95 protein-coding genes (1 of these 95 running past the window's edge) are annotated in these 115,343 nt (G+C 44.1%); 50 read left to right on the forward strand and 45 right to left on the reverse strand.

The features are described 5' to 3' along the window. Window positions 1-133: 133 nt before the first annotated feature. Together ACS8E3_RS08415 and ACS8E3_RS08420 are read right to left on the reverse strand one after the other, a co-directional pair. On the reverse strand, window positions 134-460 hold the full coding sequence (locus ACS8E3_RS08415) for a GNAT family N-acetyltransferase (protein ID WP_439243182.1): 327 nt from the start codon (window positions 458-460) through the stop codon (window positions 134-136). A 175-nt stretch (window positions 461-635) separates the two neighbouring features. Beyond that, window positions 636-1,421 (reverse strand): UTRA domain-containing protein, encoded by a 786-nt coding sequence (locus ACS8E3_RS08420; protein ID WP_439243184.1) that lies wholly within the window; start codon window positions 1,419-1,421, stop codon window positions 636-638. Window positions 1,422-1,673: 252 nt separating this feature from the next. On the opposite strand from ACS8E3_RS08420, the gene hutU reads away from it, so the two are divergent. The 4 genes from hutU (at window position 1,674) to hutI (ending at window position 7,547) form a co-directional block, all read left to right on the forward strand. After that, a complete protein-coding gene (gene hutU / locus ACS8E3_RS08425; protein ID WP_439243186.1) occupies window positions 1,674-3,389 on the forward strand; it encodes a urocanate hydratase in 1,716 nt (571 codons plus the stop codon). A 73-nt stretch (window positions 3,390-3,462) separates the two neighbouring features. Next, window positions 3,463-5,025 (forward strand): histidine ammonia-lyase, encoded by a 1,563-nt coding sequence (gene hutH, locus ACS8E3_RS08430; protein WP_439243188.1) that lies wholly within the window; start codon window positions 3,463-3,465, stop codon window positions 5,023-5,025. A gap of 37 nt (window positions 5,026-5,062) precedes the next feature. After that, window positions 5,063-6,118 carry a formimidoylglutamase gene (gene hutG, locus ACS8E3_RS08435; protein ID WP_439243190.1) on the forward strand — a complete coding sequence of 352 codons (1,056 nt, stop codon included), beginning with the start codon at window positions 5,063-5,065 and terminating at the stop codon, window positions 6,116-6,118. Window positions 6,119-6,251: 133 nt separating this feature from the next. Then, window positions 6,252-7,547: an imidazolonepropionase gene (gene hutI, locus ACS8E3_RS08440; protein WP_439243192.1), complete on the forward strand. Its 1,296-nt coding sequence runs from the start codon at window positions 6,252-6,254 to the stop codon at window positions 7,545-7,547. Between the two features lie 84 nt (window positions 7,548-7,631). Here the strand turns inward: hutI and ACS8E3_RS08445 are convergent, their stop codons facing one another. Further along, on the reverse strand, window positions 7,632-9,521 hold the full coding sequence (locus ACS8E3_RS08445; RefSeq protein WP_439243194.1) for a hypothetical protein: 1,890 nt from the start codon (window positions 9,519-9,521) through the stop codon (window positions 7,632-7,634). A 52-nt stretch (window positions 9,522-9,573) separates the two neighbouring features. Further along, window positions 9,574-11,604 carry a hypothetical protein gene (locus ACS8E3_RS08450; RefSeq protein ID WP_439243195.1) on the reverse strand — a complete coding sequence of 677 codons (2,031 nt, stop codon included), beginning with the start codon at window positions 11,602-11,604 and terminating at the stop codon, window positions 9,574-9,576. A gap of 347 nt (window positions 11,605-11,951) precedes the next feature. Here ACS8E3_RS08450 and ACS8E3_RS08455 point away from each other — a divergent pair, with 347 nt between their 5' ends. From ACS8E3_RS08455 to ggt, 3 genes are all read left to right on the forward strand, one after another. After that, the gene (locus tag ACS8E3_RS08455; RefSeq protein WP_439243197.1) at window positions 11,952-14,672 is read left to right on the forward strand and encodes an alpha/beta fold hydrolase; all 2,721 of its coding nucleotides are present in this window, start codon (window positions 11,952-11,954) and stop codon (window positions 14,670-14,672) included. A 6-nt stretch (window positions 14,673-14,678) separates the two neighbouring features. Continuing rightward, window positions 14,679-15,860, forward strand: a complete 1,182-nt coding sequence (locus ACS8E3_RS08460; protein WP_439243199.1) for a patatin-like phospholipase family protein — start codon at window positions 14,679-14,681, stop codon at window positions 15,858-15,860. 103 nt (window positions 15,861-15,963) lie between these two features. Beyond that, entirely contained in the window at window positions 15,964-17,895 is a 1,932-nt protein-coding gene (gene ggt, locus ACS8E3_RS08465) for a gamma-glutamyltransferase (RefSeq protein WP_439243200.1), read from the forward strand. A gap of 13 nt (window positions 17,896-17,908) precedes the next feature. On the opposite strand, the gene ACS8E3_RS08470 is transcribed toward ggt, so the two are convergent. Beyond that, window positions 17,909-18,715: a helix-turn-helix domain-containing protein gene (locus ACS8E3_RS08470; protein ID WP_439243202.1), complete on the reverse strand. Its 807-nt coding sequence runs from the start codon at window positions 18,713-18,715 to the stop codon at window positions 17,909-17,911. Window positions 18,716-19,030: 315 nt separating this feature from the next. On the opposite strand from ACS8E3_RS08470, the gene ACS8E3_RS08475 reads away from it, so the two are divergent. From ACS8E3_RS08475 to cysE, 10 genes are all read left to right on the forward strand, one after another. Beyond that, a complete protein-coding gene (locus ACS8E3_RS08475) occupies window positions 19,031-20,017 on the forward strand; it encodes a proline racemase family protein (protein WP_439243204.1) in 987 nt (328 codons plus the stop codon). Between the two features lie 67 nt (window positions 20,018-20,084). After that, on the forward strand, window positions 20,085-21,341 hold the full coding sequence (locus ACS8E3_RS08480; RefSeq protein WP_439243206.1) for an NAD(P)/FAD-dependent oxidoreductase: 1,257 nt from the start codon (window positions 20,085-20,087) through the stop codon (window positions 21,339-21,341). Between the two features lie 147 nt (window positions 21,342-21,488). Continuing rightward, window positions 21,489-22,355, forward strand: a complete 867-nt coding sequence (gene dapA, locus ACS8E3_RS08485) for a 4-hydroxy-tetrahydrodipicolinate synthase (protein ID WP_439243208.1) — start codon at window positions 21,489-21,491, stop codon at window positions 22,353-22,355. A gap of 119 nt (window positions 22,356-22,474) precedes the next feature. Continuing rightward, window positions 22,475-23,971 (forward strand): aldehyde dehydrogenase, encoded by a 1,497-nt coding sequence (locus tag ACS8E3_RS08490; protein WP_439243210.1) that lies wholly within the window; start codon window positions 22,475-22,477, stop codon window positions 23,969-23,971. A gap of 105 nt (window positions 23,972-24,076) precedes the next feature. Continuing rightward, complete coding sequence (locus ACS8E3_RS08495) at window positions 24,077-25,525, forward strand: alanine/glycine:cation symporter family protein (RefSeq protein WP_439243212.1); 1,449 nt, start codon at window positions 24,077-24,079, stop codon at window positions 25,523-25,525. Between the two features lie 334 nt (window positions 25,526-25,859). Beyond that, complete coding sequence (gene dnaE / locus ACS8E3_RS08500) at window positions 25,860-29,546, forward strand: DNA polymerase III subunit alpha (RefSeq protein WP_439243214.1); 3,687 nt, start codon at window positions 25,860-25,862, stop codon at window positions 29,544-29,546. 81 nt (window positions 29,547-29,627) lie between these two features. Continuing rightward, complete coding sequence (locus ACS8E3_RS08505) at window positions 29,628-30,026, forward strand: Hpt domain-containing protein (protein WP_439243216.1); 399 nt, start codon at window positions 29,628-29,630, stop codon at window positions 30,024-30,026. Between the two features lie 2 nt (window positions 30,027-30,028). Continuing rightward, entirely contained in the window at window positions 30,029-30,907 is an 879-nt protein-coding gene (locus tag ACS8E3_RS08510) for an RNA methyltransferase (protein WP_439243218.1), read from the forward strand. Between the two features lie 28 nt (window positions 30,908-30,935). Then, a complete protein-coding gene (locus ACS8E3_RS08515) occupies window positions 30,936-31,379 on the forward strand; it encodes a YtoQ family protein (protein ID WP_439243220.1) in 444 nt (147 codons plus the stop codon). A 195-nt stretch (window positions 31,380-31,574) separates the two neighbouring features. Then, entirely contained in the window at window positions 31,575-32,510 is a 936-nt protein-coding gene (gene cysE / locus ACS8E3_RS08520; RefSeq protein WP_439243222.1) for a serine O-acetyltransferase, read from the forward strand. A gap of 85 nt (window positions 32,511-32,595) precedes the next feature. Here cysE and ACS8E3_RS08525 read toward each other — a convergent pair whose 3' ends face one another. Then, window positions 32,596-32,964: a DUF488 domain-containing protein gene (locus ACS8E3_RS08525; RefSeq protein ID WP_439243224.1), complete on the reverse strand. Its 369-nt coding sequence runs from the start codon at window positions 32,962-32,964 to the stop codon at window positions 32,596-32,598. Between the two features lie 42 nt (window positions 32,965-33,006). After that, on the reverse strand, window positions 33,007-33,564 hold the full coding sequence (locus tag ACS8E3_RS08530) for a DUF924 family protein (RefSeq protein ID WP_439243226.1): 558 nt from the start codon (window positions 33,562-33,564) through the stop codon (window positions 33,007-33,009). 206 nt (window positions 33,565-33,770) lie between these two features. Here ACS8E3_RS08530 and ACS8E3_RS08535 point away from each other — a divergent pair, with 206 nt between their 5' ends. Next, window positions 33,771-34,505: a glucose 1-dehydrogenase gene (locus tag ACS8E3_RS08535; RefSeq protein WP_439243228.1), complete on the forward strand. Its 735-nt coding sequence runs from the start codon at window positions 33,771-33,773 to the stop codon at window positions 34,503-34,505. Between the two features lie 39 nt (window positions 34,506-34,544). On the opposite strand, the gene ACS8E3_RS08540 is transcribed toward ACS8E3_RS08535, so the two are convergent. From ACS8E3_RS08540 to pheA, 6 genes are all read right to left on the reverse strand, one after another. Beyond that, the gene (locus tag ACS8E3_RS08540; RefSeq protein ID WP_439243230.1) at window positions 34,545-35,078 is read right to left on the reverse strand and encodes a 2-amino-4-hydroxy-6-hydroxymethyldihydropteridine diphosphokinase; all 534 of its coding nucleotides are present in this window, start codon (window positions 35,076-35,078) and stop codon (window positions 34,545-34,547) included. Further along, window positions 35,068-35,475 carry a dihydroneopterin aldolase gene (gene folB, locus ACS8E3_RS08545; RefSeq protein ID WP_439243232.1) on the reverse strand — a complete coding sequence of 136 codons (408 nt, stop codon included), beginning with the start codon at window positions 35,473-35,475 and terminating at the stop codon, window positions 35,068-35,070. The genes ACS8E3_RS08540 and folB overlap by 11 nt, the downstream gene beginning before the upstream one ends. 195 nt (window positions 35,476-35,670) lie before the next feature. After that, window positions 35,671-36,618, reverse strand: coding sequence for an EamA family transporter RarD (gene rarD, locus ACS8E3_RS08550; protein ID WP_439243234.1), 948 nt, complete (start codon window positions 36,616-36,618; stop codon window positions 35,671-35,673). Window positions 36,619-36,877: 259 nt separating this feature from the next. Continuing rightward, window positions 36,878-39,235, reverse strand: coding sequence for a bifunctional prephenate dehydrogenase/3-phosphoshikimate 1-carboxyvinyltransferase (locus ACS8E3_RS08555; protein ID WP_439243236.1), 2,358 nt, complete (start codon window positions 39,233-39,235; stop codon window positions 36,878-36,880). Between the two features lie 250 nt (window positions 39,236-39,485). Further along, on the reverse strand, window positions 39,486-40,613 hold the full coding sequence (gene hisC, locus ACS8E3_RS08560; RefSeq protein WP_439243238.1) for a histidinol-phosphate transaminase: 1,128 nt from the start codon (window positions 40,611-40,613) through the stop codon (window positions 39,486-39,488). Between the two features lie 142 nt (window positions 40,614-40,755). Then, a complete protein-coding gene (gene pheA, locus ACS8E3_RS08565) occupies window positions 40,756-41,931 on the reverse strand; it encodes a prephenate dehydratase (protein WP_439243239.1) in 1,176 nt (391 codons plus the stop codon). A 401-nt stretch (window positions 41,932-42,332) separates the two neighbouring features. Here pheA and ACS8E3_RS08570 point away from each other — a divergent pair, with 401 nt between their 5' ends. Beyond that, the gene (locus ACS8E3_RS08570; RefSeq protein ID WP_439243241.1) at window positions 42,333-43,271 is read left to right on the forward strand and encodes a transaldolase; all 939 of its coding nucleotides are present in this window, start codon (window positions 42,333-42,335) and stop codon (window positions 43,269-43,271) included. Between the two features lie 116 nt (window positions 43,272-43,387). Here the strand turns inward: ACS8E3_RS08570 and ACS8E3_RS08575 are convergent, their stop codons facing one another. Continuing rightward, window positions 43,388-43,957, reverse strand: coding sequence for an adenine phosphoribosyltransferase (locus ACS8E3_RS08575; protein WP_439243243.1), 570 nt, complete (start codon window positions 43,955-43,957; stop codon window positions 43,388-43,390). A 274-nt stretch (window positions 43,958-44,231) separates the two neighbouring features. Between ACS8E3_RS08575 and ACS8E3_RS08580 the strand changes: the two genes are divergently transcribed. Both ACS8E3_RS08580 and ACS8E3_RS08585 read left to right on the forward strand, forming a co-directional pair. Then, a complete protein-coding gene (locus ACS8E3_RS08580; RefSeq protein WP_439243245.1) occupies window positions 44,232-44,396 on the forward strand; it encodes a rubredoxin in 165 nt (54 codons plus the stop codon). Window positions 44,397-44,657: 261 nt separating this feature from the next. Then, on the forward strand, window positions 44,658-45,548 hold the full coding sequence (locus ACS8E3_RS08585) for an alpha/beta fold hydrolase (protein ID WP_439243453.1): 891 nt from the start codon (window positions 44,658-44,660) through the stop codon (window positions 45,546-45,548). Window positions 45,549-45,657: 109 nt separating this feature from the next. On the opposite strand, the gene ACS8E3_RS08590 is transcribed toward ACS8E3_RS08585, so the two are convergent. Beyond that, window positions 45,658-46,593, reverse strand: a complete 936-nt coding sequence (locus ACS8E3_RS08590) for a WG repeat-containing protein (protein ID WP_439243247.1) — start codon at window positions 46,591-46,593, stop codon at window positions 45,658-45,660. A 486-nt stretch (window positions 46,594-47,079) separates the two neighbouring features. Here ACS8E3_RS08590 and ACS8E3_RS08595 point away from each other — a divergent pair, with 486 nt between their 5' ends. Further along, window positions 47,080-48,009, forward strand: a complete 930-nt coding sequence (locus ACS8E3_RS08595; protein ID WP_439243249.1) for a DMT family transporter — start codon at window positions 47,080-47,082, stop codon at window positions 48,007-48,009. 75 nt (window positions 48,010-48,084) lie between these two features. On the opposite strand, the gene ACS8E3_RS08600 is transcribed toward ACS8E3_RS08595, so the two are convergent. Next, window positions 48,085-49,485 carry a solute carrier family 23 protein gene (locus tag ACS8E3_RS08600; protein ID WP_439243251.1) on the reverse strand — a complete coding sequence of 467 codons (1,401 nt, stop codon included), beginning with the start codon at window positions 49,483-49,485 and terminating at the stop codon, window positions 48,085-48,087. Between the two features lie 566 nt (window positions 49,486-50,051). On the opposite strand from ACS8E3_RS08600, the gene ACS8E3_RS08605 reads away from it, so the two are divergent. Next, the gene (locus ACS8E3_RS08605) at window positions 50,052-51,485 is read left to right on the forward strand and encodes an L-serine ammonia-lyase (RefSeq protein WP_439243253.1); all 1,434 of its coding nucleotides are present in this window, start codon (window positions 50,052-50,054) and stop codon (window positions 51,483-51,485) included. 109 nt (window positions 51,486-51,594) lie between these two features. Here the strand turns inward: ACS8E3_RS08605 and ACS8E3_RS08610 are convergent, their stop codons facing one another. The 3 genes from ACS8E3_RS08610 to xthA form a co-directional block, all read right to left on the reverse strand. After that, window positions 51,595-51,993, reverse strand: a complete 399-nt coding sequence (locus ACS8E3_RS08610) for a DUF4377 domain-containing protein (RefSeq protein ID WP_439243255.1) — start codon at window positions 51,991-51,993, stop codon at window positions 51,595-51,597. 242 nt (window positions 51,994-52,235) lie between these two features. Further along, a complete protein-coding gene (argJ, locus tag ACS8E3_RS08615) occupies window positions 52,236-53,474 on the reverse strand; it encodes a bifunctional glutamate N-acetyltransferase/amino-acid acetyltransferase ArgJ (protein ID WP_439243257.1) in 1,239 nt (412 codons plus the stop codon). Window positions 53,475-53,543: 69 nt separating this feature from the next. Beyond that, window positions 53,544-54,365, reverse strand: coding sequence for an exodeoxyribonuclease III (xthA, locus tag ACS8E3_RS08620; protein ID WP_439243259.1), 822 nt, complete (start codon window positions 54,363-54,365; stop codon window positions 53,544-53,546). Window positions 54,366-54,668: 303 nt separating this feature from the next. On the opposite strand from xthA, the gene ACS8E3_RS08625 reads away from it, so the two are divergent. The 4 genes from ACS8E3_RS08625 (at window position 54,669) to ACS8E3_RS08640 (ending at window position 61,573) form a co-directional block, all read left to right on the forward strand. Beyond that, the gene (locus tag ACS8E3_RS08625; RefSeq protein ID WP_439243261.1) at window positions 54,669-55,295 is read left to right on the forward strand and encodes a hotdog domain-containing protein; all 627 of its coding nucleotides are present in this window, start codon (window positions 54,669-54,671) and stop codon (window positions 55,293-55,295) included. A 331-nt stretch (window positions 55,296-55,626) separates the two neighbouring features. Next, a complete protein-coding gene (locus ACS8E3_RS08630; RefSeq protein ID WP_439243263.1) occupies window positions 55,627-57,324 on the forward strand; it encodes an AMP-binding protein in 1,698 nt (565 codons plus the stop codon). 636 nt (window positions 57,325-57,960) lie between these two features. Beyond that, on the forward strand, window positions 57,961-59,658 hold the full coding sequence (locus ACS8E3_RS08635) for an AMP-binding protein (protein ID WP_439243265.1): 1,698 nt from the start codon (window positions 57,961-57,963) through the stop codon (window positions 59,656-59,658). A 223-nt stretch (window positions 59,659-59,881) separates the two neighbouring features. Continuing rightward, a complete protein-coding gene (locus ACS8E3_RS08640) occupies window positions 59,882-61,573 on the forward strand; it encodes an AMP-binding protein (RefSeq protein WP_439243456.1) in 1,692 nt (563 codons plus the stop codon). Between the two features lie 112 nt (window positions 61,574-61,685). Here ACS8E3_RS08640 and ACS8E3_RS08645 read toward each other — a convergent pair whose 3' ends face one another. From ACS8E3_RS08645 to sohB, 5 genes are all read right to left on the reverse strand, one after another. Then, window positions 61,686-62,555: an SDR family oxidoreductase gene (locus ACS8E3_RS08645; RefSeq protein WP_439243267.1), complete on the reverse strand. Its 870-nt coding sequence runs from the start codon at window positions 62,553-62,555 to the stop codon at window positions 61,686-61,688. 185 nt (window positions 62,556-62,740) lie between these two features. Continuing rightward, complete coding sequence (locus tag ACS8E3_RS08650) at window positions 62,741-63,520, reverse strand: histidine phosphatase family protein (protein ID WP_439243269.1); 780 nt, start codon at window positions 63,518-63,520, stop codon at window positions 62,741-62,743. A 63-nt stretch (window positions 63,521-63,583) separates the two neighbouring features. Further along, complete coding sequence (locus tag ACS8E3_RS08655) at window positions 63,584-64,864, reverse strand: phosphotransferase family protein (RefSeq protein WP_439243271.1); 1,281 nt, start codon at window positions 64,862-64,864, stop codon at window positions 63,584-63,586. Between the two features lie 230 nt (window positions 64,865-65,094). Next, window positions 65,095-66,342, reverse strand: coding sequence for an acyl-CoA dehydrogenase family protein (locus ACS8E3_RS08660; protein ID WP_439243459.1), 1,248 nt, complete (start codon window positions 66,340-66,342; stop codon window positions 65,095-65,097). A 343-nt stretch (window positions 66,343-66,685) separates the two neighbouring features. Then, window positions 66,686-67,666, reverse strand: coding sequence for a protease SohB (gene sohB, locus ACS8E3_RS08665; protein ID WP_439243273.1), 981 nt, complete (start codon window positions 67,664-67,666; stop codon window positions 66,686-66,688). A 460-nt stretch (window positions 67,667-68,126) separates the two neighbouring features. On the opposite strand from sohB, the gene aspS reads away from it, so the two are divergent. The 6 genes from aspS to ACS8E3_RS08695 all read left to right on the forward strand — a co-directional run bounded on the left by aspS (window position 68,127) and on the right by ACS8E3_RS08695 (window position 74,972). Beyond that, on the forward strand, window positions 68,127-69,986 hold the full coding sequence (gene aspS / locus ACS8E3_RS08670) for an aspartate--tRNA ligase (RefSeq protein ID WP_439243462.1): 1,860 nt from the start codon (window positions 68,127-68,129) through the stop codon (window positions 69,984-69,986). Window positions 69,987-70,026: 40 nt separating this feature from the next. Continuing rightward, window positions 70,027-70,986, forward strand: coding sequence for a lysophospholipid acyltransferase family protein (locus ACS8E3_RS08675; protein ID WP_439243275.1), 960 nt, complete (start codon window positions 70,027-70,029; stop codon window positions 70,984-70,986). Window positions 70,987-71,036: 50 nt separating this feature from the next. After that, complete coding sequence (locus ACS8E3_RS08680) at window positions 71,037-71,837, forward strand: glycosyltransferase (RefSeq protein WP_439243277.1); 801 nt, start codon at window positions 71,037-71,039, stop codon at window positions 71,835-71,837. Window positions 71,838-71,985: 148 nt separating this feature from the next. Next, on the forward strand, window positions 71,986-73,152 hold the full coding sequence (locus ACS8E3_RS08685; RefSeq protein ID WP_439243279.1) for a nucleotide sugar dehydrogenase: 1,167 nt from the start codon (window positions 71,986-71,988) through the stop codon (window positions 73,150-73,152). Between the two features lie 83 nt (window positions 73,153-73,235). Further along, window positions 73,236-74,123 (forward strand): hypothetical protein, encoded by an 888-nt coding sequence (locus tag ACS8E3_RS08690; RefSeq protein WP_439243281.1) that lies wholly within the window; start codon window positions 73,236-73,238, stop codon window positions 74,121-74,123. 81 nt (window positions 74,124-74,204) lie between these two features. Continuing rightward, on the forward strand, window positions 74,205-74,972 hold the full coding sequence (locus ACS8E3_RS08695) for a hypothetical protein (RefSeq protein ID WP_439243283.1): 768 nt from the start codon (window positions 74,205-74,207) through the stop codon (window positions 74,970-74,972). 29 nt (window positions 74,973-75,001) lie between these two features. Here ACS8E3_RS08695 and ACS8E3_RS08700 read toward each other — a convergent pair whose 3' ends face one another. The 6 genes from ACS8E3_RS08700 to glnE all read right to left on the reverse strand — a co-directional run bounded on the left by ACS8E3_RS08700 (window position 75,002) and on the right by glnE (window position 83,338). Beyond that, on the reverse strand, window positions 75,002-75,808 hold the full coding sequence (locus ACS8E3_RS08700; RefSeq protein ID WP_439243285.1) for a glycosyltransferase family 25 protein: 807 nt from the start codon (window positions 75,806-75,808) through the stop codon (window positions 75,002-75,004). 164 nt (window positions 75,809-75,972) lie between these two features. Next, window positions 75,973-77,055, reverse strand: coding sequence for a glycosyltransferase (locus ACS8E3_RS08705; RefSeq protein ID WP_439243287.1), 1,083 nt, complete (start codon window positions 77,053-77,055; stop codon window positions 75,973-75,975). A 127-nt stretch (window positions 77,056-77,182) separates the two neighbouring features. Next, window positions 77,183-78,049: a glycosyltransferase gene (locus ACS8E3_RS08710; protein ID WP_439243289.1), complete on the reverse strand. Its 867-nt coding sequence runs from the start codon at window positions 78,047-78,049 to the stop codon at window positions 77,183-77,185. Between the two features lie 310 nt (window positions 78,050-78,359). Beyond that, window positions 78,360-79,199, reverse strand: coding sequence for a glycosyl transferase (locus ACS8E3_RS08715; RefSeq protein WP_439243291.1), 840 nt, complete (start codon window positions 79,197-79,199; stop codon window positions 78,360-78,362). A 115-nt stretch (window positions 79,200-79,314) separates the two neighbouring features. Further along, complete coding sequence (locus ACS8E3_RS08720) at window positions 79,315-80,244, reverse strand: branched-chain amino acid transaminase (RefSeq protein ID WP_439243293.1); 930 nt, start codon at window positions 80,242-80,244, stop codon at window positions 79,315-79,317. 214 nt (window positions 80,245-80,458) lie between these two features. Next, entirely contained in the window at window positions 80,459-83,338 is a 2,880-nt protein-coding gene (gene glnE / locus ACS8E3_RS08725) for a bifunctional [glutamate--ammonia ligase]-adenylyl-L-tyrosine phosphorylase/[glutamate--ammonia-ligase] adenylyltransferase (RefSeq protein WP_439243295.1), read from the reverse strand. Window positions 83,339-83,593: 255 nt separating this feature from the next. Between glnE and ACS8E3_RS08730 the strand changes: the two genes are divergently transcribed. The 5 genes from ACS8E3_RS08730 (at window position 83,594) to ACS8E3_RS08750 (ending at window position 86,295) form a co-directional block, all read left to right on the forward strand. Continuing rightward, window positions 83,594-84,655, forward strand: a complete 1,062-nt coding sequence (locus tag ACS8E3_RS08730; protein ID WP_439243297.1) for an NADP-dependent oxidoreductase — start codon at window positions 83,594-83,596, stop codon at window positions 84,653-84,655. A 131-nt stretch (window positions 84,656-84,786) separates the two neighbouring features. Continuing rightward, window positions 84,787-85,188: a sulfurtransferase complex subunit TusD gene (tusD, locus tag ACS8E3_RS08735; protein WP_439243299.1), complete on the forward strand. Its 402-nt coding sequence runs from the start codon at window positions 84,787-84,789 to the stop codon at window positions 85,186-85,188. 9 nt (window positions 85,189-85,197) lie between these two features. After that, the gene (locus ACS8E3_RS08740) at window positions 85,198-85,521 is read left to right on the forward strand and encodes a hypothetical protein (protein ID WP_439243301.1); all 324 of its coding nucleotides are present in this window, start codon (window positions 85,198-85,200) and stop codon (window positions 85,519-85,521) included. Between the two features lie 103 nt (window positions 85,522-85,624). Then, window positions 85,625-85,954: a hypothetical protein gene (locus tag ACS8E3_RS08745; RefSeq protein WP_439243302.1), complete on the forward strand. Its 330-nt coding sequence runs from the start codon at window positions 85,625-85,627 to the stop codon at window positions 85,952-85,954. Then, window positions 85,951-86,295: a TusE/DsrC/DsvC family sulfur relay protein gene (locus ACS8E3_RS08750; protein WP_439243304.1), complete on the forward strand. Its 345-nt coding sequence runs from the start codon at window positions 85,951-85,953 to the stop codon at window positions 86,293-86,295. The genes ACS8E3_RS08745 and ACS8E3_RS08750 overlap by 4 nt, the downstream gene beginning before the upstream one ends. A 49-nt stretch (window positions 86,296-86,344) precedes the next feature. Here the strand turns inward: ACS8E3_RS08750 and ACS8E3_RS08755 are convergent, their stop codons facing one another. After that, window positions 86,345-86,938, reverse strand: a complete 594-nt coding sequence (locus ACS8E3_RS08755; protein WP_439243306.1) for a tRNA (cytidine(34)-2'-O)-methyltransferase — start codon at window positions 86,936-86,938, stop codon at window positions 86,345-86,347. 373 nt (window positions 86,939-87,311) lie between these two features. On the opposite strand from ACS8E3_RS08755, the gene ACS8E3_RS08760 reads away from it, so the two are divergent. Then, on the forward strand, window positions 87,312-87,452 hold the full coding sequence (locus ACS8E3_RS08760; protein ID WP_068408713.1) for an entericidin A/B family lipoprotein: 141 nt from the start codon (window positions 87,312-87,314) through the stop codon (window positions 87,450-87,452). An 89-nt stretch (window positions 87,453-87,541) separates the two neighbouring features. On the opposite strand, the gene hemW is transcribed toward ACS8E3_RS08760, so the two are convergent. Beyond that, entirely contained in the window at window positions 87,542-88,822 is a 1,281-nt protein-coding gene (hemW, locus tag ACS8E3_RS08765; RefSeq protein ID WP_439243465.1) for a radical SAM family heme chaperone HemW, read from the reverse strand. A 258-nt stretch (window positions 88,823-89,080) separates the two neighbouring features. On the opposite strand from hemW, the gene ACS8E3_RS08770 reads away from it, so the two are divergent. The 5 genes from ACS8E3_RS08770 to accC all read left to right on the forward strand — a co-directional run bounded on the left by ACS8E3_RS08770 (window position 89,081) and on the right by accC (window position 94,472). Beyond that, complete coding sequence (locus ACS8E3_RS08770) at window positions 89,081-89,554, forward strand: EVE domain-containing protein (protein ID WP_439243308.1); 474 nt, start codon at window positions 89,081-89,083, stop codon at window positions 89,552-89,554. Window positions 89,555-89,715: 161 nt separating this feature from the next. Then, complete coding sequence (locus ACS8E3_RS08775) at window positions 89,716-90,765, forward strand: hypothetical protein (protein ID WP_439243310.1); 1,050 nt, start codon at window positions 89,716-89,718, stop codon at window positions 90,763-90,765. Window positions 90,766-90,939: 174 nt separating this feature from the next. Further along, window positions 90,940-92,310 (forward strand): MATE family efflux transporter, encoded by a 1,371-nt coding sequence (locus tag ACS8E3_RS08780; protein ID WP_439243312.1) that lies wholly within the window; start codon window positions 90,940-90,942, stop codon window positions 92,308-92,310. A gap of 334 nt (window positions 92,311-92,644) precedes the next feature. Then, entirely contained in the window at window positions 92,645-93,073 is a 429-nt protein-coding gene (accB, locus tag ACS8E3_RS08785; protein ID WP_439243314.1) for an acetyl-CoA carboxylase biotin carboxyl carrier protein, read from the forward strand. 46 nt (window positions 93,074-93,119) lie between these two features. Then, window positions 93,120-94,472 (forward strand): acetyl-CoA carboxylase biotin carboxylase subunit, encoded by a 1,353-nt coding sequence (accC, locus tag ACS8E3_RS08790; protein ID WP_439243316.1) that lies wholly within the window; start codon window positions 93,120-93,122, stop codon window positions 94,470-94,472. Between the two features lie 116 nt (window positions 94,473-94,588). Here the strand turns inward: accC and ACS8E3_RS08795 are convergent, their stop codons facing one another. Both ACS8E3_RS08795 and leuA read right to left on the reverse strand, forming a co-directional pair. Next, a complete protein-coding gene (locus ACS8E3_RS08795) occupies window positions 94,589-95,206 on the reverse strand; it encodes a hypothetical protein (RefSeq protein ID WP_439243318.1) in 618 nt (205 codons plus the stop codon). Between the two features lie 336 nt (window positions 95,207-95,542). Further along, a complete protein-coding gene (leuA, locus tag ACS8E3_RS08800; protein ID WP_439243320.1) occupies window positions 95,543-97,291 on the reverse strand; it encodes a 2-isopropylmalate synthase in 1,749 nt (582 codons plus the stop codon). Window positions 97,292-97,605: 314 nt separating this feature from the next. On the opposite strand from leuA, the gene ACS8E3_RS08805 reads away from it, so the two are divergent. Beyond that, entirely contained in the window at window positions 97,606-98,085 is a 480-nt protein-coding gene (locus ACS8E3_RS08805) for an Lrp/AsnC family transcriptional regulator (RefSeq protein ID WP_439243468.1), read from the forward strand. 10 nt (window positions 98,086-98,095) lie between these two features. Here ACS8E3_RS08805 and ACS8E3_RS08810 read toward each other — a convergent pair whose 3' ends face one another. The 5 genes from ACS8E3_RS08810 to ACS8E3_RS08830 all read right to left on the reverse strand — a co-directional run bounded on the left by ACS8E3_RS08810 (window position 98,096) and on the right by ACS8E3_RS08830 (window position 104,403). Next, the gene (locus ACS8E3_RS08810) at window positions 98,096-99,349 is read right to left on the reverse strand and encodes a YbfB/YjiJ family MFS transporter (RefSeq protein WP_439243322.1); all 1,254 of its coding nucleotides are present in this window, start codon (window positions 99,347-99,349) and stop codon (window positions 98,096-98,098) included. A 187-nt stretch (window positions 99,350-99,536) separates the two neighbouring features. Beyond that, window positions 99,537-100,865, reverse strand: a complete 1,329-nt coding sequence (locus ACS8E3_RS08815; RefSeq protein WP_439243324.1) for an ABC1 kinase family protein — start codon at window positions 100,863-100,865, stop codon at window positions 99,537-99,539. 129 nt (window positions 100,866-100,994) lie between these two features. Next, on the reverse strand, window positions 100,995-101,795 hold the full coding sequence (locus tag ACS8E3_RS08820; protein ID WP_439243326.1) for a HesA/MoeB/ThiF family protein: 801 nt from the start codon (window positions 101,793-101,795) through the stop codon (window positions 100,995-100,997). Then, window positions 101,792-102,670 carry a peptide chain release factor N(5)-glutamine methyltransferase gene (gene prmC, locus ACS8E3_RS08825; RefSeq protein WP_439243328.1) on the reverse strand — a complete coding sequence of 293 codons (879 nt, stop codon included), beginning with the start codon at window positions 102,668-102,670 and terminating at the stop codon, window positions 101,792-101,794. The genes ACS8E3_RS08820 and prmC overlap by 4 nt, the downstream gene beginning before the upstream one ends. A gap of 59 nt (window positions 102,671-102,729) precedes the next feature. Continuing rightward, complete coding sequence (locus ACS8E3_RS08830) at window positions 102,730-104,403, reverse strand: AmpG family muropeptide MFS transporter (RefSeq protein ID WP_439243330.1); 1,674 nt, start codon at window positions 104,401-104,403, stop codon at window positions 102,730-102,732. Window positions 104,404-104,759: 356 nt separating this feature from the next. On the opposite strand from ACS8E3_RS08830, the gene ACS8E3_RS08835 reads away from it, so the two are divergent. From ACS8E3_RS08835 to ACS8E3_RS08845, 3 genes are all read left to right on the forward strand, one after another. Beyond that, window positions 104,760-105,701 (forward strand): LysR substrate-binding domain-containing protein, encoded by a 942-nt coding sequence (locus tag ACS8E3_RS08835; protein WP_439243332.1) that lies wholly within the window; start codon window positions 104,760-104,762, stop codon window positions 105,699-105,701. Window positions 105,702-105,895: 194 nt separating this feature from the next. Then, on the forward strand, window positions 105,896-106,927 hold the full coding sequence (locus ACS8E3_RS08840) for an LLM class flavin-dependent oxidoreductase (protein WP_439243334.1): 1,032 nt from the start codon (window positions 105,896-105,898) through the stop codon (window positions 106,925-106,927). Between the two features lie 29 nt (window positions 106,928-106,956). Beyond that, window positions 106,957-107,127, forward strand: a complete 171-nt coding sequence (locus tag ACS8E3_RS08845; RefSeq protein ID WP_439243336.1) for a hypothetical protein — start codon at window positions 106,957-106,959, stop codon at window positions 107,125-107,127. A gap of 90 nt (window positions 107,128-107,217) precedes the next feature. Here ACS8E3_RS08845 and ACS8E3_RS08850 read toward each other — a convergent pair whose 3' ends face one another. From ACS8E3_RS08850 to ispF, 6 genes are all read right to left on the reverse strand, one after another. Next, window positions 107,218-107,427, reverse strand: coding sequence for a ChaB family protein (locus ACS8E3_RS08850; RefSeq protein ID WP_439243338.1), 210 nt, complete (start codon window positions 107,425-107,427; stop codon window positions 107,218-107,220). A 132-nt stretch (window positions 107,428-107,559) separates the two neighbouring features. After that, the gene (locus ACS8E3_RS08855) at window positions 107,560-108,519 is read right to left on the reverse strand and encodes an AEC family transporter (RefSeq protein ID WP_439243340.1); all 960 of its coding nucleotides are present in this window, start codon (window positions 108,517-108,519) and stop codon (window positions 107,560-107,562) included. Between the two features lie 79 nt (window positions 108,520-108,598). Further along, complete coding sequence (mnmG, locus tag ACS8E3_RS08860) at window positions 108,599-110,494, reverse strand: tRNA uridine-5-carboxymethylaminomethyl(34) synthesis enzyme MnmG (protein ID WP_439243342.1); 1,896 nt, start codon at window positions 110,492-110,494, stop codon at window positions 108,599-108,601. Between the two features lie 135 nt (window positions 110,495-110,629). After that, window positions 110,630-111,157, reverse strand: coding sequence for a hypothetical protein (locus ACS8E3_RS08865; protein WP_439243344.1), 528 nt, complete (start codon window positions 111,155-111,157; stop codon window positions 110,630-110,632). 174 nt (window positions 111,158-111,331) lie between these two features. Next, entirely contained in the window at window positions 111,332-111,682 is a 351-nt protein-coding gene (grxD, locus tag ACS8E3_RS08870; RefSeq protein WP_439243346.1) for a Grx4 family monothiol glutaredoxin, read from the reverse strand. Window positions 111,683-111,936: 254 nt separating this feature from the next. Then, a complete protein-coding gene (gene ispF, locus ACS8E3_RS08875; protein WP_439243471.1) occupies window positions 111,937-112,440 on the reverse strand; it encodes a 2-C-methyl-D-erythritol 2,4-cyclodiphosphate synthase in 504 nt (167 codons plus the stop codon). 237 nt (window positions 112,441-112,677) lie between these two features. Between ispF and mnmA the strand changes: the two genes are divergently transcribed. Both mnmA and ACS8E3_RS08885 read left to right on the forward strand, forming a co-directional pair. Continuing rightward, on the forward strand, window positions 112,678-113,883 hold the full coding sequence (gene mnmA, locus ACS8E3_RS08880) for a tRNA 2-thiouridine(34) synthase MnmA (RefSeq protein WP_439243474.1): 1,206 nt from the start codon (window positions 112,678-112,680) through the stop codon (window positions 113,881-113,883). Window positions 113,884-113,963: 80 nt separating this feature from the next. Next, window positions 113,964-115,343: the 5' portion of a hypothetical protein gene (locus tag ACS8E3_RS08885; RefSeq protein WP_439243348.1), read on the forward strand. Its footprint extends 408 nt past the window's final position; the window shows 1,380 of its 1,788 coding nt (coding positions 1-1,380); it begins with the start codon at window positions 113,964-113,966; its stop codon lies off the right edge, out of view.

Below are 115,343 nucleotides of genomic sequence, written 5' to 3' on the forward strand. Positions count from 1 at the left end.
ACTTGCATCTTAAAGTCTAGGTCGTAACGCATAAAAATACCCCATAAGTTGTGTCCAACTTATGGGGGTCAGTTCAATTCGTCATGGCTTTTTTATCGACTATTGCTATCGTACTATTTATTTCGCTTTGATCTTAAGCTGTTGCGTCATGAAATACCGAATTGGCTTGATATTCTGGATGCTTGTCGATATAAGATTTTACATAAGGACAGGTGGGTTTGACTCGTAAGCCTTTTGCCGCTGCATCTTCTAAGATATATTTGACTAAATAGCCTGCGATACCTTGACCGCCAAGCGCATCAGGTACTTCAGTATGCTTATACTCAATACCCTTCTCGCCTTGAGAAGTGGTAAAGAACTCATAGTCCTCTAAAGCAATTTGATCATCGATATGAATCTCAAAACGTTTTTTATCTTTATTATCAATAACTTCGTAATTCATCTCACCTTGATTTGACATTATTATCCTCTTTTTATGGTTTGGATTTAACACGCCAATTTATGTTAGCAGCTTATGTCAACAACAGCTCAGATATTATAGTACGTTAATTGTATGCTTTTTATAGCTTAACCTCTCTTATCTTGATAACAGCAATAAGCGTTTGTTTTAGAGTTGAAACAGCAGTCATCACTAATCATAGCTCTCCTGCGAACTGATAGCGCTCGCCGGCATGCCACATCTTTACCACCGTTAGCACCTTGCCTGCAGAATAAGTCTGGCGCTGTAGCATTAAAGTTGGCGAATCAGGGGCTATTTGCAAAGCTTTGGCAATATCTTTAGGCGCTGCTAGCGCTTGAATAGTGTAGCTTCCTCGCTCTAACGGAATCTGCTCAATTAGATAGTCGCTAGTGTTCACTACCCTAAAATCTTGCTCTATAAAGTCAGGCAACTGCTGGGCCGCGACCCAGCGCTCTTCGAACTGTATCGGTAGATCATTAGCCAGATGGATAATCTTCACTTCATATACCAGCGCTTGCGACAGATCCTCTTTTGCTAACTGAGCGCTATTATTCTGCTTAGGCTTTGCCGCGGTATAGTCAAACTTATCGCGCAATTCTTCTGGTAGCGCTTCTGCTAAGGTCTCTTGGGTAATACTACGTTTGCTCACCACTTGGGCTTGATAGTCGTGATTGGCTGATTTTAGATCCTCAGCGATATTACGCACCTCTACAAAAGTATGGTTAAATTGCTGCTGTGCCACAAAGGTGCCAGACCCTTGTCTGCGCTCAAGTACCCGCTCTTCGCTGAGCTCTTTTAGCGCTCGATTGACTGTCATCCGCGACACACCAAACTCTTCTGCTAGCGCCATTTCAGTAGATATCGCCTCTCCTGCCTGCCATTTACCGCTATGAATATTGTGCAAAATCGCTGTTTTGATACGCTGATACGCCGGACTTTTTTTTGTTTTTTCAGTTTTCATTTTAGTTATACCCATTACTTAACACCGTTATTACTGGTCATCCACCTTCATTGCGAAAACATCCTCATCAGATTATGAGCTTTACTATAACCATCATCGTACGATTTTGACAGAATAAATAATTATAAAAAGTGCTTGCAAGCCAATTTAATTCTTGATAATTTGTATATACAACTTATTCATACTAATATTTATAGCGTAATTATTTTATGGTTACCGAAACTCCTCTTTAGACAATCATAAGGAACGATGATGACTACTCAATCTGCGCCGCAAATCCCTACCTTTACTCGTCGTGACGACAGCCGTGAAATCGCCGCACCTACAGGAAGTGAGCTTCATTGTAAAAGCTGGCTCACTGAAGCGCCTTTTCGTATGCTACAAAACAACTTGCATCCTGATGTCGCCGAAAACCCAAAAAGTCTAGTCGTTTATGGCGGTATTGGCCGCGCTGCTCGCAACTGGGAAAGTTACGATCAAATCCTAGAATCTTTAAAAGAGTTAGAAGACGATGAGACATTATTAGTGCAATCAGGCAAACCGGTGGGCGTGTTTCAAACCCATGAAGACGCGCCACGCGTACTCATTGCCAATTCCAACCTTGTACCGCGCTGGGCCACGTGGGAGCATTTCAACGAGCTGGATCGTAAAGACCTATTTATGTATGGGCAGATGACCGCGGGGAGCTGGATATATATCGGTACTCAAGGCATTGTGCAAGGTACTTATGAGACTTTTGTGGAAGCAGGTCGACAGCATTATGATGGTGATTGGAGCGGGCGTTGGATATTGACTGCGGGACTTGGCGGTATGGGCGGCGCGCAGCCTTTGGCCGCGACTTTTGCTGGCGCATGCTCACTGAACATCGAGTGCCAACAGTCGAGTATTGATTTTCGTTTGCGTACCGGTTACGTCGACAAGCAAGCTGACGATCTCAACCATGCTTATAAGCTCATTAAAGAGCATACTGCCGCAGGCGAAGCTATTTCTATCGCCCTGCTCGGCAATGCCGCCGACCTCCTGCCAGAGATGGTTAAGCGCGCCAAAGACGGCGAGATAAAACCTGATCTAGTCACTGACCAAACTTCTGCGCATGATCTAATCAATGGTTACCTGCCTAGTGGCTGGACGGTTGCAGAATGGAAAGCGGCGCAAGAAGATCCAAGTCAATACGAAACACTGACCAAAGCGGCGGCACAGTCTTGCGCGGTGCATGTGCAAGCGATTCTTGACTTACAAGCGATGGGAGTCCCAGCGACAGATTATGGCAATAATATTCGTCAGGTCGCTTTTGATGAAGGCATTAAAGACGCTTTTAACTTCCCAGGCTTCGTGCCCGCTTATATCCGTCCGCTGTTCTGCCAAGGTAAAGGCCCGTTTCGCTGGGTGGCGTTATCCGGTGACCCTGAGGACATTTTTAAGACCGATCAAAAGATCAAAGAGCTATTCCCTGAAAACCAGCACATCCATCGTTGGCTCGATATGGCAAAAGAGCGCATTCACTTCCAGGGTCTGCCTGCGCGTATTTGCTGGTTGGGACTTGGTGAGCGCGACAAAGCAGGCCTCGCGTTCAACGAGATGGTTAAAAATGGTGAGCTAAAAGGGCCTATTGTCATCGGCCGTGATCATTTAGATACCGGTTCGGTTGCTAGCCCCAACAGGGAAACTGAGAGCATGAAAGATGGCACGGATGCAGTCTCTGATTGGGCGCTCCTAAACGCTATGCTCAATGTTGCAGGCGGCGCCACTTGGGTATCCCTGCACCATGGCGGCGGCGTCGGTATGGGCTACTCTCAGCACTCAGGCATGGTGATCGTCGCTGACGGTACGGATGCAGCAGCCAAACGTTTATCCCGCGTGCTGGTTAATGATTGCGGGTCAGGGGTGATGCGTCATGCTGACGCCGGCTACGAGCTAGCTATTAAAACGGCGCAAGACTATGGTCTGAATTTGCCGATGATTAAATAGGTATTAGTCGACTACCCCACAAAGCAATCGTATTATTTAAAATTCAAAAAACCTACTTATTAGGATAGCTTTTATGACCACTATAAAGAAAATGACCCTAACGCCCCGTCAGCTTAGCTTTGCTATGTTACGTGATATTTATGATTATCCCGTAACGCTAACCCTACCTGATAGTGCTTATGACGCTATCGACGCCTCACACGAAGACGTTCGTACTATCATCGCTCGTGATAAGAGCGCTTATGGGATTAACACCGGCTTTGGATTACTCGCTAAGACCCGCATCAGCGATGAGCAATTAGAGCTACTACAACGTAATCTGATTATCTCGCATTCAGTAGGTACAGGTGAGGCCTTACCTGCTGACGTGGTCAGACTGATCATGGTAATGAAAGTTGCCAGTCTCGCGCAAGGCGTCTCAGGCGTGCGCCGCCTCGTTGTCGATAGCTTACTTGGTTTAATTAACAACCAAATCACTCCGCATATTCCAGCTAAGGGCTCAGTTGGCGCTTCAGGTGATCTAGCACCGCTCTCGCATATGACGCTGGCGATTATGGGTGAAGGGCAAGTGTTTGTGAAAGGCGAGCTAGTACCAGCCGCCGACGCCCTAGCACAGCATGGTCTTGAGCCGATCACCCTTGCAGCAAAAGAAGGTCTGGCACTGATCAATGGTACGCAAGTCTCAACCGCTCTAGCGCTGCGGGGTTATTTCCACGCGCGTGATTTATTAGAGACCGCTACTATCGTCGGCTCGATGTCGATCGATGCGGCCAAAGGTTCAGATGCACCGTTCGATGCACGTATTCATGAAGTGCGTGGTCATCATGGCCAGATTCAGATCGCGCAAGCGCATAGAAGTTTGATTGAAGGTAGCGCGATTCGTGCCTCTCATGACGGTGAGCAAGACGATCGCGTACAAGATCCCTACTGCTTGCGCTGTCAGCCACAAGTGATGGGCGCCTGCTTAGATATTATCAATCAAGCGGGACAAACACTACTCATCGAAGCCAATGCGGTGACCGATAACCCGCTGATCTTCAATAACGAAGATGGACCAGTAGCTATCTCAGGCGGTAACTTCCATGCCGAGCCGGTGGCCTTTGCTGCTGATATTTTGGCATTAGCGATTGCTGAGATAGGCTCGATGTCTGAGCGCCGAGTCGCCCTACTAATTGATGCCACTTTGTCAGCAGGCTTGCCGCCATTCTTGGTTGAGAACGCTGGGGTGAACTCAGGCTTTATGATTGCCCATGTGACCGCCGCGGCGCTGGCTTCAGAAAACAAATCTATCGCCCATCCGGGTAGCGTGGATAGTATCCCAACTTCTGCTAATCAAGAAGACCATGTGTCGATGGCGACATATTGTGCGCGCCGACTGTATGAGATGGTACAAAATACGGCGACTATTATTGGCATTGAGCTGTTAGCAGCAGGACAAGGTATTGACTTCCGTCAGGACCTTGATACCTCGAAGCCTTTACAAACAGCGCATCAGCGTCTGCGCGAGCAAGTGAGCTTTTATGATAAAGACCGCTATCTTGCGCCTGATATTGAAGCGGCTAAGCAGATTGTATTGACGCGTACCTTAACCGAGCATTGGTCAGAGCTGCGCGATCAGTGGTATTTGTCTGAGTAAGTCAGTTAAACTTTTATCAGTTAAAAGGGTATCATCAATGACTAATACTGCTATTCATCACGTAGCTGCGGATATGAGCCTATGGACAGGTCGTAGCGAACCGTTTGAAACGGAGCGCGCCCGCTATTGGTATCAGCTTGCTCAGCCTTATACTTTTGATAAAACAAGCCAACACATCGCTTTAGTAGGTTTCGCTTGCGATCAAGGCGTGCGCCGTAATCAAGGCCGCATTGGCGCGAGGGCAGCACCGCCGCTATTAAAAAGTACTTTTGCCAGTCTTCCTGTTATCAGTGCATTGCAAGATAACTTTGATGGCGAGTTGCCAACCTTATTGGGTGATGCTGGCAACGTCGAATGCGATGATAATGATGAGTTTGCTGAGCAGATTTTAGAGGAAGCGCAGCAGCGCTATGCCGATGTGGTCACTAGTATTATCAAACAAGGCAGTCTAGCTATCGGGCTTGGCGGTGGTCACGCTATCGCCTATGGTAGCTTTTTGGGCCTATGGCAAGCGCTGCAAATAAAGCATAATAATCAAGATCAGATAAAGGCTCAGGCGATGCCTACTATCGGTATCATTAATTTTGATGCGCACCTTGATATTCGTGCCTCTAATGTTGCCACATCCGGTACGCCTTTTCGGCAAATCGCTGAGCACCTACAAGCTTTTAACCAACCTTTTCATTACTGCTGCATTGGTGTCAGCCGATTATCAAACACGGCTGCCCTATTTGATCGTGCCGATGATTTAGGCGTGCAAATCATTAGCGATGAAGATTGCGCTAATAAAAAATGGAAAAAAATTGCGGCGCAAATAGAAACCTTTATTAATAACGTCGATATTATCTATTTAACCATTGATATGGATTGCCTGCCAGCAAGCGTGGTGCCCGGGGTCAGCGCTCCGGCCGCTTATGGTATCGATTTGGCCTTTGTTGAGCGCGCGGTCAAACTTATTATGGCATCCAGCAAAGTTAAAATGGCCGATATCGCTGAAATTAACCCGACTTATGATGTCGATAACCGCAGTTGTAAAGTCGCTGCACGTCTATTAGCGACTATCGTTGAGAGGCATCTGTTACCGTCAAATTAAAATAAGTTAGGTGCGGGGTGATTTCTAAGCACCAGCCAAAAGTTATGATAATAATGGATGGAATGCACCCTACCACTTTTTATTGAAAACTATAAACGCACTAGCTTTAAACTAAAATAAGCAGGAGCACATGATGACTAATTCTACCAAGCAAACAAACAATGATGACACTATGAAATCGTTTGATAGCCTTATTATCAATGCCAATCTCGCTACTTTTTCGGCGGAGCATGGCTTTGATATAAGCACAGATGGTGACGGCAACAATACCCCTTACGGTCAGCTAGTAAACGCCGCTATCGGTATTAACAATGGAAAAATTGCTTGGATTGGGACGCAAGATGCGATATCAAGCTGTCTTTCTAGCTATCAAAACGAGCAAGTTTATGACGCTAATAACGCTTGGATAACGCCAGGTCTGATCGATTGCCATACCCATCTCGTGTATGCAGGCAACCGCAGCAATGAGTTTGAAGCGCGTTTACATGGTGCAAGCTACCAAGACATCGCTGAGCAAGGCGGCGGTATTGTCTCGACAGTGAAATCGACCCGTGAGGCTAGTGTTGATGAGCTATTTACACAAAGTGAGAAGCGTCTGCTATCATTAATGCGCGAGGGTGTAACCAGTATTGAGATCAAATCCGGCTATGGTCTTGATCTTGAGACTGAGCGTAAGATGCTCACCACCGCGCGTCAGCTTGGCGAGAAATATAACCTTCATGTCAGCACCAGTTATCTTGCCGCGCATGCCTTGCCACCAGAGTATAAAGATCGTCCGGATGAGTATATCGAGCAAGTTTGCGAGTGGTTGCCCATCTTGCATAGCGAGGGCTTAGTCGATGCCGTCGATGGCTTTTGTGAGGGAATTGCTTTTAGTAGTGAGCAAATGAAGCGCGTTTTTGAGGTAGCACGCTCGCTTGATCTACCCGTCAAACTGCATTCAGAACAGCTCTCCAACATAGGCGCTAGTGCGTTAGTTGCTGACTATCAAGGGCTATCGAGCGATCATCTAGAGCACTTATCAGAAGCTGATATTGAGAAGATGGCAGCCAGCGATACTGTAGCGGTGTTATTACCAGGCGCATTTTATACCCTGCGTGATACCAAGCTGCCACCGATTGACGCGCTGCGTAAACATCAAGTCCCTATGGCCATCTCAACCGATTGTAACCCTGGCACCTCACCCCTAACCTCTTTACTGCTAGCCATGAATATGGGCTGTACGCTATTTTATTTAACGCCAGAAGAAGTGCTTGCAGGAGCTACGGTTTATGCGGCCAAAGCACTAGGATTAGACAATAAAGGCAAAATCGCTGTTGGCTGTGATGCAGACTTAGTATTATGGGATATTGCCCGTCCTGCTGATCTTGCCTATCAGATCGGGCTCAACCCTATTATAGGTGCTATGTACCAAGGCCAATGGCGCTAGTTGGCAGAAATATAACAAGCCTTGGTGCTATCGTTAAATAGCGCCAAGGCTTTTTTATGCTTAGCAGCTTGGTAGTTAAAACGACTACTCCACACTATCTTCTTCAGCAGCTTCTAGGTTCGCCTGTTGATACTGCGCTTGCTCAATCATTGAGAAATACAGCGCTTTATTAATAGGTAGTGTATTGTAGACCATCTTACCAACAGCAGTGCCATTACCCGCGCGATAGTATTCCATCAGCTCGCGCCCGTACTTTCTAATATCGACGCTATTACTAGCATTAGGGATTTGTCTGTCAGCCGGTAAATTTGGAAAAGCACTAACCGAGGAGACGGGCATATATTGCTGTAACACATCTACAGTCAGCCCTTCACTGGCTTTTTCAGGGTCTGCATATTGGTTGCGTTGATGCTGCCACTGTATTTGCCCGCGCCCGTTTAGGCCATATAACAGCTGAATGGTCGGCTGCTGATTTGCATCATTACTATCCATCGATTCGTTCTCCGAACGCGCCGAACCTTCGAACACTTCACTGACAATACTATCTGCTTGCTGATCGGTGACATTTTTCATTAAGGATAAAGCTTGCTGAACGAGTACTTTACTGGTGAGCTTAGTCGCATCAGGCCGAGGATCGCCTAGCTCATAAGCCTTGTCTTCTTGAACGAGTTCAGGGTATTGATTGGTAATCAGCTCATAAAAGATACTGACGTAATCCTTATAAAACTGCTCATAACTCTCAGCGCTTTGTACGCGGCGGATGATTTGCGGCGTTTGCTGCATGGTATTTAGCTGCGGCTTAGGCAGTTTGGGGGATAGAGTCGCCAAAGTCGTAGGCGCAACATAATCAAACTGACTTACGGGCGCCGCTTCATAAGTGCGATCTAAAGCTTCAAAGTGCGCTTTGATGACTGACTTACCGAAGCCTTTGGGCAAGCTACCATCATCAATCGCTAAGCGTAGCCATTTGTTGTGCCACTGAGTGCCAAGCTTGTCATCGGCAAACTCTGAGGTCAGCAGCGCAAAGTTGTCGACCCACAGATAGATATTACCGGTCTTAAAATCGACATAGATAGGCTGATTGATAGTTGTATGATTATTACGTCCTTGATACTGAGCGCTCATCAGCATAGTGAACCTACCGGCTAGAGGCTGATAGACGCCTTGGGCGTTGATAGATAATGGCTTGAGTAAATATGCATCAAGTAATTGCGCTTTTTTGATATCTAGCGGTGTTGATTTGTTGTCATAGTTGTCAAATAGCTGCTGATAATAAGGGCTTATGTTTTGTGAAGTACCGTTATACTTTGTCTCATTAAGACGGTTGCCTTTTATAGTACTGGTTTCAATAATAGTTGCACCCTCATTCCCTCTACCTTCGACAGTTAGCTCTGAAGCATAGAGCTCATCACTGGCTTCAGCTATAGCCTCATCACCATAGTTATTATAACTATCATAATTATCTTCATAACTACCATCATAACTATCATAGTCATCAGCTTTATTTGCGTCCCAAGCTCGATAGGCTTGCGCACACGCCAAATACTCATTTTTAAGCGCGGTGCGCTGAGGATTATACTGGAGTGCTGATAGCTCTAGGTTTTGCGCTTGTGCTTGGGCAACTAAGTCAGCGTAGGCTTGATCATGGGTCTCTTCACAATATCTCGCAGCAGTCTCTGATGCCACCAATTGGGTCTTATTTATATTTAAAAATTGCTGTTCATTGCTGATCTCAATGTTACTGTGATAACTAAACGAGCTACGACGCTGTTTTTTTAGGGCTGTTTCTAGGGTTGATTTTGCAGCATCTTGACTGGCCGCAAGACTGATCTCACCTTGTGGATTAGTGCCCACTGATTGACACCCCGTCAGCGCCACACTGCTAATCAATAAAGCGCTACCCAATAGCGAGCGTTTAGACATGATAGGTTTTAGAGCTAAAGATAACGCTAATGGCTTGAATTGAGTTTTCATTTTTTATCCTTAAAAAAGCTTAATACTGATTCCAAAATTGCTATGTTCTACATCAATCAGCGGCCTCAGTAGCGCTATCAGAACTACGGTCGTAAGCATTCTTATAGTCATAACCACCATCATAATCATAGTCATAACGTGCGTAGCGAGCTTGCTCAAGACGATCTTTTCGCTGACGCTGCTCGGCAAGCCAAGCATTACCATCGATTGCTGGAGGCGTGTTTGCGCCAAATGTTTGGTTCAATAGCGGGGTTAATTTACTACTCTCAAAGCTGCTGCGGTCATAACGTATTTGGTTCAATACAGTGGTGTTTGAGCCCATTAAATCGCCACCGATATTGATCCGTTGCTGCTTAGCTAACAGCTTGTCTGAGCTATCGAGGTAATAGTAATTCACTTGATTAAAGGAGATAGGCACAATAGCTTCTACCAGCTGCAATAAGGCACCAACATCAGCACTCTGATAGCCTTTATTGTAGACTTGTATTTTATCTATCGCCTTTTTTAACATAGCGTCATCTGGATACTGAGTGGGATTGGCATCGACGTATTGCTGCAGAGACTGGCTCATGTATTTGAGCATTTTGCCGACGATTTCGCCGGTTTGTTTGCTGCCAAAGTTGACTTTTATTGCGCGCGCGGCGTCCACTTGTTTAGCAAAATTATCTTCTCGGATATCAACGGCGCTGAAGTGTTCGGGCGCTAATTCTGCCATGCTTGCTTGCATAGCATTGATAGCAGCATCATAGATAACCGCAGTCGGTAGCTGCGAGGTGATAGCCTCTGGCAAACCAAAATCCACTGTATGCGCGGTCATTTGCGTCGGCGTATCTTCAGGATTAGCCAAGGCAACTATCGGCATAATAGCCGCTGGATCTATTGTGATTTTGCTCGTATTAAAGTCAAAAGCTAACGGCAACTGCACCGATGAGCTAATAGTTGGTGCGGTATAATCGTAGCTGTAGACTGTCTTGAATTGGCGCTGTTTTGGCAAATATTGACTAACGCTATTGAAGGTTAAGTATTTGTACTGATAAGCATTTGCAGCAGCGACCTGCTCGGGCGTTTTATGCAGCATGCTTAAGACCATACTAATAGCGCCAGGAGTGGAGGGTTGGGCCGGATCGACGCCAGGGTTGTTTGAATTATCTTTTTCGATTTGTTTGGCCTCTTGCATCGCCTCAAAATCTGTCAGCCAATCTTTTGGATTATTATCGGTTATGCGCTCACGGAAGCTAGTATTGCCGCTGTCTTCTTTATAGTCCTCTGTCCTGTCGCCGTAGTAATCATAGCCCTCCCTATCATAGCCGTTTTCATCATAACCGTCGATGTCGTAACCATCGCGGTCATATTCAATACCGTCCACTTCATATGCCACTTTAAAGTCTGCCGCTACTCTCGTGTCCTCTGTTGCAGCTTCAGATTCGTATACGACGACATCATCGTAATCGTTAAGTGAGGTTTGCGCTTCTTGTTCAACATAATCAGCATATTGCTTATCAGGATCTTCTGCGTCTTCGATCCATACAGTATCTGCTTCTTGTTGGCTGTCACTATAATCGTAGCTATCAGTTTCATCGTCATTATTCTCTTGCTCTTCCCGATAGGCGTAAACTTCAAGAATCGTTCTGAGTAGCCCTGTAGAGCCGGCGTCTATACTGTCAGCGTCGATAAAAGGAACAGCATTATAATTAGCTTGGGCCACAGCGACATGCTCGGTCGCTAAATGCTGACGAATAGCACTTAGTAGATGGCGCTTAGCTTGGCTATCACTATTAGGAAAGCGGGCTTGGTCAAACAGTTGCTGATAGCGCTCGTCCTGTGCTTGTATGCTTTGATTAAAAGCCTTACCTTGCGCCTGCATGGTAGCGGGATCGGTGACGCTAAAATCGATAAGTGCAGCGGAGCTATTAGCAGAACTATCTAACGTCTTATTAGACTGACAACCAGCCATAACTACAGCGCTGCTCGCTAATAGCAAAGTATAACTGACTCGAGATAGCCATTTATATTTTATGGTCGATGATTGCGGCACAGGCGTTGATAACGAAAATGACGGCTTGCGCGGGTCGATAAATGACATAAAAATTCCTTTTTCGAGGCTAAGTAATGTCGTACTAAACACACTCAACATCTATTAGAATGAATATAACGTTAAGTAAAAGATAGTTTATAACGCCGTTTATAATTGTTTTATTTAACCATACTGCATTTAATTAACATACAAAACATTACGATTGAGTAATATAGCAACAAGTTTAGAGGATATTACTCAAAAAGGTAAATACTTTTTTGAACTAAGTATAAAACTCTTATCTAATTTTATTTATCTCACAGCTCTATGGGTGTGATAGGATTTGTTAATACTTTTATATCTCTTCTTACCGGTACAATAATAACTTCGTTCTTCTTATCCGAGCCTTATTGACTATGTCCATATATCAGCTAAAGACTCAATTTCAAAATCAACTGCGGCCCATCAGTGATAAATTGGTCAGCTCTGGAGTAAGCGCCAATCAAGTGACCGTTAGCGCTATTGTACTTAGTGCGGGTAGCGCTTATGTGATTGCAAACATACCGCCGCAGGCAGGTAATAAAACTCTAGTAGGTAGCGACCATAGCGAGCAAAATGCGCGTGCCTGGCTCATATTGCCCTTGGCACTGTTAGTGCGTATGGCACTCAACGCTATCGATGGCATGATGGCAAGAGAGCATCAGCAGGCCTCAACCTTAGGAGCGGTGCTCAATGAAGGTGGTGATATTCTGTCAGACTATTTATTAATAGCGAGTTTGTCTTCACATTTACCTGCCTCTACTGGCAAGAAACTATATCTTGAGTCCACCACTTTACAGCATCCAAAAATCTTCCATCCCGCGAAACTCTCAAATCACGCTCATCTAAAGCTGATTAATGGCTTAAGTACACTAACGGAACTAATCGCTATCAGCGCCCATCTGACAACTGGTGAGCGCGCCAATCATGGACCTTTGGGTAAAAGTGACCGAGCCTTGGAGTTAGGCGCTATTGGGGTTTTTATGGCAATTGATAAGCCTCGCGTTAATTTTAGAGGTTATCGTCAGCTTAATATTGGCTATATAAGGCCCATTCTTTGGCTAAATCAGCTATTACTCATCAAGACCTCGTTTAATCGTCTCGCCTTTATCGCTCAGCATTACTTCACGTACTATCATCCGCCACCAATAGCCAAATCTGTCGAGGCCATTAATACTGTTCGCTCACAAGGACGCGTCAACATGCCAGCCAAACCTATTAAAAATAAAACTAAAAACAGCCCTGTTAAAGAATCAACCAATAGCGCAAATTTATCGGCTAACATTATCGCTGAGCAAAGCTGCTTTAATGCTTATGACGGTACAGCGCTCTATTATCGCTATTGGTTAACTCAGCCATTAGTACAATTGGCTAATCAATCGAAACAGCAACAGCAGTCTGAGCAAAAGCAAGTCATACTCTTGCACCGAGGTCACGAGCATTCGGGACGTTTAACAGAATTAGCAGAGCGCTTTGCGCAGTCAGGCTATCAAGTGTTTGCTTGGGATGCGCGCGGTAATGGACGCTCAGGCGGTATCAAAGATCATGCTGATAGCGTCACGGAGCTTGAGCGTGACCTAAACGACTTTATCGAGTTAGTTATCGCCCAAACTGGTATTGCACTCGAAGATACTATTATTGTCGCAAGCAGCATAGGCGCAGTATTAGCCGCAGCTTGGGTGCATGATTATGCGCCAAATATTCGCGGTATGATCCTGGGCACGCCGGCGCTCAGTATTCGTCTCTATATTCCGTTTGCTATTCCGGCACTCAAGGTCGCGCGTAAGTTTGGTCTGATGTCTAGAGTATCTAGCTATGTGAAAGCGCAAGTACTGACCCACGATAAAGACGCGCAAGCGGCTTATAACGCGGACCCGCTGATTTCCGGTTCGATCTCTAGCGATTTATTAATCGATACCCATGCGACAGGTCAGCGCCTGCTTGACGATGCTGGCGCTATTACTGCGCCAACTTTTATCTTATGCGCGGGCAAAGATTACGTAGTAGATAAGCAAGCAGAACGCAGCTTTTATGAGCAGTTAAGCTCGCCTAATAAGCGCTGGCAGCTATACCCTGATAGCTTTCATGCGATATTTCATGAGACTAATAAAGTCGATATCTTCGATGATTGTATCGATTTTGCCGACAGCTTATTCGCTAACAGCGCCGATGAAGTGGACTTATCTGCCGCTCATATCAATAGCGCTAGTAAAGATAAAGTCGATCGTCTCGCAATTAAGCCGTTTAACCCAAGCTTTGCGATTACTCGCTTTGCTATGCAAAAATTCGGTCATGTCAGCGATGCCATTGCCACTGGTCTTGAGCATGGTTTTGATTCTGGCAGCTCGCTTGATAAGGTGTATGCCAATGAGCCAAAAGGCAGCAATGCTTTTGGCAAAGCGGTCGATAAGTTCTATTTAAACAATATCGGTTGGCAAGGGATTCGTATTCGCCGTCAGCATTTGTTAGAGCTTGGACGATTCGCTCTTGACCAACGTATGCAAACCACTAGCACAAACAGCGAAACCAAAAACAATCATTCAACGTTAACTATCCTCGATATTGCTAGTGGTAATGGTTATTACGTATTTGATTTATTACAAGAGTATGAGCAACTGCAAGCTGAAATGCGGGATTATGACGCGCACAACGTAAAAGTTATCGCTGACAAGGCGGTCAAATTAGGCTTTGATGATCGGGTCAATACGCTACAAAAAGACGCTTTTAATGACGCCAGCTATAAAGGCTATCAAGTCAATGACGCAAAAAATAGCTCATCAAACCGCTTCGATGTAGCGATCGCTTCAGGCGTGTTTGAATTATTCTCCGACAATACCTTAATTAGTACTGCACTAGAAGGTATAAATAACAGTTTAGCGCCTAACGGTTATTTACTTTATACCAATCAGCCTTGGCATCCTGAGCAAGAATTTATTAGCAAAACCTTAAACAATCATCGCGGTAGTCACTGGGTGATGCGCTGCCGCTCGCAGGCAGAGATGGATCAGCTAGTCTTGCAGGCAGGCTTTAAAAAGCTCGATATGCGCATCGATCGCTTCGGTATTTTTACGGTTTCTTTAGCTGTCAAAGTCGATTAACCCTCGATGAATAACGATACCTCCTTTCAAGTGAAACCTTATAACCGCGTACAGCTATTCTCAGGCGGCGGTTATAAGTTTGGCTACTATCTAGGCAGTTACGCGGCTCTATGTAAGCATCACTTAAAGCCTAACTTGATACTAGCCACTTGCGGCGGTAGTTTGGCAAGTCTCCTCGTCGATATCGCCCCAGATCCACAAGATCTAAAGCTTTTGCTCGAGAGTAAGGCGCTCTATAAAGTAGTGCAAGCCAGCCAGCATCGGCAAAACTTTGCACTAATCTCAAAACAACAAAAACCCAGCTATTTTTATCAAGGGCTAAAACGTTTAGCACTATCAAAACAAGCCACTCGATTATTCAAACTACATCAGCGGGAAAATCACGATGAGCTGTTAGCCGAGCTCAATAATTATGCTATGTTTGAGATTGCTAATGAGGCGGATTGGCTCACAGAGCTAACTAAACTAAAACCAACCTTTAATCCTATTAATTATGCTAATAATCATCCTGATATCGCGATTATTGCCAGCCGTATTACTCCAGTAGAGAATTCGCTGAGAAAAACGCCTCAAGCAAAAGATCTGCAGCTTGCCGCCGAATTACAAGAAGTGCTGTTTGCTCCTGCTAGCCTATTCGCTCATATCGATAAGCAGACTTTATCTTGCCCTACCCATCGCTATGCTCCTAGGCGTATTATGCAAGATATTTATCTCGTCACGGATTGGGATATCACGCAAGCGGTTAGAGCGTCGATGGCAGATATGTATTATCTACAGCCGACGTTTATTGAAGATGTGGGTTGGAGCTTAGGCGGTGTCATCGATTTGACTCCTATTGAGCTAGCCAGCCAGTTTGGAAATACCGTATTCGCTGAAACCAAAAGCCGCTACGATAAAGTACTAGCGGCACCTGCTATTCAGCGTATTTTTGGCTTTGACCCCAATGAGCGACTCGATGAGGTTTTATCTTTTAAGAATACTGAGCAAAATAAGGTTCATTGGTTGCCATTCGCTGATAATGGTAAAGCTCTAGCCGGTCAATATGTGTGCAAAAGACTTAATATACGACAAGGGCGACTTGATCTCATCCATGCTGATTACGATAAGTTCGTACAGCAAATGCAGGCCCAATGGCGCTATGGTTATCAGCGTACGCTTGAGTATTTGCAATCGAATGCTTTGGTTTAGTTACTTTTTATCCAATCCTGACTAAAGCGTTTCCTCATTTTGAACTGATATCACTCTACCGTTAATTGGAATATTTACTCTACCTCGTTAAAAGGACGTTACGATGCTATCTGCTACAAAAGCCAAAAATCACTCTAAAGCCAAGAAAGCCAATTTTAACAAGGCTACTTTACTGCTGAGTAGTACCCTCTTGCTAGCAGTATCCGCTCACGCCGCGGAAACAAGCCAAGCTGTGATTAATAATACTTCCCTCAACACCAACGCGATTAATCTAGCGATTATGACTGAGGCGCCAACGCTAGTATCGGAGACTCAGCGCGTAACCCTAGCCAAGTCAAACGCTGCAACCAACGCTTTATCGTCTCCTGCTACAACCCAAGCTGACCAAGCTATCTATTCAAGCTCGGCCATTCAGCATCCTTTATGGGCCAAAAATGGCATGGTGGCTAGCCAAGAAGCGCTAGCCTCCGATATTGGTCTGCAAATTCTAAAAGATGGTGGCAATGCCGTTGATGCAGCGGTAGCCGTTGGTTTTGCTCTAGCGGTTACCTTACCGCGTGCTGGCAATATTGGCGGCGGCGGCTTTATGATGATTTATGATGCTAAGCAAGACCAAACCATTGCCCTTGATTACCGCGAAAAAGCGCCCAGTAGCGCTACGAGTGATATGTATTTGGATAATGACGGCGAAGCAGTCAGCGATTTGTCGCGTTATCACGGTTTAGCGGTTGGCGTGCCGGGAACGGTAGCCGGACTACTCAAGGCTTTAGAAGATCATGGTACGATGACCCGCCAGCAAGTCATGGCACCAGCGATTGCACTAGCTTCTGACGGCATTGAAGTCACAGTGGGCTTGTCGGAATCATTAGAGGCGCTAAAAGAACGGCTACAAAAGTGGCCGAGTACTAAAAAGATATTCTTTAAGGCTGATGGCAGTACCTATCAGCCCGGTGAGCGTTTGCGTCAGCCACAGCTTGCGCGCGCGCTCAAACTTATCGCCGATAAAGGCGCTGATGGTTTTTATAAGGGAGATACTGCAAGCAAAATTGTGAAAGCGGTCAACGCGGCTGGCGGCGCTATGAGCTTACAGGACTTAGCGAATTATGAGGCTATCGCGCGTGAGCCTGTCAAAGGCAATTATCGCGGTTATGAGATTGTCTCTATGCCGCCGCCGTCCTCTGGTGGCATTCACATCGTACAGATATTGAATATCCTAGAAGGCTATCCGCTAAAAGACTATGGACAAAATAGCGCACAAACGATTCATTTAATGAGCGAGGCAATGCAATTGGCTTATGCCGATCGTGCAGAATATCTGGGTGATTCTGACTTTGTCGATGTACCGACTAGCGGGCTTACCGCGCGTCCTTACGCCAATAAACTACGCAATTTAATAGATGTAAATAAAGCCACGCCAGCAGCTAGTATTAGGGCCAATAACCCGCTGCCCTATGAGAGCGATCAAACCACCCATTTCTCCATCGTCGATAAAGCTGGCAATGCGGTGGCAAATACTTATACGCTGAACTTCTCTTATGGCACAGGCCTTGTCGCTGAGGGCACAGGTATTCTATTAAATAATGAGATGGACGACTTCTCTGCTAAGCCTGGCACTTCAAACGCTTATGGACTCATAGGCGGTGAAGCCAATGCCGTTGAAGCTGGCAAGCGTCCTTTATCTTCTATGAGCCCAACCTTAGTATTCAAAGATAATAAGCCCTATATCGTCACCGGCAGTCCGGGTGGTAGCCGTATTATTACTACCGTCACCCAAATCATATCTAATGTCATCGACCACGATATGAATATCGCTGAGGCCACGCATGCGCCGCGTATTCATGATCAATGGCTGCCCGATGAGATTCGTGTTGAGAAAGCCCTGAATATCGATACGGTCAAAAAGCTAGAATCTATGGGTCACAAAGTCAGCCCTAAGGACACCATGGGCTCGACGCAGTCTATTATGCTCACACCCACTGGGATTTATGGTGCTTCTGATCCTAGGATTGTCGATGCGGCGGTGGTTGGGTATTAGCTTAGCTATATATTTATAAATACGTTTCGCGAAACTGAGTGGGTGACATCCCTGTGAACTGTTTAAACTGGCGGCTAAAAGCACTATGATCGCTATAGCCGCAGTTTAATGATATTTGAGTAATAGACGTCTCTGGTAGCGCTAATAGTTTGATCGCTTGCTCAAGTCGTAGCTTTTGTACAAACTGTAATGGTGACATATTTAGCACAGCTTTAAAGGTACGCTCCAACTGCGATACACTCAAATTAGCCAGCTCTGCTAGCTGCACTATAGTAATCTTCTGATCAAGATGCGCTCGTACAAACTGTGCCACTTCAGCTAAGCGCGCATGTTTACGTAAAATGCGCTCGTTATCTTCATCGATATCGACCGATATACCTACCATTGCGATTATCTGTTTTTGTAGATTATAAATAGGCAGTTTGTTGGTAATACACCACCCCAACTGACCGGATGCATAGCTATGTAGTTCTAAATCATCAACGATTGACTTCCCTTCTTGCAACACTTTCATATCTTGCAAAATATAATCTTTACTCTGCCGATGAGAAAACACCTGCTCAGTAGTGAAGCCAATAATATCTTCCCTTTTATCTAACTTACAGCGTTTCAATAGAGTTCTATTCGCTAGCTGATAACGTGCTCTTTCGTCCTTCACAAAGAACACAACATTGGTCAAGGTATCGAGCAGAGGTAATAATAGTGAGACGTTACCAACAAATGCAGCGCTATTATCTGGATAATAACTAACCATACTTTCCATACTTTGCTGTAATGACATCGCCAGCGTTGTTGTTTCCTCTACTGTTCCAGCAATCATACGTCCTCCTTGTCGCATCAATTACATCTTGTTTTTTTACCATTATTTTCTTGCTAGTTTCAGAATCATACCTATCAAAGCAAACATTCAGTGGTCATAAAATAGCTTGTATAGGTCTTTTTAACGATTACTAAATCTTGGCGACTTTTAGATAAACTCTCTTATAGTGTACACCGTTACACTATGCAGGAATGCGCATTCTTTCTTAAAAAAACAGCAAGACGACTGATTTAAAAAAGTCCATTCTGTATATAGACCTTAAATATTAGGTCATACGGAATATAAGTTTTTCACGGATGAATTAGGACGTCGGTCATGACTTCTACACTATTTAATTTCAAAATTATTGACTCTCATACTGGCGGTGAGCCTACCCGTATGGTTTATGACGGCTTCCCTGACCTTGTCGGTGACACCATTCAAGATAAGCTGCATTATTTCAAACAAAACTTCGACCATCTGCGTCAAAGTATCATTCTAGAGCCACGCGGCAATGATGTCCTTGTCGGTGCGCTACTCCTTCCTACATCTGATCCTAAAGCCACAGCAGGCGTTATCTTTTTTAACAATGCTGGTTATTTGGGTATGTGCGGACATGGCACCATTGGCGTCATTGCCTCTTTAGCGTATCAACAACAAATTACGGCTGGCGTCCATTGGCTTGAGACTCCAGTAGGCCTGGTTCAAGCCACACTTCATGATGATGGTAGCTGCAGCGTCCAAAACGTCCCCTCTTATCGTTATAAAAAACAAGTCGAAGTGCAAGTTCCGGGGCTAGGGCTTATCCGTGGCGATATCGCATGGGGTGGTAATTGGTTCTTTTTGGTTAGTGAGCACGGGCAGAATATTCAGGCCAATAATGTAAAAGAGTTAACTCAAGTTACTCTGCAGATTAAGCAAGCTTTAGTCGCTGCTAATATTACAGGCGAAAATGGTGGCGAGATTGATCATATTGAGCTTTTCGCTGATAGCAATAATGCCCAAGTAGATAGCAAAAACTTTGTATTGTGTCCAGGTTCAGCCTATGACCGCTCACCTTGCGGCACCGGTACTAGTGCCAAACTTGCCTGTCTAGCTGATGATAATCGTCTGGAACCTAAGCAGTTATGGCGACAGCAAGGCGTTGTTGGTAGCGTATTTACCGGCAGCTACCAGTATGCCACTGACCTCAAAAGCACCTCTGCGACGACCTATCCTGTAAACACTATTATTCCGACGATTTGCGGCCACGCTTATGTTTGTGCTGAGACCACACTTATCGTTCAAGCAGATGACCCTTTTAAATGGGGCATACCAGCTTAGTCGCTTGAATTCAGTAAGCTGGCAACTATAAGCGCGTAGCATTATTTAAGTACAATCGAGAATATTTATGAATACCTCAGACTTCGACTTACATATTATTGGCGGCGGCATTATTGGCTTAGCTACTGCAGTAACGTTGCAAGCGCGAGGCCTAAAGGTTGCATTACTTGAAGCAAACGAGATAGGACAAGGCGCTTCAATGGGTAATGCTGGACATATTGCCACAGAACAAGTATTTCCTATTGCTGATGCCAGTATGCTGCGCCATATTCCAGCTATGCTCTTTAATCCAGCAGGGACGCTACGCCTAGATTGGCGTTACCTTCCGCGCTTAATGCCATGGGCCATGCAGCTTTTGATGAACATGCGCGCTGAGCCCTTTGAGCGCATCCATCAAGCCTTATTAAACTTAAACCAACACAGCCTGCAATCTTGGCAAGACTTTAGCACTCAATGGCAGCTAAACGACTGGGTGCAGATAAAAGGTTCATTATTAACGGTCGAGAAGCAAAGCAGCGTTGCGCCTCTAATTGCGCATGGCAAACGCCTTAATGATATTGGTGTGATCAACGAATTACTAAACAAACAAGAGTTGTTAGCACGTGAGCCCGCCTTACAGGACAACCAGCTCAATGCATTATTTTTCCCTGATACGGGACATATCACCAATTTAAAAGCGGTCATTAACCAGTTGACAGACACTTTTAGACAATTAGGTGGTCATATCATTGAGCACTGCCGAGTGCTTGAAGCCAGCCTAAACATAGAGGGTATCCACCTGAAAACCAGTCAAGGTGATATCTCAGTATCCAAAGTCATGTTATCTGCAGGCGCACACTCTAAAAATTTGGCCAAGCAGCTCACAGGGGTAAACATTCCCTTAGATACCGAGCGCGGTTATCACTTGATGCTCCCCTGTGAGCGCCAGCGTTTGCAGATACCTGTATCAAGTATGGATAGACGTTTCATCATGACTCCGATGCAAGAAGGTCTGCGCCTAGCTGGCACTGTGGAGTACGCAGGGCTTGAAGCTCCTGCCAATATGCAGCGCGCCCAAATGCTGTTACAACAAGCGCAGCCTATGCTCAAAGCGCCCTTAAATACAGAAGACAGCATGCCGTGGATGGGATTTCGGCCATCGACAGCAGACTCGCTACCAGTCATCGATAAAATTGAGCGGGTATTTTTGAACTTTGGTCATCAGCATTTGGGTTTAACGCAAGCAGTCGTCAGTGCGCAGATGATTGCAGAGTACTATTTTGACGAACCCCATACTATTGACCCAAAACCTTATAAGCTTCAGCGTTTTAAGAGAGGGCCTTAATAGTATCAATACTAATAAAAAACGTTGTGCTAAAACCCTCATATTTGATCCTATGATTTCAATTAAACAACCAAGCAGTTTACTCGTCATTGAATCACAGCTGATTCAATCATCATTAAGAAAACCACTATTAATAAGGATAGTCTCATGAACATAAATGGAATTTTAGTCCCGATCGTTACTCCTTTTGACAACAATGGCGACGTTGATGCGCAAAAGCTAACCAAGCTCGTTGAAGCCTTTATCGATAAAGGCGTTTCCGGCATCGTTGCTTGTGGTACTACGGGCGAGTATTACACCTTTTCAGAAGCAGAGCGCGAGCTGGTCTTAACCACGATCGCTAAAGCTGCTAAAGATAAGGTCACCTTAATCGCTGGCATCAATAGTTTATCAACGGATCACTCTATCGAACTCGCTAAGCAAGCTAAAGAGTTAGGCTATGACGGGCTGATGCTATCTGCCACCCCTTATAGCTTACCTGAGCAAGATGGCGTAATTGCTCACTTTGAAAAAGTCGCCGACGCCAGCGAGCTACCTATCATCATGTATAACTTCCCTGATCGGGTCGGCGTTAGCATCGAGTTTGAGACGGTCGCCCATTTAGCCAAACATCCTAATATCGCCGGCGTCAAAGAAAGTAGCGGCGACTTTAGTCATGCGCTGCGTATGCTGCAAGCTGATTTTGATAATTTTGAAGTGGTTTGCGGCTGTGATGACCAGCCTGTTGATTTCTTCTTTTGGGGCGCGAAAAGCTGGATAGCCGGTGCAGCGAACGTTTTTCCGGCAGAACAAGTAGCACTCTTTAATGCGACCCAACAAGGCGATTGGGATAAAGCCAAAAAAATCATGAGTGAGATTTATCCTGCTATCCACTCTATGGAATCTGGCAACTATAACCAAAAAGCTAAAGCGGGCTGCTTAAAAGGCAGCATGGATGTTGGCTCAGTACGTGTGCCGTTAACTGACATGCCAACTGATGAAAAAGAAGAGTTTCTAGCACTGTTGTCTAAATAGTACTCCGTTTAGTAAAAAAATATTAAGCATAATTAACGCTAAGTTTGATGCCTTATTCAAAATTGAAACCTAAGCTTTCAAACCTACGTTATCAAGCTTAGCCGACAAGGATTAAAAAAATGACCGTTAAAGAACAACTCACTAAAGAACAAGTATTTGAGCAAGCCAAGCAGCAAAAGCTGTGGGCGGGACATCTAATAGCCGCTGACGACTTGTCAGAAGCGACTTTGGACAATACTACTCCAATTGATAATAGCGTGATCGGTCAGATTGCCTCTGGTACTGCCGATGATGTCGATGCCGCTGTAAAAGTGGCGCGCGATAGTTTTGAAAATGGAGAATGGCGCCGTCTAGCGCCTGCAGAACGTAAAGCCATCATGCAGCGTTGGTGTAGCCTAATGCATGAACATTTTGAAGAGCTAGCAGCTTTAGACTGTGTTGATGCTGGCAAGCCGATTACTGAATGCTTGAACACGGACATGCCAGCGACTGTCGAAACTTTTGAATGGTATGCCGAAGCCGCCGACAAGATCTTTGGTAAAGTCGCCCCGACAGGTAACGATGCTTTAGGACTCATCGTCCAAGAGCCAATCGGTGTCGTCGGTGCGGTATTACCATGGAACTTCCCTGCGCAAATGTACGCCTGGAAGGTCGCTCCTGCTCTCATCATGGGTAACTCCGTTATCGTTAAACCTGCTGAGCTAACCTCATTATCAGCTTACCGTTTAACCGAACTTGCCTATGAAGCAGGCGTACCAAAAGAGGCGCTACAGATGGTTTGCGGCCTTGGTGAAAATGTCGGCGCCGCTTTAGGTCAGCACATGGATGTCGACATGGTGTCCTTCACTGGCTCAACTGAGGTCGGACGTTTGTTCTTACAGTATGCCGCGCAAAGCAACTTAAAAGAAATTGTCTTAGAGTGCGGTGGCAAAAGCCCGCAAATTGTTTTTGATGATGCTGCGCTTGATGATGCTGCCATTAACGATATATTATCCGCCGCCTTTTGGAATATGAGTGAGAACTGTAGCTGCGGCTCACGTTTATTAGTCCATAGCAGCCAAAAAGAGCATCTCCTTGATAAGTTAAAAGAGGGACTTAAAGAATGGAAAGTCGGTTCACCTTATGATGTCGATACCGCTATCGGCCCAATGATTGAAAAAGCACATTTTGATAAAGTTTCTCACTATCTCGAGACTGCAAAAGAGGAAGGCGCAACTATCGTTGCAGGCGGCTCTATTCGAGAAGACTTAGGTAGCGGTTGGTATGTTGAACCTACTATTTTCGATGAGGTTACAGCCGATATGACTTTGTTCAAAGAAGAGGTTTTCGGCCCCTTGTTAGCGGTCACTACTTTTGAGAGTGAAGAAGAAGCTATTCAATTAGCCAATGAGACCAATTACGGCTTGGCAGCCTCTTTTTATACGCAAAATATCAAACGCGCTTATCGAGTAGCCTCTGCTATTAAAGCCGGTACGGTTTCGATTAATGGCTTCTCAGAAGGTGATATCACTACTCCGTTCGGAGGCTATAAGCAATCTGGATTTGGGGGTCGTGACAACGGACTTGAAGCGTTGGCACAGTATGCGCAAACCAAAACCATTTGGTTGGTTAACTAGTAGCCCTAGTTGGTTTTTATGTCACCTGATGTTGTGACTGAACAGTGTTTTTTATTATCAGAATAACCCAAGACTTTAGTCACACACTTACAAGGAAGTAAGACTATGGAAGCGATTATCAATACCATCGTCGGTTATATATGGAGCGATGCGTTAGTTTATTTAGCACTCGGTGTCGGTATATATTTCACCATCATGACCCGCGGAGTGCAGTTCCGCTATCTCAAAGAGATGATTAAACTATTATTTGACAAACAAACTTCAGCCCAAGGCATTAGCTCCTTCCAAGCTTTTAGTATGGCTTTGTCGGGCCGTATCGGTGTCGGCAACATTGCTGGAGTCGCTACTGCCATCGCAGCAGGTGGGCCAGGCGCCGTATTTTGGATGATTGTCATGGGCCTGCTCGGTGGCGCTAGTGCCTTTATTGAATCAACGCTTGCACAGGTTTATAAGCATACTGTTGATGATCAGTATCGTGGCGGCTCACCATTTTATATCGAGCGTGGGCTTAAGATGAAGCCTTTTGCTCTTGTCGTCGCTGCTGTGACCTGTTTGTCCTACGGTGTTCTAGTGCCAGGCGTACAAGCAAATACTATTGCTGACTCTTTTAATACCGCCTTTAATCTCCCCCCTATGGCAACTGGTATCATTATCGTAGCACTGCTAGCCTTTATTATCTTTGGCGGTATCAAACGTATTGCAAGCTTTGCTGGTACTGTAGTGCCTTTTATGGCGATTGGCTATATTTTGCTCATGGTTGTCGTCTTAGGTTTTAATGCCTCAAACCTACCCGCCATGTTTGCTCTGATCTTCAAAAGCGCTTTTGGTATGGACGCTGTATTTGGTGGTATTGTCGGCACCGCTATTTCTTGGGGCGTACGCCGTGCGGTCTTCTCAAACGTAGCAGGCGCAGGTGAAGCAACCTTCGGCTCCGCTGCTGCAGAAGTATCTCATCCTGCCAAACAAGGTTTAGTACAAAGCTTTTCTATCTACGTCGATACGGTTCTGGTCTGTACTGCTACTGCCTTGATGATACTATCTACTGGTATGTACAACGTCATTCCTGCAGAAGGTATGGTATTAGTCGAAAACATGCCAGGCGTTGCAGCTGGAACTGCATTTACTCAAGCTGCGGTCTCAACTGTATTTAGCCAATATGGTAGTGCCTTTGTCGCTATCGCCATTTTCTTATTTGCCTTTACCTGTTTAATTGCTTATTACTATATCGCTGAGACTACACTCGTTTATCTAGATCAAAAACTGCGCTACCCTGTTTTAAAAACTGTATTAAAAATAGTATTTTTAGTTATTTGCTTCACTGGCAGTATGCAATCAGTCGGCGTGATGTGGGCGCTAGGTGATATTGGCTTCGGTAGCATGTGTTATCTTAACTTCATAGCTATCTTGTTGCTCAGTAAAACCGCTTTAAAAGTTCTGAAAGATTACGACGAACAAAAGAAGCTGGGACTCGATCCTGTCTTTGATCCTAGGAAGGTAGGTATTGAAAATGCTGATTTTTGGATAGAGTATAGCGATAAATATGATAAACGTTAATCCATAACAGTCTCATTCTTAATTATCCAATAAAAAATCTTCTATATCTTAATGGTTTAGAAGATTTTTTATTGAATGACAAATTATTATCCGTTACTCTCACTGCAGCAATAACGCTTGAAAATGTGGCTGTCAGCGCCAAACAATGCTATCATTAGCGGCTGATATAGAGAGCACTGCCATTTTATTGACAGTATTTTTTATGGATTAAATGCTTGATAATAAGCATTATTTTTCATAAAAATCATCACGGCGTGAAAAAAAACAATAACAAAATAATACCCTTGGCTTATCTCCAACCCGCTTTCTCACCTGGCTTCTTTAAGAGTACTCTATGGCATTTGTACACCTCGGCATTCATAGCGAATATTCTATTACCGATTCTATCGTGCGTATCAAGCCACTAATCAAGGCGGCGGTGGCAGATGGTCAGCAAGCGCTGGCATTGACCGATTTATCCAACCTTTATGCCACGGTGAAGTTTTATCGTGGCTGTTTAAATGCTGGCATCAAACCTATCATCGGCAGCGAAGTCATCATGGATAATGAGGACACGAGACTGACGTTGCTAGCTTTGGATAATGAAGGTTATCAAAACATTACTCGCATCGTCTCGCTAGGCTTCACCGAAGGCCGCGCTGATCCTGCCAATCACGGCACCCCTATCGTCAAGCGTAGCGATATCCTTGCTCATGCTGCAGGCGTCATTGTCTTATTTACCGAAAAATCTGATGTCGGACAGGCGCTGATTGGCTCTATGCCAGAGCGCGCGGATGAGCTCCTTATTGAATGGCAGGCCAAGTTTGCCGATCGCCTATACTTTGCAATAAAACGTACCAATCGCAGCGGCGAAGACGCGTTTATTCAAGCGGCTATTCATGCTGGCGCTAAGCATCGTATTGCCCTAGTTGCTCACAACGACGTGCGTTTTTTACAGCAAGAGGACTTCGATGCTCATGAAGCGCGCGTGTGTATTGCCGGCTCTTACGTCTTAGCAGATGCCAATCGTCCACGAAATTACTCTGATGAGCAGTACCTAAAAACTCAAGCACAAATGCAGCAGCTGTTCGCTGATATTCCGCAAGTTATCGATAACACTATGCGCTTAGCGACGCGTTGTAACGTTACCTTAACCCTCGGTATTAACGTGTTGCCTGATTTTCCTGTGCCTGAGGGCGAAACCATCGAGTCGTTTTTTCGGGCTGAGTCGCAGCGCGGTCTTGAGCACCGACTGGACAAGCTGTTTCCTGTTGTCGAGCGTAATGAGAGCTGGAGTGACTTTCGTAAGCAGTACGATGAGCGCTTAGAATATGAGCTAGGTATTATCTTATCGATGGGCTTTCCTGGTTACTTCTTAATCGTTATGGACTTTATCCGCTGGGCAAAAGCCAACGGCGTGCCTGTCGGTCCGGGGCGTGGCTCTGGTGCCGGCTCCTTAGTGGCCTATGCACTGAACATTACTGATCTTGATCCCATTCATTATGATTTATTGTTTGAGCGTTTTTTGAACCCCGAGCGGGTATCGATGCCGGATTTCGATATTGACTTTTGTATTGAAGGGCGCGACCGCGTCATCGATTATGTAGCGCAAACTTATGGCCGTGAGGCAGTCTCGCAAATCATCACCTTCGGTACTATGGCGGCCAAAGCGGTGGTGCGTGACGTGGCGCGAGTACAAAGCAAGTCGTACTTTTTAGCCAACAAAATCTCTAAGCTCATCCCTAAAACGCCTGGCATCACTCTCAGCCAAGCGCTAGAGCAAGAGCCGCAGCTCAAAGACTTAATCTCTAACCCTGATAATATGGATTATGAAGATGCCATTGAGATCTGGGAGATGGCGATTAAGCTTGAAGGCGTGTGCCGTAACGTCGGTAAGCATGCCGGCGGCGTACTCATCGCTCCGCATAGGATCACCGATTTTAGCGCGATTTATTGTGATGACGAGGGTCACCGTGTCAGTCAGTTTGATAAAGATGATGTTGAAGATGTCGGACTAGTGAAGTTTGACTTTCTGGGACTGCGTAACTTAACTGTCATCGATGCGGCGGTGAAAAACATCAATGAGCGCCGCGCTCGTGAAGGTAAAGAAGTTTTAGTATTAGAAGATTTGCCACTAGACGATAGCAAAGCCTATAAACTACTGCAAGATGCCAAAACTACCGCCGTGTTTCAGCTTGAGAGTATGGGTATGAAAAAGTACCTAGCCAAGTTGCAACCAACGAATATCGAAGATGTGATCGCGATGTGCGCCCTCTACCGTCCCGGTCCTCTCGATGCTGGCATGGTAGAGATGTATATCGACCGTAAGCATGGCCGCGAAGAAGTCATCTACGATCATCCCAATCTTGAACCGATACTGCAAAATACCAATGGCGTTATTGTCTATCAAGAGCAAGTGATGCAGATCTCGCAGGTGATGGCCGGTTACAGTCTCGGCGGCGCAGATATGCTGCGCCGAGCTATGGGTAAAAAGAAACCTGAAGAGATGGCCAAACAGCGCGATATCTTTGTCACTGGTGCCACCGATCAGGGTATCGATGAGGTCACCTCAGGCGGTGTTTTCGACTTGATGGAGAAGTTCGCCGGTTATGGTTTTAACCGCTCGCATTCTGCCGCTTATGGGGTGCTCGCTTATCAGACCGCTTATCTTAAGCGCTACTATCCAAGCGAATTTATGGCAGCGGTACTCACCTCAGATATGAACAACACCGATAACGTGGTGTTCTTTATCAATGATTGCCGCGAGAACTTTGGCTTAACCGTCATTAATCCTTCGGTTAATCGCAGCGCTTGGCATTTTGTCGCTGATACCCCGACCAATATCATCTATGGCTTAGGTGCAATCAAAGGCGTCGGTGAAGGCGCGGTTGAATCTATTGTCGAAGCGCGTCGCCTTGATGGACCTTTTACCGACTTATACGACTTTTGTCGCCGCGTCGATATTAAAAAAGTTAATAAGCGCACGCTTGAAGCTTTGGTTAGTGCCGGCTGCTTTGATGACTTTGCTGCCACGTTGCGACCTGACCTGCCAGACGATGCTGCTTACGAGATACGCGGGGCATTGATGAGTCAATTGCCAAGTGCAGTGCAAGCCGCTGAACAAGACCGCAAAAATGGCGAGCTTGGTATGATGGATTTGTTCGGTGAGATGGACAGCGTGGTTGCTGCGCCGCCGCTGAAAATGACCCCTGAACTGATTTGGGGCGATAAGCATCGCCTAAAAGCCGAGAAGAATACTTTAGGCCTTTATCTTACCGGTCACCCGATTAATGAGTATTTAGATGAGCTCAAACGCTACACTTCAGGGACGCGGCTCAACAAACTCACCGACACTGGTTATAACGGTAGCTGTTACTTCGCGGGTCTTATTATCGACATGGCAAACTTCGGTAATCGCCATGTCATTACTTTAGATGACGGTACCTCACGGCTTGAAGTCAGCTGTTATGCTGAGCGTTTCAATCGCGTCAAAGAGCAGCTAAAAGTCGATGAAGTGGTCATCATCAAAGGCAGTATCCGTGAGCGTGATGGACGCCTATTCGCTCGCCTTGATAATGCGATGACGATGGTCGATGCGCGTCTGCGCTGGCTAAAAAAAATCAGTATCAAAGTGCACCATGAAGACCTCAAACTTCTGGCCCGCCTGCAGCCTTTATTAAAATCGGCACAAGCTGACATCATCCCAGCGCCAAGACTGTCTCATTATGGCGAAGATGATGAGCTAGAGGGCGACGCTCAAAACTACTATGATAGCGCTATGGGCGCAAGCTTATATGATGAAGAGGGCAATGATCTTATGGCTTTAGAGTCTCATACTGCTAATGGTGATGAAGATAATTTCACTTATAATGACAGCGTCATGAACGATAACTGTACGCCTCTTGGTCTCAGCGTTTACGCCGATTATGGCATTGCGAATGTCGGTTTATCAGAGCATTGGCGTGTCTATCCTAATGATGATAATCTACAGCAGCTAAAGACGATGATTAGTGAGGATAACCTGCATTTTCATTACAACTAATATTTGCACTGCTAATGGTAGTATTGGCCGTTAGTAAATTCAACTTAAGTAACCTTTATACCCTTATTGGACCTTTTTATCATGACTGATGCTGAGTACAAAAATATTAACACCATTGGCGATAGCTTCAATAGTCTCCCTCAAGTCATCATCGATGATGCTCAATTCGAGGAGATGCGCGACTTACTAGAAGAGGACTTTGTCGATTTAGTACAAACCTTTATTGACGATAGCAAACAGCGAATTGTGCTGATGCAAGCGGCGCAAGTCAATAATGATAATGCCAATGGCTTTGAGTTCGCCCATGCCTTAAAGGGGGCTAGTGCTACCCTAGGCGCTACGCAGTTAGTAACGCTCAGCGAGCAGCTAGAGAGCGCTTGTCGTAGGCAGCAGATTAGCAACCAAAGTGAGCTAATTACGCGCTTGTCAACCGCACTTTTGGACGTCGAACAAGAGATCAACCAACGTTTAGGGTTATAGATATGACGTCCACTCCTTCTGCATCCGGCGTCCTAAAAGTTAGCGATTATTTATCCTGCCTGCAAGTCGTGATGGTCAATACTACCCTACCTGCCAATATCGGTTCAGCAGCGCGGGCCATGCATACTATGGGTTTATCTCATTTAACTGTCGTCGATCCTAAGCTGCCAATAGATGAAACTAGTGTCTCCCACGCAGCAGGTGGTAGTGAAATATTGGCAGCCGCTCACATCGCACCCACTTTAGAAGAAGCGATTGGCGATTGTCAGTTAGTGTTTGCCGCTAGTAGTCGTAGTCGTCATCTTCCGCGTCCCGTGGTGACCCCCGTGCAGGCGGCTAAAATCATGTTAGAGTTTATTGATGCGCAAACGGATATTGGTACTCAATCCAAGCTATCAGCAGCAAGCCAACCTAAGATTGCAATCCTCTTTGGTCGTGAAGATCGTGGCCTAACCAATGAGGAGCTGGCCTTTGCCGATTTTCATATCCAAATCGATGCCAATCCTGACTACCCGGTGCTCAATGTCGCCTCAGCGGTGCAAGTCATCGCTAGCTTTATCTTTGCCTATGCGCAAACTCATAAAGCGAGTGCTAATCCTAAGCTCATTGATAAGAGCAGTGATGACGAGGACCAAGCTGCCGCCTCCTTAGTCAATACTTTTATCCGTCAGCAATGGGATGAGCCCGCTATCACTCAGCAGCAATTACAAAAGCTCACTCAGCGCAGTACTGAACTGATGGTGGCACTTAATCTCGCTGATAGTGATCACTTAAGATCACTGCCAGCACGTCTATCGCGACTGGGCTCACGTCTGCAGCTTGACCAAAAAGAATATCAGCTATTGAGTGCTTTGATAGCTAAACTCTCAAAGGATTACTAACCTTATAGAAAACTAAATGGAGTTCATTATGAATTGGACAGTTTACTTATCTGGTGAGATTCACACAGACTGGCGCGAGCAAATCATGCAAGGTGCAAAAGATCATGGCCTAAATATTGAATTCACCTCGGCCGTGACTGATCACGACGCTAGCGATGCTGCGGGTGATGTACTGGGTGAGAACGACAAGCAATTTTGGCGCGATCATCAGTCGTCTAAGGTCAACTCCATTCGCACTAAAACCTTAATTCAGAACTGTGATATTGCCATCATTCGCTTTGGTGATAAATACAAGCAGTGGAACGCAGCCTTTGATGCCGGCTTTTGCGCCGCTTTAGGCAAGCCGTACATCACTCTACACAACGATGATATTATTCATCCGCTAAAAGAAGTCGACGCGGCCGCTATGGCATGGGCACAGACCCCAGAACAAATTGTCGAAATCCTTAAATATACCACTAGCAATACTTAAGCAGTCGTCATTAAAAGTAAGACACTAAGCAGAATTCATATAATTCTGCTTTTAGTTAATAAACCTACATTATTTGCTAATCTGTTGTTATTTATGGCTTAGAGCTATATTTTGTAAGGCAAAGCTGCTATAACTAAAAACTATAAGCAAGCAGTTTAATTCAGTATGTAATCAAAGAATATGATAGGACGCGTTATGCCATCGCCATCTACCCTACTTAAATCGCTCAAGACGGCCAAAAAAGACCTCAAAGAAGACATCGAAGCTGTCTTTAAGCGTGACCCTGCCGCTCGCAATAGCTTAGAAGTTATTCTAACTTATCCTGGTATTCATGCTTTGATACTACACCGCGGCGCCCATTACTTATGGAATCATGAGCAAAAACTCGCCGCGCGCGTGATATCCTACGGCTCACGTATCGTGACTGGTATTGAGATTCATCCTGCCGCTAGAATTGGTAAACGCTTTTTTATCGATCATGGTGTGGGCGTAGTGATTGGCGAGACTGCTGAGATTGGCAATGACGTCACTTTATACCACGGGGTGACTCTGGGCGGGGTCTCACAAAATAACGGTAAACGTCATCCTACTTTGGAAGACGGCGTCACCGTTGGCGCTGGCGCAAAAGTATTAGGGCCATTCGCAGTCGGCAAGAACGCTAAGATTGGCTCGAATGCAGTAGTAGTCAAGCCCGTTCCTGCCAACGCAACGATGGTCGGTAGTGCCGCGCGTATGATCTCTGAGTATCATGACGAAAAAGGCAACCCGATCGTTGCAAAAATCAATGACTCTAAACAACAAGAAAAAGCAGCGAAAGGCATTATCACTGATAATCAGCAAGCAAAAGCACCACAAAAGGACCTTAGTCCCGACAAGGCTACAAGCTCGGCTCGTGATACCGCGTTTCAAGCTTATGGTATCGATCCCTCATCACAAGATCCTGTTGCTGAAGCTTTTGCCAAAATGCTTGAGCACATTCAGCAGTCTGAAACCCGCTTAGACCAATTACAGAAGGCCATGTGCAAAATAGATCCTGACTTTTGTCAAAAAGAGTACGATAAGCTGTGTTTAGAAGATATCGATGTCATCGATCAAGGTGATATGGATCAAGCGGCTACGCCTGAGAAATAGTCATAGGTTTGATCAGCTAAGTGAAGAGTGAGCTATAACTCACTCCTCACTTTTTATTAAATATTGATAAGTAGACATCAATACTTTACTTTTTTAATTCATTATCAAGCCACTCTTTTAGTACCACTGCTTGATTATGCTCTTCGTCCTTTGCGCCATAGACTAAAGTGACATTGTGTTTTTTCAGCTGTGTTTTTACTTTATCCATTAGCTCATTTTTAAGCTCATTCTCTGCCAATTCTTTTTTATAAGCTTTTTTGAAATCGTTAAACTTATTCGCATCATGATCGAACCACTCTCGCAAATCTTCAGATGGGGCTAGCTCCTTTGGCCACCAACTAAAGCTTAACTCTTCTTTTTTGATACCCCTAGGCCATAAACGATCGACTAGTATACGATAGCCGTCGTCCCTACCTTTTTCGCTATAAGCTCTTCGTATTTTTATATCATACATAAGGGATCACTCCTTTTTAGAATACTACCTCTATTTGAACCTTTAAAATGATGAATTCGGTTGCGTTAAAAACTCTATTTCTTCAGCGCTAGACGTTCGCTCTAAAATGTCATTACGGTGTGGATAGCGACCAAAACGATCTATAATCACTTTATGTTTGATTTCAGCGTGTACTGTCTCTGAATTCGTATACTTTTCAAATAACGGTATCGCTTGTTCATGGATAACCTTAGACTCGCTATGCATATAAGGCATCAATAAGAATTTACGCTCCTCTACCGTTTGTAGATGCTGCAAATCATTAGCCGCTACCGCCTCTTGCGCTAACACTAATGCCATGCCATCTTGCGCAAAAGCTGCTGCTGTATCGCGGTAGATATTTCGTGAAAACTGGTCTAATACGATAATCTCGGCTAAACGGCCATTTGGACTGCTGCGCCAATTATGAAATTCAGCTACCGAGGCTTGCGCAAGTATGCCGCCAAAGCGCTTCTGTAGCAATTTATCGAAACTTAAATCTTTTTCAAAAAACTGTTGACTGCCTACCTCATCAAAACAAAACTCTAGTATTTCATGGTATGTATGATAAGCGTTGTTCACAGAGTCCCTCTTCAAAAACTTAATAAACTCGCATAATATTAGCTTATCAGTACGGGCAATGCATAGTTTTGTACTCCTAAACTACAAGTCTTTAAGCTTCATTACTGAAAGCTAGCCCATAATAGCCTATAGTAGTTGGTCAATCACAAGCTTTACTCTTTTACTGAAAACAATATTAATTATAACTATAACGATTAGGAGGCATTATGGCACGCTTACAAGATAAAGTGATCATCATCACTGGAGCAGCTCAAGGCATGGGTGAGACGCATGCCAGGCTTTGTATTAATGAGGGCGCGAAGGTGGTTTTGACTGATATCAGTAGTGAAAAAGGCGAAGCTTTGGCAAAAGAGCTTGGCGATAACGCTTTATTCGTCAAACAGGATGTCACAAAAGAAGAAGACTGGGCACACCTTGTTCAACAAACTAAAGATAAGTTTGGGCAAATTGATGTTTTAGTTAACAACGCTGGTATCACCACCCACAAGTCAATTCTGGACACTTCAATAGAGGACTACCGCAAGATACTTGAAATCAATCAAGTGTCAGTATTTTTAGGGATGAAAGCGGTTATTCCTACTATGACAGCAGCCAAGCAAGGTTCGATTATCAATATCTCATCGATTAACGGCTTAGTGGGCGGCGCTATTGGCTATACCGACTCTAAGTTTGCGGTACGCGGTATGACCAAAGCCGCGGCTCTCGAATGTGCGCCGCATGGTATTCGTGTCAATTCCATCCATCCTGGCGTTATTGCCACCCCTATGATTACCCAAGGCGACACTAAAGATGCAGTAGAGGCTTTTGCCAAAACGATTCCGATGAAACGGGTGGCAGAGGCTGAAGAAGTCAGCGGTATGGTACTGTTTTTGGCCTCAGATGACTCAAGCTACTCTACCGGTTCTGAGTTTGTTGTTGATGGCGGCTTGACCGCGCAGTAGTTCATTAAAATTTTTTTTGAAAAGAGCTAGATTATTACTCTAGCTCTTTTTTTGTAGCTCATTTATAGTAGTCATCTCATGGTCTGCAAAAGGAAAGCGCTCTGCTATAACAATCCATTTATTTTCATTTATGCTTAGGCTATTTTGTTTATAATCTGTCTTTACTAATAAAATATCGATATCCATACTCACCTTGGTAACCGCTCCTTGATTACCTGAGATTATTGACTTCTGCGCACGCTCTCTGCCACATTCGTCCTCTAAATTTTTACAAAACGTCTGTAGCTGATCTAATGTCATACTTTGTGTCAAATCTAAATAGACACTTTGATTGACATAATCAGCTTTCGGCTGCTGTAAAGTCGCGGTAATATCAGGATTTTTAACGGCGTTAGATAACTCAATCTCACCAAGCTCAGCTAGACTTTTTTGGACATGCGATAAGTAATAGTCCGCCTGATAGTTACTACCCAACGCCAATAACGCTGCACTCACTGACAGCGATTGCAGCTCAGTAAAACTAAGCCTTAACAAGCTTCCTAGCTGCAAATCCGCCAAATCTTTATTGCTCATTAGTCAGATTGTCTGTGTGTTTAGCTTCAGTTTTTGCCAAGCGCGTAATTTGTACCCCAACCGCGTTTGCTTCTTTAATAGCTGTCGGCTTAGCTACGCTTAAAGTTACTTTTTGGCAGTAATACTTCGCTAATAGCTTCTCGGCAATTTGCGCGGCTAGATGCTCAAGCAGTTTTGCTTTAATTTCCTTGCACCAAATGCTGACATCATCACAGACTTCTTTGTAGCTTAAGGCATCTTTAACATCATCTGATAGAGCTGCTTTGCTGATATCCGTTTCTAAGGTGATATCGATTAAAATAGGCTGAGTGATTGCGCGCTCCCAGTCAAAGACGCCAATAACCGCCTCAACGGTTAAGCCTTTGACAAATACGACATCTGCTTCGCTATTGAGCATACTGTTATCCTTAATTACGATTTCTTATATACCTCAAACTTAACTATATTTAAAAAGTGCTGTTTAAGATTTAATATGACAAATTTACATAGGGATTTGCCGGGCTGAAGTCACAGCCTCCATGATACTAAGCATATTTTCCCTAATTTAACATAGACTGATATTTGATAGACTGCTGCTTAGCAAAAAATTTCATCAAGCGGTCTCATTTGTCACTGCCATTTTTAGCATTTTACTCGGGCGATGTCGCCACAAATCGATACTGAATAATAATAGGCCTAACCATATCAAGCCAAACACTGCTAAGCGATGCAGATCAAAAGGCTCTTTATAGTAAAACACCGCTAAGAAGAAGATAAAGGTCGGTGTTAAGTAATTCATAAAGCTTAGAATACTATAGGCGACTAGCTTAGTGGATTTATTAAACAATAAAAGCGGTATCAAGGTTATTGGTCCTGCCAACATCAATAGCCAAATATTTGAGGTAAACCAAAAGCTAATCTGACTACTGACGACATCTGCCTGCCAAAACCACCATACGCATATCGGTACGAGCATCGCAGTCTCGACAAACATTGCATCGACAGCCGTTAGCGGTGTTTGCCGCTGAATAGTGCCATAAGTACTAAAGCTAAAGGCCAATATTAACGATATCCAAGGAAGACTGCCAAGCATCACCACTTGTATTACCACCGACAGTAGCGCAAAACCAATCGCTACCCATTGCAGCGGCCGCATGCGCTCTTTAAAGAGAATCATCGATAGCGCCACACCGACTAGCGGCCCGATAAAGTAACCTAAACTGGCTTCTAGTATCTGATCGTGATTCACCGCCCAAACGTACGTCAGCCAATTAGTCGCGATAATCAAACCGGATAAAAAGGTTAGTGCCACCCATCTGGGGTTTTGTTTAAGTGTATTAATCCATTGCCAACGCTTAGTAGCGACTAAAACTACTAATAAGCATAAAAACGTCCAGATAATACGATGCCCGATGATTTCGGTCGCATTGTATTCGCTTAATTGCTTAAAATATAAGGGGAAAGCGCCCCAGATCGAGAAGGCGACCAGCGCTGTGATAATACCACGTCTTGTGGTTTGCACAGCAGCGACTGGTTTTTTTAGCACATTTTGGGTAGTCATAACACAAGACAACTTATTTGAGCAAAGCGCATCCTTATCATCTTATATATCTCCTGCTACTACTAACTAACAGGGAAATAAAAGGGAGGAATATGCGCTTTGTGAGATACAGAGTTTTAGTACTTAGGTTTTATCATTTAAATAGAAAAGCAATGCGTCAATGCCATAAGGGCATCAACCCATTGCTGCTTATTAATCGCTAATGATTTATAAATTAAGCTTTTTTAATTCGTTTTTAACTTATCCGCTATAAAAAGGCTTAGTCGCTACTGGTATCAGTATCTACGCCTTTATCCACCTCAATAGACATACCAATTTGATTGGCAAGCTCTGCAAAGCCTGGGAAGCTCGTATTGACCGTTTCCACGCCTTCGATAATGATCTGCTTGGAGGCACGCAGGCTAGCAACGGCAAAGCTCATCGCGATACGATGATCGTGATGTGAGGTAATATGACCGCCACCAAAGACCGCTTGGCTATTATCGACCTCATCGTCTTGACCTTGTGTGCCCCTGCCTTCAATAATTAGTCCATCTTCGGTTACCCTGCAGTCAATCCCTAAGGTTTGCAAGCCATCGGCCATGACCGCAATACGATCAGATTCTTTCACTCTTAACTCTTTGGCTCCTGTCAACACCGTACGACCTTGCGCGCAACTGGCAGCGACGAATAACACTGGGAATTCATCAATCGCCAATGGCACTAAGTACTCAGGTATCTCAATGCCTTGTAGGTTTGAGCTACGAATGGTAATATCAGCGACAGGCTCACCGCCAACATGAGTCTCATTGCTTAGACTAATATCTGCATTCATCAGCTTGAGGATATCGATAATACCGGTACGCGTTGGGTTGATACCCACTTGACTCAAAGTCAGCTCGCTACCTTGACTGATAGCCGCCGCGACCATAAAAAAAGCCGCTGAGGAGATATCAGCTGGTACCGCTATATCGCCAGCGATTAATTTACCGCCGCCTTCTACGCTGATACGATTGCCATCGACGCTCACGTCATAACCAAAAGCCGATAACATCCGCTCAGTATGATCGCGGCTGACTTCCGGCTGCGTCACCGTCGTGGTACCCTCGCTCCACAGACCGGCTAATAGCAAGCAAGACTTAATTTGCGCAGAAGCCACTGGCATCTGATAGTCAATACCTTGTAGTGGCTTACCAGCTTTCTCGCGGCCAGTAATACTCAGCGGCGAAGTACCACTAGTGCCTGTGCTTTGGATGACCGCACCCATCTGTCGCAGTGGCGCGGCAATACGCTCCATCGGGCGTTTATTGAGGCTAGTATCACCAGTCAGCACGCTATCGAAATCTTGCGCCGCTAAGATGCCAGCTAGCAGGCGCATACTGGTGCCGGAGTTGCCCATATAGATAGGCGTTTTGCTAGGTTTTAAACCTTGCATACCGACACCATGAATGGTCAGCTCGCCGTTATCCGGCCCTTCGATGGTCACACCCATATCTCTGAATGCTTGTAGCGTCGCTAACGCATCTTCTCCTTCCAAAAACCCAGTCACGCGCGTAACGCCCTCGGCGATACTACCGAACATGATACTGCGGTGCGATATCGACTTGTCACCTGGAATGGTGATCGTACCATTGACGGCATTACTGGTATTGGGAGAAATAATATATGAAGCTGACATAGCAGAGGTATCCGTATAAGGGGTGCTGGTTAGCATATGACCAAAATGTCGCCGTGCGGCTTGCGCTCGGCCCAAAAGGCCCATCAGGGCGGTTGAATCTTTATCAATAATAAGCTGACGTATGTTCTTTAAATAATCGCTGTATTCATCGAGCGCATCGATTATCGCATCTTGATTGGCAAAGAAGATATCATGCCACATCTTAGGGTCGCTCGCCGCGATACGAGTAAAGTCTCGAAAGCCGCCAGCAGCATAGCGAAACATATTTAAATTATCATCATGACTGGCCAGCTGATCGACTAAATTGTAGGCTAATAAATGCGGTAAATGACTGGTATGCGCCAGTACCGAATCATGATGCTGAGCCTCCATCGACATCACACTCGCCCCTACCGACTCCCATAACTGGCGCAGCTTGATAATAGCTACCTCATCAGTGCTCGCTAGTGGACAAATAATCACGCTATGGTTAATAAATAAATCGCTGCGACGCGCATGGTAGCCTGAATCTTCAGCACCGGCAATCGGATGCGCGGGCACCAGTCCAGTAGGCAAACCCTCTAGCGAAGTATCAAATACATCTTTAGCGGCGGCGATGATATTGGCTTTGGTGCTACAGACATCGCTGATCACGCAGTCATGGGCAAGTATACCACTCTGCATTGCAGCCTTAATTTCAGTGAATGCCGCTGATACCGCTTGCACGGGGATGGCGATAACGATCAAATCAGAGCCACTCACGACTTGGGCTAGCGAGTTACCGCCAGCATCTAGCAGACCCTGCTCAAGAGCAGCGCTGATGCTTGGCTGATGCTTATCGACAGCGACTAGACGTTTGCTTAGGCTATTATCTTTGATAGCTTGCGCAAGACTGGCCCCGATTAGCCCTAGACCTATGATGCAGACTTGCTCAAATAATGGTTCTGCGCTTAGATGATTTGTGGATTTTAGATAGCTCATGGATGTCTTATTATAGGTATATTACAAATTGATCTGGTATCTTGTTGATCTGGTATCTTGGCTAGGGCGCATTGAGCATTCATCACAGCCCAGATAAAGTTCTAATCAGTTGAGAATAAAACTGTCATAAATTCGAATGCGCTACTGGTATAAATTTTCCTAGCGTGCTGCATCCTTAGAGGCTGCACAAAACCCATTCCAGTAGCGCTATAACACTTTTAAATTTAGTCTACTATACTATTAAAAGGCTTCAATCTTCATTTAAGATAGATTTTAAAGTATCAATCAAGCGCGTATTGTCTTCTGCTAAGCCTACCGTGATTCGTAACCAGTCCTCTAAGCCATAGCCCTTTAAGGGACGTACAATCACCCCTTGCTCTAATAACGCTTGGTTAATGTCAGCCGCCTCTTCTATTTTCACCATAATAAAATTAGCATGTGATTTGATAAACTCAAGCCCTAGCGCATCGAATTGCTTTTCTAACCAGCGCATTTGTCCGGCGTTGGTTTTGCGCACTTCGCTGATAAAGCTTTGATCCGCCAGTGCCGCTGCTGCTGCTGCTAGGGCGATACGGCTAACATTAAAAGGTTGGCGAATACGATTAAGCAGGTCAGCCACTAGTGGCGAGCTTAGTGCATAGCCTACACGTAATCCAGCTAAGCCATAAGCTTTGGAGAAAGTGCGCACTATCACTACATTATTAAACTCGTCTAACAGTGTCCTATTATTGCTCTCAGGACTGTATTCAATATAAGCTTCGTCCAATACCACTAATACCGAGGCTGGCATACTTGCGACAAACTCGCGTAGCTCATCGCTATCTAATAAAGTACCCGTTGGATTATTGGGATTAGCAATAAACACCATCTTGGTATTGGCATTATCTATGACCGCTTGGCGCATGGCTTTTAGATCATGACCAAAACGCTGTGCTGGCACCTCAATTCCGGTCGCGCCTTGCATCTTCGCAAGCATCGAATACACCACAAACCCGTATTGGCTATAGACAATAGCATCATCCTGACCGACGAAGCTCCGAGCTAAGATATCGAGCAAATCATTAGAGCCATTACCCAAAGTAATGCTATCGATGCTCATATTGGTGAAGTCAGATAGCGCCTGTTTGAGATAATAACCATTACCATCAGGATAGCGCGCCAATTGGCCTAACTGCTGCGTTATGGCCAAAGTGACTTGCGGCGAGCAGCCTTTAGGGTTCTCATTACTTGCCAGCTTGACTACATCTGAGACGCCATATTCACGCGTCAGCTCTTCAACTGGCTTGCCCGTTTGATAGGGTGCAAGATCCATTATACTATCGTAGGCTGGCATTAGTGGATGCAGAGTTTTAGCTTGCAAGGTATCGGATGATGGCATGGTTTTGTCCTTTTTTAATGGCTTGACTACTGCTTAGCTGTTTCGTCAAACTTTTAGTCGTTTCGTCAAAAGTACTGGGCTAAAGCTGCCGCCTACGCCGACTCAAGCAAATATTTCAATAATAACTACCACACTCTATATCTTAGAGCACCGCTTTGGGATAAGAGCCTAAAATGCGCACATCTTTGACCAATGGACGTATATCAGCGATAGCGGCGCTGACATTCGGACTATCAATATGGCCTTCCATATCGATAAAGAATACGTAAGCCCACTTGTTCGGGCGCTCAGGACGAGTCTCAATGCTGGTCATAGAGACGCCATGATAGGACATCGGCTTCAAAATTTCGATCAAAGCACCGGCTTTGTCGTGGGCCGAGACGACAATAGAGGTTTTGTCTTGACCGGATGGCGCGATAGCTTCGTGACCGATGACTAAGAAGCGAGTAGTGTTGCTTGGATTGTCTTCGATGTTTGAATACAGCTTATGCAGATCATATTCAGCAACGGCCACATCGCCTGCGATAGCGGCTGAATGCCATTCGTTCTTGAGCCTACGCGCGGCTTCACCATTACTTGAGACCGCCACACGCTCGACGTTAGGATAATTGACATCGAGCCAATGACGGCACTGTGCGAGCGACTGCTGATGTGAATAGATTCGGCTTATACCATCGATCTTGGTATGTTCAGCGACTAAGAAGTTTTGATGAATAGGCAGCTCAACCTCGCCAATAATCTTAAGCGATGAGGATAAAAAACCATCCAAAGTATGGTTCACGACACCTTCAGAAGAGTTTTCAACAGGCACCACGCCATACATCGCCGTGCCCGCTTCGACTTCGCGAAAAACATCCGTAATCGTGGTAAGGGGTACAGTATCAGCGGCTTTGCCAAAGTGCTTTAGCGCAGCAGCATGAGTGAAAGTACCAAGCGGCCCCAAAAATGCAATACGCTGCGGCGCTTCTAAATCTAAGCAAACCGACATAATTTCGCGGAATAGGCGTGCCATTTTTTCATCAGAGATCGGCCCTTCATTACGCGCCATCACCGCTTTTAGCACTTGCGCTTCGCGCTCAGGACGATAAAAGATAGGATTGCTATCGGACTTTTGCGCCGCTAGGTGCTCTTTTTTTACTACCGCCACTTTTTGGGCTAAGTTTGCCCGACTATTGATCAGCATATGAATCTCATTATCGACTGCATCTATGTCCTGACGCAGCTGATTCAAAAGCTGTTGATCGGTTGAAGCGTTGCTGACATCAGTATTTGCTAGCGTCGAATGATCTGTTTTTTGTTCTGCCGGCTGCTTACTCATATCCTTTATCCTTTTTGAAACGGTTAACGTTTGCTATATTGAAGAAGACTAGTATCTAAATCTAGTCATTTACTTTTTATTATTGGCGGCTTGCTATTATTGATGCCTGCCAGCTCTATTTATTCTCTTTACCCATAAAAGAGTCAGTAAATAAGGTAGGCAAACAACGGACCGTCCCTACTATAGCAAAAACTGCTTACAGTGCCCATGCATAAATGGCTGTCAATAGCTGAAATAAAGTAAATGAGGATATATCTTTTAGTGGCATGAGCTTTATTATAAGAAATGCTCAAATCGCTATGACTAGCAGTAACCTGATAAGCAAATCTGTGTTAGAGTCTTAAAGACAGCTTACAAATAAATCAAAGGTTTCACCCTTATTAAAATGACAAGGATATTTAATGAGCGCATTACAACAGCTTCGCACTATGACTACTATTGTCGCTGATACTGGCGATTTAGCCGCTATTGAACGCCTCAAGCCTATCGATGCGACGACCAACCCAAGCTTGATTACCAAAGCGCTGATTCATCCTGACAATCAATCGATGTTAGCAGAAACGATGAACCGTCAGCAAGGTGATGTCGATGCCGTTATCGATGCCTTAACGATCCAAATTGGCTGTAGTATTTTAGAGCTCATTGAAGGCCGGGTATCGACTGAGGTGGATGCGCGCTTATCTTACGATACTCAGGCCACTATCGATAAGGCTTTGGAATATATAGAAGCCTATAAAAAGGCTGGAGTTGACTCAGACCGAGTGCTGATCAAAATGGCAGCGACTTGGCAAGGGATTGAAGCGGCTCGCTACCTTGAGACTCAAAATATTCACTGCAATCTCACCTTGCTATTTGGGCAGCATCAAGCGATTGCTTGTGCCGATGCTGGCGTCACGCTGATATCGCCATTCGTTGGTCGTATCTTAGACTGGCAAAAGCGCCAACAAAATCGCCAAAACGTACCCGCCGCCGATGATATGGGCGTGCAATCGGTCAAGCTTATTTACCAGTATTATAAGCAGCACGGTTATCAAACGCAGGTTATGGGTGCAAGTTTCCGCTCAACAGAGCAAATATTAGCTCTAGCAGGCTGTGATTTATTAACTATTGCGCCAAACTTAATTGATGAGCTTGCCAATATGAATGTCGAGGTCACCCGCCAACTCTCCCCTACTATGTCGATGGATCAGGACGCTATGAGTAAAGTCAGTTTAACCCATGAGGAGTTCAGCGCCGCTTATCAGAACGATAAAGTGACGCAAGATCTATTACCAAAAGGCATTGATGGGTTTATTAGCGCCCGTGAGGAACTGGCGCAAGCACTGGCAGCTATGCGTTAATCAAAATACTTATGCTACTAACGCCGTATTACCTTAATAACGGTTAAAGCAGATAACCCAAAAAGCGCTCAAAGTAGAGCGCTTTTTTTGTTTAAACCCCTGCTTTGAAAGTCGACTTAAGCTTTTAAAACCGTATAAACCGGCACTGGAAACTCGCCATGCAAGTCGACTAAGTCCAATAACACTAAAGCCCCTACTACATTATGATCAGCGGATTTGCACAGCTCATAGGCCGTGCGTAAAGTACCACCAGTGGCCAAGATATCATCAACCAATAGTAAGCGCTCAGGGGGCAGGTTGCTTTGCATCTCAAGCGTATCTTTGCCGTACTCTAGCGCATAAGCTTTATTAGCGACCGGTGGTGGCAGTTTACCCGGTTTACGAAGTAATATCATGCCCTTGCCCAATCTACCTGCTAGTAAACTTGCAAAGACAAAACCGCGCGCCTCAACTGCTCCTAAACAGTCCACCTCGTCCATTAGACCCTCCGGCAGCGCCGCTAACAATGCATCAATCACTTCATTAATATGACTGCGCAGTAAAGGGGTAATATCATAAAAATCTATGCCAGGCTTAGGAAAGTCCGGTACAGTACGAATAATTTGCCAAAGCGGGTGCTCAGTATTGACAAGATTAGAGTCATCAGAAGCAGTCTTAGCGGATGATGTCGCTTTTGTGGCGCTCATAAAAGTCCTTAACAGGTAAAAATATAGCGATTACAACCAAAAGGTAAAGGTTATAATAATCGGTCGTTATAGTAGCATAGTTGTCGTTCTGACAGTGATGAAAGCTAAAAATGACGACTGCTTCACTATTGAATATAGCGATAAGGCTTTAATAAAGGCATACTTGTCTCAATATACAAGTGTAAACTTAAAAGAGCTAAGTGGCGATATATGCTACACTACGTGCGCTTTAATAGTCTTAAACCCTAATGAGCAATGATAGATAGGATTATGTATGAAACGTTATGAATGTATCGTCTGTGGCTGGATCTATGATGAAGAGCTTGGCTGTCCTGAAGAAGGTATCGCTCCTGGTACACGCTGGGAAGACGTCCCTGATGACTGGACTTGTCCTGAGTGCGGTGTGGGCAAGCTTGATTTTGAGATGGCAGAGTTTTAGAGCTAGCACCTTGATAACTAGGTAACTAGGACCCTCTAAATAGGATACTTTATGACGAACTCAAACTCTCCTGGTACTGATAGCAGCGTTAATAGTAGCATTAACGAAAATAATGCTAACGCTATTCACGACCCTGTGAACACTGCTGCGGCTAATAATGTTGCGACTAAAAAACAAGCGCAATACCCTACTCCAGACTGGCAAAAATTCGGTGAGCATCACTGGGTACCTTCAGATCTGAGTAAAGACCTTTATCAAGCGATGATCGATATCGGTGATGGTATCGAGCTTTGCGTCGAAGCAGGTGGCAATCCTGATAACCCGCCGCTGCTAATGATAATGGGTTTAGGCTCACAAATGATCTTTTGGCCCAATAGCTTTATAAAAAGACTCATTGAAGCAGGTTTTTTTGTGATTCGTTTTGACAATCGGGATATTGGGCTGTCCTCTAAGGTGCAGATTGAAGGGTTACCACGCGTTAATCAGCTGAAGATGATGTTTCGTTTGCAAACCGGTCTGTCTAATAAAAGCGAGCAAGTCGCTTATAAGCTTACCGATATGGCCGAGGATACCGTGCGCTTGATTAAGGTGTTACATCTTGGTCGCACTCATCTGATTGGCGCTTCGATGGGCGGTATGATCGCCCAAATTGTCGCCGCGCGTTATCCAAGCTTAGTCAACCGTATGGCCTTGATGTTTACCACTAATAATCGCGCCTTTTTGCGACCACCGAAACCTAGACAGTTATATACCTTAATCAATCGTCCTGAGAGTCATTCTGAGCGCGATATTGTGCGTCATAGTGTTTGGTTTATTAAGACGGTTGGTACGCCTGGGCATATTGATATTCGCGCGGTACGAGAAGTTGCAGAGTTGCGCTATCAGCGTAGCTTTCATCCGCTAGGTACGCTACAGCAACTCAATGCTATTTTGGCTTCCGGCTCCATCGCGCGCTTTAGTAAAAAGGTGAAAGCACCAACTATCGTTATGCACGGTAGCGCCGATGGGCTATTGCCAGCATCGCAAGGCAAGGTAGTGGCCAAGACTATTCCTAATGCCAAGTTTTATCTAATCGATGGTATGGGTCACGATATTCCGGCTTATTATCAGCCCTATATGGTCGATCTGATCCGTAATCATCTTTTAGGGTAAAGGGATCTTGCTAATTGCTAGATTTTTAAATAAATAAAGCGGCGCATAATGAGATTATGCGCCGCTTTATTTGTTTAATATTGCCCACTTTTACTTTAGGAATTATTTATCAATCACAGCCAACATTGGTTCCTTCTTGATCAATACACATCTTATTACCATTTTGGAGACTGCCGATCCAAGCTTTCCCTTGTTTAAAGACAAAAGAGGGTGCCCCTCGATAGCTACCGCTGCTCGCCACGCCTTCTTCATCGAAGCGAAAAGGAATCACTAGCTCCCCGCCTAAATTCACGAAGCCCCACTTACCATCGACACGTACACCTGCTAAGCCTTCAGAAAAAGGACGCACGGCATCAAACGAATAGGTAATCATAGTAATATTACGCTCATCTACATAGCCCCATTTGCCATCGCGCTGATCCGCTTGCAAAGTCGTAAATGGCGCTGGGTTGGAGCGGTTAGCAGCCGCAGTACTATTGTTTGTGCCGTTAGCATTATTTTGTTGCCTATCACGGCTAGCATCAGAAGTACTGGCAGAATTGACAGGACTGGGATCTGAGATAATATTACCATTTTTATTGAGCCAGCTAATGGCTTGGCCTTTACGCACCCGCGCTTTGCCGCCTTTATAATTATCGATATCGCTAATAGAGGCAGAAAACGGCACTATGATATTGTTAGCAGTATCTATCACTCCGTATTTGCCGTCTTTTTTTACCACAATACGTCCATCTGCTGCCGCTCGTGCCCAGCCGGAAGATTCATCTAACTTATCATAGCTCAGCGGCACTACTTCGCGCCCTTTCATATTCAGATAACCAATTCTGTTACTGCGCTCGACAGGGATCAAGCCGCCAGCCAGCTTATCGGCGTCTACTTGCTGATAGCGCGATAAATCAACGACCCTTTTACCTTGCTTATTGATTAAGGCAACTGGTGCGCCAAAATCTTTAATTGCTAAGAAATAACGACTATCAGCGGTGCAAGAGACGTTTTTGTAATAGCTCTTAGGCAACTTACAGCTAGCAGCTTGCGCAGTTGGCATAACGAGCACCAAGCTAGCCGACACTAATAGTCCTGTAGATAGGCGTTGAGCTGTCAGCGCAGATAGCTTTCTAGATGTAGATCTAAGTAGTGACATAGACGATGTATATACCGGTAAGTTATTAACAAAGGTTGGATTACTATTTTCGATTGCTTTTAAGCCTTAAAACTCATTATAAGCCTGTTTATTATAAACTGCTAAGCCAACAAATAGCGAATATAGCGCCCGGTTCATCATCTAGCGCATCTTAGTAAAAACTTACAACTATTATAATGGACGACCGCTATAAAATTGTTGCTTGCTAGCGTCAAGCAAACCCTAGCTAATAAATTATCGTCATGCCATTTAGATTTTAGGCCAAAAGGTATACACTTGTGCTCTTTTTTAGGCTTATATTCTTATCTTGTATTGTTATAAGTGCAATATCATAGCCATCTGTAAACTAGTCAGCTAAATAAGCAGGTAAATAAGTCGGAGGGAAGCCTTATGACCGATAACTCTACGCGTATGGCCACCATTGGCTTAGCGATAGGTTGTATTATTTTTGGTTTAGGTAGCCTCATTGTCGCCCATGTCGATATTGGTGGCTGGGCCATGTCATTTTGGCGGTTGGCCATTTCAGGGGTGGTTTTTGCAGTTTTAGCGAAAATAGCCGGGCAGCGCATGCCAAGCTCGAGACGCGCTATTTTTTATGGGTTATTATCAGGGGCGTTTTTAGGCTTAGATTTGGCGCTTTGGCATGAGAGTATCTATGCGGTCGGCCCTGGCATCTCAACGCTATTGAATAGCTTACAAATTTTCTTTTTGGCGGCGATTGGATTTTTATACTTCAATGAGCGCCAGTCTATCTTGCAATTGATTAGTCTATGCTTAGCGATGCTAGGAGTTGCTATGATTGGCAGTCCAGAGTTTGCGCAAAACTCTGCCGCCACTTGGGGCTTTATCACAGGTATCGTCTCAGGGGGTATGCTAGCGGCCTCGATGACATTTATTCGTAAGACCCACGATACAGAACCGACACCTATACTAGTGCTAATGCAGCTGGTCAGTATTGGCGGGGTGCTAGCGATGATAATACCTATGCTAGTACTGGATAAGGGTAATATTATGCCCAGCACTTTATCAGAGGTTGGCTGGATACTGGTCTATGGTGCGGTGATGCAGTGCTTGGCTTGGGGCTTGATTGCCTACTCTATTCCCAAACTATCGCTGGCTTTGACCGGTCTATTGTTGTTGACTGAGCCAGTTGCCGCTTTGCTCATTGATTATACTTGGCTAGATAAGCCTATTAATGCTTTGCAATGGACCGGCGCTCTACTGACTATGTTGGCTATCTATTTAGGCTCGCTAAAACCCAAACCTCGGGCTCTACGCCGCTATCGATTTTTTGCGCGGTTTTATAACAAGAAATATTAATCCAAAAAAAAGGGTAAGCCTGATATCAGCCCCACCCTTTTACTCTTAAAACTAAAAAACCTTAAAGATAAGAGATTAGTCCTTTTGCCGATTAAATAAAGCATTGAGCACGATGGCTGCTAAAGTTGCAGTACCTATGCCGCCCAAATCAAAACCGCCTAGATGCAGACTAAAATTACCCGTGCCCATAATAACTGTAACCGCAGCGATGATTAAATTGCTATTTTTACTAAAATCAACTTTACTGTCTATCCAGATTTTTGCCCCAGCGATAGCAATGAGACCGAATACGACGATGGATGCACCGCCCAATAGCGCCACTGGAATGGTCTGAATAATCGCGCCAAATTTCGGTGATAACCCTAATAGCACCGCGACGACACCGGCGACAACAAAGATGGTCGTGCTATAGACTTTAGTGACTGCCATAACCCCAATATTCTCAGCGTAAGTGGTCACTCCCGTACCGCCAAAGCCTGCTGAAAAGGTCGTCGCTAAGCCATCAGCAAAAAAAGCTCGGCCCATATAAGGGGTGACTCGTGCCTTGGTCATGCCCTCTACCGCTTTAAAATGACCTAAGTTTTCGGCGACTAAAATAAAAGCCACAGGTGCAATTAAGACAATAGCGCTGAGCTCAAAGCGCGGCGTATGAATACTAGGCAGACCAAACCATGAGGCAGCAGAGACACTAGTAAAATCAATAGGTGTCCCGTAGCCCATCACGTTGGTAACGATGTAATAGATCACATAAGACAAAATAAGGCCGACTAGCAATAATAGGCGGCGCAGCATACCTCGCGTAAATACCGCTACGCCACTAATGAGCAATACCGTGAGCGCCGCCATCCAAGCATCAAACTGATTGGTTGAGACACCTTGAATGGTGACGGGCGCTAAATTCAGTCCGATAATCATCACGATAGCGCCGGTGACAATAGGCGGCATCAAGCTTTCAATCCAGCCCGTGCCGGTCTTCATAACCAGTAAGCCTACTAGCGCATAAATAAGACCACAGGCCATAATACCGCCTAAAGCCACATCTAAACCGCTATTGAAACCGGTACCTGCATAAGCAGTAACCGCTATCACAGGGCCGATAAAAGCGAAGCTTGAGCCCAAATAGCTTGGCATCCGGCCACCGGTAATCACAAAAAACATGATAGTACAGATCCCTGACATCAAAATAGCTAAATTGGCGTCAAATCCCATTAATAGAGGGGCTAACACTGTCGCGCCAAACATCGCAAAAGTATGCTGAATACCGAGCAAGATACTCTTTGATGGCGGTAAATACTCATTGATGCCAACCGGATTGCGATCCAAGTCACCTTGAAATGGACGCCAAGTGGGAAACCATTTACCATTATTGAAGTCTGGATTGTGCGGTAGCGTCATAGCATTAGTCTCAATACCTGCGGCCTCCAAAGCATTGTGTTCCGATGAGGTTTGAGACGATTGTTCTGAAGGGGGTATCATGCGCGTTTCCTATTTGACCCAACTGCATTATTATGGCTTCTATAAAAGAAGCGTGTGCTGTCATTATTTACCAGTAATGAAGACTCGTGATTCTTGCTAAGTCGTGCACTATGATTCTATAGCAATCTGATGGCTTGCCTTGAGGAACGTTATTAATAATAATTAGTTAACCATCGCAAGTCTAAGCCTTGCTATTTTTCGTTAGTCACATCAATCTATATATGTTCTACTAGGTAAATAAAGATTTTTTCTAAATTTTTTGTACTTACATTTAATATCTTTTATTTTTATTACAGGATGTTACAGCACGGTTAGTGCTCAGCATAATAACGGAATTTTATAGCAAAAAAAAGAGCTGATTTGACGGCTCTCTATACTGAGCTATTCTTAAGTAGCTACTAACGAAACGGTCGGCTATTCGCTAAAAACCTTTAATTGACTATCCTACTCGTGTCCGAATGTTGGTTATTCCTGATAATCAAAATATCTAATAAACAACCCTTTATTTAAGCGCTATCTACTGAACAAGTTAGGCGTTTTTTATTTCATCTGTTGAGTATTTCATTATGATTAGTGTTTTTGATTTATTTAAAATCGGTATTGGTCCCTCAAGCTCACATACGGTAGGCCCGATGGTAGCGGCTAACCTGTTTTTATCTTCACTGCGCGAACAGACTGAACTGAGCACAATAAGAAGTGTTGAAATCGAGCTCTTCGGCTCTTTAGCTGCGACCGGCAAAGGGCATGCGACCGATACCGCTATCTTGCTCGGGTTACTCGGTCATGCTCCTAGCACCATTGACACCCGGCTTACCAGTCAATACCTGCTACCTATATTTTCAGATAAAACCCTTAATATAGCAGGCGAGCATGAGATTGCTTTCGATGTGGAAAGCCATATCCACTGGTATAGCGATACGGTCCTGCCTTATCATCCTAACGCGATGACTCTTAGTGCGCGCTTAGCTGATGATAGTAGCTATCGACAAACCTACTATTCAGTAGGGGGCGGTTTTGTGATCAATGAAGAGGACGCTACCAACCCTGATGACGATCATGCGACACCGACAATAGAAGAGATACCCTACCCGTTTAATAGCGCCTCCGAGCTACTTGAGCGCTGCCAAAAGAACGGCTTGAGTATCAGCGAGTTGGTATTGGCTAATGAGTGTCATTATCGCGATAAAGAAGAGGTACTTGCTTACTTAGATTCTATATGGGATTCGATGCAAGACTGCGTCGCAAGAGGCTGTCAAAATAGCGGTATTTTGCCTGGAGGTCTCGATGTCAAACGCCGTGCCCAAGCGCTATACTTACAGCTATGCGCTGAAAAAGACCGCCCTATCGCCAAAACAGATAAATTAGCAGCGATGGATTGGATCGATTTATACGCTTTAGCAGTCAACGAAGAAAATGCCAATGGTGGTAATGTGGTGACCGCTCCGACTAATGGCGCGGCAGGTATTATCCCAGCCGTAATGCATTACTACCGTGATTTTTTGGCTAACTACAGCCAGGACGGGGCGCGAAAGTTTTTACTCAATGCCACAGCTATCGGTAGTCTCATCAAACAAAACGCTTCTATCTCAGGCGCTGAAGTCGGCTGCCAAGGCGAAGTGGGCTCTGCTTGTGCGATGGCGGCATCGGCTTTGGCAGAGATATTAGGTGGCGATCCGGCAAAATGCCTCAATGCTGCTGAGATTGGTATTGAACACAACCTAGGACTAACTTGCGATCCTATTGGTGGCTTAGTGCAAGTGCCTTGTATTGAGCGCAACGCTATGGGGGCGGTGAAGGCGGTGAATGCTGCTCGCCTTGCCTGCCGCGGTGATGGTCAGCACTTTGTCTCTTTTGATAAAGTGGTTGAAACCATGAAACAAACCGGCGCTGATATGCTCGAGAGCTACAAAGAGACTTCGCGCGCAGGCCTTGCCGTGATTGCAGATAACCGAATCCCAACGGCCAACCACGGGGTCAGCGTCAAGTATAGTCAGTGCTAAAACCATACGCTCATAAAGCAGTTACCATAAAAAAAGCCTCTAATGATTTAGAGGCTTTTCAGTATAAAAATAACAAGTTTAGAGATCAGTTTCAGTCATCTACCTGAGCTTACTCAGCAGTTTTTGAGACGACTTCGTTAAGATACCATACTGGCTTAACAACACCGGCAGCCTCATCAGCGACCGCTTCTTGGCGTACATCTAGCATATAACGGTATCCAGGCTCGTAAGTGAAACCTTGAATGTTACCATTGAATGAAGTGAAGTTTTTCTGATGTGCTTGACGGAATTGTAAGCACTCAGACTTGATCACTTCACCGGTGTTGGCAGTAACATCACAAACGGCTTTAGTAGGAGCGATCTCAAGCTTAAGGTTAGGAATATTAACAACCTTAACGTTTTGTGCTTGGCCTTCGACAACCATAGTACGCTCATCATTAAGATCCATAGTAGAACAACCGGCTAAAGCGAAAGTGGTTGCTAATGCTGCTATTGCTAACTTTTTCATGAACAAATCCTCAATTGATATAAATTATTAATAGTCAGTAAACTAACGGCTATCTGTAGTAAAAACAGATAATCTACAGATAATGCTCAGAGAGATTTAAGCTCTGTTAATTTAATGACTCATATTGATTATAGTTTTTCAAATCAAAATAATTATAGAGCGAGCGAGCATTCTAGCACTATGACTCCTTTGTAACTTAACGTCAAAGTTTGCAACTTTTGTCAATATACTACTAGGCTGAGTTAACTTCGGTAATCGGCATTTATCTTGACGTAATCGTATGATAAATCACAAGTATAAACAGTGTCACTCGCTGTTCCGCGTGCTAGATCGATATGGATAGTAATCTCCGGCCGACTCATAACTTGATCACCATCGGCTTCTTTGTACTCAGGTGCTACGCCGCCGTTTTTACATATCATCACTTCGTCCAAATACACATCGACTTGCTCTGTATCTAAGTCTGGAACGCCGGCATAGCCGACAGCCGCTAAGATACGCCCCCAGTTGGCATCACTAGCAAAAAATGCCGTTTTCACCAGTGGTGAGTGCGCCACCGCATAAGCGACATCGCAGCATTCCTCAGTTGTATTACCGCCGGTCACTTTGACCGTCATAAACTTAGTAGCCCCTTCTCCGTCACGGACGATCAATTGTGCTAAGCGCACAAATACCTCAGTTAGCGCAGTAAACAGCGGCTGATAATGAGGATGCTCAGGGCTATCGATGACATCGAGGCTAGCCTTGCCTGTCGCTATGAGCGCGCAGCAATCATTGGTAGAAGTATCGCCATCTACGGTAATACGATTAAAAGACTGCTCATTAATGGTGCTTAGCATCTCTTGTAATAAATCAGCGTTGATATTAGCGTCAGTGGCCACATAGCCAAGCATCGTCGCCATGTTTGGCCGAATCATGCCTGAGCCTTTAGAAATACCAGTGATATGATAAGTGCTTTTTCTATCATCATCCTCAGCTATCTCAACTTTTTGGCTAGCCAGCTTCGGTAAAGTATCAGTCGTGCGAATACCATTAGCAGCGGCTAGCCAGCTATCAGGCGCTAATTGTTCTAAGCCCTTATCTAAACCCTTAATGACTGCATCGCTATTTAATGGCTCGCCGATGACGCCAGTAGAAAAAGGCAAGACGCTTTCAGTGTCTACTCCTGCCTTAGTAGCGACAGCGGCGCAGATCTCACTTGCTCGGCGCTTGCCATCGCTGCCCGTTCCGGCATTGGCATTACCGGTGTTGATCACTAGATAACGCGGACTAGCCTTTGCAAAATGCTCACGCAGTACTCTGACGGGAGCGGCGCAAAAAGCGTTCTTGGTAGTGACCACCGCGGCGCTCGCGCCTTTGGCAATCTCAATGAGGACCAGGTCATCGCGATCTTTATAGCGCACGCCAGCGGCCGTTGCACTGAGAGTAATGCCATCGATGGGATATATTGTGTCAGGTACTGCCGTATCTCCAACAGCCATAATGCTTCCTCTATAATGATTATTAATTAGGGTTAAAACACTTACTAGAGCTGGTAAAAAATACAGCCCTTACTTGCTTAAATCAAAAGCCGACCAGATCGGGGCATGATCTGAGGGCTTCTCCATCGCTCGCAGCTCATAGCTGATACCCGCATCTGTGCACTGGTTGACTAAATCAGGCGTACATAAAATATGATCAATACGCATGCCACGTTTAGGGTCATCGTTGAAGCCGCGACTACGATAGTCAAACCAACTATAAAAGGCTTCACTATCAGGATAATGTAGACGATATGTATCGATCAAATCGCGAGACATGAGCGCCGCGTACCACTCGCGTTCTTCTGGTAAGAAAGAGGTTTTTCTATTTTTCAGCCAGCGCTTAGCATTCGCTTCACCGATACCGACATCGATATCTTCTGGCGCAATATTCATATCGCCCATAATAATTAGCGTGCGGCCTTCGGCAATTAACACATCAATATAAGCCATCAAATCAGCGTAATAAGCTCTTTTCATCGGATATTTAATTGGATGATCTTGGCTCTCTCCTTGCGGAAAATAGCCATTTAGCACATCAATCTCGCGACCTTCGAAGACATAGCGCGCATGAATAAAACGTTTTTGCGCGTCATCATCTTCGTGCGGAAAACCTTTTTGCACAAAAATAGGCGCAACTTTTGATAAGAGGGCAACGCCGTAATGCGCTTTTTGACCAAAATACTCGACATGATACCCTAGAGATTCGACGTTTTTTAACGGGAATTGCTCATCATGAACCTTAGTCTCCTGCAACCCCATAATATCAGGGTCTATAATGTCTCGTACCGCCTCGAGCTGATGTTGACGCGCGCGAATACCATTGATGTTGAAACTGACAAAACGGACCATACGTTACCCTCTTTATAAATTTTATTTGCCAAAAAATCTGTCTTTTATTTTGCACGTCCTAGTTATAGCCACTAACTATTAAATAATTATCTTTTACTAAGTTTAGCAGCTGGTTTTGTGCTTAGTGCTCAATCGAGCAGTAATCATAACAGAGTTAGCGCGCGCTATCTGTTGCTTGCTGACAATCCTTACGCTAAAGTATTACTATCAAGACGAGACAATCATTACTATGAGCAAAATGATGTACAACCTTTATAAGCCTCTAGTAATAGGCTCCCCTACTATTTATGATTGAGTGTATTTATGACTACAAACCCTAATAACGTTTCGACGATAAAAACAGAACCGCTATTTTCTACTAACTACTCTATATATATCAACCATACAGATGCTGGCGGTATTGTCTACCACGCCAATCATTTGGTATTTTTTGAAAACTGTCGCCGTGATTGGTTTACTAAACTTAATATTAGTGGCTACTTTTTGCAGACTGAAGAAGGTCATATTCAGCATTTTGTCGTGAGTCAAGCGCAGTTACAGTACCATAAGGCCATTTTGTTAGACGAAACCATAGAAGTACGTATCGATAAAGTCGAGCTAAAACCGGCTAGCATTATTTTTTATCAAAGCATTCATCGTCAACAGCCCCTTCCTACTCAGCATTCAAAAGAAAATGGTTTAAACCACTCTCAAGCCAGCTCAGATACTTTGTTAAGCAGTACAAAAATAGTTATCGCTTGTGTCCAAAATCAGCTAAACCCTACTGCATCCAAAAGCTCAGAGACAGCGGCTACCCTAACAGACAGTCCTTTACCCGGTCAATCGGCAGCTCAAACGAATCGGATGACTCCTATAAAGCCCGTTCGTGTTCCCAAAAGCTTGCGTGACACTATCGAGCAAGCTATTGACCAACACAGTAAGCCTTTATAAAGCTTATTAATAACTGCTTAAAATGATATCAATCTCTCTTTAAACTCTAAACCTTCGTCCATTAATGGCAATTTTGTACCAAAGCGCTACTTTTATAGTAATTGTTGCTATACTTTTGAGACTTTTTTGCCTATTATTTAAAGTTACTAGAAAACGGATGAGCGGTAACATTCGTGACATAAAGCGTATTTAAAACGGTCAATTATATGGACGAACGGTTAGGTCACCTAAATATCGCTCTATTATCGTAATCCATTGCTATGCTTGCTAACTGTCTAACCCCTCATGGAATGACCCAATCAAGACTCCCTAAACTTCAAGGACGCAGAAAATGACAATGAATAAACCTTGGCATGCTCGTTATCCAGCTGGTGTACCTAAGACCATTTATCCAGATAATTATGCCAATATAATAGAGCTTTATGAAGAAAGCTTTAGCCGTTATCGCCAGCATCCTATAAGTATCTGTATGGGTGTCACTCATACTTATGGTGACGTAGATGATGCATCATTGGCTATCGCCGCTTGGTTACAAGCGCAAGGCTTGCCTAGAGGGAGCGTAGTGGCATTGATGATGCCAAACGTACCACAGTACTTGCCAACGATGATTGGCATCTTGCGTGCCGGTTATATTTGTACTCCTGTCAACCCTTTATACACTGGCCGCGAGCTGCGCCATCAGCTCAACGATTCTGGCGCAAAAGCCATATTTTTAGTCGATAACTTCGCACAAGCGCTAGAACAAGTCGTCGATGAAACGGCTATCAAGCATATCGTGCTCTCCAAAATGGGCGATATGATGGGTCTTAAGGGTATCTTAGTCAACACTATCATCCGGCAAGTCAAACGTTTAGTACCCAAATATAAGCTCAATGATCCAAAACATGCCGTCACCAAATTCCCGGATGTGCTCAAAAGAGGCAAAAACATGCCTTTTCAAAAGCCAAAAATGTCTTTGGATCAAAAAGCGTTTTTGCAGTACACCGGTGGTACGACAGGCCTATCAAAAGGCGCTATTTTATCGCAGCGTAACGTCGTAGCGGCTGCTCTACAGTCTGAGGCTTGGACGCGCCCTATCACTGGCGAGATCAATGATGTTTATATCAATATGGTGATGGCTTTACCGCTGTATCATATTTTTGCCTTTATGCTGAGTCTATTAGCGGTACGTTCAGGCTATACTTTTATTCTCGTTCCCAACCCGCGTGATATCCCTGGATTTGTCAAAACCTTATCTAAGCAACCCTTCCATATCTTTCCTGCGGTTAACACTTTGTTTAAAGGACTGCTGGATAATCCAAACTTCAAAAATTTAGATTTTAGCTCATTGAAGATATCCCAAGCCGGCGGCATGGCTGCCACTGAACAGACGGCAACGCGCTGGCTTGAAGTGACAGGCTGCGCGATGATTGAGGGTTGGGGTATGACTGAGGGCGTTGCTGTTGGTACTGCTAACGTCGTCACTGATCGTCAGTTTAACGGTACTATAGGAGTGCCAGTTCCGGGCGTCGATATTACCATTATCGATGAAGATGGCAACCGAGTCGGCTTCAACCAAGCCGGTGAGATGTGTATTAAAGGCCCGAATGTCACTTCAGGCTACCTCAATAGAGACAATAGCGACGAATTTACTGAAGAGGGCTATTTCCGTACTGGTGATATTGTCAGTATGGATGAAAAAGGCTATGTTAGATTGCTTGATCGCAAAAAAGATATGGTCCTAGTTTCTGGCTTCAACGTTTTCCCTAACGAGCTTGAAGCCGTTATGCTAGATTATGAAGGGGTCATTGATTGCGCAGTTATCGGCGTGCCTGATGAGCACCAAGGGGAGTCTATCAAGATGTATATTATCCGTAAAGATAGTACGATCACTAAAGAGATGATCAAAGACTTTGCCCTTGATAATTTGACCGGTTATAAATGTCCGCGCTATATCGAGTTTGTCGATGAGCTACCTAAATCCAACGTCGGTAAAGTCCTAAGACAAAAACTGCGCGAAAAACACTTAGAAGACTATCCTACTCTTTAAAACACTCTCTAAAGCAGTAATGATTATATATAGGCCCTTTATTTAGATATAGGGCTTTTTTATGAGAGATTGCTTGTATAAGCATACTTTTATACAAGCGCTTTGATAAAACAACTGGTCAATATGACCACTTATCCATTATTCCTACCCACTCGTCTACTTGACATACATCACATTATAAAATATTAATCAACTTTATATCTATACTCCGAAGTCTTTGTATGTTGTTATCGCAAAAAGCTGAGACTGTGGTAGTGTGTTTCCAAATTATTTCACTATGTTACTGTCTAGCAAAATGACAAAAACCATTATGTCTAAAATTTTAGTCAACAATGATTTTGAATAACAGTTAAATCAGTATGATTTTATAGTGATAATACTTTAAACAGCAACAAGTGCTGTATTGACAGCGCTTAAGAACCGTTCACTCGGGCTCGTATTTACAGAGTAACTAGAATGATCGGTTTGTACATGTACAAAGGCCACCATATGTTAGCAGTCAGTTAATAGATAGGATAGCACTCGATATCATCTAGCTTCGGAGGAAGTAAACGCCATAGCTTCTGATGATATTGACAAGGATGTGACTACTCGCCTATAGAACCTTAACTTATCTCAAATTTAAGGATGCTAGATATGACAGTGAATAAACCTTGGCTCGACCAATACCCGACTAACGTACCTAAGACGGTCAATCCTGATAAATACGGCAATATAGTCGATCTATATGAGGAGTGTTTTGATCGTTTTCGTATGCATCCTATGAGTGTCTGTATGGGCGTTACTCATACTTATGATGATATCGATAAAACCTCATTAGCTATCGCTGCTTGGCTACAAGCGCAAGGCCTACCTAAAGGCAGTATTGTAGCGCTAATGATGCCGAACGTACCGCAATACCTACCTACAATGATAGGCATCCTACGCGCCGGTTATATCTGTACGCCTATCAATCCGCTATATACCGGTCGTGAGCTGCGTCATCAGCTCAACGATTCAGGAGCCAAAATCATCTTTGTCGTTGACAACTTCGCCCAAGCTCTTGAGCAAGTGGTTGATGAGACCGCTATCAAGCGAATTGTGCTCTCAAAAATGGGCGATATGATGGGTCTAAAAGGAATGCTGGTCAATACCATCATCCGACAAGTCAAACGCCTAGTACCTAAATACAAGCTCAATGACCCTAAGCATGAAGTGACTAAGTTTCCTGACGTTATCAAGAGAGGCAAAGAGCTGCCTTTTAATAAGCCAAACATGAGCTTAGAGCAAAAAGCTATCTTGCAGTACACTGGTGGTACTACTGGGTTATCTAAAGGCGCTGTTTTATCGCAGCGTAACGTGGTAGCAGCCGCGCTACAGTCAGAAGCTTGGTATCTGCCGGTGACCTCGGAGATCAATGAGGTCTATATCAATATGGTCATGGCGCTACCGCTGTATCATATCTTTGCTTTTATGCTGAGCTTATTAGGGATGCGTTCAGGCTACACCTTTATATTAGTGCCTAACCCTCGCGATATGCCCGGATTTGTTAAGACCTTATCGAAGCAGCCATTCCATATCTTCCCAGCGGTCAACACTTTGTTTAAAGGCTTATTAGATCAGCCAAACTTTAAAGACTTAGACTTTAGCTCACTACGTATCACCCAAGCCGGCGGTATGGCAGCAACAGAACAGACAGCAGCGCGTTGGTTAGAAGTCACGGGTTGTCCTATGGTTGAAGGTTGGGGTATGACTGAAGGCGTGGCCGCTGGTACCGCTAACGTCATCACCAATCGCGAGTTCAACGGTACTATCGGTATTCCGGTTCCGAGCGTCGATGTCATCGTTATAGATGAAAATGGTCAGCGTCTAGGCGTCCACCAAGCAGGCGAGATGTGCTTTAAAGGCCCTAATGTCACTGCAGGCTATCTGAGCACCGATAGCAGTGGCGACTTCACCGAGGACGGCTACTTCCGTACTGGCGATATCGTCAGTATGGATGAAAAGGGTTACTTCACCCTACTCGATCGCAAAAAAGATATGATCTTAGTCTCAGGATTCAATGTGTTTCCGAACGAGATTGAGTCGGTGATGCTTGATTGTGAAGGCGTTATCGATTGTGCTGTCATTGGTATCCCTGACGAACGTCAAGGCGAGGCAGTCAAAATCTACGTGGTTCCTGCAAACAATAACGTCAACAAAAGCGACATTAAAGAATTTGCTTTGGATAATCTGACTGGCTATAAGTGCCCTCGTTATATTGAGTTTGTGGCTGAGCTACCTAAGTCCAACGTTGGTAAAGTGCTACGTCAAAAACTTCGCGAACAGCATTTATTGGATAATCCGGCTCTATAAACAGGCTAAAATTTATTCATAATAACTAGAGGCCCTTTATGGATATAAAGGGCTTCTTGCTTTGTAAAATCCGAAAAATAGTATAGACTTTTATAGACGTGCTCAGCTCTCATAAGATTTAAGGATTATATCTGTGAGGTTCTGTGGGTTTTAACATAAAACAAATAAGACCCTGTCATTAAGTAATACCTCTCATCCCATTTGTCACTCACTAAGGATAGTAATAATGATGAATAAACCTTGGCTCGCTCAATATCCAGCCAGTGTCCCTAAGACCATAGATCCGGATCAATACTCAAACTTAATAGAGCTCTATGAAGAGAGCTTCGATAGCTTTGCCAGTCAGCCTTTTAGTATTTGTATGGGTGTCAAACACAGCTATGATGACATCAACCAAGCCTCAAAAGCGATCGCCGCTTGGCTACAATCGCAAGGTCTAGCAGCAGGCAGCGTGGTGGCTTTGATGATGCCGAACGTGCCACAATATCTACCGACTATGCTTGGTATTTTGCGGGCAGGATATGTCTGTACGCCGGTCAACCCACTCTATACTGGTCGTGAGCTGCGTCACCAGCTCAATGACTCCGGCGCTAAAGCGATATTTTTGGTGGATAATTTCGCCCAAGCGCTTGAGGAAGTCGTTGATGATACCGAAGTTGAAACTATTGTAGTTTCAAAAGTAGGCGATATGATGGGTCTCAAAGGTATCGTAGTAAATACGCTGCTGCAACATGTCAAAAAATTGATTCCTGAATACAACCTTAATAGCACTAAGCATAAAGTAACTTCCTTGCCTGATGTCCTTAAAAAAGGCAAAAAACTGAAATTAAAAAATGTCGATGCTACTTTAGATCAAACAGCGTTCCTACAATATACGGGCGGAACTACTGGGCTCTCTAAAGGCGCTATCTTGACGCAGCGCAACATTGTCGCTGCAGCTCTGCAATCGGAAGCGTGGTCAGAACCTATCGTCTCAAAGATTGGCGATCAGCAAATCAATATGGTCTTAGCCTTACCGCTCTATCATATTTTTGCCTTTATGCTGAGCTTAGTAGGCGTACGCTCTGGTAACGCCTTTATTTTGATTCCCAATCCACGTGATATTCCAGGGTTTATCAAAACGCTCTCAAAACAGCCTTTTCATGTGCTGCCGGCGGTCAATACTTTATTTAAAGGTCTGCTCGATCATCCTGACTTTAAAAAGCTCGATTTTAGCTCGCTGCACATGTCGCAAGCTGGCGGTATGGCGGCGACCGAGCAAACCGCTTCACGCTGGCTGAGCGTGACACAATGCCCGATGATCGAAGGTTGGGGAATGACTGAATGCGTAGCGGTTGGTAGCTGCAATGTGCTGACTAATACTGAGTTTACTGGCTCTGTGGGTATCCCTTTACCTAGCATTGATATGATTGTTATTAATGAAGACGGTACGCAAGCGGCGGTCAATGAAGCGGGTGAGATCTGTATGAAAGGGCCTAATGTGACGCCCGGCTACCTAAATAGAGATAATAGCAAGGAGTTCACCAAAGACGGTTACTTTCGCACCGGTGACATCGGCAAGATGGATGAGCAAGGCTACTTCACTCTACTCGATCGCAAAAAAGATATGATACTTGTCTCAGGGTTTAATGTCTTCCCTAACGAGATCGAATCGGTGATGCTCGATTGTGAAGGTATATCAGACTGCGCTGTCATTGGCGTTGCTGATGACAGCCAAGGTGAATCGGTCAAAATATATATCATAGCTGACAATGATAAAGTCACCGAAACCATGGTTAAGGAATTCGCTCACAAGAACCTAACTCGGTACAAGTGCCCTAGTCAGATCGAGTTCGTTGATGATCTGCCTAAAAGTAATGTCGGTAAAGTCCTACGCCAAAAGCTGCGAGAAAAACACCTCGCCGATCATGCATAATGGTTAATCAGTATCATTAACAGTCAATCAGTAAAAAGCCCTCTAAAATTAGAGGGCTTCCTTATTATAAAACTAATAAGATTAAATACTTAGATAACAAAAAAAGCAGCTATTAGCTGATCTTACTAACAAGCTGCAAAGGCAAATGCTTCATTGCCTGACCAACGATGGACCAAGGTAAGCTTGGTACGCAAGCTTCCTCGACGCCAGCCTCTATTGCTGCAACGATCGCTTTAGTTCCCGTATCAGCATCCACCTCAAACGGTAATGGTTTGGCGTCCTTATTAATCTCAGTGCGAATGTAGCCTGGGAAAATAGTAGTGACGTTAATCGGTAATTTAGTGAGCATCATATCCGCTCGAATCCCTTCGGCAAGATGTGCAATACCGGCTTTTGCCGCACCATAGGTGGTCATATGACCCGGCAGGCCGCGCATCGCTGACATACTCGAGATCACTACTAAATGGCCTGCGTTTTGCTTTCGAAATATTTTCATGGCCGCCTCACACTGCGCGAGTGCTGAGATGAAGTTGATCTCAGCGGTACGCCGGTTGATCTCAAACCGCCCTTTACCGATACGGCGACTGTCCCCGACGCCAGCATTGACGACAATACGATCTAAATGACCAAAATCTGCAGCAAACTCATCAAATACTTTGAATATTGATTCATAGTCGCTGACATCTAAAATCTTGTATTCCACCTGAATGTTAGGGTGGCTGTCCATAAGTTCGGCCTTGAGCTGCCCTAAACGCTCACCGCGCCGCGCACAAATCGCTAGATTATAGCCAAGTTTGGCAAATAAACGCGCCATGACTTCACCAAGACCTGAACTTGCGCCAGTGACGAGCACAGTTTTGCCTTGTCCTACTTGAGATTTGGTAAGACCGTTTAGATAGCGCGCGGGTTGTATCGCACTAAGCGCTTGCGCTCTACCTTGTTCGGTCACTTTTGTCACTAAGCTCATTAATTTATTTTGCATAGCATTCTCTTCTCATCAATACCGTACGTGTGCGTTTACACCCTTTTAGGGCTTTAAATAATAGGATATATAGATATCATAATATAGCAGTCATATTTTAGATACTCTATTTAGGTGCTAGATTTTAGCTATTAGGTTTTGAGATTCCTTGTCGCTGTTAATCACCCTTTCCTATACTCTAAACCTTAGCGCCAAGTGACAAAACGCTCGCCCGCAGCAAACAGATGGCTATATTCATTTAATGATAACAACCGTGCCGTTTGACCCCTTAAAGTAATAGCAGTCACCCCGGTATTGATCAGCCTCTTATTAAGCTGATAGGCCATCTGGCTATCTTGCTTAAATAACTGCGCAGTAATCGCTGCGATCACTCCGCCTGAGGTAAACACCAGCACTGTCGTATCTGAGCTACTATCTGCATCCTTATTTATAACATTTAATGAGGTCGCTTTATCACATATCTGAGCGAACGCTTGCTGTGTACGCTCATTGAACTGCGTCCAGCTCTCAATATAATCGTTATCATACTCGCCGCCATGCCAGCGCTGCATCGCTTGATCAAACAGCTCAGCCAAACGTAGCTTAGGCACGTCGGCTTTTGCGATCTCCGTAGCTATAGCCGCTTGGCTAGCAAAGGCAGGGTTAGACTTAGTCAACACATCTTGATGGTTAAACTCGTTAAATTCAGCAATCAGGCTATCATCAGAAAAGGCAACGGGAGCATGAACAAGCGAGCTAGACTGATTATGCTCGGCTAAGGCCGCTTGGTAACTGTTTATAAAGTGGCGAGCAGAGTCCTGCTGACGCATTAAATGACCACTGAAGACCGCATCTATACGGCGCTGAGTATAAGCATAATGAGCGCCAAGCATTTGCGCTTGCGTGACCCCTAAATCTGACAATTCATCGTAGTTTTTTTTGCCAAATGACGCTTGACCATGACGAGCCAAAAGTATTGTAATCATAGTAATATTGCCTAATCGTTATATTATTTTAAGAGCTTATTAGCGAAAGAAATTTTTGCTAAATCACTCATCAACTGATTTCGAAGTCGATTCAAAATAACCTTTAGGTAAGATGCTTTTGACTAGCTTTTGTACGGGCTCTGGCAATTGCTCTATCGCAGCTTTGTCCATACCTCTTTCCTCTAAACGCGGCTGTACATGCGTCATAAACAGCGCCTCGCCTTCATACTGAGCGATAAGCTTTAGACATTTAGCATTTAATACATGCACGATGAGCCAAAAGTTCTTAAAAGCTGGGTTTTTGGTTTGTTTATTATAATAGCGATAGTAGATTTGCTGAATAATACCGGCCAAGCGGAATAAGCCAAACACTTCATAAAAAGTCCAGTTATCAATCTCAAGGCCGGTTTTTTCTAAATAATAATTAACGACTTCATCACGAGTCATCATCCCTTTTAGATGAGTTGGCTGACGACGCGATTGCTGCATGATAATATTATCGTCGGCTTCGATCCAATAAGCCAAAGCGCTGCCTAAGTCCATCAAAGGATCACCGAGAGTCGCCATTTCCCAATCGAGCACGCCGATGACTTCGGTTGGATTATCAGCAGCCAAAATCACATTATCAAAACGCCAATCATTATGAATAATACAGGTTTTGCTATCTTCTGGCGTGTGCTTATTTAGCCATTGACGCACGATACCAAAGCTTGGAACGTTTGGCGTTTTTGCTTTTACATAGCGTTTATCCCAACCCGTTACTTGGCGCTCACAGTAGCCCTCACCGCGGCCTAAATTAACCAAATCAGCATGCTCGGTATAGTCCACTTGATGCAGCTCGATCAAAGCATCTATTACATTGGTACAAAGCTCACGCGTCTGCTTTGGATCAAAATCAATCTCTTTAGGCAAATTGGCACGTGGAATAATGCCTTCCATACGCTCCATCACATAAAAATCTGCCCCAATAATATCTTCATCCGTACACAGCGCAATCATCTTTGGGACATATGGATAAGCGTCTTTAAGCGCTTTTTGTACCGTATATTCGCGCACCATATCGTGAGCGGATTTGGCCTTGGTACCTTTAGGCGGACGGCGTAAGATCAAATCTTGATTGTCATACTCTAAGCGATAAGTCCAGTTAGACGCGCCTCCTGAAAATTGGGTGACAGTAGGCTTACCCTGAATATCAACGCCTTGTTCTCGTAGCCAGTCGCTAACAGCGGACGCATCAAGCTCTTCACCTTCTCGCACTTTTCCGCCTTTGTCCAGTACCGCACTGGGTTCTGGCTGCTGGTTGCTCTTAGCATTATCTTCGGTATTTTGTGTATCGGTTGCCATACAACGTTCCTTATTGTTTGTACACTTTGTTTGTATACTGCAATTGTTGAATATTCAACAGACCTTATTTAAAAATTCACTACCAAAAGCTTGATAGTGAATGTTAAGGTATAATATTCGCTAAAGTAAGGGGCATTAGGGTCAATGCTATGGCCTAAATGACCTATTAGCACTTATACTCTATTATGTAGCTCGCTTCTTGTTTAGCGGACTATCATTTAGCTAGCTTCTTATTTAGAAGACTTTGAAGGACGGCGAAAGCCTTGACGCTTCAGCTCTAATTTTGCAATCATCGTTTTATGCACCTCATCTGGACCATCTGCTAAGCGCAGTACGCGGCCTTGCGCATAAAATAGAGGGAGCATAGTATCTTGGCAAACGCCCATACCACCATAAATTTGAATTGCCATATCGGCGACTTCTTGCAAGACAGTTGGCGCCACGACTTTGATCGCTGAGATTTCAGTCAATGCTGCTTTAGTGCCTTGGCTGTCCATCTTTTGCGCGGCATATAGCGTCAATAGGCGCGCTTGGTCAATCTTAATACGAGCCTCGGCGACACGCTCTAAATTACCGCCTAATTGCAACACCGGCTTACCAAAAGCGTTACGACTCATACCGCGCTGCACGGCAAGCTCTAACGATTTCTCTGCTGCGCCAATACAGCGCATACAGTGGTGAATACGCCCCGGTCCTAAGCGGCCTTGCGCAATCTCAAAGCCCATACCAGGTCCACCGATAAAATTAGCAACCGGCACGCGTACATCATTGAAGCTAACTTCGCCATGACCATGCGGCGCATCATAATCGCCGAAGACTTTGAGCATGCGCTCGATTTTGACCCCTTCTGCGTTAGCAGGAACCAAAACCATAGAATGCTGCTGATGACGATCCTTACTCTCATCTGGGGTGTAAGCCATGACGATCAAGATATCAACGGCTGGATCACCGAGACCTGATGACCACCATTTACTGCCATTAATGACGATCTCGTCACCATCAACGACAGCGGTCGCTTCCATATTAGTCGCATCACTAGAGGCGACATCAGGCTCAGTCATACAAAACACCGAGCGCGTCTTGCCTTCAAGCAAAGGCGTCAGCCATTTATCTTGCTGCGTCTCAGAACCATAGCGCCATAATAACTCCATATTGCCACTGTCAGGAGCATTACAGTTAAAGATATGCGGGGCTAATAAACTACGTCCAGTGAGCTCTGCAATTGGAGCATAATCGGTCACCGATAAGCCAGCACCGAGCTCGTCATCAGGAAGAAACAAGTTCCAAAGACCGGCCTCGCGCGCTTGCTTACGTAAGTCATCGTACGCGGCTGGCCACTGCCAATTTTTCCAGTTACCATCCGGGTTCATCTTATGACACTCTTGCCAAAACGCCTCCTCAATCGGCTCAATCTTAGTGGCAATAAAATCTTTGACTTTGGCATGCATGTCTTGACCGTGTTCGGTGGCAGTAAACATCAATGTATCATTGGACATAAGTGATTTCCTTCTCGTTGTTGACTTGTATTATTAGCAGTTAGCTATTAGCTTTTAAAGGCTAATATATTGACGGTGTACGTACGTGTACTGATAACTCTTGCTCTATTTATAACATAGCTTATAGGATTAAACAGCAAAAAAGGCGCGACTGTTTAGGACACGCCTTTTACAAAACATCAACAGTGAAATAGTATATACCTAAATTTATTAAGGATTTCTATCGTTGTCAGTGAGCTCTTCAATACATAAGATCATAAAAGCTCTAAAACGGCAAGCCCCTACTTTATGAAGCGAATGAAATCTAATACATAAAGGCGTAAAATTATTTCAAGATATTCAAACGGCTATTGAGATCGAAACGCGCTAAAGCATCTGGCAGCTTATCAACGGCCATACTCAGTGTGGCTTCTGCCGCTTGCGATAAGCCAAGCTTTTCAGCAAGCGTAGGCTTTTGACGCGAGTGTAGTGCATAAACTTCGTTGGTTTTCATCAGCTCTAACACATAGCTATCAGAGGTTTGCAGCTTATCAACGAGCTTAAGCTTCAGCGCATCTTCGCCATACCAGTGCTCACCATTAGCGACTTTATTGAGGTCGAGCTCAGAGCGATAAGTATTGACGAAGTGTTTAAACAGATCATGAGTTTGCTCAAGCTCTTGCTGATATTTAGCACGATCTTCATCATCGTTTTCACCGAATACTGTCACGGTGCGCTTATAGTCGCCCGCGGTAAACATCTCAAAATCGACATCATTTTTTTTCAACAGTTTATGAAAGTTTGGTAGCTGTGAGACCACGCCGATAGAGCCAATCACCGCAAAAGGCGCTGCAATAATTTTATCAGCAACACAAGCCATCATATAACCACCACTGGCGGCGATTTTATCGACACAGACAGTGAGCTTAAGACCAGCATCTTTGAGACGCACCAATTGCGCCGCTGCAAGGCCGTAGCTATGCACCATACCGCCACCAGACTCTAGGCGGATAATAACCTCATCGCCTTCATTGGCAGTACTGATAAGGGTGCTAATCTCTTCACGCAAATGCTTAACAGCAGAGGCTTTAATATCACCATCAAAATCGAGTACAAATACTTGCTGGCTGTTGTTTTTACTTTTAGACTTGTTTTTAGATTTAGCTTTTAGCGCTTGCTTGGCTTTTTTTGCCATGCTCTTTTTGAGCTGCTTGAGCGCGGCTTTGCCTTGGGTCGCTTCCATTAAGTCTTCGCGACGCTGCTGCTGAGTTTTATTCAAGTGCATGACTTTGAGCTCGACAGGGTTTTTTGGCGGGTGAAATAGCATATCAAGTCTTCCTTTGAGTTAATTTTAGAGGTTTTAGATGAACCATTCTTGTTGCAATAGCTGTAGTTATTTTGAGGTGAAGCTGATATGCGCTCACTGCGCACTATTTTCAAGCGTGATTACTATATAATAGTTACAAAATAATAGTTACAAAAGCCTGATCACTTTGAATGATGGGTGTCAAACAAGCATTCTATTCTTTGATCTGTGCTATTTAGAAATCCTATTCTCATTAGCAAGCACAGTTGTATAACAAACGTACTTTAGGCATAATATGCGTTTAAAATAAATTTAATACAGCCTACGCGCAGACTATCCGTCTTTATAGCGCTGACTGGCTGTTTTTGCAATTGACTATCTTAATATCAAATATCGTTTGAAAGCCTCACTGGTATTTTTAAACGGGTATTTTTTGAATCGGGCACATAACTGGATAACCTTGACTATGACTGACAGCACTATGAAACCTAGTACTATTACGCAAAAAGACCTCGCCGTACACAGTGGCTATCGCGACGAATATTGCGGTGCTGTGACTGAAGATTTATTAGAGCAGACGATCACTATCGTCGGTTGGGTACATCGCCGCCGCGATCATGGTGGGGTGATCTTTTTAGACATGCGCGATCGTGCTGGCATCTTACAGGTCGTGGTCGATCCCGATACGCCCGAAGCCTTTGCTACTGCTGATGCTGTTCGTCCTGAGTATGTTCTTAAAATTACTGGCCGTGTCCGTCGTCGTTACGAAGGTACTGAAAATAAGAATATGACCAGCGGTCAAGTCGAGCTATTGGGCAAAGAAATTGAAGTTTTAGCAAAGTCAGAGACCCCTCCCTTCCCGCTCAATGACGAAAATATGACCGTCTCTGAGGACTTACGCCTTAAGTATCGCTACCTTGATATGCGCCGCCCTGAGATGCAAGAGCGTATGGTGTTCCGTGCTAAGGCCACCTCAGCGATTCGTCGTTATCTCGATGACCATGGCTTCTTGGATGTTGAAACGCCTATTTTGACTCGCGCAACGCCAGAAGGTGCGCGTGACTATCTAGTGCCTTCGCGTACGCGTCCGGGTAACTTTTTTGCGCTGCCGCAGTCGCCGCAACTGTTTAAGCAGCTATTAATGGTGTCGGGTTTTGACCGCTATTATCAGATCGCTAAGTGCTTCCGTGACGAAGATCTGCGTGCTGATCGTCAGCCTGAATTTACCCAAGTTGATATTGAGACTTCTTTCTTGAATGAAGAAGAGATCATGTCTATCAATGAAGGTCTAATAAAGCATGTGTTCAAAACTATGCTAGATGTTGATTTTGAAGCTTTCCCGCGTATGACTTATGCTGAGGCAATGCGTGATTATGCATCAGACAAGCCTGATCTGCGTATTCCATTAAAGCTACAAGACGTTGCCGACTTGATGCAAGAGGTTGATTTCAAAGTCTTTGCTGGTCCTGCTAACGATCCAAAAGGTCGCGTAGCTGCGCTACGTATTCCGAATGGTGCGTCATTAAGCCGCAAGCAGATCGATGAGTATACTAAGTTTGTTAGCATCTACGGCGCGCGTGGTTTGGCTTATATCAAAGTCAATGACGCAAGCAACATTAACAATGGCGTGGATAAAGATTCAGGCCTTCAATCACCTATTATCAAGAATATGACTGATGAAGTCTTAGCCAGCCTAATTGAGCGCACTGAGGCAAAAGATGGCGACATTATCTTCTTTGGTGCGGACAAAGCTAGTATCGTTAATGACGCTATGGGCGCGCTACGTCAAAAAATCGGCCTGGATATGGAGATGACGACTTGCGAGTGGGCACCGCTTTGGGTTACTGACTTTCCGATGTTTGAAGAGACGGATGACGGTCAATGGACGTCCATGCACCATCCTTTCACTAAACCTAAAGGTTCAGTGAAAGAGCTTAAGGACAATCCAGCTAACGCGCTCTCTATCGCTTATGATATGGTGCTAAACGGTACTGAAATTGGCGGTGGTAGCCTACGCATCAATACCTATGACATGCAGCAAGCGGTACTTGAAGCTCTAGGAATTGGCGAACAAGAAGCGGAAGATAAATTTGGCTTCTTACTTGATGCGCTAAAATTTGGTGCGCCGCCGCATGGTGGTCTTGCCTTTGGTTTGGATCGCTTAATTATGCTGATGGTCGGCGCCAGTTCTATCCGTGACGTAATCGCCTTTCCAAAAACCAAAACTGCTGAAGATCCGTTGACTCAAGCTCCTGCTCCCGTTGATGGTAAACAACTACGTGATCTAGGTATCCGCCTGCGTGAAAAAACACAAGCAGATACGACTAAGCCTGCTCAGTAGATGATCTGGTGATGAGTTTCTCTTTTTGCTGTGATTCATTATGAATCCGTATCAGATATTCAAATACGTGCCTTTATCTGTATTGCAGATGCTGGCACGTATTGCTGCTAGGATAATGATGCGCCTGCCGAACTTGAGTATCGTTCGTACTATCAAGATTAATATGGCGCTCATCGAACCTGCCTTAACGATAAAACAAAAAAAAACCATTATTAAAGATATCGTCTGTCATCAGTGTCTAAGTAGTGTTGAGTCCATCAAGAGCTGGGCGATGCCTCCTGAATGGAGTATTGAGCAGATACGTGAAGTGCATAATAAAGAGATACTATTAGAGGGCTTAGCCAATCCTAACGGAATGCTCGCTATTGTTCCTCACCTTGGTACTTGGGAGATGATGAACGCTTGGCTCAATCAATTTGGCTCGCCAACGATTATGTACAAGCCGGTCAAAGACAAACTCACTGATGATTTTGTCTTACAAGGTCGTGCACGCCTTAACGCCACTTTAGTACCTACCGATAGTAGCGGTGTCAAAGCCATCTTTAAAACGCTTAAACAAGGTGGTTTTAGTATTATCTTACCCGACCATGTTCCTGACCTATCAGGTGGAGTGATTGTGCCTTTCTTTGGCGTTGAGACCTTGACCAGTACCCTCGCCCCCAAGCTAGCTAGCAAGACTAAGTGCGCCCTAGTCGGTCTGTCTTGTATTCGCCGTGATGACAATCGCGGCTTCGATATTCATTGCTATAAGCTTGACAATCCAGCACTGTATGAGCGCAATACAGAAGTCGCTACTCATGCTCTGAATCTTGCGATGCAAGAGATGATTGAAGATAAATGTAGTCATTACATGTGGGGCTATCGCCGCTTCAAACATATCCCTATCTTACAAAACCCTTATACTGCTAGCACAAGCGCACTAGCAGAATTTATTCGTAGCAATCAGGCTACAACTTCTAAATCCCCTTTTAAAACTGATAACACCCTCAATAATGAGTAATGACTTCTATTCTAAAAACCCTATTTCATTGATATAAGTACGAATACATTATGGTAACTGACAGGATACTAAATTCATCAAACGCGCAAACGCTAGATAAACGCCAAGGCGCTGAGACACGCTATATCATTTGTATGAAATGGGGTGATAAATATGGTCCGGAATATGTCAATCGTCTTTATAGTATGGTTAGTCGCCATTTGACTTTAGAGTTTCAGATGGTTTGCTTGACGGATGATAGTACAGGTATTGATGCGGCGGTGCAGTGCTATCCTATACCAGAGATGGACTTACCAGCAGGGCCGGAGCGAGGCTGGAAAAAACTCACGACTTTTAAACCTGAGCTTTATGACATCAAAGGTGTCGCGCTATTTTTAGACATTGACATCGTCATTGTCGATAATATCGATAGCTTTTTTACTTATGAAGCGAAGCATGCAGATAGCGTGATTATCATCCGTGACTGGAAAAAGCCTTGGCGGATGATTGGTAACAGTTCAGTCTATCGCTTCAATATTGGTCTGGGTACTTACCCAAACTTACTGGCTAACTTTGAGCGTAATTTTGACACTATTCGCACGCAGGTGCGTCACGAGCAGGCTTATTTATCTAATTATTTGCGCGAGCATCATCACTTAGAGTATTGGCCCAAGCAATGGTGCGTGAGCTTTAAATATCAATGCATCGCCCCTATTCCATTTAATTTGGTGCGTGCGCCTAAGTTGCCTGAGGGCGCGAAGATGGTTATTTTCCATGGCGAAATCAATCCACCAGACGCTATAAAAGGTGGCGGCGGCAAATGGTATCGTCATGTCAAACCTAGCCCTTGGCTTCAAGAGCACTGGCAATGAGTTGTTCAAAGTATCGCTCTTTCTAATATTAAAATACGACAACCCATCATTTTAGATTGTTACCTCAGCTTTCTTTCCTATAGGTTCACCGCTCTATTTTGTATGACCCTATGCGACACCACTTTGCTCTAAACCACTTGGATTTGTTATGAAAATTGCCGTTGTAGGTACCGGCTACGTAGGTCTATCAAACGCCATGCTCCTCGCGCAGCATAATCAAGTCGTGGCCGTCGACGTGGTGGCTGAAAAAATAAACCTGCTAAATGCTAAACAGTCACCTATTGAAGATAAAGATATTGATAACTTTTTGCTCAATAAAGCCCTCAACTTTACCGCCACTCTTGACGCCAAGCACGCTTATAAAGATGCTGATTTTGTTATCATAGCCACACCAACGGATTATGATAGCGAGACCAATTATTTTAATACCTCAACGGTAGAAGCCGTGCTTACAGAGGTCTTATCCGCCAACACCCAAGCGCTTATTATTATCAAATCAACAGTACCAGTTGGTTATACCTTGAGCGTAAGAGAGCGCTATGACACCGATAATATTATCTTCTCTCCTGAGTTCTTACGAGAAGGCCAAGCGCTGCATGATAATCTCTACCCTTCCAGAATCATCGTTGGAGAGCAATCAGAGCGCGCACAGCAGTTTGCTAACTTATTATTACAAGGCGCGATAAAAAAGGATGTACCGCTGCTGTTCACTGAATCGACAGAAGCTGAGGCTATCAAACTATTTTCTAATACTTATCTAGCTATGCGCGTGGCTTACTTTAATGAGCTAGATACTTACGCGCAGACGTTTGGGTTGTCCACTAAGCAGATAATTGAAGGCGTTGGTTTAGATCCTCGTATCGGCACGCACTACAACAACCCCTCGTTTGGTTACGGTGGCTATTGTCTACCCAAAGATACCAAGCAACTCTTAGCCAATTACCATGAAGTGCCAAGTAATCTAATCAGAGCAATTGTGGATTCTAATAGAACACGAAAAGACTTTATCGCTGATAAAATTATCGAGAAAAAACCTAAAGTGGTTGGCGTGCATCGTCTGGTCATGAAAAGTGGCTCGGATAATTTTAGAGCCTCTGCTATTCAAGGCATTATGAAGCGCATCAAGGCGAAAGGTATCGAAGTTGTCGTGTATGAGCCAGTACTTGAAGATGACGAGTTTTTTAACTCAAAAGTGATAAAAGACTTAGAAGAATTCAAAGCCATCAGCGATGTGATCGTAGCCAACAGACTATCCGAAGAGATAAAAGATGTGGCAGATAAAGTATTTACGCGGGACTTATTTGGTAGTGATTGAATACTAAACTGTTAAGTATTAAGCTGAAGACCTAATGGTGAAAGAACTAGTATCAAGTAGACGTAAAATATGGATGTCATAACATGGATTTTGTAAATAGTATCGATATTGCCATAAACGCACGTATCATTACGATAAAAACTTTCAATAGTCGTGAAGCTAAGCAAAATCTCGATGGTCAGTCTGTAAATATTTTCGCTTCTGGACCCTCAATCTCTGATATTGACTTTAAACCGTCCGTACTAAATGCGGCAAGTATTTTTGTCAATGGTAGCCTCAGCCTATTAGATATACATCCCTTTAGTCAGGTTGTTGGCTATGTTATTAGTGATGAGAGATTTATAAAACATCAGCTAAGCCTGCTCAAAAACACTTATACCGGTCAGCCGCTATATATCACCATAAATGTGTTAAAAGCGATTGCTCGCTATCATCCTAAACTCATAGAGCAATATCATGACTCTATTAGAATCATCTTTGCTGTCGATAGGCCTTTAACCCAATCAGAGTTACTTATAACAAAGACAAAATCAAAAAATAGTCTGCAAAAACTATTTGCGCGAGCGACTAAACCAAAAAAGACAAAATTTCCGCTCACTCATTTTTCTGATCATCCCAATTTTGTGATAGAAAACCAACAGACAGCTCAGCCCATCGGTGTGTCACTGGATATTACTGATGGGTTTGTCGAAGCTGGAACGGTCGCTTATGTCGCCGCGCAATTGGCTTTTTCAAAAGGGGCAGGTTCTATTCATCTATATGGTATTGACCTAATTAACAGCAATCAGCCAAGATTTTATGAGAGTAAGGAGGATAACGCGCCTTCTAAACTAGAAAAAGCGGTCAGTACTCGTATTATTCCTTCTTTTAACTTATTAGCTCGCATTTATAAAGACCATGGTGTAGCCGTATACAACCATTCCCCTGTTTCTAAAGACTTAATGACCACCATTATCAAGACTGATAACTAATTTATCAGTTTAACTTTTAAAACGCTATAAAATAGAAATTAAATATATACTCCTTCCTAACTTAGCCTTTAGGTCAAAAACATGACAAAGATGAACGCTTTAAAAAGAAAAGCTATTTTAATTTTCAAAAGTGAAAAACGCCTTGGCGCAGGCGCTATTGTAAAGACTTTTAATGATAAAAGTATTGAAGAGATGAAAGCCACAATTATTAGCGAGGCAATGTGTGATCCTAAAATGCTCACTTATAAACCACGTACCAAAGATCTGACGGCTCATTTAGAGAATATAAAACATCAGTTTATTGGTCAATCGGAGCTATGCTTTTACCATGCAACGCTGACTATATTATTGCGTAGAGGCTATAAAGTAACTGAGACTTTCGCTGACTTTGAAACTTTATGGGTTACAGAAACGGATTATTTACTAAAAAACCTTTCTCTACGCTGGATTATATCGGCTACTGATACGTTTGTTGACCACTCACCAGACCCGACTCGTAGTGCTATTTTAATGAACGCCGCGACCTTAATAAACACCCTAAAAGTTTATGAAACTCAGGAGTTTTTATATGATGATGGTTCGCTAAAGATAATAAATCCTGTTCAAAAACAGAAATTTATAGAGCGTGATCAATCACTATATGATGGGTTAACATACTTTAGAATAGGTAATGACGATACGCTAAATAATATGCGAAGACGCTATAAGAATTTTACGAAAATCGATCCTTTGGCCAGTCAAATCCTTCTTAGTATATTTGATCGACTACAATACTTGGATACTGCATTTGCTTTAGCAAAATCGTTGCATAGCGATAGTAGCATTTGGTGGGAGGATCAGAACCATTAATAACAGCGTTTAATATTTATCGGTCTATTCTATTTAAAGGTGAGTCTCAGCTCTTTGATACCTTTAAATCTAAGATTTATTTTTTCAATAGTATTGTTAGGTTGTTTAATTAATCGCTTACCTTCTCTTACAACTTTTTGTACAAGCTTTTTGTTTTTTTTAGGCACACCATACCTATTGTTTCTCTCAGTCTCAAGATAGCTAATTAATGGTTTGGAGCAATTGTGATTTTGGCTTTGAATACAGATTGCAGGTACCATTTGATATATATTAGCCTCATAGTTATATAAAAAATCACCAAAAACAATATGATCAACAGGAATTAGTTCTTTATTACTCCTAACTATGTCGAGTAAAATATGCGCGGTTTCAAGGGTGATGATATACCCTGCACAACCTGTATGCTTAGTTGCCAATTTTACAAACTTCCTATTACCAATATTTAAGCTTTTACAACGTCCGTTGACTTTAATCGCATTATTATAGACTTCAAGCTTCAAGATATGAGCATCATCCGGCTTCCATTGTAAAATATTATTTAGATAAAACTCTGAATCTTCACCGAGATAAACATCATCCTCAAAAATACAGACATAAGGATAGTTATTGTCTACAGCGAACTGCCAAATACTAGCGTGACTCAAAAAACAAGCGATTTCATTTTTTCCTAATTGCGTATTAGTGATGACAATATTTAGTTTTTTTGCCACAGCTTCAATCTCAGTAGCTTTAACTGCATCAAAAAACTCATAAGAAATATGGTTACTTTCAAACTGCTCTTTTATATGCTGCCTTCTATCATGTGCATTTTCTAGACTGATAATAAGCTTTTTCATAAAATCCTTAAAAACACATAATTAAAATAGATTTGATCTGTCATAGACTTAAGCTAGCGACACTTATAATCTAAATTAACTAATGCGCGTGAAAAATGACCATCACTTTGGTCAAGGGGTAGCTATCAAAAGTGCTCATTTTAGAATTTTCAACAGACCTTACACTAAAAAACGTCTTTAGCAAATTCTAAATATTTCTGAGCGATACCAACCGGTAACAACGCTTCATCAAATGGCGCGTCAAACTGCTGCGGATCTGTCATAGCTTGCTTGAGTTTGTCAGCGATAGCGTCGATATCATTCATAGGCATCAAGTTATCTTCTGGCAAAAGCTCGCTCGGTCCAGACGGACAGTCTGTACTGATAACAGGCGTCCCTAGCGCTAAAGACTCAGCAATGACTAAGGCAAAACCCTCCCAGTCAGAGGTCAATATTTTAAATTGAGCATGTTTGATAAAGGGGAAAGGATTATCTTGAAAACCTAGAAATACGACTTTGTCTTGTATATTGAGCTCTACAGCCAGCCGCTCCATCTCTTTTTTGTATTTTCCTTGACCGAGCAATAACAAAGGCATAGCTTGATCGGTTTGCGCGTAAGCCTTTAGTAATACATCATGGCGCTTGGCGCGCTTAAAGCTGCCCACATGGATAATGTAGTTGTGATACTCAGGCACGAACGTCTCTGCCATACGTTGAATATAGTCGCTATCGATTGGATTATGGATAGCAGTTATTGAACTGACTTTACCGATATTGGCTATAAAATCCTCTTTGACTCCATGACTGACACACACACAAGGATGCTTGGAGTATATATCGATCAATTGTGTTTTTAGTTTATCTCTGTTTTTGACTTGCTCAAACTGATTCGACAGCGATAAAGTGTTATGAATGACATAAATGATATTATCAAGCTTGCTATGACTGAGCACGCTATCGGCGCGCTCAAGATTAGATAAAATGATATCGGGTTTGCCGATGTTATTGGAAATATAGCTATCAAGCGCACGAGAAAAAATTTTATTGCGACGCGTCTCGCCCAATATCAGCTTATAAGGCTTATATCTGAGCAAATGATAATTAAGGTTCGGATTTAGCTTATATTCTACTAAAGGTTTAAACCGTACAATATGAACCGTATAGCCCAATTCATAGAATCCCTGCCCTAAAGTTAATACAACGCGTTCTGCCCCGCCTCCTTGTAAACAACTGATGACAAGTACTGCGATTTTGCTATTTTGACTCATAAAAACTAACCTATTGATGTGTCAAGACGCCTACATTTTAGAAAACAAAGACACTTATACCCTTCTTATATTTTGAATCTCTCATATGCTAATACTGATTGAGCGCATTATTGATACCGCCATTCTGTTAGCGCTTAAATAATCGTGAAAATACTGTCTTTATTGCTTTTGGACGAGTAATTTTATTGCCTTTATAGCGCTTATGAGTCTTTTTAGGAAAGCTGCCAAACGGCTCTATTCGGTAATCATCAAGCTTGTAGCCCGCTTGCAAGGATTCTTGATAATATTGATCAAATAAGTCGCTAAGCTCAGGTCTTGGATGCGGCATAATTTTACCATCAAACCAATGCTTACTGCCTTCTTTTTCGATTCTTGGTATCGAGTACTTATGACTGAACTGGGTACCCATATCTGAATAGTGCAGTATTTTAATATCTGCTATAGCTAAATCCTCACCATCGACACAGTTATAGCTATCTTGATAAGGCTCGATCAGCTGAGGTTGTTGGTCAATGAGTTGCATCATCTTTTCATGACTGTTTTCATCTGCTTTAAGCTGATCAACCGGCAATAGCGTACCTTCAGCTTTATTGCAGTCCCAAACACAGGTACATAAACGAGTCATATCCGCTTTGGTTTTAGCCGCTACAATCGACTGCCCTTCGATAGGATGGTTCCACAGAGCTTCTAGATCATCTAAGACCACCATATCGGCATCCATATAGATAGCACGACCCTTAAAGTTACAGTACTCTGGAATCGCCCAGCGAAATCCTGAGAAGGGCGTAGCCCATTTGACCGTATTCCAGCCCTCACCGGTCTTCGGATTTGAGTACCAAAAACTTTTAGGATCACGAGATAGTTGCATCCAGATGATCTCTACAGGCGTATCGGTATGTTTATGGATACTGTAATCCAGCACCATCATCTGTTCTAAATCAGAGTTGTTAGGATCACAGCCGACGAATATTTTAATAGCAGCATTGTTTTTCATATTTTTACCTACTGGTCATAAAAGGTTTCTGTATTTTTATAACTTTTACACTTATTTGAAACTTCAAATAATAAGCTTTATTATTTAGCAATATCATCAATCCATTGCACAGACAATTGAGCGGGACTGGGTTGGTTTTTTGCAGCCTCTATCAATGTAGGCGCAGTACGTAAGCAAAAATTAATTCAGTTCCACGTCATGGTATAGTGTCGCTATTGCATTTAATAGCACCTTTCATTTGGTATTGATAGCTACTATTAGATGAGACTACCGTCAATAAAAATCCCCTAAAGCTAACCAGACTTTACGGCTACTCTCTCCAGTGTTTTTCAACCCAATCTACGGGCAAGATAAAATGACGCAGATGACGTAGAGGATGTTTTAAGTTTTTAGGTTGTTTTAGGTTTTTCAAATGATCTTTGATATTATTAGCGGATTTTTTATCGTATCTGCCATCGATAGCATTGGTGGGATATAGCCCACCCGGAAATATGATAATTCGCGCCCCTTTTGGAACTTTAGGCACTTTGACATAGTTCAATGGAAAAGGCTGACGGCACTTGCGTCTAAAATGGGCAACCCATGCTTTAGGAAACAGTTTTACACCACCTGGTACATTGCGCGTCACAAAGCGCTGCTCGAAACGATACTTATCGGCAATACCTTGCGGATCAGCTTTGAACTTATCTTGAAGAGATACTAATGACCCTACTTGAAAGCGAAAACAAGAGGTCTGTCCTAAGCGCTCTAATGGGTTACTCGGATTGTATGACAAAACGACATCGTCAGGCTTACCATATTCGAAGAAAGGGTCGAGACTATCTACAATCACAACATCCAAATCCAAAAAAAGTACTGTGCCAGTAATGTCGCCTAACGTCTCGCCCCAAAGCCGCGACTTTGGCCATTTACCCAAAGTATTAGTCGGCATAGTAATATCTAAAGGCGGCAATTCTTGACATTCAATCTCAGGACGCAAATCGGTGGTATCATCAGTAAAGCAGACAAAACGAAACGGCGGAGTAATATTGCGCGATACCATGCCATAGAGCTTATTGGCATAATCTGCACCGTATTTGCTACCCCATTTGATACAGATAATTTGTTTAACGTCATTATTGCTATCTTTATTTTTATCTTTTTTAAACATGAAAAAGGCTCACTATTATTGTAAGTAATTAATGTGCTGAGTATTTTAACATAAAAAAAAGGCTGAACCCTTAGCTTCAGCCTTTTATACTCGCACTAAGTTAGGACTTAATACATTAATCAATAAAATCGAGCCAATCCATATACTGCTCATTGCGGCCGTGTACCACATCGAAATAGAGAGTTTGCAGCTTTTCAGTGATCTCGCCGCGTCCACCATTACCGATGATACGATCATCGTATTCTCGTATTGGGGTTACCTCTGCTGCCGTGCCGGTCATAAAGATCTCATCAGCTAGATAGAACTCATCGCGAGTAATACGGCGCTCAGTAACTTTAATGCCTAAATCCGCAGCAAACTGGATAATAGTCCGGCGCGTAATACCGTCAAGCGCGCCGCCAGCTAAATCTGGCGTATGCAGCTCGCCGTTTTTGACCAAGAACAGATTCTCACCTGAGCCCTGGCAGACATAACCTTGCGAGTCCATCAGTATCGCTTCATCGTAGCCATTACGCGTCACTTCGCGGTTCGCCATGATAGAGACCGGATAGTTACTAGCGGCTTTAGCCTTACACATAGTGACATTAGGCAAGTGATGGGTATACGACGAGGTTTTGACGCGGATGCCATTTTGGATACCTTCCTCGCCCAAGTAAGCACCCCAATGCCAAGCGGCGACCATCGCATTGACGCTATTAGTATGAGCAGAGAGTCCTAGCTTTTCGGCTCCAACCCAAATGAGTGGGCGGATATAAGCCTCAGCTAGTTTGTTTTGTTTGACCACATCTTTATGCGCTTGCTCTAGAGTCGCTTGATCAAAAGGCACTTCTAGCTGGAAAATCTTCGCTGAGCCTAATAAGCGCTCAGTATGGTCTTGGAGACGAAAGATCGCGGTGCGATTATCAGCAGTCTGATAAGCACGAACCCCTTCAAATACGGCGATACCATAATGCAGGCTGTGTGTTAGTACGTGGACTTTAGCATTAGGTTGGTCGATCATCGTGCCGTTCATCCAAAGCTTGCCATCTTGTGTTGCCATATTCATGTCAGAGTCCTTATGTTAGTACGAGTGACTAACTTTTTTTGTAAAAGTAAATGTTTTAAGTGCAAATTGAGCTGATTATATCACCGGCGGCCTTAGCGAATAAAACTTTTTATTTTAGCAGCCGATAGCTTTTGTTTATGGGACATTAGGGTCTGTTGAAATCTAATATCCATGATGTTTTTGGTTAACATTTTATGGTTATCACTTATTATTGTTATGACTTGTCGTCGCTATGGGTTACTCCCATCAAGCGTTGCCATTGGTTCTGTACAAGCGCCCGAGTTTCAAGCCAAAGCGACTCATCTACTAGCAAGGACTGTTCAGCGAGCGCTAATTGATGAGTCGCGGCGCGGATGCGCAAATAGGCATCAGTCAAATCTTGACAGACTGCTTGCTCCCAAATACCAAGCTCCGCCATCTCCTCAAAAATACGCACATTGTCGCTCCACTTGGTCAAGCTTGGATAGTCATGCGCATAGGCTAGCACCGCAAACTGCGCTAAAAACTCGATATCAACGATGCCACCCGCATCTTGCTTTAAATCAAATTTACCCGCTTTCTTCTTTTGGCGACTCGTCCCAAGATGGCGCTGCATTTTTAGGCGCATTCGCGTCACCTCCAAGCGTACTTCATCAAGGGTGCGCGGTAGCGATAACACTTCGCGGCGTATCTCAACAAATCGTGCGGTCACGCGCTTATCCCCGCAGATAGCTCGCGCCCGCACTAACGCTTGATGTTCCCATGCCCACGCCTTGTCGCGCTGATAGGTTTCAAACGCATGGCAAGAAACGATCATCATGCCCGCGTTACCTGAAGGCCGCAAGCGCATATCGATCTCATAAGCACGCCCATCACGGGTTTGGGTATTGAGATAGGTCATGAGCTTTTGCGCAAGCCGCGCGGCAAACTTCATGCCACTCACCGACTTCTCACCGGTCGTCATACCTTGTTCTTTTATCTTATGCAAAAACACCAAATCTAAATCAGACGAATAAGACAATTCAAGCCCGCCAAGCTTACCATAGCCGATAATAGCAAAGCCGCAGTCGGCTTCCGTTACCGGATCGCCATTTTGAGCTATTGGATAACCGTAGCGCTTAACCAGCTCAGCAAAGGCGCGCTCAAGTGCTGCTTCTAACACCACAGCTGCAATGTAAGTTAGCGAGTCTGAGACTTTCATAATCGGTCTTTCGGCCAATACGTCGCTGGCCGCTACCGCTAATACTTGGTTTTTTTTGAATAAGCGCAAGACGCTTAGCAGCTCCTCTTCATCACTTGGCTCAACGCGAAGCAGGCGCTGACGTAAGATATCTCGTAGCTCAAGCTTGTCTGGTAGATGGCGATAGCGCTGCTGCAAAAAAGTATCTAATAGCACCGGATAGCGCGCCAGCTCCCCTGCAATCCACGGACTAGCCGATAACATCGGTATCAGCTCAACGGTAGCATTTGGGTTTTCAGCAATCATCACTAAATAAATAGAACGTCGACTAATGGCTTCAAGTAAAGTAATTAATCGCGGCAAGGCACTATTAGCCAACTGCTGCTGCTCTTGATGGGACAGCAAAGCGTGAATAACTACAGGATAAGCATCATCTAGCCGCTCGCGCGCCTCTTCGCTTAAGTTTGCTATCATTTTGGAATCCCAAAAAGCCTGCAATCGCACTCGGTTTTCTTCGCTTAGTATCGTATCTAGCTGCGTGAGTTGTTCATCAAGATTGGTTGGCTGCGGCAGGCTGTCATCTTGAGTAGGCATTTGCCGTTCGGTCACCATTCGCTCAAAAGGAGCATTGACGGTTTCTCGATGAGCGTTTAGCGTCGTTAGTAGCGCTGACCAATCTGCAAATCCTAAGGTGATAGCTAGGTTATGTTGCCAATGCTCGTCATGAGGTAAGCGCTGCGTTTGCTGATCATTAATCGCTTGTATGCCGTGCTCAAGTCGCCGCAAAAACCGATAGGCGGCTTGCAACTGCTCATAGGTAGTCGGTTCTAGATACTCAAGCTCACACAAAGCTTGCATTGCTTGCAAGCAAGATTTGACTTGTAGCTGCGGATGGCGACCACCATAGATCAGCTGAAAGGCTTGTACGATAAACTCAATATCTCGAATACCGCCAGCACCGAGCTTGATGTTATCTAAATCCTCGCGCTGCGCCACTTGATTTTGAATCAGCGACTTCATTTCACGCAGCGCTGAGAAAGCGCTATAATCTACGTAGTATCGAAATACAAAAGGCTTAATCAAGGCTTGTAATTGCGTATAAAACGCTGGTGATACTTGTCCGACTACTCGCGCTTTGAGCCAAGCAAAACGCTCCCAAGCGCGGCCGTGATGGGCAAAGTATTTTTGCAGTGCAGACAGATGAATCGCCAGGTCACTCCCATCACCCCAAGGGCGCAGACGCATGTCTACCCGAAAGACAAAACCATCAGCGGTATTATTATCAAGCAGCTTGATAATCCCTTGACCTAAGCGCGTCATAAAGCGCTTGTTATCGATGCTGCGCGTGCCTTTAGCCTTATCACCATCGGTCATGCCGCGGGCTTGATGCACAAATATAAGATCGATATCACTCGACAAATTAAGCTCATGAGCGCCTAATTTCCCCATAGCCATAATAGCCATGTCGTCCGTTTTTAGCTCACCTTGATCATTAACAAAGGTAGGTTTGCCATACTTAACAATCAATTGCTCATAAGTGTACGTTTTAGCGAATAAGATACAGCCATCAGCAAACTCAGAGAGCTCATCGGTGAGCTGTTCAAGCGAGATAATACTAAGAGCATCTTGCCAGATCCAACGCATCATCAGCAGCATACGCAGATGACGCAGACCACTCATGACTTTGGGCTCATCGGCTGTTTGATAATTCTCATCTAAGGTATAATCTTGAATAAGATCGTCAATTTGTTGACGCGTTAAGGTTTGCTCTAAAGGATAGCTACGCAGAAAGGTTTGACAGGATATCGTCCTACTCTCCCACACCTGATAAGCAAACTCACTCGCGGTTTGCAAGACTTGCAGCTGCTCAGATGTCGGCTGATAACTTGCAACGCTCGGTATAGTGGAGGACATCTCTGATGACGCGGATAGCATATAACTATTTTCCCCAGTGACATAGGTAGTGATGGATTCAAAGCTAAAATAAGCGCTATAAGATAATAAATATTTTTCAATATAGCATGCCGTTGTAGCATAAATTTACCACAAAAAACGCAAGCTCTCTTCGAATCTGTCGGCTTTATGGTAGCATAAACAAGCTTGTTATAGAGGCTCATAAAGCTAAGGTTATGTCTGAAAACAGATCGAAAAAACACCGAAGCCTCTTCTTTATTAAAAAGGTGTCATAAAATGCAAAATAATACTGATAATACAAATATAAAAAATAACCTACCTCAAAACCAGCAAATTGTATTGGCGGAGCATCCGCAAGGCATTCCAACCAGAGATACTTTTAAAATCAATGATATTGATATGCCTGAAAGAAAGGAAGCTGAGGTATTAATTAAAAGTATTTATGTCTCCGTTGATCCGGGGATGCGTGGCTTTATGGACAAAGGGGATGATGACGCCGCAGGCAATAAGTTTGCCTTAGATCAGCCCATTACCAGTAGGACGGTGGCGCAAATCATCAGCAGCGATAATGAGGACTTCAAAACAGGCGATATCATCCATGGCCGCTTTGCTTGGCAGCGGTATCAGAGCGTCAATATAGAGGATATCGAAAAAGTCGATCCAGATCTTGCGCCCATCTCCACTGCTGTCAGCATGCTTGGTGTGCCAGGGCTTGCCGCTTACTTTGGTATGCTAAAAATAGGCCTGCCCAAAGCAGGTGAAACCGTTATCGTCTCGGGTGCAGCAGGCTCAGTCGGTAGCATGGCCGCTCAAATCGCCAAAATTAATGGTTGCAAAGTGGTTGGTATCGCAGGCTCTACTGAAAAAATTGACTATCTTGAAGGCGAGCTAGGCCTAGACAAAGGTATCAACTATAAACAAACCGAAGACATGCAAGCAGCGATTAAAGAGGCTTGCCCGGACGGTGTTGATGTGTTCTTTGATAACGTTGGCGGCGAATTGTTCGACGCCGTTTTTGCCAATATTAACCGGCATGGGCGCATTGCTATCTGTGGTCAAATTGCCGAATATAATGCTGACAATCCGCCAAAAGGACCGCGACCTATGCATACCCTGATTAAGAAAAGCGCGCGTATGGAAGGGTTTGTCGTCTTTGATTTTAGCGATGAGTTTGATGACGCCAAAAAGCAAATCAGCGAGTGGTATAATAGCGGGCAATTAAAATATAGAGAAAATCTTGTTGAAGGTTTTGAAAATATTCCGTCCGCCTTTATCGGGCTGTTCGAGGGCGACAATATCGGTAAACAAATGGTCAAAGTGGCTGATTTAGAGTCATAATTCATATTTATAATTCTTATATTCCTTTAAAAACACAAGCTATATAGTGCGACTAGGATAGTCTAGTGACAAGCTAGCGCTACTTTTATGCCCTTATTTTATAGCCTGCATAACTTTGTGATACTTAATTTATGACTACCAATACCACCCTACTGATTACCAAAGATCCTAGCCATCCGTTAGCTCATTTAGCACTGCGTTACGCAAAAGCTTTACTTGATAAGCCTGATGAGAATAAGAATCCGGCCTTACAGCTGTTTTTTTATGCCGATGCCGCTCATCTAGCGAATCGCTTACGTTGGCAATCTGCCGACCAGATCGATTTAACTCAAGAATGGCAAGATCTAGCCCGCAAGCATGACATAGCTTTGCCGGTTTGCGTCAGTACGGCGCTGAGTCGCGGTGTCAGTGATAGTGAGAACAGCGCTCGTCATCAGTTAACTGGTGATAATTTAGCTGACCGTTTTGCGCTAGTAGGACTAAGTGAGCTGGCTATGATGCTGCAAGATGATAATCGCCTGATAACGTTTTAGGGACTAACTATGAAGTTATTGATTCAACTGCGTACAGCGACTGAGATGGCAAGCTATGAAGGCTGCGCTCTAGCATTGACCTTAGCGACTTTTGGCCATGAGGTGCAGCTGTATTTAGATGCGCCAGTATTTGGCTTATTGATGCAGCCCAAAGCACGCTTGCATGGTATGATTCAATCGCTTGAATTATATGATATGCCACCTGCTTGGTTGCCAGATGATGTGTTTAGTGGCTGGCTGACAGGTATGCTGCCCAATGACTTAGCCAGTCAATTCACCTTAGTGCCTGAGGTGATTAACCCTGATGACTTCCAGCAAATCTTGAGCTTCTAGGGTGCTTGTAAGATTTTATCTTTATCAAAAAACGTTTGGACGCTTTGAGTTAAACTGCTTTCATTAAGCCCACTTGTAATGCTCTATTTTTGGACCCCTTTTTATGGCTACTTTATATCAATTGCATAGCACGATGGACAATCTTAGACGCAGTACAGATCAGCTCGCCCTCACTTGGCGCAGCGGAGACAGCCTTATATTATTAGGTACCACCGTCGCTTTTATCGATTGGCTAACCGCTTACTTGACAGAGAATCAAATAGAGGGCATCGCCAACCTTTACGCTTTAGCAGATGATATCTCGCAACTTGACGATAATACGATAACCAAACTCACTCTCCAAACTAAGATTGATGCGGTATTAGGCGATGCTGACTGGGTAAAGCTGACACAAGATCATCGGTTCGATAAAGTGGTGACCATTGCCTTATGACTCAGACTGACAGCTCCTCCTTGATTGCCAGTATTTCGCTAGACCAAGACGGTCATCTTTGCGATCACACCCTCTGGACGCCAGCAATCGCCCAGCAGCTCGCCGATACTCTAGATGTCACTCTAAACGCTGAGCATTTACAAATCTTGCAACAGGTACGCGAGTTTTTTGATAAGTTTAATCACTCTCCTGCCACTCGTCCTTTGATCAAATGGCTACAAAAAACATTGCCTGAATATGACATTAGCAATCAAAAGTTGCAGCAGATCTTTAATACCGGTTTAGTAGCTCGTCATGTCAATCGGTTAGCCGGACTGCCAAAGCCACCGAACTGTTTATAAGAGTGATTATAACAACTGACTCATGATGTCTTAATAAACTTAACGACTGTTATTCTTTGCGATCATAAACGCTCAAAGTCTCATAGCCAGTACTGCGACCCGTATCCCCATAAAAACCCTGCTGACGCCATACTTCATACAGACATATCGCCACACTATTAGCTAAATTTAAGCTGCGCGAGTCTGGTAGCATCGGTAGTCTCAGCCAGTTATCTGCGCCGATATCTTCTCGTATATCATCTGCTAGCCCTGAGGTCTCAGAGCCAAAGACTAAAGCGACATTAGGTATCTTTGCGCTATTTGCCTGTAAACTCTCCTCGACTAAATTCTCTTGTTTCTGGCTATCGTTTACCCTACCGAAATTATAATCATAAAGCGGATGACTCAGCTTAGTGGTCAATGCGGTGATAATATGACAATCCGCCATCGTCAGCGCCTTTTTAGCAGCCACCCAATCCACATGCACTTGTAGATGAGCATATTCATGATAATCAAGACCGGCGCGACGTAGCTTCTTATCTTCAAGCTCAAACCCTAACGGCTTAACTAAATGCAGCTCTGCGCCGCTATTGGCACATAGTCGAATAATATTACCGGTATTACTTGGCATTTTTGGAGCGACAAGCACAATGTGAATGGTCATAAGATTTCCATTAAAAAAGGGTTTTTAGTTATATTCTTGGTAACTATTATGAACAATAGAGTCAAATAGAAGGCTTTCAAGCTCTCTATTAGGTAAAACCATTTAACCGCCTCGTAATCAAAAGTTACAGTTTATGGCTAATAATTACACTTTGATACTTTGCATGCATTTTAACTTTTACTATGATGGCTCTATCGGATAGCAAGGCAATATAGATAACTTTTAGTAGAGTTAGTTATTGTTTTCCCTGATCTTGATAGATGGTTTTATAGCTTTGTCACTAGTGTTAGTTATAATAAAGTGTTAATTATAATAGCGTGACGCCAAACTCTAAAATCATTTTAAATAAACCACCTATTTTGAGGAAATTATTATGAAAAAGTTAGTAATCGCATCTTTGACTGCTATGTTTGTATTAACTGGTTGCAACACTTTTAAAGGTCTTGGCCAAGATGTGTCAAGCGCTGGTGATGCTGTAACTGGCGGCGCACAAGACGTTCAAAATAAAATCTAAGTTTAATAAGTAGATTTATATTAAAAAGGCTTATCATTTATTTGATAAGTCTTTTTTATGCCTGCAGCTTTATTTCTACTTATCAGGCGCTACAAGAACGCTCGCAATATGTGATTGAGATAGCGCCGACCCAATGCTGTCGTCTGCAGTTGTTCAGTAGACTCAGTTAACAAGCCTTTAGCCACTAATGATTCTACCGAATCAGCGACATCCTCATAGCTCATTCCTGTACGCGCTTCAAATAACTGCCACGTTACTCCCTCATGTAACCTTAGAGCATTGAGCATAAACTCGCTAACTAATTCATCATCGGCAATGGGCTGCCAACCTACCATCTTAGGAGCGTTAAGCGGCTGGGAAGATTGGTATTTTGGTTGTTTATAATTCAGATAATCTTTAGGTAAACGCGATTTACTAAAGCGATAAATATCTGCTTCTATCGATAATGCTTCGCTGAATAGAGCAGCCTCTTTTTTATCAATCTTGTCAGATTCAATACTGACCTTACCATGCGCCCCTGCCCCAATCGCTAGATAGTCGCCAAACTGCCAATAGTTGAGGTTATGACGACAAGGTGTATCGAGCCTGCCTGCCCAAGCGGACACTTCATAATTGCTGTAGCCCAAGCTTTGTAATAACGCGGTTCCCGCCTCTTCAATATCAGCTAAATTATCCTCATCTGGTAAAACGGGCTGATCACGATAGAACACCGTATTTGGCTCGATAGTTAGCTGATACCAGGAGATATGAGTAGCGCCTGTATCATGCGCCAGCTGAATATCATGGAGCGCTTCAACTAGCCCCTGCTGTGGCAGCCCATGCATCAGATCGACATTGACCCGTCTGAATCCCGCTTCGCGCGCCGCCTTAATAGCCGTGATAGCTTGCTGCGGATCATGAATACGGCCAAGAGTGTTCAGTTTTTCGGCATTGAAGCTTTGTACGCCGATAGACAAGCGGTTGATACCGACTTGAAGATACTCTGCAAAGGGTGCGTGCTCGAGCGTCCCTGGATTGGCCTCCATAGTGATTTCGATGTCGTCGGCGAAATCAAAATAATGACGCAAACCTTTGAATAAGCGTTGATACTGAGGAATAGGTAATAGCGAAGGCGTACCGCCACCGATAAAGATGGAACTAAGCTTGCGACCTTGGGTTAAAGGCTGCTGCAATAGCGCATCGGCGAGTAGTGCATCGACATAATCATCATAAGTCTCAGACATCGATAGCGGGCTATCTACTGGCAACTCATGCGAGTTAAAATCGCAGTAAGGGCATTTTTTCACACACCAAGGAATATGAATGTAGAGCGCAAGCGGAATAGTCCTGACTTCGATACTATTATTTTTAGCGCTATTAGTTTTTTTAATGCTATTGGTCTTTTTGGCACTATTAGCTGTCTGTGATCTCTGTAATTTATCGGTCAAAAGATTATCCGTTTTAAATGCTGGCATAGTTAGATTTCAGGTTATAGTTGTAAATATAATTGTCGTTAGGATAACCACTCTAACATTTAAAGAAAAGGGGGTTGATAACAAAACCCTTAATAAACAAGCCTACTAATGACTCAGTATTTTAGGCAAAGTTAAGCTCTATATTTATTAAACTAGTACAAATTAGGATGGTATATGGCTTACTGGCTTATGAAATCTAATCCCAAATATTTCGGCATATCTGATCTACAGCGTTTGGGTACAGAATGCTGGGACGGGGTGCGCAATTACCGCGCCCGCAACTTTATGCGTGATGACATGCAAGTCGGCGATCAAGTGATTTTTTATCACTCTAGCGCTAAACCCTCTGGTGTTTCGGGTATCATGAGCGTGGTCAAAGCCGGTTATCCAGACCCAAGTCAGTTTCATCCGGAGCATCGGCATTACGATCCGCTAGCAACCGAAGAACAGCCGCGTTGGTATATGGTCGATCTGAGATTTGAGCAAGCGCTTAAAGAAGTACTACCACTATCAGAGCTAAAGTTTATACCGGCACTTGATGATTCATTATTACTCAAAAAAGGCTGCGAGCAATTAACTGTCATACCCCTTGAGCCTAAGCACTGGCAAGCAATTATGGATATGGCTGAGAGTTTAGAGCTACTATAAACAGCCCTCTCTATTCTAGCGAATGGTACAGTTAGTTGAAAATAAAAAAGGGTTTAAAACTTATTATTCGTTATTATATGACTTGTAGTCTGCTGTCTTTATCATTTTCGTTGGTTTGCTAACTTCTCATTTATCCCATCTCTACCTTTTAGGAACCCCATATGATTCTATCTAAACTGGCTCTATCTACCTTAACAGTAAGTCTGCTCGCTATCATTCTCAGCGGCTGCGGTAGCGATGGCGACAAAGTCAAAGAGGAGTACGACCGTATTGAAGAGCAAGTCAATGACGAATACGATCGCCTCGAAGACAGTATCAAAGAGGAATATAAACGAGTCGAAGATAAACTAAGCCCAGAAGAAAAAAGTATGGCGGAAGTATTAGAATCGGTTTTCTTACCCGAAAACGCTTCTGAGACTTTAGATAAATTCTTGGATAAACTTACTCCTGAAGGTGGCCGTGGCGGCCTCTATGTTGGGCATTTTGTCGAGCTAAGCGATGGTGATAACGATGATATCGATATCGGCGCAGTGTATTTCGACATTAGTAAAGCGGGTGCAGGCAGCGTCGAGGGGAGCTTTAGCTATCAGCAACAATACTGCCAAGAGAACAATAGCTTGGGTATTAATTCAGCGGTAAAAGTAGATAACTACATAGCGGGTAAAGTGACTGGTAGTCTAGATACTTTGGAGTTTTTGGATATCAAATATGTCAATGACTTAGGTATTGAGACGCCCAATTTGCTCACTACTTTCGCCGGTAGCTTTAAAGAAGATGAGGCAGGCATGCCTTGGCGCGGTAGCTTTGAGTACCAAGATGGCTTGGGCGGCAAGACCTTGTCTAGCGGTGAAGACAATTGCAATGTCACTTACACTTTAAGTGACCGCTCTAATTTTACCACTTATGCTTTAGACTACACTAAGGCTGAAATGGCGCTGGATGTCACCGGTGTGGGCAGTCAAAAACGCTTAACTTGGCAAAACCCTATCGGCACTAAACTCGTCTTAGTCAGTCAAATAGATGTCAACAAGGCTGAGACTGGCGCTAATGGTTATGTGCGCAACCTTGTATTAAGTAGTAATCAGCAGCAGTTTGCTCCTGTTATACCAAGCGTTTCGACCAATTATGCTTTTGTGGTACAAGCCTTTGACGATAATAACGCTCTACTTGGATACCAAGCTTTGGTTTTAGATTTGCCTGAAAGCTTATAATTTATGTCTGTTAGCGCTATAATGTACGTACATTAATATAAGTACATTGATTATCAGTACTGTACTCGCGTTGAGGTGATATTCTGCCTTTAACGCTGGTTTATCCTTATTTTTTTGACCCATCAATTCATCGCTTGGATTGATGGGTTATTTTATTTCAATCAGTTGCGAATTATGCTATCTCTAATATCTTTTAAAGACTTCAAAAGCTATAGCCTACGTTTAGGTGTACTAGCACTCCCTATTTTAATTACTCAGTTTTGCCAAGCTGCCTTAGGCGTAGTAGATGCGATTATGGCAGGCCAAGTGTCTGCGCTTGACTTAGCAGCAGTGGCAGTGGGTTCTGGTATTTGGTTGCCACTATTTTTACTCGCTACTGGTATCTTGATTGCCACAACGCCACTCATAGGTGAAGCAGTTGGTCAAAACAAGCATAGCGACGTGCCCAATATCACTCAACAGTCTCTATGGACAGCTGCGGCAATTGGTATTGCTGGTTTTATTATCGTCAATGTAGCGCCCGTTATCCTGCCTTTAATGGGCGTTCCTGAGAATATCCAGCCGATAGCGTCGCAATATCTGTTTGGCGTCTCTTTTGGCTTTCCAGCGCTCGCCGTCTATGCGGTACTTCGTAGCTATTGTGAAGCCTTAGGCCGGCCTGAACCGGTGACTATCATTAGTATCATCGGCCTACTCGCTGATATTCCGCTGAATTATATTTTTATCCATGGTCTATACGGTATGCCAGAGATGGGCGGTGCCGGCTGCGGGGTAGCGACAGCTATGGTCCTTTGGATAAATGTCTTATTGCTGGCGGTGTATACTGCTTTTACTAAGCGAGCACAGTTCGCTAATACTCGCTTTTTTTATGCTTTTAGTGCGCCTAGTCGTGCTCAGATCGCAAAACTTTTGAAGCTAGGTATTCCGATTGGGGTTTCTATTTTTTTTGAGGCCAGTTTATTTAGTTTAGGGGCGCTCGTCATCAGCCCGCTTGGCGAGTTGGCAACGGCCTCGCATCAGGTCGCACTAGCCGTCACTTCTCAGTTATTTATGATTCCTATTTCAGTCGCTATGGCCCTGACGATTATGATCTCTAACCGCTTTGGTGAAAAGAACTTGTTAGCTCTACGTCACGTACAAGTGACTGGCCTTATTTGGACGGTGTTGATTGCGCTGACGTCTATGTTAGGCGTTTGGCTGTTCCGGCCCCAGTTAGCCGCAGCTTTCACTGACAATCCAGCTGTGCGCGCTCAAGCCATGCATTTATTAATATTTGCTTTAGCTTATCAGCTATTTGATGGCTGGCAGGTCAATGTCGCTGGTATCTTACGCGGTATGCAAGATACGACTGTACCAATGTGGGTGACGCTGTTTTGCTATTGGATAGTGGCGTTACCGCTCGGTATTTATTTAGTGCGCTATACCGATACTGGCGCGCAAGGATTTTGGATGGCTCTGATTACGGGTTTATTTTTGGCTTCTATCTTATTGACTATTCGTCTACGCTATCAGCAAAAACGCTTAGCTATAGCATGGTCACCATAACCGTTATTGGCTATTTATATTATGCCAAGTGATGATTTATATAACGGATATTATACTAAAGCGTCTAGCCTATATTGCTAGCGCTACTCATTACGTCAATAATATGTAAAATTTTTCAGTTAACAACTGTACATTGATTGCTCATTGCGGCGAAGATAGGTATCATGAGTCATTAATGATTAAATACTTTGTTACACTGTCATTCGTTAAGTATGGATAAACTGAACGCTATACTTATTGACTGCCAGCCCCATAAATACAAAATTTTAAACCCGATTTTGAACCTGATTCTTTAAACCCGATTTTTAAATCTAAGTATAAGGCCCTGATAAAAATGGATATTGAAAAAATACGCACGCTAATCGCCCTCATGGAAGAAAACGAGCTTGTCAATTTAGAAGTTAGCTCTGATGATGAACACATCAGTCTGACTCGTCACTATGATACTCCAGCGCCAACAGTTATGGCCGCTCCAGCCGCTAGCGCAGCCCCTGCAGCCGCTAGTACTAAACCTGCGGCCAAAGCCGGTAGCGTTGAGACCTCCCCTATGGTTGGGGTGTTTTATACCGCTCCTAGCCCTAATGATCCGCCGTTTGTCAAAGTTGGTCAGCAGGTTCAAGCAGGTGATACTTTAGGTATTATCGAAGCCATGAAAATTATGAACCCTTTAGAAGCCACTCAAAGCGGCGTTATCGCTGAGATTTTGGTCGATAACTCTGAAGTAGTGCAGTTCGGTCAACCCGTTATACGCTACAAAGCTTAAAACGGCTCTTACCCTACTCTAGAACGTCTTCGACAAGGATAACCTGATGATAAAAAAACTGCTCATTGCCAATAGAGGTGAGATTGCCTTACGTATTGTCCGTGCCTGTAAAGCCCTTGGTATCGAGACCGTTGGTGTTTACTCGACGGCTGATGCTAACCTGATGCATTTGCGCTTCGTAGACGAGGCAATATGTATTGGCAACCCAAGTGCTACTGAAAGTTATTTGAATATCGATACTATCTTGACGGCAGCTGAAATCTCTGGTGCGGATGCTATTCATCCTGGTTATGGTTTTTTGGCTGAAAATGCTGAGTTTGCTGAACGTATTGAAGAAGCAGGCTTAACCTTTGTAGGACCTAACGCCGATCATATTCGCCTGATGGGTAATAAAGTCTCTGCCATCAATGCGATGAAAAAGGCCGGTGTACCTACAGTGCCTGGTTCTGTTGGCGCGGTGACTATTACCAACGCTGAAGAGCAAGCGCGCAATATTGGTTTTCCGCTCATTATAAAAGCCGCCGCTGGTGGCGGTGGTCGGGGTATGCGCGTCGTTGAGCGTTTCGATGAGATAGTAGGACAAGTTCAAGCAGCAAGACAGGAAGCTGAGCTGTGGTTCGGTGATGACACGGTCTACATGGAGCGCTATCTACAAAACCCACGTCACGTAGAAGTGCAAGTTTTAGGCGATGGTAATGGCAATGCTATTCACCTGTTCGATCGTGATTGCTCGCTGCAACGCCGTCATCAAAAAGTATTAGAAGAAGCCCCTGCCCCAGATATCCCTGATGATGTCCGTCAGCCTATTTTGGAAGCTTGTGTCAAAGCTTGCGAGCTTGTCAAGTATCGCGGTGCCGGTACCTTTGAGTTCTTGTTCGAAAATAATGAATTCTTCTTTATCGAGATGAATACCCGAGTGCAGGTTGAGCACACCATTACTGAGATGATTACTGGTATCGATGTGGTGGTTGAGCAATTAAAAATTGCAGCAGGCTATGGTCTCTCCTATCGTCAAAGCGAAATCGAAATTCAGGGTCATGCCATTGAGTGCCGTATCAATGCTGAAGATGCTAGAACCTTTGTGCCCTCACCTGGCACTATCACTCAGTTTTATAGTCCTAGCGGAGCTGGTGTGCGCTTTGACTCCCATCTCTATCCAGGGTATATGATACCTAGCTATTATGACTCATTGATTGGCAAGCTGATCTGTCATGGGCAGACCCGCCAGCAAGCTGTAGCAAAAACTTTACACGCGTTAGATGAGCTCATTATTGAAGGGATTAAAACCAACATCCCCTTACATCGTGACGTTATTTTGGCGGATGCTAATTTTGTTGAAGAAGCGCAAAATATCCATTATTTAGAAAATGAACTATTGCAGTCAGCTAAGAAGTCATAGCTCTTTTTATTACTGTATTATTCTCGAAAAACATAAAAAGCCGCTATTTTCATAAATAGTGGCTTTTTATTGGAGGCTATTCATCAAGAGTTTAGTTGAAAACTTTGTTTAAAAACTTAAGGCAATACTTTTTTAAAGTTCATAAAACACTCTTGGCCCTCAGGATCAGCGCACCACTGCATCTGATTACCATCGTGATTCAAAAAAGCGATAAATGCTTCATCGCTTTGATCCACTTGGTTACCTGAGCAGTCTACTTCATTATTATCATAAATGGTTTTTAGCGCAATGATCGGGAGTCCTGTTTCCAGATGAGTAACGATATAACGACCATACGTCCATTCATCACCGCTCACCGCCCACATCTCATTATCTTCCCCGAAATGATATATCTCACGGCACTGCTTAGCATTAGCCGCCGACAGATTCATAGCCAAATCATCATCTTCCTGAGCTACTATAGGATTAGGCGTCACGATACGCTGCTCATCCTGAACCACGATACCGCCTAGCCTACTATCAGACGCTATATTAGCCTTTTCGCTTTGTTGTACGTTAGACAAAGCGCGCTCAAAGGTAGCGTCATCGCTGCTATCGAGCTCGATCTCCCATTGGCCCGCTATAGCTGGACTGATGTGAGTGGTGATCACCGCTTGGCTAACCTGCTGGCCAGGAGTCGGGAATGTTGACAAGATACCTGCTAGAGTAAATGAAGCAAATGAGAGGGGTTCCATAATCAGCCTTTATTTATTTTCATTGGCGTTGTAATTGATATTATAATTAACTTGGCTTTGTAATTAACACTGTAGTTAATATTTTAACCTTCAGCGTAAATCTTTGCCGCTAAAAAGACAAGTAACATTATGCTGCTTACTACTATATAGCGAATTACGCGACAAATAGTGACGCATTATAAAGTGTACCTAATGTTTAAATGGCTAGTATTTAAATAGTTAGCCCTGTTAAGTCGCTCAATACAAAAAGCGCCACCACTTACTGGGTGACGCAATGAGTAGTGACGCTTGGATTATGATCTTTTCAACTAAATTCAATCTAGCTGCTAATCGAAGTCATGCCGCGCTCGTTACTGAGGCTTGAGCAAAGGCAGACAAGGCTCCTTTTAGCATAGCAGAGACGGTGCTGCTACAAGTTCCAATTCCTGAATAGACCTCTCCATCAACATTGAGCTGAATATACGCGGCAGCATTGGCATTGGTTTTATTATCGTTACCATCATCAATATGCTGGGTACTAATAGCATGCTCTGCATAATTAATAATATGTAATGATTTGCCAGTGTGATGAGCTAAGCCATCGATGAAAGAGGATAACGGCCCATTACCATTGCCTTTAATAGTAATTGTTTCGCCATTCATTTGTACTTGACCATCGAAGAAGACCTCACCGCCTTTGTTGCTGACATTGTAGTCGAGTAGATCAAAATCCCCTTGCTGCAAGTAAGTGGTCTCAAAAGTCTGCAAGATCTCATCATTTTGCAATTCTCGAGCCGTCTGTTCCGCTTGCTTTTGTACTACTTTACTAAAGTCAATCTGCATCCAGCGCGGTAAATTAAAGCCATAATCGCGCTGTAAAATATATGCTACTCCACCCTTACCAGACTGGCTATTGATTCGTACCACATCTTGATAGCTGCGACCGATATGGGCAGGATCTATCGGTAGATAGGCCACATCCCAGAAGTTTTCGGTCTCATCAGCATGGTTTTCGTTATAATCAAGCGATTTCTTAATCGCGTCTTGATGAGAGCCGCTAAAGGCGGTAAAGACGAGCTCGCCCACATATGGATGACGCGGATGCACCGGTAAGTTATTGCACTCGCTGGCAACTTGGACGATCTCACTCATGTTGCTAAAATCAAGCTCAGGATCGACCCCTTGGCTAAATAAATTCATCGCCATAACCATCACGTCCATATTGCCGGTACGCTCGCCATTACCAAGTAATGTCCCCTCGATACGATCGGCGCCTGCTAGGACGCCAAGCTCCGCTGCCGCTACCGCACAGCCTCTATCATTATGCGTATGTAGGCTAACAATCACATGCTCACGTTGGGCTAAATTGCGGCAAAAATACTCTACCTGATCAGCAAATATATTGGGCATAGACGCTTCAACGGTCGCAGGCAAGTTAAAGATAACCTCTTGACCGTGTTGTGGCTGCCATACTTCGCAAACCGCGTCACAGACTTCTACTGCAAACTCGGTCTCGGTCTGACTGAAACTCTCAGGTGAGTACTGAAACACCCATTCAGTCTCCGGATACTTAGCAGCATAGTCCACTAGCAATTGCGCGCCCGCGACTGCGATCTCTTTGATTTCAGCTTGGGTTTTGCCGTAGACTTTTTCGCGTTGAATACGGCTAGTGGAGTTATAAACGTGAACGATAGCCCGCTTAGCACCTTTTAAGGATTCAAAGGTACGAGCAATTAAGTGCTCACGCGCTTGCACTAGTACTTGTAGCGTGACGTCTTCTGGTACGTGGTTTTCTTCAATTAACTGACGAGCAAAATCAAACTCAACTTGCGCGGCGGAAGGAAAGCCGATCTCAATATCTTTGAAGCCAACCTCAACTAAAGTCTTAAAAAAACGCATTTTTTGTTCAATGGTCATCGGATCAATTAACGCTTGGTTACCATCACGCAGATCTACACTTGCCCAAATTGGCGCTTTTTCAATCGTTTTATTCGGCCAAGTACGATCCGACAATAGCGGCGCAAAGGCAAATGGACGATATTTACGAAAGTCAAAAGCGGCATGCTTAGGGGTGATCTTGGCGGTGCGAGTGGTGGTTGCAGACATAACAGATCCTCAGTGGTATAAAGGGTGTCCCTAAAATAAATAGGGTGAGATCGATAGGTTGATAACCTAATAAATTAATGGCTTAAATGAAAATAAGTAACCCTTAGTCTTAATATTTAGCTGATAAAAGCTTAGCTTTATCATAAAACAAAACTACAAGTGATGCCATTATAATAACAAGGTTTACCAAGTGAAATACGGCTTAATTTTACATATTTATTATCAGTATTAGTGAATAATACCAATATTACCTTTATAATGAGCTAAAATCCCTAATTTTAGGATATATCATGTCTAATACGAATAATAACTCTATGACTCATAGCAATCAACTCGACTCCCCTCTCGATGAGATTGATAAGCGTCTACTGCAGTTATTACAGACGGACGCGCGTATCAGCATCACTGAACTGGCTGAGTGTGTTAACCTTTCGGCTACTCCTTGTGCCCGCCGAGTCAAACGCCTAGAAGATAGCGGAATCATAACCGGCTATCATACCCAAACCGATGCGCACAAATTAGGCTATCCACTGGCGGTGTTTATTGCTATTAGCATGGATCGTCATACCGCTGAGCGTTTTGAGCAGTTTGAGCGCAAAGTACAGAGCTTCGATGAAGTCATCAGCTGTAGCATTGTCACCGGCCGTACTGAAGATTATCTGATAAAAGTGCGAGTGCGGGACATGGCGCACTATGAAGAGTTTTTATTGCATAGGCTTAATCGTATCGAAGGCGTGGCACAAGTCCATACTAGCTTTGAGCTACGAGAGATATTCAATCGCAGCATCGTATAACTTTAGCTATCTAGCTTTGGCTTACGCGCTGGCGCTGTCGGCTGAATCCTAAAATCAATATTAGCCCAAGCAGCAATCCGATACCCGCTACTAGTAATCCACCGTTGAAACTATCCTTTGCTCCAGCTAAAGCAACGGTCACTAACGGACCTAAGAACTGCCCTATGGCATACGCCAAAGTCGCTAGACCTATCAATAGGTTAGAATAAGCAGGATTTATATTTTTTATAATATTCAAGGTCATCGAGACGATACCGACAAAGGTGGCCCCCAAAATAGCCGCATTGACATATAAGCCAAACGCCCCTGCGAACCACAACGGCACAAACATCCCTAAAGCTTGCAATAGAGTCAAACCGATTAAGGTTTTGGTCTCGCCAACACGTTTAGCCAATGCGCCCCACAGCGGATTAGAGAGCATAGCAAACACTCCAACCACTAACCAAATCAGTAGTCCTGCATGGGTCTGCGTAGGTAGCTGCTGCACTGCCATCACCGGTAAAAAAGTCGCTGAGGTGATGTAGCCAAACCCTGCTAACACATAGCTCAGTGACAATAATAAAACCGCTTTGCCTTGTCCAACCATCGCCTCATATAGCGAACGTTTAAAATTGATATAAGTCTGTCTCATAGAGGGCTGTGTGTTGATTATCGTATCATCTTGCAAATACCTATCGGGACGAATGGCATAGAGTAAAAACAGCAAAGGTAAACTACTAAGTCCTGCTACTAGCCAAATACTATAAAAATGTAGCTCGAGACTAAGGAGCCACCAAGTTAGGATGGCTGAGGCGCTAATCCCCACACCGATACCGGCATAATGCACCGTCGATAGTAAGGATCGCTTATGGTTACTAAAGCTTTGGATAATAAAAGAGGAGCCTAATATCATGCCAATACCGCTCGCAATTCCGGCGAATAAGCGGATGATATACCAAAGGCTTAAAGGTAGGTTTGGCAAAAACAAAAGTAAGGTAGTGACGATACTTAGTAAAGTACCCAGCATCAAGGCTCGCCACGTCAGACGATGAGGCACAAACATCGCTATCAATGAGCCAATAAAATAACCCACATAATTAACTGATGCTAACCATCCGGCGATCGTAGTGCTAAGCGAAAGCTCGCTCATAATATCAGGCAAAGTGGCGGTAAATAAAAAACGTCCATAGCCCATCACCACTGCTAGACAATAAAGTCCTATCCAAGCGATAACGGTTTCGTTGGTAATCGAAGGGATAAAACGAGACGGCGATATCTTTATCATAGCCGGCCCAATATCATAACTAAGCGCTTAAAATAAGCCCGCGTCATAGCAGTGCTCGTTGCAATGCTTGTTGCGTTCGTTTATGCCAGTTCTTGCTCACAACGCACCGTCCTTGGTGTTCATACCATTTTACATTTATACCATTTCAAAGACTCTAAATAGCGCTTTAACTCGTAGCTATTTGGCCCTATTCGCTAACGGTATCAGGCCGACCTAACATAGCGACTCTTTGATCGCTAAACATATCCATATCTGGTGCTAAGGTGCGCATAAAGCGGTCAAAATACAACAACTGCTTGGTCAACAAAGCAAAATCACGCGGGAAGTGAATGCCGTGGCGCTTACCGACTTCGACAATCTCCAGCATCATTTTATTGAGCTCGTCGGCTTGCTCTTTGGTATTGAAAGGAGTGCCGCTAGTGAAGGCGATATCTTCTGCCATAATCGTCTGCATCATGCGCTGTAAGTCAGTCGCTAACAAAGAGATATCTACATGACTTTCTTGTTTAGTCATCTCCATATCGACCATACACTGCGCCATTGCCTGATAATCATTATCCTGCAAGGCCTGCATCATACCCATGCAAGCACGCCAGCTCTGCGCTTTTAGCTTACCGACAATACCAAAATCTAAAAAGCCAATACGTCCATCAGTCAGTAGCATCAGATTGCCCGCGTGCAAATCAGCATGGAAGCTATTACAGAGCATAAGGCTGGCAAACCAAGTGTTCAAAGTATCCGCCATGACTTGCGCTGGATCATTGCAATACTGGCGCATCGCCCTCTCGTCAATCATAGAGACGCCATGCAATCGGCTCATCGTCAATACGCGCTTGGTGGTTAGCTCGTCATAGACCTGCGGCGCGACCACCCGAGTATTACCTGACACGCTTAGAAACTGCTGGAAGTCGCGAATATTCTTAGCTTCCGCGATAAAGTCAGTCTCAGCGAGCATGCGCAGACGTATCTCATCAATAATAGGCGCGATGCTCGCAAACTTCATCGACGGCATGAGCAGCTCAAGTAGCTTAGTGACGCCATGCAGCACCCCCAAGTCGGTCTGCATGATCGTCTCGACCCCAGGCTTTTGTACCTTGAGTACTACTTCATCACCGTTATTCAGACGTGCGACATGCACTTGCGCAATGGAGGCGGAAGCTAATGGTTGCTCCTCAATATTAGCAAAGCGATCTTCCAGCGTTAAGCCATCAACCGCTAACTCTTCGCTTAATACTTGTGCAATATAGCTATAAGGTAACGGTGTGGTTTGATCCAAAAACCCTTGGAAGGCTTCGACGTATTCACGCGGAAACAGTGAGGGTGTACTAGCGATAAACTGCCCTATTTTGATGTAAGTAGTGCCTAATTGCTCAAAGGTTTCTTTTAGCAGATACGCGTCAGGTTTTTCACCTTTCGCCACACGCAGCGCCGATAATCCAGCGACGCTCGCGGTCTGACGGATACGGTTGGCGACATTCAGACTATGCTTCAATAAATGCGGACGATATAATTTCATAACGGCTAACTGTCTTAATAAAATGTAAGAGAAAAGGGCTAGATGATAACAACTAAAAGCAGTTGTAAAGGTAATGATTTATAAAGGAATAGTTTATAAAATAGCGGCCATGACGTAAACCGTACAGAACTATAGCGCACATACCGGACAGCTGGCATCTTGACGATAGCCCATTAGGCGCTGCTGCATACGGCTACCATCCCATAGTAGTAGCTTGCCTGTCAGTGGGTTAGTGTTAAGCCCTAAGTACTGTAACGCCGCATTAGCTTGCAGATTACCCATTATCGCTGTGGTACTAGCAAGTACCCCAGAATTGGCACAAGTGCGCTCATCTACTGCTTCGTCCTTGGCGATAGCACCGAACACACAATGATAACAGCCGCTATTTAACTGCGGTTCATACAATGCCAATTGTCCTTGCATAGCAATCGCCGAAGCGCTAAGTAATGGAATCTGATAGCGCACACTGATACGGTTGATAATATCGCGAGTGGCAAAATTATCAGTACAGTCTAGTAATAGATCAGGCTTGCCAGCCGCCAGCTCTAATAACTCGTAGGCATTATCTAAAGTTAAACGTTCAGCCGTCCCTTTTGCACGGATCAAAGGGTTGATCTGATTGAGCATTTGCGCTGCGGTTAACGCTTTTGGCGCACCGATGTCGCTTGGTAAAAACAAGCTTTGGCGTTGTAAGTTACTGACCTCGATCACGTCATCATCGATGAGATGTACTTGACCAAGTCCTGCCCGCACTAGCGTCTCTGATGCCGGGCAACCTAAGCCCCCTGCTCCAATCATCACGACCCGAGAGGACTTCAAACGCAGCTGCGCGTCAATATCCCAGCCCGTTAATAATACTTGCCGAGCATAACGCAGTAACTCAGCGTCGGTGAGATTTTGGTTATCTTCAGAGGGTAGTTTAGTTGTCATTTTAGTTGTCCTAGGGTCACTCTCTCATTACCCCCATAGTCCTTAGCGGTTTTGATCGCCTCAAAGCCATTACAATAAAACATATCTCTAACCGCTTCGCCTTGATCATAGCCATGCTCGATGGCTAATAAGCCGCCTTGCTGTAAGTAGTTCGGAGCTTGCTCTACGATATGCTCAATATCAGCCAAACCTTGATTGGGCGCGCTTAAGGCGCTGATAGGTTCAGCTTTTAACCTTTGCAAATGCTTATCAGTCTCGTCAACATAAGGAGGGTTAGATACGATAATATGAAAGCGTTTTTTAGGGTCAATCGCTAGCTGCTCATACCAGTTGCTTTTGATGAATTCGACATTATTCAACTGATTGTCGCTAGCGTTTTGCTTAGCAGCGCTTAGTGCCTCTGCTGATAAATCAACAGCGACGACTTGCCAATGTAACTGTTTTAATTCATAAGCAAGACTGATAGCAATACAGCCAGAACCGGTACCTAAATCTAGCAAACGTTTAGAACCTTTATTATTGGCAATCGGATTACTCTCAATCCATTCCAGCACTTGCTCAACCAATACTTCGGTATCCGGCCTCGGTATCAGTGTATGCGCGTTTACCTTAAAATCAAGCGACCAAAACGCCTGCTGTCCCGTTAAATAAGCTAAGGGTATGCCCTGCCGCATCTTTTTAATACCCGCATTAAACTTTGCAGATTCGCTATCGGTCAACTGATAGCGCTCATCGGTCAGCAAAAATAGCGCCGGTTTATCGATGACGTGCAGCAGCCAGTCGGTAATCCAAAATGTCGGCACTGCTAAAGACTTTGACAAGGCTGACGCTTCGATCTTGATTTGCTTTATGCTCTGTATGTGCTGCGCAGTCATAGGCCGCTCTTATCTACTACTTAACATCGATTATAATAATAAAAACCTCAACGACTACCCTACTCAGTAGCTCGCGGTGGTTCTTTGGTCTGCGTTAAATTAGGGTTGGCTTTGGTTAAATCAAGCCCTTTATCAGCGCCATTATTACTCATACCACGACTATTATCACTATCATAATCGTCATTATCACCAATGATAATATGCTTATCGACATAATAAATTAATGCCAAAATAGGAATGCCAAGAGCAAAGGTAAACAAAAAGAAGAACGGATAGCTAGTACTATCAACGATAGAACCTGAATAACCGCCTATGACTTTGGGTAATAAGGTCATTAAAGAGGAGAATATAGAATACTGCACTGCGGTGAAACGAATAGAAGTCAGCGCCGATAAAAAGGCAATAAACACCGCGCTAGCAAGGCCTGCAGCTAGATTATCCAAAATAACAGCCAGATACATATAAGGCAAACTACCCGGATGATAAGTAAGCAAAATAAACAGTAAATTGGTCACACAAGCGAGGACCGCACCGACCATCATCGCACGCATAATACGCATTTTTTGTGCCAATAACCCGCCCAAAAAACCACCGCCGATCGCCATGACGACACCAACTAATTTAACCGCATTAGCGATATCGACTTTGGTAAATTGCATATCCTGATAAAAGACATTGGAGATGACGCCTGCGACAATGTCAGAGATACGGTAAAGACCGATTAGCGCTAATAATAACAACGCCTTTTTGCCATAACGACGAAAGAAATCGGCGATAGGCTCGACCCAAGTGACCCGCGCAAACTCTGGCGCTACTAAGTTGGCTTTTACTAAACCATAGCCGATACCTATAGCCGCGGCTAGACTAACCGCCATACGCACCACTTCCAACACAAACCCTGTAAATACTCCTTCGACCTCAGGTAATACTGCGCCTGCATTGGCAAATACCAGCACAAACCCTATCACAGAAATCGCAAATACTAACACCAAACGCGTGTAGTCAGACGTCTCACGCTGCACTAGCACTTGTTGACTGACAGGCTCATGAATGACTAAGGTCGTAATCACCCCAACACCCATGACACCCGCCATAATCCAGTAAGTATTGCGCCAAGCCTCGTAGCTATACAGCGCCTCAGTTGAACCAAAATAGTCCGCTAAATATAAAGCGCCCGCGCCAGCAACTATCATACCTAAACGATAACCGGTGACATACATAGCCGACAGTACCGCTTGCAAGCTTGGCGGAGCCAGCTCAATACGATAAGCATCAATGACGATATCTTGCGTCGCTGATGAAAAGCCTAAGAGTACTGCGCCTACCGCCATCAAAAATAGACTGCCTTCATTAGCGGGATTGACGCCTGCCATAATACAAATGGCAGTGATAATGAGTAGCTGCGAGACCAATATCCAGCTACGCCTGCGGCCCAGCATCTTAGTCAATATAGGCAGCGGCACTGCATCAATAAGCGGCGCCCAAATAAACTTGAAGGCATACCCAAGCGCCGCCCAACTGAACATCGTTACGACACTACGGTCAATCCCAGCTTCGCGTAGCCATAAAGAGAGACTGGAGAAGATAAGTAAAATAGGTATGCCCGCTACAAAACCTAAAAACAGCATAATAATGGCGCGGCGATCGAGATAAGCTTTTAAGCTCTCGCTCAATGACTTTTTTTCAATCGATGGCTTTGGTGTAGAAGGTGGTACAGGTTTGACAGCTGACATAATAAGTTACCAAAACTTGAAACAAAAAAGGTTTCGTTACAAAATTGAATTATGGTACTTGAGAACATCATCTATGACTAGAGATATTTGCAGCTAATTGCTTATATGCGATGCTTTGTCTACCTATCTTATCTTATTGTTAATACATGGTGATATCAACTATCGCTACTGTTTATATCACTTCATGCTTGGATAATGTTTATCAAGGTTTGTTTGTGGATGTTCAGCTAATCTAATAGTTTCGACAACTTATATTCCAAAATAGTATAAATAGATTACTATCTAGTATATACAAGAATAATAACTATGATTTACACTAGCCGCAGATATGGTTTTAAAATTTTGGGGAATAAATTATGGCAATCGACGTAGTCGTCAATCAGCGACACTTGCAAATTCAGCTGAAACAGCTTGAGACGGTTTGGCATACCGTCATCAATGGCTATAATTTAAGCCAAGCGGCAACCGTACTGCATACTAGTCAATCGAGCTTATCAAAGCACATTGCCGCGCTTGAGAATCAACTAAAAACCGATGTCTTTATTCGTCAAGGCAAGCGTCTAACTGGCCTGACCGATATGGGCACTGCGCTACTTCCCCATATCGAAGCTATCTTTGCTGAGATTCGCACGATTGAAAACCTCAGCCTTGATTATAATAATCCTAATACCGGTACGCTAACGATTGCCACTACTCATACGCAAGCGCGTTATGTGTTGCCGCATGTGGTAAAAGCGTTCAAAGAGCGCTTTCCTAAGGTGAACTTGATTCTGCAGCAGGCTGATCCTGAGACTATCGCGCAGATGGTCATTCGCGGGCAGGCTGACATTGGTATTGCTACCGAATCTTTACTACATAATAACTATCTACGCTGTCATCGCTACTACGATTGGACGCACCGCATTATTGTCCCCAAGGATCATGAGCTAGCAGGTTTAGAAACTATAGATCTACCGACGCTTGCCAGCTACCCTATCGTCACTTATCACGGCGGCTTTACTGGTCGCGGTGCAATCGACAAGACCTTTAGCGATGCAGGCCTTGAGCCTGATATCGTTCTAGCGGCTCTTGATGCCGATGTGATTAGCACCTACGTAGGTCTTGGCTTAGGTATCGGTATTATCGCTGAGATGGCGTTTGAGCCAAGTCACTACCATAATCTTACCGCCATACCTGTCGATCATTTTGGCCGCTTTACGAGCTGGATGGCCGTGCGTGATGATGCTGAAGTTCGCCAGTATGGTCGTGCTTTTATAGAGCTGTGTCAGCAGCAATTTGATCACAAAGGGGTAGTTTAATAAAACCTGTATAAGGTGCACCCTTGCCATTTTAGATTTGTTACCCTCGTTAACACAGCCCTTTATAAACTTATGATCTGCCCCATTATATAGAGTATCAAGCGCTCAAGCTTTCTATAAGCAGCCTTAAACGATAATAAAAAAGACTGCCTAAAGCTTATTCACGCTTATCACTACTCAATAATAGGTGAAATATGACCAACAGTAATACTGATACCATTCCTTTATCATTTTTAGATTTAGCCCCTGTACCCGAAGGTAAAACCATAGCTGAAGGCATCGCCCAAACCGTGCAAACGGCGCAAAAAGCGGAAGAAGCCGGCTTAAACCGATATTGGATGGCTGAGCATCATAATATGGCGGGTATTGCGAGCGCCGCGACCTCTGTACTTCTGTCACATATCGGCAGTCAGACTGAGCGCATTCGTATTGGTGCAGGTGGTATTATGCTGCCAAACCATGCACCGCTTGTCGTCGCTGAACAGTTCGGTACGCTACAAGCGCTATATGGCGATCGCGTTGATTTGGGCTTAGGCCGTGCACCGGGTACTGATGGCGCGACCTTTCAGGCGCTGCGTCGGCAGATGAAAGATGCCGAGCGCTTCCCGCAAGATGTGCAAGAGCTGATGTATTTTTTAGGCGATAATACCGATAGTAGTCCAGTACAAGCTTTTCCTGGGGCCAAATCAAAAGTGCCGGTGTGGATTTTGGGATCTTCGACTTTTGGTGCGACATTAGCGGCGCATTTAGGTCTGCCTTATGTGTTTGCTTCGCACTTTGCTCCGCAAATGATTGCTCAAGCGATCAAAGCTTATCGCGACAACTTCAAACCTTCCGTTTATCTTGATAAGCCTTACTTGATGCTAGCGGCAAACTTACTGTTAGCCGATGACGATGATACGGCAAATTATCACTTTAGCTCAGCGCAGCAGAGTTTTGTACGCTTGCGCCGCGGAGAAAAAGGACAAATGCCAAAGCCTGTGGCTAATATGGGTACTATTTGGAGCCCAGCAGAAAAAGCGATGGTCGATAGTGCCTTATCAGTTTCTTTCATAGGCTCGGTCGAGACAGTTAAGCCTAAGCTTGCTGCTTTTATCGACCGCTACCAACCTGACGAGCTCATTGTTACCGCTAACGTTTATGACCAAGCGGCTCGCCTACGTTCATTCGAGCTAATATCTCAGTTAAATTTGTTTACTTTACAAGGTGATGCAGCCGTTGCATAATAACTGAAAGCATTGATTGGAAACCTGACATGGAAGCTACTCCTGTGATCGCTGCATCGTTGTTTATTGGAAGCTCTATATTTTTGTATATAGTTGCTTTTATTATCGTTCTCGTGTTTTTTGGTTATTTAACTTATCGTGTCAGCCCAAAAGGTAAATCTCGGCGTGAAGAGCGACGCAATCGTAACAAACGCCATTAAGCAAACTCTTTAATTTTAGCGTAAATAAAACCTCCTACTCGCTAGAGCAGGAGGTTTTTTAATCGTTATTTTTAATTATTTATGCTTATGCTATTTATGGTCAGGCTTTTTTACCCACTTGCCATTATCATTTTTATGATAGACGTTTTCGACTGCAGCCCATGCAGTGGCAAACCAACGCGACTCGTCATCATATTGCTCGCTAGCACTATTGAAAGCGGCTTGAAAAATCTCTTGCGCGTGTTTAGGTAAGTTATCTTTTACACTGTCAGGTAAGTTTGATAATTTATCGTATGGCATCATATTTTCCTTTTTATTTCAAATGTTGATTTATATTAAAAAGGAAAAGGCCATACCACTATAAGGTTTTAGTTAAAGCCTGTAGGCTTTTATAAATGTAAGGTTTTTAGATTATAATTCCTATCAGTACGCTTACATCAATCCAAACGTTCGCAATACCGCCGCCCCTATCGCCATCCCAAACAATCCTACTACTGTCGTGAATGCCAAGATATTTGCCGCTAATATATCATTACCACCCATTGCCTTGACCATCACATAGCTTGCCGCGGCGGTTGGTGATGCGACCATCAAAAATAACACCCCCATATGCACGCCCGTTAAACCAAAAGCTAAGCCAACGGCAATAGCGAGTATTGGCGCAATAATAATACGGCCAAAACTTGCCTGCATTGATAAGCCTGACAGACTGAGCATAGATTTGAGATTGATACTCGCGCCCGCACAAAGCAGCGCGAGCGGCAACGCCACTGCTGCGAGTAAATCACCGGTATGATGAATGACCGAAGGTACAAGCGGTAGCGGCAAAGCCTTGTAAATGAAAGCGGCCAGTAGCGCTAAAATAAGCGGATTAGTAAATACCTTTTTTATCACCATCAAGCTGCGGCTCAGGCGGGTATCATCTAAGCTTTTTGAGACGCGGCTGAGAGTAATGACCGCTAGGATATTAAACAAGATAGTGACGATGACCATATAGACCGCGCCGATACTCAGGCCAATATCGCCATAAGCGTTGGCAACGGTTGCCAGGCCGATAATCGCCATGTTGCTGCGAAAGATACCTTGGACGAAGACACCTTGATCGGCGCTAGCGGTGATAAAGCGCTTGGCATAAATCTCGCTGCCAAAAAATAAAATAAAGGTAACGACTACCCCTGCTGTTATTAAAGTGACTTGCTTAGCATAATCAACCTCACTATCGACCACACTGAAGAATAGCAAAGCTGGCAAGCAGTAATTAAAAACAAAATAAGAGGCTTGATCGATAAACGCTTGGCTGACTTGTCCGCGTTTTTTCATAAAAAAACCCAACCCCATCAAGAAGAGGTTGGGTAGTACGATAGTAATAGCAAAAATAACCGCAGCGATCATAAGTGACTCACGTCAATAAAACGTTAACTCATGGTTTTTAGACAAGGCTTTTAAGTAGCCTTGTCGCAATAATAAAAACCTATGACTCCAATGCCGACTTAGCTTTTTTCTGCTTTTTAACTGTCATCGCGAGCAACTGGATAGCAGCAGGTGTGACCCCACTAATACGTCCTGCTTGCGCTAGCGTGGCTGGACGTACTTTACTGAGCTTTTGCACAATTTCGTTAGACAACCCAGAGACAATATTATAGTCAAAATCTAATGGTAGCACAGTATTCTCTAAGCGCTTCATTTGTGCGATATCTTCCTGCTGACGATCGATATAGCCGGCATATTTGACCGAGATTTCAATCTGTTCTCCAACTTGCGTATCGACTTTTGAATCGGTAATAGCCGCGATATCAGCGAAGTTGATTTGTGGACGCTTTAGCAAGTCGTAGGCGGTTGCTTCTTTAGATAACACTTCCCCGGTTTGCGCGGCGACTTGTTTGCCTAAATCATTAACAGGGGTCGCCCACATGTCTTTGAGACGCGCCGATTCGCTAGTTATGGCCTCCATCTTCTGCTCATAGGCTTGCCAGCGGTTATCATCGACCAGACCTAATTTACGACCGGTCTCAGTCAAGCGCTGATCAGCATTATCTTCGCGTAGTAGCAGACGATACTCAGCACGGCTGGTAAACATTCGATACGGCTCAGTGGTGCCATGAGTGATCAAATCATCGACGAGCACGCCCAGATAAGCCTCATCACGGCGCGGCGTCCACGTCTCATAATTGCTGTTATTAGTGGTCTCCAAAGCAGCATTAGTTCCTGCTAGTAGCCCTTGCACGCCAGCTTCTTCGTAGCCGGTAGTGCCATTGATCTGACCGGCGAAATAAAGCCCATCAATAGACTTAGTTTCCAGCGTCGGCTTGAGGTTTTGCGGATCAAAATAATCATACTCAATGGCATAACCAGGGCGAGTAATATGCGCGTTCTCAAGTCCTTTCATACTATGAATAAACTCAAGCTGTACATCGAACGGCAAGCTGGTTGAGATACCGTTGGGATATAGCTCATGAGTAGTGAGACCTTCAGGCTCAATGAATATTTGATGACTATCTTTATCGGCGAAACGATGAATTTTATCTTCAATCGATGGACAATAACGTGGGCCCACGCCTTCGATCTTACCTGAGAACATCGGCGAGCGATCCAGACTCTCACGAATAATGTCATGAGTACGCGCGTTGGTATGGGTAATGTAGCAATTAACTTGCTCAGGGTGCATTTGGGCATTGCCCATGTAGCTCATCACTGGCAATGGCGTATCGCCCGGCTGTACGGTCATGACACTAAAGTCCACCGTGCGCGCATCGATACGCGCTGGTGTGCCCGTCTTAAGGCGACCCACAGGAAGTTTTAACTCGCGCAGACGATCGGCAAGTTTAATAGAGGGCTGATCCCCTGCGCGGCCGCCTTTAGAGTTCTCAAGACCGATATGTATGACCCCGCCTAAGAAGGTTCCTGAGGTCAATACAACGGTCTGAGTTTTAAAAATAATACCGGTTGAAGTCACAACAGCGGTCGCGCGACCATTCTCTACTAAAATGTCGTCTGCGCCTTGCTGAAATAAATCAAGATTCGGCTGATTCTCAAGGGTATGACGAATAGCCGCTTTATAAAGAATGCGATCGGCTTGCGCTCGCGTGGCACGAACTGCTGCACCTTTACGACTATTTAGCACGCGAAACTGAATGCCCGCCTTGTCGGTCGCCAAAGCCATAGCACCGCCTAACGCATCAATCTCACGCACTAAGTGCGATTTACCGATACCGCCGATAGCAGGGTTACAGCTCATCTGGCCTAAGGTCTCGATATTGTGCGTCAATAGCAAGGTCTGCGCACCCATACGCGCTGCTGCTAGAGCGGCTTCGGTCCCCGCATGACCGCCGCCGATGACGACTACGTCGTAATGTTTTGGGTATTGCATTTGTGCCTCGCTTGATAGATATCGACCCAAAAATAAGGACATCAACATCTATCGTATTCAGTGATTTAAAAAATGGTTAGAGAGTTGAAATTGGTGCTAATTATAACAATTTTTAGTCGGAATTAGTGAATCGCATTAATCAAACTTTATATTCTTACCCGCGCTAAGTGGCACGATCTGATCGGAATGACCACTTACTAGCATATGCTGACTACCATGACCTTCTGGATTAATTTGTAAATAAGCATTCATTTGACCAATCGCTTCGCCATCATCAGTTGCCAGTATTTTCTCTTTAATCAAATCGACAGGCGGTAGCGGCAGGTTCTTTAATAAGGCCAAGCGCTGCTCATTGTCGCCTTTGTTGACGACAATATCGATAAGCTGACGCGCATCGACCGGTAGATCTGGCGTATTTTGTGCGAGCAATGCCAAATGATAAGCACCCGCTGCATCTTGATCAGCGACGATACGCTGCTCGATTGCGGTATAAGTACCCTCTGTCGCACCGCCTGCGACGCTGAGCTGGTGAATACATCTGAGTGCTGAGAAGTCTTCGTTGTTTGCCATCTCAATAATGCGCGTTGATTCATTCTTTAGATGCTCGCGTCGTTTTTCTAAAGCGGCATCTTCATAAGCTTGTGCATTCGTTTGATTAGTCATAATACCCTCTTATTGTTTATCTCGTTATGCAGCCATATATGGGGATAAATACGCCAAAAACAATAAAGCCTGAGTCAGCAGGGCATGGCTGACTCAGGCTTCGACTTCAAAGCTTAGTGTTGTTACAGGTTTTTACTCAAGATTTATATGGTATCCATACAATCTTGTTGATAACTAGGCCGCCGGGCTATTGGCTTCAACTAACGGCTTAAGCTCGCCTGATTGATACATCTGCAAGATAATATCTGAGCCGCCCATAAGCTCACCATCGATCCATAACTGCGGGAAAGTCGGCCAATTAGCCACTTTTGGCAAGGTCGCGCGAATCTCTGGATTTTCTAAGATATTAACAAAGGCAAACGGACGACCGATTTGGGTTAATACTTCGATAGAACGCGCTGAAAAGCCGCATTGCGGAAACTGCGGTGTGCCTTTCATGTAGATCAATACTTTGTTGTCTTTAATTTGATCACGAATCAATTGTTCGACATCGTTGGCAGCGGTATTTGGGGTTTGCTCGCTCATAAAAGCTCCTATTAACGGCGGTTATTAAAGATATTGCTTAGCGTTATGTGCTACATGGGGTAGAGATAACTTTATTGCAAGCCGTTTGACTGCAATTTATTTTTGTAGATTATTTTTGGTTAGGCATCGGATGCTTAACTGATTACTTAACTGAATATTTAAAAGACAGCTTTTTTCTCAAATAGAGCATTGAGCTTGTTTATAAGCCTTATTTTAAAAATTTATTATTAATAACTATTCTTAAAAACTAGCCTTTAGGACTTATCAGTCATTAAAAGGACTACGGCACTTGCCATGATGCCCTCTTGGCGACCGGCAAATCCTAGCTTTTCAGTGGTCGTGGCTTTGACACTGATATTGCCAATATCAGTTTGCAGATCGCTTGCGATATTAGTCCGCATCGCTTCATTATACGGCGCAAGCTTGGGGCGCTCACACATCACGGTAATATCAGCATTACCAATCTTGTAACCAGCATCGATTATTTTGCCATACACATAACGCAGTAACACTCGAGAATCAAGCCCAGCATGCGCGCTATCGGTATCAGGGAAATGCTGACCGATATCACCCATCGCCAGAGCGCCAAGCAGAGCATCTGCGAGTGCGTGCAGCACCACATCGCCGTCCGAATGCGCCAGCAAGCTATGGGTGTGTTCAATCGGTACACCCGCTAGTATCACGTATTGCTGCTGTTCACCATTATTATGAAAAGCATGCACATCGATACCTTGACCTATTTTTATCATAATTATTATTCCAATTTTCCAAAATGAATTTATTATTTAAAAATGCGCTTCGTTATATAGCAAGTCAAAATATTCAAAATCTAAAAAACAGCTATTGAGTTAATCAACTGAGTTTTCGAGCGTTTAAAGGGCAAGACACGCCACTGATTTGAATTAACTGGTATAATATGACGCCTATATTATCACAAATTGTTGAGCGCTCTTTTTATGCCCGTTACGTCAACTATGCAAAATACTTCTACCGCCATGCTCGAGCTTATTCACGCCCATCGCGCTTTAAACCTTGCTGACATTCCAAACCCAAGTCAGGTGCGAGTGATTGTAGGTATGTCAGGCGGTGTCGATTCGTCAGTATCAGCCGTTCTCTTACAGCAAGCAGGGTTTATGGTCGAAGGTCTGTTTATGAAAAACTGGGAAGAGGACGATGGCACCGAGTATTGCACTGCTATGGACGATCTGGCGGACGCGCAAGCAGTCTGTGACAAAATCGGTATGAAGCTGCATACCGCCAACTTTGCGATGGAATACTGGGACAGAGTTTTCGAGCATTTCTTAGCAGAGTATCAAGCGGGTCGTACCCCCAACCCTGACATCTTATGTAATAAAGAGATTAAATTCAAAGCCTTTTTGGACTATGCATTAACCTTAGGCGCTGACTATATCGCCACTGGCCACTATACACGTCGCAGCGTCAACTATACCAATGATAACGACGTAGAAGTGGCGCAGCTATTACGTGGTCTTGATAATAATAAAGATCAAAGTTACTTCTTGCATGCGGTTGGCGGTGACAAAATCGCTAAGACTTTATTTCCTGTTGGCGAGCTTAAAAAACCAGTCGTACGTCGCATCGCCGAAGAGCATGATTTAGCGACCGCAAAGAAAAAAGACTCAACGGGTATCTGCTTCATCGGTGAGCGTCGTTTTAAAGACTTTTTGCAGCAATACTTGCCGGCACAAAAAGGCGAGATCGTCACTGATGATGGTCATGTTATCGGTCAGCATGATGGGCTAATGTACTACACCTTAGGACAGCGCGGCGGTATCGGTATCGGCGGCGTAAAAGATCGTCCTGAGGAGCCTTGGTTTGTGCTCGCCAAAGACTTAGATAATAACCAGCTAATCGTTGGCCAAGGTCACGAGCATCCGATGCTCATGAGTACTGAATTACAAGCTTATAAAATGGACTGGGTCGATGGTCTTGCGCCCAAAGCTGTTTTTACTAGTGAAGGCTTAAGCTGTATGGCAAAGTCACGCTATCGTCAGCCTGATCAAGCGTGCCGTGTGTTTGCTATCGATGAGCAAGGTCTGCAAGTAAAAGTCGTCTTTGATGAGCCGCAGCGCGCCGTAACTCCTGGTCAATCGGCCGTGTTTTATATCGATGAAGTGTGCTTAGGCGGCGGGGTTATTGAGTCTATCAATGCGCCGCGCTCAATAACGTCTGACTCATAAATAATTTTGTTGCCTTAGGATATTTCATGAGTTATCGTTTTTCATCTATTATTTCTTCTAAAAAGATTTCAAATGAGACTATGAAATACCCTATTGCATTTGCTGTAGCTATTGCTTCTTGTCAAACCTATGCAGCGCCATCGCCAACGGGTTTTGGTACGTTTACTCGTGATGCAACCCCGAAAGCTGGAAGCGTCGTCTCTGGTCGTTATACTACCCTAACAGGCGCTAAAGGTACCTATACTATCTCAGCAGGCGTTAGTATAGGTTATAGTGGTAGAACCTTTGCCGTTGGTAATAACGGCGTTGAGATCAAAAATGAGGCCGATACTAATATCGCGAATGATAGCTTTACTTATACCTTTGCGATTACTCCTGATGATAATACTGCTATTCATACTATAAAGATTGGTCAAGCAAGCTATACCACAGGAGGTAACTCGGAGGTTGCGCGTCATACGCTTAGCTATACGCCAAGCTCTGCTATTGACGCTCCTAGTCGTGTTTACGTCAAAGAAAACGCAAGTGTTCCTTTTTATTACCAAGCGATGGGCGACTACTTCATGGGTAGAAGAGAAACCTCTACTTCTGACAGCTTTGTTTATAATGACCCTAACACCCTGCCTTCACCACAACTACGTGCAAATAGTAATAGTGAGTTATATTTTTATCGCTTAGATTTCCTCAACGGTACTAATCTAGGCAATAACAGATTTAGACCTAGCACTAATAATAGTGGTCAAGTTAGTATCAGAAACAACGCCAATGGCTTTTTGCCTAGCCCTGCAACCTTTACTAACATCCTAAAATCAACCTCAACTAATCCTAACAATCAAAATACCTTTTCTCCACTATCCGTCGGTGCCAGTAGCAGCAATACTCGAAACGTACAATATATCAGTTATGGTATTGCCAATGCTGATAGTAGTTATGTGGTAGCGGTTGAAAATACCAGTTCTGTTGAGCTGACCTACGAAGGCATCATGAAGGGTAGCAACGCTATCCCAGGGGAGACTATCGGTGAGACATTTAACGAATGGATCAGTTTCGGGGTCGAGAGCGAACTAGTCAATTATAAGTTTTCCGGATCGGTATATAACGACAACGGAAATATAAATGATCAATTTGCAAAAGACAATCCCGATACAATAGGCGGTGTCTATAATAACGAGCAGTATTTTAACGGTATTTTTGATAGCAATGAGTCAGGTATCGCCGGTAGTACAGTTAGCTTGGCAAGTAACTGTAACAGTTCCACACCCAATATTATTGCCAATCAAACGGTGACGGCAGCGAATGGTAAGTATAACTTTATAGTCCCAATCAGAACGATTAATAATAGCAATTCTATCTGTATCATCGAGAATGACAATAGCAACTATCCTATCCGTACTACCATCGCTAAACAACCTATTTCATTTAATACTAATCAGTACCTTTATGAAGATATCAACTTTGGC

The sequence above is a fragment of the Psychrobacter sp. 2Y5 genome, assembly GCF_051847375.1.
Lineage (GTDB): Bacteria > Pseudomonadota > Gammaproteobacteria > Pseudomonadales > Moraxellaceae > Psychrobacter.

What these genes read in the sequence shown, in the direction of transcription:
- ACS8E3_RS08415 (WP_439243182.1), bottom strand. Translation starts at nt 460, where the DNA reads ATGTCAAATCAAGGTGAGATGAATTACGAAGTTATTGATAATAAAGAT.
- ACS8E3_RS08420 (WP_439243184.1), bottom strand. Translation starts at nt 1,421, where the DNA reads ATGAAAACTGAAAAAACAAAAAAAAGTCCGGCGTATCAGCGTATCAAA.
- hutU (WP_439243186.1), top strand. Translation starts at nt 1,674, where the DNA reads ATGACTACTCAATCTGCGCCGCAAATCCCTACCTTTACTCGTCGTGAC.
- hutH (WP_439243188.1), top strand. Translation starts at nt 3,463, where the DNA reads ATGACCACTATAAAGAAAATGACCCTAACGCCCCGTCAGCTTAGCTTT.
- hutG (WP_439243190.1), top strand. Translation starts at nt 5,063, where the DNA reads ATGACTAATACTGCTATTCATCACGTAGCTGCGGATATGAGCCTATGG.
- hutI (WP_439243192.1), top strand. Translation starts at nt 6,252, where the DNA reads ATGACTAATTCTACCAAGCAAACAAACAATGATGACACTATGAAATCG.
- ACS8E3_RS08445 (WP_439243194.1), bottom strand. Translation starts at nt 9,521, where the DNA reads ATGAAAACTCAATTCAAGCCATTAGCGTTATCTTTAGCTCTAAAACCT.
- ACS8E3_RS08450 (WP_439243195.1), bottom strand. Translation starts at nt 11,604, where the DNA reads ATGTCATTTATCGACCCGCGCAAGCCGTCATTTTCGTTATCAACGCCT.
- ACS8E3_RS08455 (WP_439243197.1), top strand. Translation starts at nt 11,952, where the DNA reads ATGTCCATATATCAGCTAAAGACTCAATTTCAAAATCAACTGCGGCCC.
- ACS8E3_RS08460 (WP_439243199.1), top strand. Translation starts at nt 14,679, where the DNA reads ATGAATAACGATACCTCCTTTCAAGTGAAACCTTATAACCGCGTACAG.
- ggt (WP_439243200.1), top strand. Translation starts at nt 15,964, where the DNA reads ATGCTATCTGCTACAAAAGCCAAAAATCACTCTAAAGCCAAGAAAGCC.
- ACS8E3_RS08470 (WP_439243202.1), bottom strand. Translation starts at nt 18,715, where the DNA reads ATGATTGCTGGAACAGTAGAGGAAACAACAACGCTGGCGATGTCATTA.
- ACS8E3_RS08475 (WP_439243204.1), top strand. Translation starts at nt 19,031, where the DNA reads ATGACTTCTACACTATTTAATTTCAAAATTATTGACTCTCATACTGGC.
- ACS8E3_RS08480 (WP_439243206.1), top strand. Translation starts at nt 20,085, where the DNA reads ATGAATACCTCAGACTTCGACTTACATATTATTGGCGGCGGCATTATT.
- dapA (WP_439243208.1), top strand. Translation starts at nt 21,489, where the DNA reads ATGAACATAAATGGAATTTTAGTCCCGATCGTTACTCCTTTTGACAAC.
- ACS8E3_RS08490 (WP_439243210.1), top strand. Translation starts at nt 22,475, where the DNA reads ATGACCGTTAAAGAACAACTCACTAAAGAACAAGTATTTGAGCAAGCC.
- ACS8E3_RS08495 (WP_439243212.1), top strand. Translation starts at nt 24,077, where the DNA reads ATGGAAGCGATTATCAATACCATCGTCGGTTATATATGGAGCGATGCG.
- dnaE (WP_439243214.1), top strand. Translation starts at nt 25,860, where the DNA reads ATGGCATTTGTACACCTCGGCATTCATAGCGAATATTCTATTACCGAT.
- ACS8E3_RS08505 (WP_439243216.1), top strand. Translation starts at nt 29,628, where the DNA reads ATGACTGATGCTGAGTACAAAAATATTAACACCATTGGCGATAGCTTC.
- ACS8E3_RS08510 (WP_439243218.1), top strand. Translation starts at nt 30,029, where the DNA reads ATGACGTCCACTCCTTCTGCATCCGGCGTCCTAAAAGTTAGCGATTAT.
- ACS8E3_RS08515 (WP_439243220.1), top strand. Translation starts at nt 30,936, where the DNA reads ATGAATTGGACAGTTTACTTATCTGGTGAGATTCACACAGACTGGCGC.
- cysE (WP_439243222.1), top strand. Translation starts at nt 31,575, where the DNA reads ATGCCATCGCCATCTACCCTACTTAAATCGCTCAAGACGGCCAAAAAA.
- ACS8E3_RS08525 (WP_439243224.1), bottom strand. Translation starts at nt 32,964, where the DNA reads ATGTATGATATAAAAATACGAAGAGCTTATAGCGAAAAAGGTAGGGAC.
- ACS8E3_RS08535 (WP_439243228.1), top strand. Translation starts at nt 33,771, where the DNA reads ATGGCACGCTTACAAGATAAAGTGATCATCATCACTGGAGCAGCTCAA.
- ACS8E3_RS08540 (WP_439243230.1), bottom strand. Translation starts at nt 35,078, where the DNA reads ATGAGCAATAAAGATTTGGCGGATTTGCAGCTAGGAAGCTTGTTAAGG.
- folB (WP_439243232.1), bottom strand. Translation starts at nt 35,475, where the DNA reads ATGCTCAATAGCGAAGCAGATGTCGTATTTGTCAAAGGCTTAACCGTT.
- rarD (WP_439243234.1), bottom strand. Translation starts at nt 36,618, where the DNA reads ATGACTACCCAAAATGTGCTAAAAAAACCAGTCGCTGCTGTGCAAACC.
- ACS8E3_RS08555 (WP_439243236.1), bottom strand. Translation starts at nt 39,235, where the DNA reads ATGAGCTATCTAAAATCCACAAATCATCTAAGCGCAGAACCATTATTT.
- hisC (WP_439243238.1), bottom strand. Translation starts at nt 40,613, where the DNA reads ATGCCATCATCCGATACCTTGCAAGCTAAAACTCTGCATCCACTAATG.
- pheA (WP_439243239.1), bottom strand. Translation starts at nt 41,931, where the DNA reads ATGAGTAAGCAGCCGGCAGAACAAAAAACAGATCATTCGACGCTAGCA.
- ACS8E3_RS08570 (WP_439243241.1), top strand. Translation starts at nt 42,333, where the DNA reads ATGAGCGCATTACAACAGCTTCGCACTATGACTACTATTGTCGCTGAT.
- ACS8E3_RS08575 (WP_439243243.1), bottom strand. Translation starts at nt 43,957, where the DNA reads ATGAGCGCCACAAAAGCGACATCATCCGCTAAGACTGCTTCTGATGAC.
- ACS8E3_RS08580 (WP_439243245.1), top strand. Translation starts at nt 44,232, where the DNA reads ATGAAACGTTATGAATGTATCGTCTGTGGCTGGATCTATGATGAAGAG.
- ACS8E3_RS08585 (WP_439243453.1), top strand. Translation starts at nt 44,658, where the DNA reads ATGATCGATATCGGTGATGGTATCGAGCTTTGCGTCGAAGCAGGTGGC.
- ACS8E3_RS08590 (WP_439243247.1), bottom strand. Translation starts at nt 46,593, where the DNA reads ATGCCAACTGCGCAAGCTGCTAGCTGTAAGTTGCCTAAGAGCTATTAC.
- ACS8E3_RS08595 (WP_439243249.1), top strand. Translation starts at nt 47,080, where the DNA reads ATGACCGATAACTCTACGCGTATGGCCACCATTGGCTTAGCGATAGGT.
- ACS8E3_RS08600 (WP_439243251.1), bottom strand. Translation starts at nt 49,485, where the DNA reads ATGATACCCCCTTCAGAACAATCGTCTCAAACCTCATCGGAACACAAT.
- ACS8E3_RS08605 (WP_439243253.1), top strand. Translation starts at nt 50,052, where the DNA reads ATGATTAGTGTTTTTGATTTATTTAAAATCGGTATTGGTCCCTCAAGC.
- ACS8E3_RS08610 (WP_439243255.1), bottom strand. Translation starts at nt 51,993, where the DNA reads ATGAAAAAGTTAGCAATAGCAGCATTAGCAACCACTTTCGCTTTAGCC.
- argJ (WP_439243257.1), bottom strand. Translation starts at nt 53,474, where the DNA reads ATGGCTGTTGGAGATACGGCAGTACCTGACACAATATATCCCATCGAT.
- xthA (WP_439243259.1), bottom strand. Translation starts at nt 54,365, where the DNA reads ATGGTCCGTTTTGTCAGTTTCAACATCAATGGTATTCGCGCGCGTCAA.
- ACS8E3_RS08625 (WP_439243261.1), top strand. Translation starts at nt 54,669, where the DNA reads ATGACTACAAACCCTAATAACGTTTCGACGATAAAAACAGAACCGCTA.
- ACS8E3_RS08630 (WP_439243263.1), top strand. Translation starts at nt 55,627, where the DNA reads ATGACAATGAATAAACCTTGGCATGCTCGTTATCCAGCTGGTGTACCT.
- ACS8E3_RS08635 (WP_439243265.1), top strand. Translation starts at nt 57,961, where the DNA reads ATGACAGTGAATAAACCTTGGCTCGACCAATACCCGACTAACGTACCT.
- ACS8E3_RS08645 (WP_439243267.1), bottom strand. Translation starts at nt 62,555, where the DNA reads ATGCAAAATAAATTAATGAGCTTAGTGACAAAAGTGACCGAACAAGGT.
- ACS8E3_RS08650 (WP_439243269.1), bottom strand. Translation starts at nt 63,520, where the DNA reads ATGATTACAATACTTTTGGCTCGTCATGGTCAAGCGTCATTTGGCAAA.
- ACS8E3_RS08655 (WP_439243271.1), bottom strand. Translation starts at nt 64,864, where the DNA reads ATGGCAACCGATACACAAAATACCGAAGATAATGCTAAGAGCAACCAG.
- ACS8E3_RS08660 (WP_439243459.1), bottom strand. Translation starts at nt 66,342, where the DNA reads ATGTTTACTGCCACCGAACACGGTCAAGACATGCATGCCAAAGTCAAA.
- sohB (WP_439243273.1), bottom strand. Translation starts at nt 67,666, where the DNA reads ATGCTATTTCACCCGCCAAAAAACCCTGTCGAGCTCAAAGTCATGCAC.
- aspS (WP_439243462.1), top strand. Translation starts at nt 68,127, where the DNA reads ATGAAACCTAGTACTATTACGCAAAAAGACCTCGCCGTACACAGTGGC.
- ACS8E3_RS08675 (WP_439243275.1), top strand. Translation starts at nt 70,027, where the DNA reads ATGAATCCGTATCAGATATTCAAATACGTGCCTTTATCTGTATTGCAG.
- ACS8E3_RS08680 (WP_439243277.1), top strand. Translation starts at nt 71,037, where the DNA reads ATGGTAACTGACAGGATACTAAATTCATCAAACGCGCAAACGCTAGAT.
- ACS8E3_RS08685 (WP_439243279.1), top strand. Translation starts at nt 71,986, where the DNA reads ATGAAAATTGCCGTTGTAGGTACCGGCTACGTAGGTCTATCAAACGCC.
- ACS8E3_RS08690 (WP_439243281.1), top strand. Translation starts at nt 73,236, where the DNA reads ATGGATTTTGTAAATAGTATCGATATTGCCATAAACGCACGTATCATT.
- ACS8E3_RS08695 (WP_439243283.1), top strand. Translation starts at nt 74,205, where the DNA reads ATGACAAAGATGAACGCTTTAAAAAGAAAAGCTATTTTAATTTTCAAA.
- ACS8E3_RS08700 (WP_439243285.1), bottom strand. Translation starts at nt 75,808, where the DNA reads ATGAAAAAGCTTATTATCAGTCTAGAAAATGCACATGATAGAAGGCAG.
- ACS8E3_RS08705 (WP_439243287.1), bottom strand. Translation starts at nt 77,055, where the DNA reads ATGAGTCAAAATAGCAAAATCGCAGTACTTGTCATCAGTTGTTTACAA.
- ACS8E3_RS08710 (WP_439243289.1), bottom strand. Translation starts at nt 78,049, where the DNA reads ATGAAAAACAATGCTGCTATTAAAATATTCGTCGGCTGTGATCCTAAC.
- ACS8E3_RS08715 (WP_439243291.1), bottom strand. Translation starts at nt 79,199, where the DNA reads ATGTTTAAAAAAGATAAAAATAAAGATAGCAATAATGACGTTAAACAA.
- ACS8E3_RS08720 (WP_439243293.1), bottom strand. Translation starts at nt 80,244, where the DNA reads ATGAATATGGCAACACAAGATGGCAAGCTTTGGATGAACGGCACGATG.
- glnE (WP_439243295.1), bottom strand. Translation starts at nt 83,338, where the DNA reads ATGCTATCCGCGTCATCAGAGATGTCCTCCACTATACCGAGCGTTGCA.
- ACS8E3_RS08730 (WP_439243297.1), top strand. Translation starts at nt 83,594, where the DNA reads ATGCAAAATAATACTGATAATACAAATATAAAAAATAACCTACCTCAA.
- tusD (WP_439243299.1), top strand. Translation starts at nt 84,787, where the DNA reads ATGACTACCAATACCACCCTACTGATTACCAAAGATCCTAGCCATCCG.
- ACS8E3_RS08740 (WP_439243301.1), top strand. Translation starts at nt 85,198, where the DNA reads ATGAAGTTATTGATTCAACTGCGTACAGCGACTGAGATGGCAAGCTAT.
- ACS8E3_RS08745 (WP_439243302.1), top strand. Translation starts at nt 85,625, where the DNA reads ATGGCTACTTTATATCAATTGCATAGCACGATGGACAATCTTAGACGC.
- ACS8E3_RS08750 (WP_439243304.1), top strand. Translation starts at nt 85,951, where the DNA reads ATGACTCAGACTGACAGCTCCTCCTTGATTGCCAGTATTTCGCTAGAC.
- ACS8E3_RS08755 (WP_439243306.1), bottom strand. Translation starts at nt 86,938, where the DNA reads ATGACCATTCACATTGTGCTTGTCGCTCCAAAAATGCCAAGTAATACC.
- ACS8E3_RS08760 (WP_068408713.1), top strand. Translation starts at nt 87,312, where the DNA reads ATGAAAAAGTTAGTAATCGCATCTTTGACTGCTATGTTTGTATTAACT.
- ACS8E3_RS08770 (WP_439243308.1), top strand. Translation starts at nt 89,081, where the DNA reads ATGGCTTACTGGCTTATGAAATCTAATCCCAAATATTTCGGCATATCT.
- ACS8E3_RS08775 (WP_439243310.1), top strand. Translation starts at nt 89,716, where the DNA reads ATGATTCTATCTAAACTGGCTCTATCTACCTTAACAGTAAGTCTGCTC.
- ACS8E3_RS08780 (WP_439243312.1), top strand. Translation starts at nt 90,940, where the DNA reads ATGCTATCTCTAATATCTTTTAAAGACTTCAAAAGCTATAGCCTACGT.
- accB (WP_439243314.1), top strand. Translation starts at nt 92,645, where the DNA reads ATGGATATTGAAAAAATACGCACGCTAATCGCCCTCATGGAAGAAAAC.
- accC (WP_439243316.1), top strand. Translation starts at nt 93,120, where the DNA reads ATGATAAAAAAACTGCTCATTGCCAATAGAGGTGAGATTGCCTTACGT.
- ACS8E3_RS08795 (WP_439243318.1), bottom strand. Translation starts at nt 95,206, where the DNA reads ATGGAACCCCTCTCATTTGCTTCATTTACTCTAGCAGGTATCTTGTCA.
- leuA (WP_439243320.1), bottom strand. Translation starts at nt 97,291, where the DNA reads ATGTCTGCAACCACCACTCGCACCGCCAAGATCACCCCTAAGCATGCC.
- ACS8E3_RS08805 (WP_439243468.1), top strand. Translation starts at nt 97,606, where the DNA reads ATGACTCATAGCAATCAACTCGACTCCCCTCTCGATGAGATTGATAAG.
- ACS8E3_RS08810 (WP_439243322.1), bottom strand. Translation starts at nt 99,349, where the DNA reads ATGATAAAGATATCGCCGTCTCGTTTTATCCCTTCGATTACCAACGAA.
- ACS8E3_RS08815 (WP_439243324.1), bottom strand. Translation starts at nt 100,865, where the DNA reads ATGAAATTATATCGTCCGCATTTATTGAAGCATAGTCTGAATGTCGCC.
- ACS8E3_RS08820 (WP_439243326.1), bottom strand. Translation starts at nt 101,795, where the DNA reads ATGACAACTAAACTACCCTCTGAAGATAACCAAAATCTCACCGACGCT.
- prmC (WP_439243328.1), bottom strand. Translation starts at nt 102,670, where the DNA reads ATGACTGCGCAGCACATACAGAGCATAAAGCAAATCAAGATCGAAGCG.
- ACS8E3_RS08830 (WP_439243330.1), bottom strand. Translation starts at nt 104,403, where the DNA reads ATGTCAGCTGTCAAACCTGTACCACCTTCTACACCAAAGCCATCGATT.
- ACS8E3_RS08835 (WP_439243332.1), top strand. Translation starts at nt 104,760, where the DNA reads ATGGCAATCGACGTAGTCGTCAATCAGCGACACTTGCAAATTCAGCTG.
- ACS8E3_RS08840 (WP_439243334.1), top strand. Translation starts at nt 105,896, where the DNA reads ATGACCAACAGTAATACTGATACCATTCCTTTATCATTTTTAGATTTA.
- ACS8E3_RS08845 (WP_439243336.1), top strand. Translation starts at nt 106,957, where the DNA reads ATGGAAGCTACTCCTGTGATCGCTGCATCGTTGTTTATTGGAAGCTCT.
- ACS8E3_RS08850 (WP_439243338.1), bottom strand. Translation starts at nt 107,427, where the DNA reads ATGCCATACGATAAATTATCAAACTTACCTGACAGTGTAAAAGATAAC.
- ACS8E3_RS08855 (WP_439243340.1), bottom strand. Translation starts at nt 108,519, where the DNA reads ATGATCGCTGCGGTTATTTTTGCTATTACTATCGTACTACCCAACCTC.
- mnmG (WP_439243342.1), bottom strand. Translation starts at nt 110,494, where the DNA reads ATGCAATACCCAAAACATTACGACGTAGTCGTCATCGGCGGCGGTCAT.
- ACS8E3_RS08865 (WP_439243344.1), bottom strand. Translation starts at nt 111,157, where the DNA reads ATGACTAATCAAACGAATGCACAAGCTTATGAAGATGCCGCTTTAGAA.
- grxD (WP_439243346.1), bottom strand. Translation starts at nt 111,682, where the DNA reads ATGAGCGAGCAAACCCCAAATACCGCTGCCAACGATGTCGAACAATTG.
- mnmA (WP_439243474.1), top strand. Translation starts at nt 112,678, where the DNA reads ATGCTCGAGCTTATTCACGCCCATCGCGCTTTAAACCTTGCTGACATT.